104 protein-coding genes, 1 tRNA gene and 1 riboswitch (2 of these 106 cut by a window edge) are annotated in these 114,934 nt (G+C 55.3%); of the genes, 56 read left to right on the top strand and 49 right to left on the bottom strand.

Going from position 1 to position 114,934, the window contains the following annotated elements:
• Positions 1-374, bottom strand: the 5' portion of a protein-coding gene (locus ABLO27_RS14055) for a CBS domain-containing protein (protein WP_353033575.1). The gene continues 58 nt to the left of window position 1, outside the view; the window shows 374 of its 432 coding nt (coding positions 1-374); the start codon lies at positions 372-374; its stop codon lies beyond the left edge, outside the window.
• Positions 375-485: 111 nt separating this feature from the next.
• Entirely contained in the window at positions 486-1,271 is a 786-nt protein-coding gene (locus ABLO27_RS14060) for a rhomboid family intramembrane serine protease (protein WP_353033576.1), read from the bottom strand.
• Positions 1,272-1,833: 562 nt separating this feature from the next.
• Here ABLO27_RS14060 and ABLO27_RS14065 point away from each other — a divergent pair.
• From ABLO27_RS14065 to ABLO27_RS14075, 3 genes are all read left to right on the top strand, one after another.
• On the top strand, positions 1,834-2,481 hold the full coding sequence (locus ABLO27_RS14065) for a PAS domain-containing protein (RefSeq protein ID WP_353033577.1): 648 nt from the start codon (positions 1,834-1,836) through the stop codon (positions 2,479-2,481).
• A 289-nt stretch (positions 2,482-2,770) separates the two neighbouring features.
• Complete coding sequence (locus ABLO27_RS14070; RefSeq protein WP_353033578.1) at positions 2,771-3,406, top strand: PilZ domain-containing protein; 636 nt, start codon at positions 2,771-2,773, stop codon at positions 3,404-3,406.
• Positions 3,407-3,838: 432 nt separating this feature from the next.
• On the top strand, positions 3,839-4,453 hold the full coding sequence (locus tag ABLO27_RS14075) for a transglutaminase-like cysteine peptidase (RefSeq protein ID WP_353033579.1): 615 nt from the start codon (positions 3,839-3,841) through the stop codon (positions 4,451-4,453).
• 158 nt (positions 4,454-4,611) lie between these two features.
• Here ABLO27_RS14075 and ABLO27_RS14080 read toward each other — a convergent pair whose 3' ends face one another.
• Positions 4,612-5,139 carry a gamma carbonic anhydrase family protein gene (locus ABLO27_RS14080; protein ID WP_353033580.1) on the bottom strand — a complete coding sequence of 176 codons (528 nt, stop codon included), beginning with the start codon at positions 5,137-5,139 and terminating at the stop codon, positions 4,612-4,614.
• Positions 5,140-5,145: 6 nt separating this feature from the next.
• Positions 5,146-5,478: a DUF6949 family protein gene (locus ABLO27_RS27145; protein ID WP_417714790.1), complete on the bottom strand. Its 333-nt coding sequence runs from the start codon at positions 5,476-5,478 to the stop codon at positions 5,146-5,148.
• Between the two features lie 207 nt (positions 5,479-5,685).
• On the opposite strand from ABLO27_RS27145, the gene ABLO27_RS14090 reads away from it, so the two are divergent.
• On the top strand, positions 5,686-6,402 hold the full coding sequence (locus ABLO27_RS14090) for a hypothetical protein (RefSeq protein WP_353033582.1): 717 nt from the start codon (positions 5,686-5,688) through the stop codon (positions 6,400-6,402).
• 80 nt (positions 6,403-6,482) lie between these two features.
• Here the strand turns inward: ABLO27_RS14090 and ABLO27_RS14095 are convergent, their stop codons facing one another.
• Both ABLO27_RS14095 and cysE read right to left on the bottom strand, forming a co-directional pair.
• Positions 6,483-6,698 carry a DUF3126 family protein gene (locus tag ABLO27_RS14095; protein ID WP_352942682.1) on the bottom strand — a complete coding sequence of 72 codons (216 nt, stop codon included), beginning with the start codon at positions 6,696-6,698 and terminating at the stop codon, positions 6,483-6,485.
• Between the two features lie 105 nt (positions 6,699-6,803).
• On the bottom strand, positions 6,804-7,640 hold the full coding sequence (gene cysE, locus ABLO27_RS14100) for a serine O-acetyltransferase (RefSeq protein WP_353033583.1): 837 nt from the start codon (positions 7,638-7,640) through the stop codon (positions 6,804-6,806).
• Positions 7,641-7,822: 182 nt separating this feature from the next.
• Here cysE and ABLO27_RS14105 point away from each other — a divergent pair, with 182 nt between their 5' ends.
• The gene (locus ABLO27_RS14105; RefSeq protein ID WP_353033584.1) at positions 7,823-8,632 is read left to right on the top strand and encodes an enoyl-CoA hydratase-related protein; all 810 of its coding nucleotides are present in this window, start codon (positions 7,823-7,825) and stop codon (positions 8,630-8,632) included.
• Between the two features lie 104 nt (positions 8,633-8,736).
• Here the strand turns inward: ABLO27_RS14105 and ABLO27_RS14110 are convergent, their stop codons facing one another.
• Together ABLO27_RS14110 and ABLO27_RS14115 are read right to left on the bottom strand one after the other, a co-directional pair.
• Positions 8,737-9,621: an alpha/beta fold hydrolase gene (locus ABLO27_RS14110; RefSeq protein ID WP_353033585.1), complete on the bottom strand. Its 885-nt coding sequence runs from the start codon at positions 9,619-9,621 to the stop codon at positions 8,737-8,739.
• Between the two features lie 71 nt (positions 9,622-9,692).
• Entirely contained in the window at positions 9,693-10,448 is a 756-nt protein-coding gene (locus ABLO27_RS14115; protein ID WP_353033586.1) for an alpha/beta fold hydrolase, read from the bottom strand.
• Between the two features lie 263 nt (positions 10,449-10,711).
• Here ABLO27_RS14115 and ABLO27_RS14120 point away from each other — a divergent pair, with 263 nt between their 5' ends.
• The 5 genes from ABLO27_RS14120 (at position 10,712) to ABLO27_RS14140 (ending at position 14,393) form a co-directional block, all read left to right on the top strand.
• Positions 10,712-10,957 carry a zinc-finger domain-containing protein gene (locus ABLO27_RS14120; protein WP_352942667.1) on the top strand — a complete coding sequence of 82 codons (246 nt, stop codon included), beginning with the start codon at positions 10,712-10,714 and terminating at the stop codon, positions 10,955-10,957.
• A gap of 14 nt (positions 10,958-10,971) precedes the next feature.
• Positions 10,972-12,174, top strand: a complete 1,203-nt coding sequence (locus tag ABLO27_RS14125) for an FAD-dependent monooxygenase (protein WP_353033587.1) — start codon at positions 10,972-10,974, stop codon at positions 12,172-12,174.
• Positions 12,175-12,247: 73 nt separating this feature from the next.
• Positions 12,248-12,991, top strand: coding sequence for a competence/damage-inducible protein A (locus tag ABLO27_RS14130; protein ID WP_353033588.1), 744 nt, complete (start codon positions 12,248-12,250; stop codon positions 12,989-12,991).
• A 15-nt stretch (positions 12,992-13,006) separates the two neighbouring features.
• Complete coding sequence (gene gpt / locus ABLO27_RS14135; RefSeq protein WP_352942658.1) at positions 13,007-13,516, top strand: xanthine phosphoribosyltransferase; 510 nt, start codon at positions 13,007-13,009, stop codon at positions 13,514-13,516.
• A 205-nt stretch (positions 13,517-13,721) separates the two neighbouring features.
• Positions 13,722-14,393 carry a L,D-transpeptidase gene (locus tag ABLO27_RS14140; protein ID WP_353033589.1) on the top strand — a complete coding sequence of 224 codons (672 nt, stop codon included), beginning with the start codon at positions 13,722-13,724 and terminating at the stop codon, positions 14,391-14,393.
• Between the two features lie 13 nt (positions 14,394-14,406).
• Here ABLO27_RS14140 and sfsA read toward each other — a convergent pair whose 3' ends face one another.
• Together sfsA and ABLO27_RS14150 are read right to left on the bottom strand one after the other, a co-directional pair.
• On the bottom strand, positions 14,407-15,111 hold the full coding sequence (gene sfsA / locus ABLO27_RS14145) for a DNA/RNA nuclease SfsA (protein WP_353033590.1): 705 nt from the start codon (positions 15,109-15,111) through the stop codon (positions 14,407-14,409).
• Positions 15,112-15,152: 41 nt separating this feature from the next.
• The gene (locus tag ABLO27_RS14150; RefSeq protein WP_352944381.1) at positions 15,153-16,577 is read right to left on the bottom strand and encodes a TrkH family potassium uptake protein; all 1,425 of its coding nucleotides are present in this window, start codon (positions 16,575-16,577) and stop codon (positions 15,153-15,155) included.
• Positions 16,578-17,228: 651 nt separating this feature from the next.
• On the opposite strand from ABLO27_RS14150, the gene ABLO27_RS14155 reads away from it, so the two are divergent.
• Positions 17,229-19,328, top strand: a complete 2,100-nt coding sequence (locus tag ABLO27_RS14155) for an EAL domain-containing protein (protein ID WP_353033591.1) — start codon at positions 17,229-17,231, stop codon at positions 19,326-19,328.
• A gap of 137 nt (positions 19,329-19,465) precedes the next feature.
• Here ABLO27_RS14155 and ABLO27_RS14160 read toward each other — a convergent pair whose 3' ends face one another.
• Positions 19,466-20,641, bottom strand: coding sequence for an alpha-D-ribose 1-methylphosphonate 5-triphosphate diphosphatase (locus ABLO27_RS14160; protein WP_353033592.1), 1,176 nt, complete (start codon positions 20,639-20,641; stop codon positions 19,466-19,468).
• Between the two features lie 630 nt (positions 20,642-21,271).
• Between ABLO27_RS14160 and ABLO27_RS14165 the strand changes: the two genes are divergently transcribed.
• From ABLO27_RS14165 to ABLO27_RS14185, 5 genes are all read left to right on the top strand, one after another.
• Positions 21,272-22,609, top strand: coding sequence for a TolC family outer membrane protein (locus tag ABLO27_RS14165; RefSeq protein ID WP_417714808.1), 1,338 nt, complete (start codon positions 21,272-21,274; stop codon positions 22,607-22,609).
• Between the two features lie 186 nt (positions 22,610-22,795).
• Positions 22,796-25,000 carry a type I secretion system permease/ATPase gene (locus ABLO27_RS14170; RefSeq protein WP_353033594.1) on the top strand — a complete coding sequence of 735 codons (2,205 nt, stop codon included), beginning with the start codon at positions 22,796-22,798 and terminating at the stop codon, positions 24,998-25,000.
• Positions 24,997-26,310, top strand: coding sequence for an HlyD family type I secretion periplasmic adaptor subunit (locus ABLO27_RS14175; protein WP_353033595.1), 1,314 nt, complete (start codon positions 24,997-24,999; stop codon positions 26,308-26,310). The genes ABLO27_RS14170 and ABLO27_RS14175 overlap by 4 nt, the downstream gene beginning before the upstream one ends.
• Before the next feature lie 444 nt (positions 26,311-26,754).
• A complete protein-coding gene (locus ABLO27_RS14180; protein WP_353033596.1) occupies positions 26,755-27,282 on the top strand; it encodes a transglutaminase-like cysteine peptidase in 528 nt (175 codons plus the stop codon).
• 185 nt (positions 27,283-27,467) lie between these two features.
• Complete coding sequence (locus ABLO27_RS14185) at positions 27,468-28,121, top strand: hypothetical protein (protein WP_353033597.1); 654 nt, start codon at positions 27,468-27,470, stop codon at positions 28,119-28,121.
• Positions 28,122-28,247: 126 nt separating this feature from the next.
• Here the strand turns inward: ABLO27_RS14185 and ABLO27_RS14190 are convergent, their stop codons facing one another.
• From ABLO27_RS14190 to ABLO27_RS14220, 7 genes are all read right to left on the bottom strand, one after another.
• On the bottom strand, positions 28,248-36,443 hold the full coding sequence (locus ABLO27_RS14190; RefSeq protein ID WP_353033598.1) for a DUF5801 repeats-in-toxin domain-containing protein: 8,196 nt from the start codon (positions 36,441-36,443) through the stop codon (positions 28,248-28,250).
• 481 nt (positions 36,444-36,924) lie between these two features.
• The gene (locus ABLO27_RS14195; RefSeq protein WP_353033599.1) at positions 36,925-37,521 is read right to left on the bottom strand and encodes an NAD(P)H-dependent oxidoreductase; all 597 of its coding nucleotides are present in this window, start codon (positions 37,519-37,521) and stop codon (positions 36,925-36,927) included.
• 72 nt (positions 37,522-37,593) lie between these two features.
• A complete protein-coding gene (locus tag ABLO27_RS14200) occupies positions 37,594-39,000 on the bottom strand; it encodes an FAD-binding oxidoreductase (RefSeq protein WP_353033600.1) in 1,407 nt (468 codons plus the stop codon).
• Positions 38,997-40,322: a cytosine deaminase gene (locus ABLO27_RS14205; RefSeq protein ID WP_353033601.1), complete on the bottom strand. Its 1,326-nt coding sequence runs from the start codon at positions 40,320-40,322 to the stop codon at positions 38,997-38,999. The genes ABLO27_RS14200 and ABLO27_RS14205 overlap by 4 nt, the downstream gene beginning before the upstream one ends.
• On the bottom strand, positions 40,323-41,201 hold the full coding sequence (locus ABLO27_RS14210; protein WP_353033602.1) for an ABC transporter permease: 879 nt from the start codon (positions 41,199-41,201) through the stop codon (positions 40,323-40,325).
• 32 nt (positions 41,202-41,233) lie between these two features.
• Positions 41,234-42,040: an ABC transporter ATP-binding protein gene (locus ABLO27_RS14215; RefSeq protein WP_353035025.1), complete on the bottom strand. Its 807-nt coding sequence runs from the start codon at positions 42,038-42,040 to the stop codon at positions 41,234-41,236.
• Between the two features lie 66 nt (positions 42,041-42,106).
• Positions 42,107-43,117, bottom strand: coding sequence for an ABC transporter substrate-binding protein (locus ABLO27_RS14220; protein WP_353033603.1), 1,011 nt, complete (start codon positions 43,115-43,117; stop codon positions 42,107-42,109).
• A gap of 331 nt (positions 43,118-43,448) precedes the next feature.
• Between ABLO27_RS14220 and ABLO27_RS14225 the strand changes: the two genes are divergently transcribed.
• The 3 genes from ABLO27_RS14225 (at position 43,449) to ABLO27_RS14235 (ending at position 45,305) form a co-directional block, all read left to right on the top strand.
• Complete coding sequence (locus ABLO27_RS14225) at positions 43,449-43,835, top strand: RidA family protein (protein ID WP_353033604.1); 387 nt, start codon at positions 43,449-43,451, stop codon at positions 43,833-43,835.
• A 36-nt stretch (positions 43,836-43,871) separates the two neighbouring features.
• Complete coding sequence (locus tag ABLO27_RS14230) at positions 43,872-44,684, top strand: creatininase family protein (protein WP_353033605.1); 813 nt, start codon at positions 43,872-43,874, stop codon at positions 44,682-44,684.
• Between the two features lie 63 nt (positions 44,685-44,747).
• Positions 44,748-45,305 (top strand): DUF4269 domain-containing protein, encoded by a 558-nt coding sequence (locus ABLO27_RS14235; protein ID WP_353033606.1) that lies wholly within the window; start codon positions 44,748-44,750, stop codon positions 45,303-45,305.
• A gap of 24 nt (positions 45,306-45,329) precedes the next feature.
• Here the strand turns inward: ABLO27_RS14235 and ABLO27_RS14240 are convergent.
• Positions 45,330-45,415, bottom strand: a tRNA-Leu gene (locus ABLO27_RS14240).
• A gap of 226 nt (positions 45,416-45,641) precedes the next feature.
• Between ABLO27_RS14240 and map the strand changes: the two genes are divergently transcribed.
• The 3 genes from map to ABLO27_RS14255 all read left to right on the top strand — a co-directional run bounded on the left by map (position 45,642) and on the right by ABLO27_RS14255 (position 49,635).
• Positions 45,642-46,472, top strand: coding sequence for a type I methionyl aminopeptidase (gene map / locus ABLO27_RS14245; RefSeq protein WP_353033607.1), 831 nt, complete (start codon positions 45,642-45,644; stop codon positions 46,470-46,472).
• 7 nt (positions 46,473-46,479) lie between these two features.
• Positions 46,480-47,190 (top strand): RadC family protein, encoded by a 711-nt coding sequence (radC, locus tag ABLO27_RS14250; RefSeq protein WP_353033608.1) that lies wholly within the window; start codon positions 46,480-46,482, stop codon positions 47,188-47,190.
• A 165-nt stretch (positions 47,191-47,355) separates the two neighbouring features.
• A complete protein-coding gene (locus ABLO27_RS14255; protein ID WP_353033609.1) occupies positions 47,356-49,635 on the top strand; it encodes a bifunctional diguanylate cyclase/phosphodiesterase in 2,280 nt (759 codons plus the stop codon).
• A 20-nt stretch (positions 49,636-49,655) separates the two neighbouring features.
• Here the strand turns inward: ABLO27_RS14255 and ABLO27_RS14260 are convergent, their stop codons facing one another.
• Complete coding sequence (locus ABLO27_RS14260; RefSeq protein WP_353033610.1) at positions 49,656-50,609, bottom strand: ArgK/MeaB family GTPase; 954 nt, start codon at positions 50,607-50,609, stop codon at positions 49,656-49,658.
• 41 nt (positions 50,610-50,650) lie between these two features.
• The gene (ppdK, locus tag ABLO27_RS14265) at positions 50,651-53,323 is read right to left on the bottom strand and encodes a pyruvate, phosphate dikinase (protein ID WP_353033611.1); all 2,673 of its coding nucleotides are present in this window, start codon (positions 53,321-53,323) and stop codon (positions 50,651-50,653) included.
• Positions 53,324-53,596: 273 nt separating this feature from the next.
• Here ppdK and ABLO27_RS14270 point away from each other — a divergent pair, with 273 nt between their 5' ends.
• Together ABLO27_RS14270 and ABLO27_RS14275 are read left to right on the top strand one after the other, a co-directional pair.
• Positions 53,597-55,384, top strand: coding sequence for a tetratricopeptide repeat protein (locus tag ABLO27_RS14270; RefSeq protein ID WP_353033612.1), 1,788 nt, complete (start codon positions 53,597-53,599; stop codon positions 55,382-55,384).
• A gap of 12 nt (positions 55,385-55,396) precedes the next feature.
• A complete protein-coding gene (locus ABLO27_RS14275; protein WP_353033613.1) occupies positions 55,397-56,278 on the top strand; it encodes a 4-(cytidine 5'-diphospho)-2-C-methyl-D-erythritol kinase in 882 nt (293 codons plus the stop codon).
• 63 nt (positions 56,279-56,341) lie between these two features.
• On the opposite strand, the gene ABLO27_RS14280 is transcribed toward ABLO27_RS14275, so the two are convergent.
• Complete coding sequence (locus tag ABLO27_RS14280) at positions 56,342-57,358, bottom strand: polyprenyl synthetase family protein (protein WP_417714791.1); 1,017 nt, start codon at positions 57,356-57,358, stop codon at positions 56,342-56,344.
• A 176-nt stretch (positions 57,359-57,534) separates the two neighbouring features.
• Here ABLO27_RS14280 and ABLO27_RS14285 point away from each other — a divergent pair, with 176 nt between their 5' ends.
• Together ABLO27_RS14285 and ABLO27_RS14290 are read left to right on the top strand one after the other, a co-directional pair.
• Positions 57,535-57,771 (top strand): DUF2007 domain-containing protein, encoded by a 237-nt coding sequence (locus ABLO27_RS14285; RefSeq protein ID WP_353033615.1) that lies wholly within the window; start codon positions 57,535-57,537, stop codon positions 57,769-57,771.
• 1 nt (position 57,772) lies between these two features.
• On the top strand, positions 57,773-58,576 hold the full coding sequence (locus ABLO27_RS14290) for a tRNA1(Val) (adenine(37)-N6)-methyltransferase (protein ID WP_353033616.1): 804 nt from the start codon (positions 57,773-57,775) through the stop codon (positions 58,574-58,576).
• Positions 58,577-58,580: 4 nt separating this feature from the next.
• Here the strand turns inward: ABLO27_RS14290 and ABLO27_RS14295 are convergent, their stop codons facing one another.
• Entirely contained in the window at positions 58,581-58,853 is a 273-nt protein-coding gene (locus tag ABLO27_RS14295) for an usg protein (protein WP_353033617.1), read from the bottom strand.
• A 149-nt stretch (positions 58,854-59,002) separates the two neighbouring features.
• Positions 59,003-59,350, bottom strand: coding sequence for a c-type cytochrome (locus ABLO27_RS14300; protein ID WP_353033618.1), 348 nt, complete (start codon positions 59,348-59,350; stop codon positions 59,003-59,005).
• A gap of 139 nt (positions 59,351-59,489) precedes the next feature.
• Here ABLO27_RS14300 and ABLO27_RS14305 point away from each other — a divergent pair, with 139 nt between their 5' ends.
• Genes ABLO27_RS14305 through ABLO27_RS14315 form a run of 3 tightly spaced genes read left to right on the top strand, consistent with a single transcriptional unit; the run spans position 59,490 to position 61,996 of the window.
• On the top strand, positions 59,490-60,428 hold the full coding sequence (locus ABLO27_RS14305) for an AAA family ATPase (protein ID WP_353033619.1): 939 nt from the start codon (positions 59,490-59,492) through the stop codon (positions 60,426-60,428).
• A 16-nt stretch (positions 60,429-60,444) separates the two neighbouring features.
• Positions 60,445-61,650 carry a vWA domain-containing protein gene (locus ABLO27_RS14310; protein ID WP_353033620.1) on the top strand — a complete coding sequence of 402 codons (1,206 nt, stop codon included), beginning with the start codon at positions 60,445-60,447 and terminating at the stop codon, positions 61,648-61,650.
• 19 nt (positions 61,651-61,669) lie between these two features.
• A complete protein-coding gene (locus tag ABLO27_RS14315) occupies positions 61,670-61,996 on the top strand; it encodes a pyrophosphatase (RefSeq protein ID WP_353033621.1) in 327 nt (108 codons plus the stop codon).
• 24 nt (positions 61,997-62,020) lie between these two features.
• Here the strand turns inward: ABLO27_RS14315 and ABLO27_RS14320 are convergent, their stop codons facing one another.
• The 3 genes from ABLO27_RS14320 to ABLO27_RS14330 form a co-directional block, all read right to left on the bottom strand.
• On the bottom strand, positions 62,021-62,326 hold the full coding sequence (locus ABLO27_RS14320; protein ID WP_353033622.1) for a PepSY domain-containing protein: 306 nt from the start codon (positions 62,324-62,326) through the stop codon (positions 62,021-62,023).
• 32 nt (positions 62,327-62,358) lie between these two features.
• Positions 62,359-62,982: a sulfite oxidase heme-binding subunit YedZ gene (locus tag ABLO27_RS14325; protein WP_353033623.1), complete on the bottom strand. Its 624-nt coding sequence runs from the start codon at positions 62,980-62,982 to the stop codon at positions 62,359-62,361.
• Positions 62,983-63,243: 261 nt separating this feature from the next.
• A complete protein-coding gene (locus ABLO27_RS14330; protein WP_353035027.1) occupies positions 63,244-63,717 on the bottom strand; it encodes a L,D-transpeptidase in 474 nt (157 codons plus the stop codon).
• Between the two features lie 340 nt (positions 63,718-64,057).
• Here ABLO27_RS14330 and ABLO27_RS14335 point away from each other — a divergent pair, with 340 nt between their 5' ends.
• Positions 64,058-64,672, top strand: coding sequence for a YceI family protein (locus ABLO27_RS14335; protein ID WP_353033624.1), 615 nt, complete (start codon positions 64,058-64,060; stop codon positions 64,670-64,672).
• A 48-nt stretch (positions 64,673-64,720) separates the two neighbouring features.
• Here the strand turns inward: ABLO27_RS14335 and ABLO27_RS14340 are convergent, their stop codons facing one another.
• Positions 64,721-65,824, bottom strand: a complete 1,104-nt coding sequence (locus tag ABLO27_RS14340) for a branched-chain amino acid ABC transporter substrate-binding protein (protein ID WP_353033625.1) — start codon at positions 65,822-65,824, stop codon at positions 64,721-64,723.
• 258 nt (positions 65,825-66,082) lie between these two features.
• Here ABLO27_RS14340 and ABLO27_RS14345 point away from each other — a divergent pair, with 258 nt between their 5' ends.
• The 4 genes from ABLO27_RS14345 to ABLO27_RS14360 all read left to right on the top strand — a co-directional run bounded on the left by ABLO27_RS14345 (position 66,083) and on the right by ABLO27_RS14360 (position 69,828).
• Positions 66,083-66,610 carry a flavin reductase gene (locus ABLO27_RS14345; protein ID WP_353033626.1) on the top strand — a complete coding sequence of 176 codons (528 nt, stop codon included), beginning with the start codon at positions 66,083-66,085 and terminating at the stop codon, positions 66,608-66,610.
• Positions 66,611-66,666: 56 nt separating this feature from the next.
• Positions 66,667-67,671 (top strand): P1 family peptidase, encoded by a 1,005-nt coding sequence (locus tag ABLO27_RS14350; protein WP_353033627.1) that lies wholly within the window; start codon positions 66,667-66,669, stop codon positions 67,669-67,671.
• Positions 67,672-67,738: 67 nt separating this feature from the next.
• The gene (locus ABLO27_RS14355) at positions 67,739-68,257 is read left to right on the top strand and encodes a DUF3833 family protein (protein WP_353033628.1); all 519 of its coding nucleotides are present in this window, start codon (positions 67,739-67,741) and stop codon (positions 68,255-68,257) included.
• A 95-nt stretch (positions 68,258-68,352) separates the two neighbouring features.
• On the top strand, positions 68,353-69,828 hold the full coding sequence (locus ABLO27_RS14360; RefSeq protein ID WP_353033629.1) for a transglycosylase SLT domain-containing protein: 1,476 nt from the start codon (positions 68,353-68,355) through the stop codon (positions 69,826-69,828).
• A gap of 28 nt (positions 69,829-69,856) precedes the next feature.
• Here ABLO27_RS14360 and ABLO27_RS14365 read toward each other — a convergent pair whose 3' ends face one another.
• Positions 69,857-70,438 carry an NAD(P)H-dependent oxidoreductase gene (locus ABLO27_RS14365; protein ID WP_353033630.1) on the bottom strand — a complete coding sequence of 194 codons (582 nt, stop codon included), beginning with the start codon at positions 70,436-70,438 and terminating at the stop codon, positions 69,857-69,859.
• 119 nt (positions 70,439-70,557) lie between these two features.
• Here ABLO27_RS14365 and ABLO27_RS14370 point away from each other — a divergent pair, with 119 nt between their 5' ends.
• Positions 70,558-71,175 carry a TetR/AcrR family transcriptional regulator gene (locus ABLO27_RS14370; RefSeq protein WP_353033631.1) on the top strand — a complete coding sequence of 206 codons (618 nt, stop codon included), beginning with the start codon at positions 70,558-70,560 and terminating at the stop codon, positions 71,173-71,175.
• A gap of 94 nt (positions 71,176-71,269) precedes the next feature.
• On the opposite strand, the gene ABLO27_RS14375 is transcribed toward ABLO27_RS14370, so the two are convergent.
• Entirely contained in the window at positions 71,270-71,743 is a 474-nt protein-coding gene (locus ABLO27_RS14375; protein WP_353033632.1) for a YcgN family cysteine cluster protein, read from the bottom strand.
• A 254-nt stretch (positions 71,744-71,997) separates the two neighbouring features.
• On the opposite strand from ABLO27_RS14375, the gene ABLO27_RS14380 reads away from it, so the two are divergent.
• Genes ABLO27_RS14380 through ABLO27_RS14390 form a run of 3 tightly spaced genes read left to right on the top strand, consistent with a single transcriptional unit; the run spans position 71,998 to position 75,439 of the window.
• Positions 71,998-74,196 carry a transglycosylase domain-containing protein gene (locus tag ABLO27_RS14380; protein ID WP_353033633.1) on the top strand — a complete coding sequence of 733 codons (2,199 nt, stop codon included), beginning with the start codon at positions 71,998-72,000 and terminating at the stop codon, positions 74,194-74,196.
• Positions 74,193-74,882 (top strand): DUF1214 domain-containing protein, encoded by a 690-nt coding sequence (locus tag ABLO27_RS14385; RefSeq protein WP_353033634.1) that lies wholly within the window; start codon positions 74,193-74,195, stop codon positions 74,880-74,882. Before ABLO27_RS14380 ends, ABLO27_RS14385 begins: the two co-directional genes overlap by 4 nt.
• The gene (locus tag ABLO27_RS14390) at positions 74,879-75,439 is read left to right on the top strand and encodes a DUF1254 domain-containing protein (RefSeq protein ID WP_353033635.1); all 561 of its coding nucleotides are present in this window, start codon (positions 74,879-74,881) and stop codon (positions 75,437-75,439) included. Before ABLO27_RS14385 ends, ABLO27_RS14390 begins: the two co-directional genes overlap by 4 nt.
• Positions 75,440-75,460: 21 nt before the next feature.
• Here the strand turns inward: ABLO27_RS14390 and ABLO27_RS14395 are convergent, their stop codons facing one another.
• On the bottom strand, positions 75,461-77,146 hold the full coding sequence (locus ABLO27_RS14395) for a tetratricopeptide repeat-containing sulfotransferase family protein (RefSeq protein ID WP_353033636.1): 1,686 nt from the start codon (positions 77,144-77,146) through the stop codon (positions 75,461-75,463).
• Between the two features lie 442 nt (positions 77,147-77,588).
• Positions 77,589-78,593 (bottom strand): hypothetical protein, encoded by a 1,005-nt coding sequence (locus ABLO27_RS14400; RefSeq protein WP_353033637.1) that lies wholly within the window; start codon positions 78,591-78,593, stop codon positions 77,589-77,591.
• A 319-nt stretch (positions 78,594-78,912) separates the two neighbouring features.
• Here ABLO27_RS14400 and ABLO27_RS14405 point away from each other — a divergent pair, with 319 nt between their 5' ends.
• Entirely contained in the window at positions 78,913-80,061 is a 1,149-nt protein-coding gene (locus ABLO27_RS14405) for a DUF2336 domain-containing protein (RefSeq protein WP_353033638.1), read from the top strand.
• Here the strand turns inward: ABLO27_RS14405 and ABLO27_RS14410 are convergent.
• From ABLO27_RS14410 to ABLO27_RS14420, 3 genes are all read right to left on the bottom strand, one after another.
• The gene (locus tag ABLO27_RS14410; protein WP_353033639.1) at positions 80,058-80,432 is read right to left on the bottom strand and encodes a DUF1491 family protein; all 375 of its coding nucleotides are present in this window, start codon (positions 80,430-80,432) and stop codon (positions 80,058-80,060) included. The two genes, ABLO27_RS14405 and ABLO27_RS14410, sit on opposite strands and share 4 nt — an antisense overlap.
• Before the next feature lie 94 nt (positions 80,433-80,526).
• Positions 80,527-81,279 carry a peptidoglycan-binding domain-containing protein gene (locus tag ABLO27_RS14415; RefSeq protein ID WP_353033640.1) on the bottom strand — a complete coding sequence of 251 codons (753 nt, stop codon included), beginning with the start codon at positions 81,277-81,279 and terminating at the stop codon, positions 80,527-80,529.
• A gap of 8 nt (positions 81,280-81,287) precedes the next feature.
• Positions 81,288-82,943: a hypothetical protein gene (locus tag ABLO27_RS14420; protein ID WP_353033641.1), complete on the bottom strand. Its 1,656-nt coding sequence runs from the start codon at positions 82,941-82,943 to the stop codon at positions 81,288-81,290.
• 386 nt (positions 82,944-83,329) lie between these two features.
• Between ABLO27_RS14420 and ABLO27_RS14425 the strand changes: the two genes are divergently transcribed.
• The 4 genes from ABLO27_RS14425 to ABLO27_RS14440 all read left to right on the top strand — a co-directional run bounded on the left by ABLO27_RS14425 (position 83,330) and on the right by ABLO27_RS14440 (position 87,205).
• Entirely contained in the window at positions 83,330-83,776 is a 447-nt protein-coding gene (locus tag ABLO27_RS14425) for a DUF5330 domain-containing protein (protein WP_353033642.1), read from the top strand.
• Between the two features lie 280 nt (positions 83,777-84,056).
• Positions 84,057-84,488: a SufE family protein gene (locus ABLO27_RS14430; RefSeq protein WP_353033643.1), complete on the top strand. Its 432-nt coding sequence runs from the start codon at positions 84,057-84,059 to the stop codon at positions 84,486-84,488.
• Positions 84,489-85,139: 651 nt separating this feature from the next.
• The gene (locus ABLO27_RS14435) at positions 85,140-86,603 is read left to right on the top strand and encodes an amidase (protein ID WP_353033644.1); all 1,464 of its coding nucleotides are present in this window, start codon (positions 85,140-85,142) and stop codon (positions 86,601-86,603) included.
• Positions 86,588-87,205, top strand: coding sequence for a TetR/AcrR family transcriptional regulator (locus tag ABLO27_RS14440; RefSeq protein WP_353033645.1), 618 nt, complete (start codon positions 86,588-86,590; stop codon positions 87,203-87,205). Before ABLO27_RS14435 ends, ABLO27_RS14440 begins: the two co-directional genes overlap by 16 nt.
• Before the next feature lie 72 nt (positions 87,206-87,277).
• Here the strand turns inward: ABLO27_RS14440 and ABLO27_RS14445 are convergent, their stop codons facing one another.
• The 8 genes from ABLO27_RS14445 to ABLO27_RS14480 all read right to left on the bottom strand — a co-directional run bounded on the left by ABLO27_RS14445 (position 87,278) and on the right by ABLO27_RS14480 (position 93,964).
• Positions 87,278-87,694 (bottom strand): MucR family transcriptional regulator, encoded by a 417-nt coding sequence (locus ABLO27_RS14445; RefSeq protein WP_352945480.1) that lies wholly within the window; start codon positions 87,692-87,694, stop codon positions 87,278-87,280.
• A 321-nt stretch (positions 87,695-88,015) separates the two neighbouring features.
• Positions 88,016-88,360 (bottom strand): monovalent cation/H(+) antiporter subunit G, encoded by a 345-nt coding sequence (mnhG, locus tag ABLO27_RS14450; protein WP_353033646.1) that lies wholly within the window; start codon positions 88,358-88,360, stop codon positions 88,016-88,018.
• A complete protein-coding gene (locus tag ABLO27_RS14455; protein ID WP_353033647.1) occupies positions 88,357-88,713 on the bottom strand; it encodes a cation:proton antiporter in 357 nt (118 codons plus the stop codon). The genes mnhG and ABLO27_RS14455 overlap by 4 nt, the downstream gene beginning before the upstream one ends.
• A complete protein-coding gene (locus ABLO27_RS14460; RefSeq protein ID WP_352945475.1) occupies positions 88,710-89,186 on the bottom strand; it encodes a Na+/H+ antiporter subunit E in 477 nt (158 codons plus the stop codon). Before ABLO27_RS14460 ends, ABLO27_RS14455 begins: the two co-directional genes overlap by 4 nt.
• Complete coding sequence (locus ABLO27_RS14465; protein ID WP_353033648.1) at positions 89,183-90,775, bottom strand: Na+/H+ antiporter subunit D; 1,593 nt, start codon at positions 90,773-90,775, stop codon at positions 89,183-89,185. The genes ABLO27_RS14460 and ABLO27_RS14465 overlap by 4 nt, the downstream gene beginning before the upstream one ends.
• 5 nt (positions 90,776-90,780) lie before the next feature.
• Complete coding sequence (locus tag ABLO27_RS14470; RefSeq protein ID WP_352945471.1) at positions 90,781-91,158, bottom strand: Na+/H+ antiporter subunit C; 378 nt, start codon at positions 91,156-91,158, stop codon at positions 90,781-90,783.
• Positions 91,158-91,577 carry a Na(+)/H(+) antiporter subunit B gene (locus ABLO27_RS14475; RefSeq protein ID WP_353033649.1) on the bottom strand — a complete coding sequence of 140 codons (420 nt, stop codon included), beginning with the start codon at positions 91,575-91,577 and terminating at the stop codon, positions 91,158-91,160. Before ABLO27_RS14475 ends, ABLO27_RS14470 begins: the two co-directional genes overlap by 1 nt.
• A complete protein-coding gene (locus ABLO27_RS14480) occupies positions 91,577-93,964 on the bottom strand; it encodes a putative monovalent cation/H+ antiporter subunit A (RefSeq protein WP_353033650.1) in 2,388 nt (795 codons plus the stop codon). The genes ABLO27_RS14475 and ABLO27_RS14480 overlap by 1 nt, the downstream gene beginning before the upstream one ends.
• Before the next feature lie 412 nt (positions 93,965-94,376).
• Between ABLO27_RS14480 and ABLO27_RS14485 the strand changes: the two genes are divergently transcribed.
• The 3 genes from ABLO27_RS14485 (at position 94,377) to ABLO27_RS14495 (ending at position 96,818) form a co-directional block, all read left to right on the top strand.
• A complete protein-coding gene (locus ABLO27_RS14485) occupies positions 94,377-95,357 on the top strand; it encodes a GGDEF domain-containing protein (protein ID WP_353033651.1) in 981 nt (326 codons plus the stop codon).
• 82 nt (positions 95,358-95,439) lie between these two features.
• The gene (msrB, locus tag ABLO27_RS14490) at positions 95,440-95,910 is read left to right on the top strand and encodes a peptide-methionine (R)-S-oxide reductase MsrB (protein WP_353033652.1); all 471 of its coding nucleotides are present in this window, start codon (positions 95,440-95,442) and stop codon (positions 95,908-95,910) included.
• A gap of 158 nt (positions 95,911-96,068) precedes the next feature.
• Positions 96,069-96,818, top strand: coding sequence for a substrate-binding periplasmic protein (locus tag ABLO27_RS14495; RefSeq protein ID WP_353033653.1), 750 nt, complete (start codon positions 96,069-96,071; stop codon positions 96,816-96,818).
• Between the two features lie 62 nt (positions 96,819-96,880).
• Here ABLO27_RS14495 and ABLO27_RS14500 read toward each other — a convergent pair whose 3' ends face one another.
• Positions 96,881-97,261 carry an MAPEG family protein gene (locus ABLO27_RS14500; RefSeq protein WP_353033654.1) on the bottom strand — a complete coding sequence of 127 codons (381 nt, stop codon included), beginning with the start codon at positions 97,259-97,261 and terminating at the stop codon, positions 96,881-96,883.
• A 99-nt stretch (positions 97,262-97,360) separates the two neighbouring features.
• Here ABLO27_RS14500 and ABLO27_RS14505 point away from each other — a divergent pair, with 99 nt between their 5' ends.
• Together ABLO27_RS14505 and ABLO27_RS14510 are read left to right on the top strand one after the other, a co-directional pair.
• Positions 97,361-98,167, top strand: a complete 807-nt coding sequence (locus tag ABLO27_RS14505; protein ID WP_353033655.1) for a helix-turn-helix domain-containing protein — start codon at positions 97,361-97,363, stop codon at positions 98,165-98,167.
• 36 nt (positions 98,168-98,203) lie between these two features.
• Positions 98,204-99,091 carry a hypothetical protein gene (locus ABLO27_RS14510; protein WP_353033656.1) on the top strand — a complete coding sequence of 296 codons (888 nt, stop codon included), beginning with the start codon at positions 98,204-98,206 and terminating at the stop codon, positions 99,089-99,091.
• A 46-nt stretch (positions 99,092-99,137) separates the two neighbouring features.
• Here ABLO27_RS14510 and ABLO27_RS14515 read toward each other — a convergent pair whose 3' ends face one another.
• Positions 99,138-99,548: a winged helix-turn-helix transcriptional regulator gene (locus ABLO27_RS14515; protein ID WP_353033657.1), complete on the bottom strand. Its 411-nt coding sequence runs from the start codon at positions 99,546-99,548 to the stop codon at positions 99,138-99,140.
• A 147-nt stretch (positions 99,549-99,695) separates the two neighbouring features.
• Here ABLO27_RS14515 and ABLO27_RS14520 point away from each other — a divergent pair, with 147 nt between their 5' ends.
• The 3 genes from ABLO27_RS14520 (at position 99,696) to ABLO27_RS14530 (ending at position 103,770) form a co-directional block, all read left to right on the top strand.
• Positions 99,696-100,559 (top strand): SDR family oxidoreductase, encoded by an 864-nt coding sequence (locus tag ABLO27_RS14520; RefSeq protein ID WP_353033658.1) that lies wholly within the window; start codon positions 99,696-99,698, stop codon positions 100,557-100,559.
• A 222-nt stretch (positions 100,560-100,781) separates the two neighbouring features.
• Positions 100,782-102,383, top strand: a complete 1,602-nt coding sequence (locus ABLO27_RS14525; RefSeq protein ID WP_353033659.1) for an adenylate/guanylate cyclase domain-containing protein — start codon at positions 100,782-100,784, stop codon at positions 102,381-102,383.
• 154 nt (positions 102,384-102,537) lie between these two features.
• Entirely contained in the window at positions 102,538-103,770 is a 1,233-nt protein-coding gene (locus ABLO27_RS14530; RefSeq protein WP_353033660.1) for an MFS transporter, read from the top strand.
• Here the strand turns inward: ABLO27_RS14530 and ABLO27_RS14535 are convergent.
• The 4 genes from ABLO27_RS14535 to ABLO27_RS14550 form a co-directional block, all read right to left on the bottom strand.
• Positions 103,748-104,749 carry a FecCD family ABC transporter permease gene (locus ABLO27_RS14535; RefSeq protein WP_353035029.1) on the bottom strand — a complete coding sequence of 334 codons (1,002 nt, stop codon included), beginning with the start codon at positions 104,747-104,749 and terminating at the stop codon, positions 103,748-103,750. The two genes, ABLO27_RS14530 and ABLO27_RS14535, sit on opposite strands and share 23 nt — an antisense overlap.
• A 78-nt stretch (positions 104,750-104,827) precedes the next feature.
• The gene (locus ABLO27_RS14540; RefSeq protein ID WP_353033661.1) at positions 104,828-105,763 is read right to left on the bottom strand and encodes an ABC transporter substrate-binding protein; all 936 of its coding nucleotides are present in this window, start codon (positions 105,761-105,763) and stop codon (positions 104,828-104,830) included.
• A gap of 15 nt (positions 105,764-105,778) precedes the next feature.
• Positions 105,779-106,552 carry an ABC transporter ATP-binding protein gene (locus tag ABLO27_RS14545; protein WP_353033662.1) on the bottom strand — a complete coding sequence of 258 codons (774 nt, stop codon included), beginning with the start codon at positions 106,550-106,552 and terminating at the stop codon, positions 105,779-105,781.
• Positions 106,549-106,953 carry a DUF1636 domain-containing protein gene (locus ABLO27_RS14550; RefSeq protein ID WP_353033663.1) on the bottom strand — a complete coding sequence of 135 codons (405 nt, stop codon included), beginning with the start codon at positions 106,951-106,953 and terminating at the stop codon, positions 106,549-106,551. The genes ABLO27_RS14545 and ABLO27_RS14550 overlap by 4 nt, the downstream gene beginning before the upstream one ends.
• A gap of 372 nt (positions 106,954-107,325) precedes the next feature.
• A riboswitch (cobalamin riboswitch) is annotated at positions 107,326-107,538 on the bottom strand.
• Positions 107,539-107,729: 191 nt separating this feature from the next.
• Between ABLO27_RS14550 and ABLO27_RS14555 the strand changes: the two genes are divergently transcribed.
• The 5 genes from ABLO27_RS14555 to ABLO27_RS14575 form a co-directional block, all read left to right on the top strand.
• Positions 107,730-108,155 (top strand): nuclear transport factor 2 family protein, encoded by a 426-nt coding sequence (locus ABLO27_RS14555; protein ID WP_353033664.1) that lies wholly within the window; start codon positions 107,730-107,732, stop codon positions 108,153-108,155.
• 480 nt (positions 108,156-108,635) lie between these two features.
• Positions 108,636-110,720, top strand: a complete 2,085-nt coding sequence (locus ABLO27_RS14560; RefSeq protein WP_353033665.1) for a S9 family peptidase — start codon at positions 108,636-108,638, stop codon at positions 110,718-110,720.
• A gap of 128 nt (positions 110,721-110,848) precedes the next feature.
• Entirely contained in the window at positions 110,849-112,441 is a 1,593-nt protein-coding gene (locus ABLO27_RS14565) for an ABC transporter substrate-binding protein (protein WP_353033666.1), read from the top strand.
• A gap of 295 nt (positions 112,442-112,736) precedes the next feature.
• Positions 112,737-113,783 (top strand): hypothetical protein, encoded by a 1,047-nt coding sequence (locus ABLO27_RS14570; protein WP_353033667.1) that lies wholly within the window; start codon positions 112,737-112,739, stop codon positions 113,781-113,783.
• 971 nt (positions 113,784-114,754) lie between these two features.
• On the top strand, positions 114,755-114,934 hold the beginning of the coding sequence (locus ABLO27_RS14575) for a hypothetical protein (protein ID WP_353033668.1). The gene runs 870 nt beyond the window's last position; the window shows 180 of its 1,050 coding nt (coding positions 1-180); its start codon is at positions 114,755-114,757; its stop codon lies off the right edge, out of view.

The raw sequence follows: 114,934 nt of genomic DNA on the forward strand, positions 1-114,934 counted from the left end.
TTGAACTTCACCACATCGCCGATCGAAATCACGCCAGCAAGCTTGCCATCCTTGACGACAGGCATATGACGGAAACGGCCCTGGGTCATTCGAGCCATAACTTCGTTGACACTGTTTTCCTCTGCACAGGTCACAACCTCCTTGGTCATGACGCTCGACACAGGCAGAGAAAGTGCGGACGCGCCCTGTGTTCCAACAACACGGACGATATCACGCTCGGAAACAATCCCTTGAATGGAATTGTCACCTGCGCACACAACCACCGCACCTATCTTGTTTTTCGCCAGAGTTTCAGCGATCTCGCTAAGCAGCGCGTCGCTTTTGGCAGTAATCGTTTCGTGGCCTTTCCCACTCAAGATTGCGGCAACGGTCATCTAGGAGCACCTCCATGGCATCAATCAGCCCGTCCTTCACGGGATAACCGCATCATGGCAAAAAAATCAGTGCGCGCAAACCTTTGACGCATACCCTCAAAAGGGTATCGACTAAAGTCGGCGCCGAGGCACCGGGTCGAAAATCGGAAACAGGGCAAGACCGGCAATGAAGCCGCCGATATGTGCCTGCCACGCGACACTGGCCGGTTGCCCGGCAACCGGACCGCTCATCAATCCAAAGAACAGGTTGAGTCCGAACCAGACGGCAACGAACACAAGGACCTGTTGATTGCGGAAGCATTCAGAGAGCGGTTGCGCGGGCACGAAATAGGCACCTCGATCAGTGCGCCTTATTGCGCCCAGAGGTCCCCCCAGTTCGAAAATGAAACGGATTGCCCCTGCCATTTGACCTGAGACAGCAGCCGAAGCTCCGATCATCGGAACGGCTTCTCCCCAGTGTGTTGCAAGATGAGCGAACGCGCCACCGACTGAACAAAGCGCAGAAAACACCAGAAAGCGCCCTGCACCATATCTGCGTGCCAGCGCGCTGCCGAAAATGGCCATCCACAGGAGATTGAATATGATGTGCATGGCACCGCCATGCAGCAGGCTGTAGGAGATGAACCCCCATAGGCTGGAAGCAAGATCAATCGCGTTCAGACTGGAAAAGGCCGCATATTTGGCCGGCCAGAAAGCAAACAGAAAGATGATCAGGTTGTCCCATCCGACGGGAAGAATGAACGCCCTAAGCAGGTGAACGGCAATCATCGCCCCGCCCAGCCAGACAATCACATTCGGAAGGTTGAACACCGGAGGCTGGGAAGGACGCGGCGGTTCCTGGCGTTTCTTTGCTTCTTCGCGCCGTGCGCGTTCGTCGTCGAATTGATAAACGTTCATGGAACCTCAGCCTTTCAGCTACCCTTCTAAGCAAGATCTGAGACAAAACAAGGCCTGGCACGTGTCGCCATGTGTCTTGGTGTCACTATGGTGATCCAGCAATTACCGTTTAACTGAAAGCAGCAGGTTAAAAAACACAAAGCGCCAGCCATCTTTTTGATGACCAGCGCCTTGCGGTGCCCCCCTTTAACTCGGTCGCGTCCCCACACGCCCGGAAAAGGACAATCGTTCACAACAGACCGGCGCTTGTTATCCTCACCGGAACAGCTCTTTGAGGCTGTTCTGGCCGGCCCGCAGCCTGGCCTGACACAACAGGTCCTCCCACCCGCCATATTCGTGAACAGATCTTAAAGTTGCCAGCAACATCGCCGCCAAACAAGCACAACACAAAATTAACCTTAATCACCTCGCTCGCAAAAATTCCCATCCGATGCAACGACTTGGCACGCCTCCTGCTTTGTTCAGGTCAAACGAATACAGGAAGGAAACCACGTCCCGTTTTGAAACAGGCCCTGTCTTGAGACGAAACACCGGACGTGAAGTGGCAAAGAGGCAAGTTCAGATGAAACACGGCGTGACGCAAACTCTTTATTCTTATTGGGACAACCTGCGCGGCGCCCGCCCTGCCCCGAATCGCAGTGAAGTGGATCCCAGTGAAATTCGCGGCCTTCTCGGTGACACCTTCATTCTGGAGACAAACGGGCCTCAGGACGTCCGCTATCGTCTCGCAGGAACACGGCTATGCTCAGCCCATTGCCGTGAACTGAAGGGACGAAAGTTCCTTCGCGGCTGGAACACGAAAGACAAGGAAGCGCTGGAAAGCCTCATTGCTGCAATCACCGAAGATGCGGCGGCTGCCGTCATTGGCGTAAACGGCCACACAGAGCGCGGCCAGATCCTGCAGATGGAAATGTTACTGGTGCCATTGAATGTTCCAGGTGAAGGCAGAATTCGTGTCCTTGGCAGCTGCACACCAATGGAGAAGCCATACTGGATCGGTCTGCATCCCATTTTGAACCAGTCAATCAGCAGCCTCAGACTGGTCTGGCCTGACGAGCGTCCGTTCTTCATGGACGACAACGCTTCGACCATAAACCCGGTCCTGCCGCGCTTCACGGCCGAGGGAATGGCCATGCCGACACCTCCCCTTCCGCAGGGCGCTGAACGTAAAGTCGGACACCTTACGGTTTACTCTGGCGGAAAGTCCTGACAGGACCGTCAGCACCGGTCCATATTGAGACACACGCTGAAATTCAGATAAGCAACGACCGGGTCGAATACGCCCGGTCGTTTCAGTTTTGCGGCCGTGAAACCGGGCTTTTGGGGTTTCGGCGTGTTTCGCGCAAAATTTATGCATGCAACGCCTAGACCTGAGCCTTGTGTTCGGTACATTCTTACACATCGTTAACCCCAGCTGCCTAAAGTGGTGGAAAGACGTCTAGAGATTCGCTTCTCGGCCAGGGGAAAGTGTGAATCCACACGGTTTGGATAGAGCAGGCATGAGCGCCGGATTGGCAACAGCACCAGAGGGAAGCAAATCGCTTCAAGTCACTGATCGCCGTCGGCATCAACGGGTTCAGGTCAATATTCTGGGCCGATTTATGCTCGAGGACCGTCAGGAATATCCTTGTCAGGTTATCGACATGTCACCAGGCGGAATGGCCATGATCACGCCAGTTTCCGGGCGGGTAGGTGAACGTGTTGTCGCCTACCTTGATCATCTGAGCCGCGTCGAAGGCAGGATCTCACGCCTAATTGATGGTGGTTTTGCTGTTGAACTGCGAAACACCGCCCGCAAGCGCGACAAGATCGCGAACGTTCTGACCTGGCTCGCCAACCGCGACGAGTTGAACCTGCCAGAAGACCGCAGGCACGACCGTTTCGTACCGAAGAATCCAATGACAAAGGTCGTTCTGCCGGACGGTTCTGAACACGTTTGCCGGATCATAGATGTCTCACTGTCCGGCGCAGCTATTGCCACTGACATTCTGCCGGAAATGGGTGACAGGATCACGCTTGGCAAGATGGTGGCACGTGTTGTTCGCCGGATCGAAGGTGGCATTGCGGTTGAATTTGCTGCGGTCCAAAGCCGCGAACTGCTCGAGCAACATATTTCGTCTGCCGACACGGCCTGACAGCCCTCCACATCACCTCTCTGATTTAAGTGATCGCTCACTGCGTGAGAACGGATTCTTGCATCCACGGTTCTCTTGAAGCGGGCCTGCCCAATCGGGGCATGCATTTTCTTGCACAAAAACGCATTTTTTTTCGGGCTACGATCACTCCAAACAGCCTGCAGATGCTCTCCCCTTGTGAACGTTTCCAGGACATCTCCTTTTCATATCACCTCAACCTCATTTTCGATTTTACTTCATAAAATCAGTTAGTTATGTGAAATCCATCAAATTTTACGAAAATTCAGACACAGTTTGACTTAAATGAACATCAAACAAAAATCGAATTAAGACTGAATTTTACTTAAGTATTATTATAGTTCTACTTCAGAGATTTTCTTGAAGTAAAAAGCATTCAGCCATCGTTGCGTCAGCCTTGGGGAGGGCGTTACGATGAATTTACTTAAGTCAACTCTGTTTGCATCCACTTTTGCATTAAGCGCCATTGCCGGCGCCATCACTGCACAGGCCGAGCCTGGCCGCTTCATGGATATGAAGACCGTGGTCAAGGCACCGATAGGCTATCAGCAGTTTTGCAAGGACAATGCCGGAGCGTGTCCGCAATCGAGCTACGACCCTGTAGTCGTGCGCCTGAATGAAGCTCTTTGGGAGCAACTCATTGCCATCAATCAGGAAGTCAACAGCCGTGTACGGCCGATGACCGATGAAGACCTGTTCGGCAAAGTGGAACATTGGTCCTACCCGGTCAACGGATATGGAGACTGCGAGGAGTATGTTCTTGAGAAGCAGCGTATCCTGCTGAAAGCGGGGTGGCCTCAAAGTGCCTTGCTGATCACTGTCGCAAAGGACGTTCAGAATTCCGGTCACGCAGTCCTGACCGTTCGCACGGATCATGGCGACATGATTCTCGACAATCAGATCGAGGCAGTGCTGCCCTGGTACTCGACCCCTTATCGGTACATCAAACGCCAGTCGGCCCGCTCCGCGGCGAAGTGGACAGGCATTTCCGACACGCGCGTAACGACGGTGAGTAGCGTCTCAAGATAAGGCTCAACGAGCCAACACAGGATTGGGATCGCCCCCATCTGGGGCAACAGGACGATCCGGTCGCGTCCCCACCCTCCCCATCCCTACCACGACCGGATCCAAGGAACCGGCTGCGCCCCCGCAAGCCGGTTCCTGTCTTTTCGGTCGTGCAGACAAGATCAGATTTCGCGCAATCCCGGTTTGAAGCGCCGCCAGTTGCGAACATAGCCTTCGGCGGACTTGCGAATGTCCTCGGTCGCTTGTTCGGGAAGCGTGCGAACCACTTTGCCGGGAACTCCGACCACGAGGGAGTTGTCCGGAATTTCCTTGCCTTCGGCAATCAGCGCGTTTGCCCCAATGATGCAGTTTGATCCGATCACCGCACCATTCAGTATCGTTGCCCCCATTCCAACAAGGGTGTTGTCCTTGATGGTGCAGCCATGAAGAATTGCATTGTGACCGACTGTGCAATCAGCACCAATCGTCAGCGGATATCCCATATCTGTATGGAAAACGCAGCCGTCCTGAACATTTGAGCGTGCCCCGACGTTGATGGGTTCATTGTCTCCGCGAAGCGTTGCCCCGAACCAGACACTGGCATCTTCTTGCAAATGAATATCGCCGATCAGGACTGCGGTCGGTGCCACCCAATAGTTTCCGCTGTCCGGAAAGACAGGCTCTCGTTCATCAAGACTGTAGATAGGCATGTGACCTCAGTGAAATCCTGCGACAACCAATGCAACATTCATGACCAGCAGCCCGGAACACATGCTCCACATGCCAGCAATCGTGGAAGACGCAACCAGCCAGCCAAGCGGCCTGTTTTCAATTCGCCGACCGCGTATCGCATTTCTCATGATGATGAAAGGACCCGCGAACAGGCACATGAAAATCCCGGCAAGGAACACCAGAATGTTTTCGCCCGCGAAATTGAAACGCGGCGGTTCTTTGGTGATGAGCTGATAAAGGCTCCCCAGCACCCCCGCAGCAACAAAGCCGGCGCACGCTATATATCCAACGAGAAGAAGATCAAACAGCACGCCCATTAACCCCTTGTTAACCTTTCAGCGAAGAAAGTGATTAAGAATTAGTAAAGGGTCAAGTGCAAAGACTGTGCCGGAAAGGCAAATGGGCAGAAACCCTCAAATATGGCTTAAATGGTGGGGCTTTGACACATGTCGGATCGGAACATTTGTTCCGTTTCAGCACAAAGTGTCTCAGATCAGTGCACGTCCGATTTCGGGGGGCGTGTCGTGACGCCGCTTTCGTTGCCGGATCCCATCGGGACCAAACCACGCCATTTCACCTATCTGGCGCTGGCAATGTGCGTTCTGGCTACCGCCTTCATTGCCGAACGTGCCAGCTATTGGTCCCGCTACTGGATGTCGGGACCGGATGTGGAATTCGGCAAGAGGCAAGTGTCGGTGAATGTCGGCAAAACCCAATTGCACTTGCCACTCGAGTTGATCGCAACACCTCGTCAGCGACACAGGTCCCTTTCCTCTGACACCGTTTTCAAGACTTTGCGCCTCTCTATGGTATGGCCTGCTCTTTCGGCGTCCCAGGGGCTCTACAGCGGCTTTGGAGACAAGCTTGGTACCGGGCAGACAATTCTGATCGAACTGGAAAGCAATCAAGGCCGTGAAAGCCTACGGGCCCGTCTCGATCCATTTTACCGGCGCCTGGCACGAGGTGGAGAAATTCGCGGTCCGGGCGGGCTGAGAATTCTGACGTTGTCCGCAAAAGGATCGGCCACAAGCGACCTGATCGTTTACGACCCCTCGGAACGAAACGGCTTTATTGCCCGCTGCACGAGAAAGTCAGGCAGTGGCAACGCAATCTGCCACCGTGCCATTGCCTTGGCTTCAGGTCTCGAACTGAGATACCGCTTTGATCAGAGCCTGTTGGCGGATTGGCAGGAACTGGATCGCTCCATTGTGCAGAAGATCTCCGGTTTCCGCACCAGCTGAATTGGAATGCCATCCTGAAAGCAATTCGGGCGGCCCCTCGCGGAACCGCCCGATGCTGATTTCAACCTTCGTCGAGTGGCTCAGACTTCGTCCAGATCGATTTCGAGAATCGCCATCTGGAAGTTCCAGCTCAGATCTTCGTCTTCGTCGTCACGGAAAATAACGCCGATGAACTCTTCCCCGATATAGACTTCGGCGGAGTCGTCCTTACGCGGGCGTGCCCGGACCTGAATGCTCGACAGCTCAAATTTCGAACGCAGGTAGGCTTCAATCTTACGGATTTCATCGGGGTTCACGGCGCTCTCCTTATCAATTGCCGTCAGCATTTTTCTAGCGCGGAAACTACAAGACCAAAGGCAAATGCCAAAGCCTTTCGATAAGCTTTCCCCGTCTTCCTCTTGTCAAATTGACGATCCGGCCTCTTCGCCGAGCAGCTGGTTCATGCTGCGGGCAGGTTCTGCGCACCCTGCCTTGCCCACGATCTTGGCCGGAACACCGGCAACGGTGGTGTTTTCCGGAACATCCGCCAGGACGACCGAGCCCGCCGCAATACGCGAGCAATGACCGATCTCCAGGTTCCCGAGTATCTTGGCGCCAGCCCCCACCAGGACACCGTGCCGGATCTTCGGATGACGATCGCCGTCTTCCTTGCCTGTCCCGCCAAGAGTGACACCCTGCAGGATCGAGACATCATCCTCGATCACGGCTGTACCACCGACAACGATGCCTGTTCCGTGGTCGATAAAGATGCCGCGCCCGACCGGAACCGCCGGATGAATGTCGATCTGAAAAACTTCCGACGCCCTGCTTTGAAGGTAGAGCGCAAAGTCTCTACGCCCCTTGCGCCACAGCCAATTGGCGAGGCGATGGGTTTGCAGGCCATGGAAACCCTTGAAATAGAGAACGGGTTCCAGATAGCGGAAGCAAGCCGGGTCACGATCAAAAACGGCAACGATATCAACGCGGAAGATCTTGGCGAGTTCCGGCTCATCCGCCAGAGCTTCCAGGTAGGTCTGGCGGATCAGCGAGGCAGATACGACGTCGCGGCCCAACCGATCCCCAAGCCGGTGCAGCACGGCTTCTTCAAGGCTGTCGTGATTCAGGACCGTTTCATAGACAAATGAGGACAAAGCCGGCTCGGCGGCAACCATCGCCTGCGCCTCTTCCCTCAATTGCTGCCAGACCGGATCATGGGTCGGAACTTGTTTTAAGCCGGACTTTGTGATCGGTGCCGACATGGCCTGTCTCCTTTTCAAGCCGTCATGTACGAGCCCTTAAAATAGGACTGTCGTCTGATATTCCAAAATCAAACTTCCTGATATCAGATATGAACCCTCGTTATGAACCGCAAAACGAGCGGAGCACCTTCTGATATTTCCAGCGGCTTGTTAGTCCAATTAGCCTGAGATGTGGAGTGATTATGACAGATCCCGATGCAGTTTTTTCAGAAACTGACAATCCGCAGCTGATTTTAGGGGGCCAGGTCGCAGAACTTGTGCTGAACGCGCCGACACGCAAAAACGCCCTTCCCCTCGCGGCCTGGGAACGCATTCCGACGTTGGTTCAACAGATTGAAACTCATTCATCTGCACGTGTTTGCATCGTCAGGGGAGCCGGTGGACAGAATTTCTGTGCAGGTGCCGACATTTCCGAATTCGAAGCCGTTCGCTCCAATCCCGTGTCAGCCAAACGCTATGACGATATCAATGTGGCGGCTTTCAAGGCATTGCGGTTGCTGAGCATACCCGTAATCGCGGCGATTCATGGCCCTTGCCTCGGTGGCGGTCTTGGCATCGCATTGGCTTGCGACATTCGCCTCGCCACACGCTCCGCATTCTTCGGAATTCCTGCCGCGAAACTCGGTCTGGCCTATCCACCGGAAGCGCTCGGGGATCTGCTTGCAGCTGTTCCCCCCGCAGACGCCAAGCAGCTCCTTTTCACTGGTGAAAGATTTTCCGCCGAACGCGCACTTCAGATGGGCCTGGTCAATGAAGTCCTGGACGAAGACAAGCTGGAAAGCCGAATTGAGAACCTGTGCAGCTCAATTTGCGCCAACGCTCCTCTATCGCTCAAGGCCGCAAAGCATGCCGTGAACCAGCTTTCGCATTCATCCGACACTAACCTTGGCACTGCCCTCAGGGACGCACAGACTTGCATCGACAGTGAAGATTACCGGGAAGGATACCGGGCGTTTCTTGAAAAGCGACACCCTGTATTCAAAGGTCGTTGAAGTTTCGCAGGCTGAGACGCACTCAACTGTGGGCGGGCAGCGCTGCCGGAATCACTTTCTAAATCTCTCCCGACAAGGCATTGAATGAAGAGAGTATCTCCGCTTCAGGCAACCTCTGCATTCGATGTCAGATCGACCAGAAACTCTTCAACTGCCGATGCGAAGACATCATTTTTGTCACCTGCCACCATGTGACCTGCATCGCGAATATCCGTAAATTTCGCGTGCGGAACCCTTTGCTGAAACTCTTTCACGTGCTCCATGGAAACGAGTTCGGAATTCTGTCCACGGATCAGAAGAACCGGCAAGGAGAGATTTCCAGCCGCAGCCAACATGTTTTCCTGCACTTCGGCGGCCAAACGGGGATCGTTCTTTTGCTTTGCTTTCAGGAAAGCGGGATCCCAGTGCCAACGGTAACGACCGTCATCGTGCAGACGAAGATTCTTGGAGAGACCTGACAAGTCCGCAGGTCTGACACGGTTCGGAAGGTATCTGGCAATGGCCTCGGCGGCCTCTTCCACATTTTCAAAACCGTCTTCGACTCGATCTCCCATGAACCCGAGGATCTTTGCGACACCACCCATGTCGATCCGAGGAGTGATATCCACCAGGACCAGCGCTGCCAGGCCGCCCGGATTTTCCTGGCCTTCCGCCAGCATTCCCGCAAAGCCTCCAAGCGAGGCCCCGACAACGACGGGTTTTGATCTATGGAGGGCATGAACCTGACGCGTAACGGCAACCAGGTCCTTGGCAAAATCGGGAAAGGTGTATTTTCCGGACGGGACCCAACTGCTTTCGCCATGTCCACGCTGGTCCACTGAGTAAACCGGGTGACCGAGGCTTGCGATACGCTGAGCTGCGGCATCCCAGGAGTGGCGTGTCTGACCGCCACCATGCAACATGATCACGGGCTGCTCGCCGGCGCCATAGCGATCCGCGATCAGGCTGTTGGCTTCCACTCCCTGAAATTCAACTCGTTTCGGGCCCATAAATCCTCCCATGCCTGCCCTTGTCCGTTGGAGTGCCTCTCCGGACACCCTCATCGATTTCTCGCTGAAGCCTAGGCCTCAACGTTGTTCAAAAACGCCAGAACACCCTGCTTGTGCACCTTGTCGCCGACGGCCACCATGTGATCGCGTCCAGGAATATCCAGGACATCGGCATGCGGCATCAGGGCCGCCAGTTTTTTCGGCGAGCCGGCGATGTCATCCTTGGTTCCGACAGCAACCAGAACCGGACGCTCGATGCGCGAGACATCCTCTTCACTGATCTTCTGTCTTGAAGAGCGCATGCAAGCAGCCAGGGCTCGCCGGTCGGAACCTGTCTGTTCCGCAAACGCCCTGAAGGCCCGGCCCGTCCGGTCTGCAACATCCTGAATGCGATCTGTTTCCAGCGCGGAGGCGATCGGCTCGGGATCGCCGACACCGGCAACCATGCCATAGCCGAGACCGCTGAAGATTGCGCGCTTCACCCGATTTGGGTGATTTAAGGTCAGAAACGCCGAGATCCTCGCCCCCATCGAATATCCCATCACATCAGTGCGCTCGATCTCCAGATGGTCCAGAAGACGCCTTGCATCTTCAGCCATGATCGGTGCGCCATAGGCAGCAGGGTCATAGAATTTCTGACTTTCGCCATGTCCCCGGTTGTCGATTGCGATGACGCGCCGGCCATCCTCGACAAGAAGCTTTACCCAGCCGGGATATTCCCAATTCACCTGCTTGTTGGATGCAAATCCGTGAATGAGCAGGATCGGATCTCCTTGCCCTTCGTCCAGATAAGCAATCCGAACTCCATCAAACTCAAACTGAGGCATATACCAAACTAACCTTTACGTAAACGGAAAATCACCTTGTGACCTACAGTAAAATCATTGGCCGTCATTGGCAAAGATGAAATGTCGGTCGCGGGCCGATTCCAGGGGTTTTCCTGCGTGCGGCGGTGGATCGCATCTCAACGCCTCTACCCTTTCTCTTCACAAATGGATATGGTCGCGAAAATTTGCTATCGGAGCCTGACTTGGGCATGACAGTACCCAAGCGATCGTAAGGCTCTTTTGAAATTCAGAGGAACGAGACAATGGCGGATCAGGTTGTCCCGCATTTTCAGAACTCAAGTGGACACGATTCCATTGCAATCGGCGCGCGCGAATTCATGTGCATCGGTGCCAAGCCGCCTTTTGATCACCCGCATATCTTTCTCGACATGGGCAGTGAAAACGAAGTTGTCTGCCCATACTGCTCCACACTCTACAAGTACGACACGACGCTGGAAGCAAAAGAGTCATCTCCGGCCGACTGCAGCTGGACGCCCGCTGCGGCCTAGGTCACAAGCTGCTCATGAGCGAAAATGGTGAAAGCCCTCACCCGGTCGTAATCGCAGGTGCTGGAATTGGTGGCCTTACTGCCGCCTTGGCTTTGCATCGACAGGGGCATGAAATTGTCCTGTTCGACAAGGTCAGCCAACTTTCAGAAGTTGGTGCTGGCCTGCAACTTTCACCCAATGCATGTGCCGTGCTCAAGGACCTGGGCGTACTCGACGCTCTGCAACCTTTCGCTTATGCCCCTGAAAGACTGCGCATCTGGTCCGGCGTTTCCGGCGAGCAGATTTCTCACGTCGCACTTGGCTCCTTCATCAAGCAGCGCCACGGCAATCCGTTTTGGGTCATACACCGTGCAGATCTGCAGCGCGTCCTGCTGGAACAGGTTCAGGCAACACCCGGAATATCGGTTCGCCTGGGGACTGAAGTGCTGGACCTGATCTCCACGCCTTATGACAGCATGGTTTGCAACTTCCAGGACGACGATGGTGTCGGAAAGTTGAACTGCAAGGCCCTTATCGGGGCCGATGGTGTCTGGTCAAAAACCCGCCAGATGGTTCCGAGCCACGAAAACGCACAGTTCAGCGGTCAGGTCGCCTATCGGGCCACACTTCCCATTGACCAGGTGCCCGCCAGGTGGACCACCGATTCCGGACTTTGGCTTCACCGTAACTCGCATCTTGTTCATTATCCCATCCGTGGCGGACGTGAACTTAACATCGTTGCGCTGGTGGAAGAGCCCTGGAGTGATCAGACATGGTCGGCCAAAGCAGACAAGGAAACGGTTCTACATGTGTTCAAGGATTGGCCGGCAGAAATCCGTAATCTGCTTGGACTGCCGTCAAACTGGCTGAAATGGGCACTTTGTAGCGTGGATGCCTCCGGCCCCTGGGCGCACGGACACATGACCCTTCTGGGTGACGCGGCTCATGCCATGCTACCCTACATGGCTCAAGGTGCAGCCATGGCGATCGAAGATGCTGCCATCCTTGCCAAACACCTTCCCGCAGACGTTGAAAACATTCCTGCGGCTCTGAGATCATTCGAACGGCAACGCAAACCCCGCGCTTCCCGGATACAGGGTATTGCGCGCAGGAATGCTCGGGTATTCCATTTCTCTGGAGCACCGGCATTCGCCCGCGACACGGTTTTGCGCTTTTCAAAACCGGAGAAACTGGCAGCCCGTTTCGACGACATTTATGGTTGGTCTCCCGAACTGTAATCCGGCTTTCGCTTGAGCTCGGCAAAAAGCTGGGATAAAGCCAATCTCCATCCAAGTGTCAGGGAGTGTGAATATGACCGGTCAGAAGGCAGATGAGATAGTTACCGCTGCATTCCTGGTCATTGGCGACGAAATTCTGTCAGGGCGGACGAAGGACAAGAATATCGGCTTTGTAGCCGACTATCTGACGTCTCTTGGTATCGACCTGAAGGAAGTCAGAATCGTCCCTGACGAACAGGCGGAAATCGTAGGCGCGGTCAACGACCTGCGCGCGAAATACGATTACGTGTTCACCTCCGGCGGTATCGGGCCGACGCACGACGATATCACCGCGGAAAGCATTGCGGCGGCATTTGGCGTGCCGCTCAATCTTGATCCGCGCGCCGTCGCAATCATGGAAAAGCACTATGCTGCGGGCCAGTTCACACCCGCGCGTCAACGCATGGCACGCATTCCGGAAGGCGCCGACCTGATCCTGAACAAGGTTTCAAAAGCACCGGGGTTCAAGATTGGCAATGTGCATGTCATGGCGGGCATTCCGTCGATCATGCAGGCTATGATGGATGCCATCGCGCCAACGCTTGCCACCGGCAAGAAAATGCTTTCGGAAACCGTTGCCGCCGACATGCCTGAAAGCCGGATCGCGGAGCGGCTGGCCGCCATCCAGGACGCTCACCCGCAAACACTGATCGGATCCTATCCACAGGCTTCCGAAGGAAAATTTACAACACAGATCGTTATCCGCTCACGGGACGAGGCCATCTTGAAAGCCGCAGCACGCGACGTGGCTGAGGCCGTTGCCGAGATCTCGGGATAATCTGAAGGACAAATCATGGAAAACCCAGCTCAAGACAAAGCGTTCCCGGTTTCGTGGGACATGTTTCACAGAGATTCCCGTGCCCTTGCCTGGCGGCTGTCGAGCGAAGGGGAATGGAAGGCCATCGTCTGCATTACCCGTGGCGGTCTCGTTCCTGCAGGCATCGTCGCTCGCGAACTCGGCATCCGGACAATTGAAACCGTCTGTATCGCCTCCTATCACGACTATGACAACCAGGGTCAGCTGCAGGTCATCAAGCCAATCGATCCGAAGGTGGTCGACCTGGAAGACGGTGAAGGCAGCGGCGTTCTGGTGATCGACGATCTCGTCGACACCGGCAAAACCCTGAAAGTCGTCCGCGAGATGTTGCCGAAGGCACATTATGCAACGGTTTATGCAAAGCCTGTCGGTGTCCCGATGGTCGATACCTTCATCACCGAAGTTTCTCAGGACACCTGGATCTATTTCCCTTGGGACATGGGCTGGCAGTTCCAGCCGCCGCTTTCCAAAGACACCGCCGGCTAAGGCAAAACTGCAACACCAGCAGCAAACTGTTGCGAGGTTCACCGCAAGGTGAAGGTGTTGCCACGTTTCCGCCGGAAATTTCCTGATAAGGCGTTGCGAGGCCGGTCGAACCATGGGTTTTCGACCGGCTATTTGCATGTACCGCTGCATGACAGAATGCACGGGCGGGCATGACGACAACAAAAGATCTTTAACGGGAATTGGAATGCTGAACCGACGTCTGTTTCTTGCCTCCGCCGCCGCAGCCCTGACTGCAGCGTGCGCCTCCGGCAACCGCACTGGACAATTGCCTGCGACAGGCGCCCAAACGGCGCAGGGCGCCTACATCGCACCGGAGTACCTTCAAATGTACCGTGCGATGCCGGAAGAACGGTTTCCCATTCCCGCCGTCGATCTGACCAAGATTGACCCGGTCTACTACCGTCAACTTGTTGACTATTATTCTCCCGAACCCGCCGGCACCATCATCGTCGACACGCCCAACCGGTTTCTTTACCTGACGATGGAAAACGGCAAGGCCATGCGCTACGGCGTCGGCATCGGGCGTGCCGGGTTCGATTGGGGCGGAAGAGCACGAATTGCCTACAAGCGCCCCTGGCCCACCTGGACACCGCCGGCAGACATGATTGCGCGCGAACCGGAGCTCGTCGAGTTCAAGAACGGCATGGCGCCTGGACTTGAAAATCCTCTGGGAGCACGCGCGCTTTACATTTTTGAAGGTGGCAAGGACACGCTCTACCGCGTGCACGGAACGTCCGAAACATGGTCCATCGGAAAGGCGGTTTCATCCGGCTGCGTAAGATTGCTGCAACAGGACGTCATCGATCTTTACAACAGGGTTCCGGACGGAACGCCGATCGTGGTGCGGCAGGCCTGATCTGGGGAGCCCGTCAGATTACGATCTCGACGGGCTTCACCGCATCTATGCCGTCAAGGCGGACATCGCAACCAATCGCAAACACTTCAACGCCCGCTTCGCGCGCAGACTTGAAAGCCTCGGCGTAATTGGGATCAATATCTCCGGCCAGGTTGAGACGTTGACAATCAGGGCGTTGAACCAGAAACACCATTGCGGCGCGGTGGCCCTCCGCAACCATATCCGCCAGCTCAGCAAGATGTTTCGCGCCGCGCGCGGTAACACTGTCCGGAAACTCGGCAAGTCCCGGCTGGCGCATCAGATGCACATTCTTGACTTCAACATAGGTCCTTGCGCCATCGTCACCTTCCAAAAGGATATCGATACGGGAGTTCTTGCCGTACTTCACTTCACGCCGAAGCGATTGATATCCTGAAAGCTCCTCGATCCGACCTGCTTCCAGCGCTTCCTCGACCAGCTTGTTTGGGTGGGCTGTGTTGATGCCAACCAATGCGCCGTCAGCCTCAATCACTTCCCAGGAAAACTTGAGCTTGCGCTTGGGGTTGTCCGAACGGGAAAGCCAGACCTTGGAATCCGGATCCTTCAAGCCCAGCATCGACCCGGGATTGGCACAATGCGCAGTGATTTCGCTGCCGTCCTCATCAAGTACCACGTCAGCAAGGAAACGCTTGTAGCGCTTTACGAGACGACCGCTGACGAGCGGAGCTGAAAACTTCATGTCGACGTCCTCGGGAAAAGAAAAGCCGCGGCAAAAGAAGGTTACTTGGACCAGAAGTCTGGATCGAGAAGTACGAGAACCGTAAAGAGTTCCAGACGCCCGACAAGCATCGCAAAGGACAGCAGCCACTTTGCTCCATCGGGAAGCGGCGCGAAGTGCCCGGCCGGTCCGATCACGGGGCCGAGGCCCGGGCCAACATTGCCGACAGACGTTGCTGCTGCCGAAATGGCGGTCACGAGATCCAGATCGAAGAAGGACAAGGCCACCGTGATGATGCCGACAGAGCCCATATAGACCACCAGGAACGCAAGAACCGAGAAAGACAGTTCCGGCGTCAAGCGAGTGCCTGCATATTCTTCCGATACGATCCGGTGTGGGCGAACCATGCGGCGCAGGTGAGCGCGAACGGTTCCGAAGAACACCAGGAAGCGGAATATCTTGATGCCGCCGGTGGTCGACCCGGTACACCCGCCGACAAACATCAGCAGCAAGGTGATACCGACAACGGGCGCGCCCCACTGCGAGAAATCTCCAAGCGCATATCCCGTGCCTGTCACAATGGACACGACGTTGAAGGTCGCGCGCAACAGAGCCTCGTCAAACGGGAAGCGCATGTTGATGCCGAGATAGACGGTGAGTGTCAGGGACACCAGAACCAGAAATCCCAGCAGCGCCCTCACCTGCGGATCCCGCCAGAGCTGAAGCGGATGTCCCCGCAGAGCCTGGATGATCAGTACAAACGGCAGCGCGCCGATCACCATGAACACGATGGCAACCCAGGCGGAAGCCGGATTGGTGAAGTAGCCGAACGACTGATCGTGCGTCGAATATCCGCCGGTCGCGATTGTTGTCAGGGCGTGGTTGAACGCGTCAAACAGTTCCATGCCAGTCGCAAGGTAAGCTGCAATGCACAACACGGTCAGAAACAGGTAGGCAAGTCCCAGAAGTCTGATCAGTTCAACTGACCGACTGACGATTTTTTCCGACCGGTCGGAGTTCTCACTCTGGAAAAGCTGCATACCGCCGATCCGCAGAAACGGCAGCAGAACGATCGCCATAACGATGATGCCGACACCGCCCATCCATTGCAGCATGGATCTCCAGACGAGCAACCCGGGAGGCAAGCCGTCAATGCCCGTCAGGATGGTCGATCCGGTGGTTGTGAAACCGGAGACAGCCTCAAAGACGGCATCTGCATAGCCAACGCCCAGCCAAAGAAACGGCAGGGCACCAAATGCAGGCAGGGTCGCCCATGCCAGCGTTGTCAAAATGAAGGTCTGCCGAGTGTCCAGCCCTTCTCGCAACGCTCCCCCGACCGCCAATGAAAGAAGCATGCCGATCATTCCGGTCAGAAGCGCCGAAAACACAAACGCCTGCCAGTCGGCATTTTTCTGCGCGACATCAACAATGGCCGGAATGAGCATGGCGGTCGCCAGACCGACATACAAAAACCCGAGAACATTCAATACTGGTCTGAGAGAAATCAAGCAGAACTCGTCCCGAACACCGTTGCAGCAGTAGTTAGATTGCCCCTTCTGGACCCAAGACCATCGTCCTAGCGCTTTTCCGCTCGTTTTCCAATGGCTTCTGAGGACGTACCCCCAGAGTAAAGCTCAAAACGGTACCCGGCGCACAGCTCGGAACATCACTTAATCAGAGAAGCCGTTAAAGCCGTGCCGCGTTCTTCGTGTTTCTCAACCAATTCACACAAAGCATCACGCATGAAATTCGGCAAAAGCGGACAAAAGCGAAAATAATCGACAAAGAGAAATTCAATAAATCGCCCGTCGATACGATGGAGAACGAAAAATCAAACCATAAACCCTGTCAATACGGCAGATCCCGTACGTATTCTCCGCAGTTTCTTGAGATACTTCAGGCCTATATTTCGACTACTCTAGCCAAGAAACTTCAACACAACCTCTAATAAAGTTCATTTTATAATACAGCATTCAGAATTTCGTAGCTATTAGCAATTACTCTCGCGTGCCAAGAACAAAAACTCACCCACAAGGTGAAAAGAACAGGGATTTGGTGCGATTAACAAGTTTGGTCTACATTCGCTTGTATTCCGGATTAGTGTCATTCTGCTCACCATGGTGCTTTGCAGCATCCTCATGGTATCGGGTCTCAGTTATTTCGAACTGTCCAAAGCAACGAATGACAACGCCGTCGCCCGTATCGATCGTGCTGCCCATGCGGCTGTCACGATCCTGTCCACGGGCACCGGGAATGTCGTGCGTCCTGTTTTTAACGCGGAAGGCAATCCACTTGCCTTGAAGGGAAACTCAGATGAGTTCCCGTTTTCAGACGGCAAGAAACTCGACCGGCTCATCGCGGTGATCGGGGAAACCAATCAAGGGGCTGCCAGGCTTTTCAAGTGGTCTCCATCCGCGCGCTCGTTCGAGCAGGTTGTGCATTCTTCTCACACAGCTGAAAACAGCGACACGTCCGCCGCCCCGCTCAATCGCAAACATCCTGCCTTTGCCATCCTCAAGAAAGGTGCTCCTTTCGTCGGCAATGTTCCGGTAGAGAACCGACTTCGCCTTGCTTACCTGACACCAATTCTCTCCGACAAAGGGCAAGTCGTAGGCGCGATTGAAATTGATGTCGGCTGGATGGACGATCTCACGGCTGCGGAAAATCGCCTGCAGGCACGAATCCTTACCGCAGCTATCGCGATCATCGCCGGAGCCATGCTGGCAGGCTATCTGTTTCTGCGCCGCGAATTGAACCCCCTACGGCAACTCGCAAGCACTGCGGACGAACTTGCAAACGGAAAACAGCCCGTCCACGTTCCGCATGCTGACAGGCAAGATGAAATTGGCGACCTGGCCCACGGGCTTGATCGTGTCACCGACCTTCAGGACAAGCTGCACAAACTCGCCTATATCGACCAGGTGACAACTGCAGGAAATCGCGCCCGCTATTTCGCTGATCTCAATGACGCACTGAAAAGATCCCGATCAGGTTCCTTCGGAGCATCCCTTCTCCATTTTGATTTCAATGGATTTTCCAAGATCAACGACACTTTCGGTCAACAGGTCGGCAACCGTGTCCTCCTCCAGACCTATGTTCGGCTTGCAAACGTCTTTGGGCCGAGTGCCCAGATCGCCAGAATTTCGGCAGACGATTTCTGCATATTGCTTCCCTATGACAGCGACGGCGCTACCGCCGAAAGCTGCGCAAAGCGGGCTTTGGAGTTACTTGCAGCTCCCTTCAAACTCGATGAAGCGGAAATTCGGGTGGAGCCCTGCATCGGCATTGCTCTTCTGCCACGTGACGCCGAGGACGCCGAAACGGCCCACCGTGTTGCCGGGCTGGCGCTCAGAGAGGCAAAAGCGACCGACGGGTCCGGTTACGCGTTTTTTGCATCCCATTTCAACGAGCGCATTCAGACCGAAATGCTCATGGAAACGCTCCTGAGAGCAGCGCTGAAAACTCGCAAGCTCGTTCTGCACTATCAACCGCAGATCTGCCCGCGGAGCCGAACTCTGACCGGCCTGGAAGCGTTGATCCGGTGGCCGAGCGAAAAGCGAGGTTTTATCCCTCCCTCCGAGTTCATACCCATCGCGGAGAAAACCGGACTCATTCTTGACCTTGGCCAATATGTTCTTGAAGAGGCCTGCAAACAGGCGGCGCGGTGGACAAAGGCAGGGTTTGAGTTCAACCAGGTTTCCGTCAACGTTTCGCCACTCCAGTTCCGGCAACCAAGTTTTGCCGAAAACGTAAAGAACGTTCTGGAGTGGTACAGGCTGCCGGCCGACAAACTTTGCCTTGAGGTGACCGAGAACGTGTTCGTCGACACCAGCGAGCAAACCGTCCATGACATCCTGTCAAAACTCCAGAACATCGGTGTGCAATTGTCTCTGGACGATTTTGGCTCAGGCTATTCGTCACTCATTTACCTTCACCGGTTGCCTTTCAAGGAACTCAAAATCGACAGGGCCTTTCTTTCCGGCGCGGATCGCACCGAACAAAAGGAACAGCTCTTCCACGCGATTGTCGGCCTTGGCCGCAGCCTTGGCCTGCGCGTGGTGGCAGAAGGCGCGGAAACCGACGGAGAATTTGCACTGGCCTCGGCTCTTGGGTGTGACAGCGTACAGGGCTTCTACTTTTCGGCAGCAGTGCCTGCAGAAAACCTGCCAAGCCGCCTTCTGGAAATCGCTCATGCCCCAGCCAAAGAACTCACTGCCCGGAGCAAGCGGCCGGCCTGACCTGAGAAGTCCTGGAAACATTCATTGGCTTTGCGCTTTCAGCCAGCATCTGCCAACCGGACGGCAATTGCCAATTCCGGCCATCTGAAGCCCGCTAGCTCATGCTGCAATCAACGTGCAGCCACACGGAAGCGTTCCTAGAGAACTCTTCGACCAGCGACCCAGGCTTGCTTTACAAATGGATGCCCTTTAGCAACACCAACATGAAGAAGATCGGCCCTCTTCCCCTGCCTGATTTCACCTCGATCGGTCAGGCCAGACACTTCCGCGGGCATTCGGGTTACAAGGCGAACGGCAGCAGGAAGATCTTCATTAAAGGCGTCATCCCAAGCTATGGAGAATGCGCAGTCGAGCAAAGAGCGCGGCACGTAATCCGACGCAAGAATGTCCACCAGAGTTTCCTGCATGAGGTCTCTGACAGCCACGTTGCCGGACTGAGAGCCACCGCGAAGGACATTGGGCGCTCCTCCAACCACGTACATGCCATGATCCTTGGCCTTCCGCGCCGCCTCGATCGTGCAGGGAAACTCAGATACCGTGACACCTTCTGAAACGGCTTCGTCCACGTGATGCAACTCGGTATCGTCGTGACTGAGCAGCGGCAACTTGTGCTCATGGGCTAGTCCGACCACGGCTGGGCGGACTTGCTCGCTGATATCGTCGGAAAAGGTCAGAAGCTCTTGCGTGTTCCTTTCCGCCTCAGCGCGCGTTTCTCCCGTATCCGCCATCCTTCGCTCGATGTATGCTTCGATGTTCTTGCTCTGCCGGCGCCCCGGCAGGTGCTCCATGACCGAAACCATCCGAACAATTTCCTTGCCGATATTTTCTTCCGTCAAGCGGGCCGTTTCCGCGTCGGTCACTTCACAGCGCAAGTGAACAAGATGCTCGGCACGAAGCATTCCTGATGATTGCGCCAGCTCCAACGCGTCAATCATCGGTGCCAAAACCTCTCGCCGTTCCGGTCGAGTGACCGTCGCGCCGACACAAATACTGTCGAAGACCGTGGTGATCCCGCTGCCGATGATCTGGGCATCATGCGCAAGCGCCGCACGCAGCGGATCCCAGCGCACGTGAGCCCGTGGATAAACATGTTTTTCGAAATGATCGGTATGAATGTCTATCAAGCCGGGAAGCAGATAGTCGCCATTCAGATCTTCGCCCGATTGCGGCGAAACACCGGTATCAACAGTGACGATTTTGCCGGCGGCAAATGCAAGATGACCTGTAACGATCTCATCGCCCAGTATGATCCGGGCATTTTTCAAAACGGTCAGTTCGCTGCCTGTTGCGGCGGCCTTGTCAGCAAATGTCATGTGCTCTCCCAATGAAAAGCTGCTCGTACCCAAACCCAATACCGAGTCGGAAAATCCTGTTCAGGCAACAGGGCCTTTTACCGATGTTCCCGGCCCAAATTGTGAAGGTTTCCATACAAAGGCATGACAAATCGGGATCCAGGGCAAGGATAGCAACAAAGAGGCAATAGACCAGTTCAGCCGTTTCACCTGGACATTCACGACCTCTTGCCAAGCCCAATACGCTGAAAATCAACCCTTAAGGGCATTTGAACAAACAACCCTCAGAAGTACTGAGCGCTACATTGCCTTAGATATTATTTGGTGATTCAGATAGAATCGCTCGTCTATTCGCATAGCCAAAAAAGTCGGTTTTTTTGAAAAAAGGGAATCAAATTCATAAAAACGATACCCTTGTAACTAATTCACAGGCAGCTTACTTCGCCATATTCATTAACAGAACACTAATTTCCTCTTTCGAAAGAGGCATGTAGGGACCATTTCGTTGCAGGAAGGCAACAATTGTAAAATTTACAATTACACTGACCGCACAAACGCTTGGGAAAGCAACTAACGTATAATATTGTGCCGCAACTTATCATCTAAGTGGCGTCTTGGGCTATGCGTATAATTCCTGCACTCTTTCTGAGTGTGTGCTTGGTAGACTTTTCGTTCGCGGCCGATCTCAGGCAAGTTGTTCAAGAAGCAGTATCAACAAATCCGGATGTTCTTGAATCGGCCGCCAACCGGCGTGCGCGCGATTATGAGTATCGTCGTTCTCAAGGCGCGTTTCTGCCGACATTGGATGTCTCCGCAGCCCTCGGACCAGAGCGCCTGGACCGTCCGAACTCCTTTACCGCGAATGAAAATGACGAGTGGCGGTTTTCCAAGGAATTCACGGTGGCTGTAGAACAACTTCTGTTCGACGGCTTCACATCCGTGAACGAAGTCTATCGGCAAAGTGCACGCGTGGATGGCGCAGCCCTGCGAGTGATGGAACGCTCCGAGGCAACAGCACTGGATGCAGTTGAGTCTTATATCGATGTTCTGCGTCATACCGCGATCCTCTCAAAGGCCCGCCTGAACGTCGCAAAACACCGCAAGATCTATTCAGACGTACAATTGCGCTTTGAAGGTGGTGAAACCGGAGCTGCAGATCTATCTCAGGCCCGTGAACGGGTTGCGGCAGCTGAGGTCATCGTGACCGAAGTCCAGAAATCCCTTCTGGACACCATCGCAAAATACGAGCGCGTGGTCGGCCAGGAACCAAAGTCACTCGCCCCCGCAAAGCCGGCATCCCTCCCCTCGGGTTCGGTCAAGCATCTCGTTGATGTAGCTGTGCAAACGCACCCGTCGGTACGAGCCGCCATGGCCGATGCTGATGCGGCCGAATTCGAGTACAAATCCTCTCAAGGCAATTTCATGCCTGAAGTCGCCCTTCGGGGCGAAGCCACTGTTGGTGATGACCTGGGGGGAATTGAAGGTCGAAACAACGAATATTCGGGAAAGGTCGTCTTTTCCTGGAATCTCTTCAATGGTGGCCGGGATGCCGCGCTGACAAACGAATATGGCGAACGGTTCGTTGAAACGCAGATCCGGGTTGATCGAGTTCGCCGGGAATTGAAGGAAGGCATCGAGCGTTCCTACGCCTCCGTCACGACAACAACGGACCGTATCAAGGCATTGCGCGAGCAATTGGCGGCAAACCGCCAGGTCGTCGAAGGCTATCGGCAGGAATACGACATTGGTCAGCGTACGCTTCTTGACGTGCTGAACGCGGAAAATGCTCTATTCAACAGCGAAATCGAATTGATTTCCTCACGCGCCGTTTATGCGTTCTCGACCTATCAGTTGAGGGCAACATCCGGCGACCTGCTGGCTTACCTGAATGTGACACCGCCGGCAGAAGCGGCAGACGGACAGCGCGATAACGCTTCGATTTTCCCGCAATCCGGCGGCTTTGGCATCGAGCCGTTACGTAAATTCTAACAATTTCCGGGCAGGATAAAGCTTGCTGGCACCCCAGCAAGCTGAAAAATGAGACACGTACACCGCAGCAGGAATTCCCGCTGCCGGCGAATTCGTTTCGGACGGACACAATTCGTTCATGAAGGTTGAATTCCCGGTCACAGGACCAAAATGAGCGGTGACATAGCCTTAGAGCCTACGCCCGACATGCTGAATCAGGACGCCGATCAGAAGACTTTAGCGGGAACCACCCGACGGCCAACAGCCGAAAAAGACCCGCTTGCGGAAGCTCTGAAATACATCGCCCGTGTTCACGGATACCACGTGACCGACTCGGTCATCTGGAATGGCCTGCCCCAATCTCAGGAGTGCCTGACCGTTGGCATTCTCGGAAGGGCCGCTGGCAATTGCGGATTGAAGGTTCTGCCGGATCAGAAATTGCTTGATGCAATTCCACTTGCCGCGCTCCCTTGCATCGTTGCAACCAAGTCTTCGGAAATGCTGGTGCTGACTGGTCTCAACATGCAGAACGGAACCGTGGAGCTTGTTAATCCGAGCGAGCATACCGGTACGGTTCATCGCCCCTTGAGCGAGTTTCAGCACGAATACAGCGGGTATGCGATCTTTTTCCAGCCCGCATCGGATACGAGCGGCAAGAGCGAACGCGCATTGAACGCCCAGGGTCACTGGTTCTGGAGCACGATTTCAAGCTATTGGCGCGACTATGCGCACGTTGCAATGGCAGCCCTCCTGATAAACCTGCTCGCCCTCGCCTCTCCGCTTTTCACCATGAACGTTTATGATCGCGTGGTTCCCAATTTCGCGATCCCCACATTGTGGGCCTTGGCGATCGGCGTCATTCTCTCGCTGGTATTCGATTTTGTTCTGAAGATCGCCCGTGGCCAGATCATCAATGTTGCCGGCAAGCAGGCTGACAACGAACTGGCGAGCAAGATCTTTGCACATGCGCTGGCAATCGATTTCGAGAAACGACCTGTCAGCTCGGGGCAATTTGCCAACCACATCCGTGAATTTGAAAACGTTCGGGAATTCATCACCTCGTCGTCTCTGGTCTCGTTAATCGACCTGTTCTTCATCGGCATCTTCGTTGCAGTGCTTTTCCTGCTAGTTGGACCGATTGCCGTCGTTCCCCTCATTGCCATCCCGATCGTGCTTGCGATCAGCCTGTTCGTTCAGGCTCCCCTTTCCGGAGCGATTGAGAAATCGCACAAGGAAAGTGCCATCCGTCATTCCATCCTGGTGGAAAGTATCGCCAACCTGGACACGGTCCGGGCGCTGAATGCGGAAGGCCGTATGCAGACCAAGTGGGAACGCTCGGTGGCAGCCAGTAGCGCTGCAATCATGAAAGGACGCTTCTGGGCGTTGATCGCGCAATCAGGTACCGGGCTGGTGCAGGCCTCGGTATCGATCGGCATCATCGTTTGGGGCGTCTATCTCATTTCCAGCGGTGATATCACCATGGGGGCGCTCATTGCCGCCATGATGTTGTCTGGTCGTGTTTTGGCACCACTTGCAAATGTTGCAAACACGCTGACCCGGCTCCGACAAACCATGCATTCATTCAAAATTCTGAATGAAGTCATGACGACTGAAACGGAACGCAAACCAGGACGCACCTATATCAACAAACGCATTGCCTCCGGATCCGTCGAGTTCAAGGGCGTGAGCTTCCGTTATCCTGGTGCTGAGGATGACAGCCTGAAAAACGTATCGTTCAAAGTTGCGCCCGGCGAAACCGTTGGCCTGATTGGCCGCGTCGGATCTGGCAAAAGCACTGTCGGCAGGCTCACATCCGGCCTCTACTACCCGTCAAACGGAACCGTGCTGATTGACGGAACCGATACGCGCCAGTTCGACCCGGCGGACTTGAGAGCGAATGTCGGTTTCCTGTCTCAGGACAACGTACTCTTCAGCGGCACCGTCCGGGAGAACATCGCTGCTGGTGACCCGTTTGCCGATGATGATGCTCTTGTCGAAGCCGCAAGGATCGCCGGTGTTGAGGAGTTTGTTGCGCAGAACCCGCTGGGATACGACCTCCAGGTCGGCGAAGGCGGTCGGTTCCTGTCGGGTGGTCAGAAACAGGCCGTGGCACTTGCCCGAATTCTGCTTCGCAAGCCGCGTGTTCTGTTTTTGGATGAACCTTCCAGTCACCTTGACCTTGCCTCGGAGCGAAAGCTGATATCCAGATTAAAGGAATTTAACAGCCCGGACACAACGGTCATCATCAGCACACACCGCATGAGCCTCGTCGAACTGACCGACCGGCTGATCACCCTCGATTTCGGTAAGCTCGCCTTGGATGGACCAAGACAGGAGGTTCTGAAGAAGCTTCAGGAACTGGGCGCAGCAAACGCTGCCAATCACCAGAAGCCGGAAGGTAAAACATCATGAGCTCAGGTGATTGGAATTACGCCAACGATATTCGGGACGTCATCCGGACCAAACCACCCAGATACACGACCAACGTTGTCAGAATTGGCCTTTTGCTCTTTGTCGTCGGGATTACGTGGGCCTACTTTGCAACGCTGGAAGAGGTCACCCGCGGCGATGGGCGTGTGGTCCCGTCCCGGCAAATCCAGGTCGTGCAGGCTCCGGACCGCGGCATAGTGGAAAAGATTTTCGTCCGGGAAGGTGACATCGTTGAGGAAGGTCAACCCCTTATCGAGATTGATGATACGACTTTTTCGTCTCAGCTCGGCGAAATCCGGCAGAGGCGATGGGCCCTCATGGCACGTATCACGCGTCTCGATTCTGAAGCCGATCAACGCCCGTTGGAGTTTCCGGAACTTCTGACCAAAGCCGTTCCCGAGCTTATCGAAGAAGAAGAGAACGTCTATCGGGACAAAAAGGCTAGCCTGAACAACGAGCTCAGTGTTTTGCGCAACCAGTCTTCCCAGCGCGAACAGGAATATCAGGAGCTGCTGGCCAAGGAGACCAAGCTTCAGTCCGTCATCGAAATCATGAAGCGCGAGGTTGAAATCAACCAAAAGCTTTATGAGCGCAAGGTTCTGCCCGAAATCGAATTTCTTCGCCTGCAGCGACAGTTGAAGGAAAGTGAAGGCGAACTCCAGATCACCAGAGCATCCGTGCAACGCGCCTTGGCGGCGAAGGAAGAAGCAAAGGAACGCTCGCGCAATGCTGTTTCAAGTTTTGTTTCCGAAGCGCGACAACAACTTGCCGAGGCGCGTGGCGAGCTGGCAGTCATCAATGAAAGCATGAAAGGTGCGGCAGATCGTGTGCGCCGGACCGAGCTGGTTTCACCTGTAAAGGGCATCATCAACAAGCTCAACATCACCACCATCGGCGCGGTTGTTCAACCGGCAGCCGACCTGGTTGAGATCGTTCCTTTGGAGGACACCCTTCTCATCGAGGCGCAAATTCGACCGAAGGATGTGGCCTTTCTTTATCCTGGTCAGAACGCCCAAGTGAAGATTACCGCCTATGACTTTTCCGTATACGGCGGACTTGACGGCAAATTGGAGCGGATCAGTGCAGACACAACGGAAGATGAGGAAGGTAATCGCTTCTTCCGCGTCATGATCCGAACAGATAAAAACTATCTTGGTTCAGATACTGATCCTTTACCAATAATACCAGGAATGGTGGCGTCAATAGATATATTAACCGGTGAGAAAACGGTTCTGGACTACATCTTAAAGCCGATCAAGAAAGTACGGGACGAAGCACTCCGGGAGCGCTGACGTCTCGACAATAAATGAGGCGATCGGCAGATGGAACAGAGTGCAACCGCTCCGGTATTGCCGGTAGCGAACGGGAAAGTTGTGCCCAAAACCTGGCAAGCGCTGCTTTGCGCACTTGCCTTGCAGACGGCGATCTCACACGCACATGCAGAAGAACCACGGACTGGTTCTGATAAGACCCGGGAGCTGCTTCAGTCCTCCTTGCTGGTGTCCGCTCGCGCGCAGTCGCTTGTTGCCGAACTTCATTTTTCACCAGTTGTAGCCTCGCCTCCTGCAAGGCCTGTGAAACTGTCTGCCGTCCGATTGACACCAACCACAAAGCCAAGGGAAACCGTCACTCCCCTGCCACCAAGCGATAGATCCGGTCTGAAACCGACTCTCATTTTTGGGTCCATGGGCAAGTCTGTTCCACTGACACCAGTAACAAAACGCTGGCAACGGGCAATGAGCGATCTATCCCCGGACAGTCAGAAAGCGAATGCTCGGCGTCAGGATTTTCGCGCGTATTCGGCAATTCTGAATCAAGTCAAAACAAAGCGCCGGGGTCTTCAGATTCCGAAGGTGAATTACATGGTCAACCGCCTGCTGTCCTATCAGGAAGACAGCAGTCTTTGGAAAACAGGTGAGTACTGGGCAAGCCCGGTCGAAACTCTCCGGCATCGCGCAGGAGACTGCGAAGACTATGCTATTTTGAAATACGCCCTTTTGAGAGATCTGGGTGTTGAGGACGAAGACATGCGGATCGTAGTCCTGCGGGATACGGCAGCAAGGCAATATCACGCGGTCCTTTCCGTCCGCCACAAAGGCAAATGGCTCATTCTGGACAATCGTTTCTCTCGCATCCGTTTTGAGAGAGATCTTCCACACTATCAGCCTCTTTATTCTGTAAATGCTGCAGGCGAATGGTCTCATTTGCCGCAAAAGGGTGATCCGATCCGTCTCGCTTCCCGCCTGAAATCAGCAACTCGTTAAAGCCGCACCCCAGTTGCTCACTGCATGAGCTCTCTTTGAGTTGCAGCGAGGTCGCGCTTTCAAGCTCCCCAAAACCCGCAGGGGCATGCTATAGGCACCATATGGTAGACAAACCTCAAAGTGCCGTGATTCGAACACGTTCCAGCTTTTCTCCTGCTCTGTGTTTCGCCCTTGGGGGCTGTCTCGTGGGGGGGGGCATCGTTGTTGGTGGTTTCACACTGGCGGAAGGTCAAAGGACCGCGCTTGAGGAACATGCGGCATCAAGGGCAGTTGTGCACCAGCAACTCATATCCGCGCTAAGCGAAGCACGCCTGACCGTCCCCCGCTTGCGCCTTGAAGAACTCGCCACCTTGCCTCTCATTCCTGAATATCTCGCTATTGCCAGCAAGCACCCGGACAGCGAAGACACTGTGGAACTGGAGAATTATCTCCGGACCATTTTGAACGCTGCGAGCGAAGAGACGGGATTGGAACGCATTACACTGGAAACGGTCGATGGAACCGAGCTGCTGGCTTCCGGGCAAAGCCCCGCCTCTGCCCCAATTACCGAGACTCCCAGGCTCGAAGCCGACGTCCTCGATTTTGAAGATCTGAAGAGCGTTTCGGGCAAACTCGCCGGATACCTGCCAGAAAGCGCCATGAGCGTGTTGCTGCCTCAGGCTGGCGAAGGCGTCGAAGTCACCTCGAGCATTTCAGCCTCCGGGGCAGGCAGTGCCTCCAGCATTTCAACCATACCGGACAGAACGCGACTGCTGGCAATTCTTGGCGGACTTGCATCGGCTATGCTGGGTCTCTTGGGCGCAGTGCTGATGAAACGGCAACGAGGGCCATTGTCCTGAAACCGACGGGCGAAAAACGCCCCCGTATTCCATGACCACGTTGATGTGCTACCTGATACGCCGGGCAGCATGCAAAAAAGGCGGACCATACGATCCGCCTTTTTTGTTTCGTCAATTCATCTCGCGTCAAGCGACCGAGACATTCACCTCAGAGCCATCATTGTCCATGACGATACGAATGGTATCTCCCATAGAAGCGTGATCTTCCAGAGTTGCTGCTTCCTGCCAGTCATGGCCTGCCGCGGCTCCATCCAGGTCAACTTCGATCTTCACGCTGCCGTCGACATTCTCAGTCGCCCGGACAAGGTCTTCAGTCAGCTCGCCCGACTTGAAAGCGGCATCCAGGAGATCGCCCAGATCAAACTTGTCACCATCATCAAAAGTATAGTCGGTGATGATGTCGGCTTCTGCGAGAGAATCCAGAACAAAGGTATCAGCGTCTTCGCCACCAGTCAGTGTGTCTGCCCCAAGACCGCCGGCAAGCAGGTCTTCTCCGGAGCCGCCGTTCAGTTCATCCTGTCCCGCTTCACCGTAGAGTGAATCCGCTCCATCCAGACCATTAATCAGGTCATCACCACCGCGTCCCCATAGTTTGTTGTCAGAATTGTCGCCAACGATGAGATCCCGATGGTTGCTGCCGATAATATTTTCGATGCTGACAAGATCATCGTGTTCGACGGTCTCGTTGGCAATGCCCTGGGTCAAGTCTGTCCATCCCAGAGCTTTGTTGCTCAGGTCTGTTGCCCAGGCCTGGTCCAGACGGACATAGACACCTTCGTTGTCACCAGAGTATTCCGCCGCATCGGTGCCTTCACCGCCGTCCAGGAGATCCGATCCTTCACCACCAAGCAGACGATCGTTGCCTTCTCCACCGAAGAGGTCATCGTCTCCGCCTTGGCCGTCCAGTCGATCATTTCCACCGCCGCCAGTGATTGTATTGGACACATCGTTGCCGACGATCAGGTCCCGGTAATCAGTACCAACCAGATTCTCGATACTGACCAGGTCGTCATGTTCAACGGTTCCATTGGCGATACCCTGTGTCAGCGCAATCCATCCCAACGAATTGTTGGCGACAGACGTTGCCCAGGCGTGATCCATGCGAATGTAAACACCTTCGGTGTCCGCGGAATAATCGACCGTATCGATCCCCTCACCGCCATCGAGAAGGTTTGTGCCGCTCCCGCCGAGCAGAAGATCATTGCCTTCTCCGCCAAACAGCTCATCGTCACCCTCGAGACCGGCAAGGCGATCGTTTCCGCCTCCGCCCCAGATCGCGTTGTTTGCGGAATCGCCAACAATCAGGTCCCGGTAATCGGTACCGATGATGTTTTCAATGCTGACAAGGTCATCGTGTTCAACAGTGTCGTTGGCAATGCCTTGCGTCAGAGCAGACCATCCCAGTGACTTGTTGGCGAGAGCGGTCGCCCAGGCATGATCCATGCGAACATAGATACCTTCGGCGTCTTCCGAATAGTCGGCAGTATCGGTACCCTGCCCGCCGTCAAGACGGTCAAATCCGGCACCGCCTCGCAGCCGGTCGTCTCCTTCATCACCGGAAAGATCATCATTGCCGCCGAGGCCAACCAGCAGATCGTTGCCCCCGCTTCCCTGGAGATGGTTGGCGCTGTCGTCGCCAATCAGGATGTCATCGGACGAGCCTCCAACTGCATCGATGATGCCGGATACATCGTCTTCACCGACGACCAGCGAAGAAACACCTGAGCGGTCCGTTGCGGTATTTGCAGAAACTGTCTGTCCCTGTTCAGTCTGTTCGCTGTCACTCAAATTGACAAAGACACCTGTCGACAGCACGGAGTAGTCAATAGAGGATATCGTTCCCGCCGCATCCACACGGACGGTAAACGAACTGTCTTCACTTACATCCTGATCAGAATCGGTTGCGTTGAAGCTGAAGGTCAGATCGATGTAATGATCGGTGCCAACAGGCGCCAAATGGTCGACTGGCTGGACCAGTTCAAAGCTGTAGCTACCTGCGGCAGCATCCGAAAGAGCAACAGTCAGCACAACAGTGCTGTCGGTTAACGAAGTCGGCTCTATCGCCCCTGTAAACCCGACGAATACGCCACCAATGAAAGTGAACTGCACGAGCTCACCATTGGATCTGAGTTCGGTCAGATCGCCATTGGCGTCCCTGAACGAAACATTGGCAGCTGCAGAAGTGGTATCAGCAAACGAAACCGATCTGTCGCCAGCACCCGCCCCACTCGTTGCGTTGCCGTCATCGGCGCCCCATTCAATCTCCAATGAGATATCGCTCAGAACCTTTGTACCGTCTTCGAATACGGTCTCGATTTCGGGGGTACCTGCCTCAGGTCCCCCGTCATCGATAACGACAAGCGCGCTCGCTGTGTCGGTGTCACCATCCCCATCAGTGACCGTAAAGTCCATACGGATTGCCAGCTGATCGTCAGCTCCAGTTTGCCCGTCGTCAGGATGGTCGAACGAAACAAATTGCTGGTAAGTGTAGCTGCCATCGGGCTGAACAATAATCTGGAATGCTGTGATGCCGCTTCCTTCCAGAACGCCTTCGACAGTAATTTCGCCAGAGGCATTAACGGAAGAAGTCCAGGTGATCGGCGTCCCGTCCGATGTCAGATCACCGCGTCTTGCGGCACCGCTTTCCTCCCGGTCGATGCCTCTGACGTAGTCGCCGTTTGACGTGATGCTGATGCCGGTTACGGTCGCGCCATCGGCACCACCGTCGAACTGCAGTTGGCCGGAAATCAACGTGTTCAGATCGCCCGCCTCGTCAAGACGCACATTGGAACCTCGACGGAAAGCATCCGGACCGTCGTCATCGAATGTCACGTCGGCACCGATGGCAACGTCGGCGGACACAGCATCCCCGTCAGCGTCCGTGACGGTCAGCACTGCCGAAATCTTGCCGGCAAGATCAATATGCTCGTCCGATGTCGATGTGTCGTCATGCTTCAGAGACTGGTACTGGACGATGCTCACCCGGCCACGAAGGTCGATATGAATGGCAAAGACCGCCTCGCCAGTGTCGATCCGTCCCACAACCAGATCCCCTTCCATCGAAAGGGTGATTGCCTCATTCTCAGTTGTAAACAGACCGGAATCCGGATCATCGATCCTCAGTTCCAGGGTACGTGTCGCCTGATCATCAGCTCCACCATTCAGTGAATAGTCTACAACGTCATAGCGGGCATAAATCGGTCCAACCAAATCCACATCTGACCCCGTGACGGAGACATTGTTGAACAGGTTCACAACGCGTGGATTGTATTGTCCGGTGTTGGGATTGAAGACATTGTCACTGTGCTCGCCATGCGTTTCGTCGATGCGAACATAGTCGTCCACCCAGATCTCCGGCTCGGGCACATCATCCGTCACGTCGACAAGGAATTGACCCGACAAGCCAATCGTGTCGCCGTCACCGTCAGTAGCTTCGATCACTGCACCGAAGTCAATCTGAGCCAACGGCCCTGTCGCGGAAACGAGTTCGGAGTTTTCACCACCACCAGAAACATGATCCAGCTGGTCATTCAGAAGAACAGCGTAATCACCGTCTTCACTCAATGCGAGCCCCAGAACAGGCCGGTCCAGGGCCAGATCGAAACTGCCATCTCCATCGTCGACAAAACCAACCAGAAGCGAAGTGCCACCGACGGAAATCACTTCAAAAGACAAGGTTTCGCCGTTCGAACTCAGCCCCAGTGTCTCCATCGTTGCTGCAGCATCGCTCGCAAACGCAAAGGCACCTGTTTGAGCAGCGCCGTCGGCACCGAAGTTCACTGTGTTTGCGATTGACCCACTGGAAATTGCCGGGCCGAACAGAGCGTCGAACGGTCCGGTCAACGATCCGTCAGCGTCACCGTCAAAAGGCCCGTTGCCTTCAGATTCCGGAGTGACGATGTCATCCTCATCCACCGTAGCAGTGACAACCTCATCAACAACAGGTGCATCGTCGTCAACGCGAACCGCAAAGGCTCCATCGACGCTGTCGCCATCACTGTCCGTTGCGGTGAAGTCGAATGTCAGACGGATATTGTCTTCCTTGCCTGCACCCTGATGATCCAGAACGTCCAGGATCTCGAAGTCGTAAGATCCGTTGTCCTGATCCGACAGCGTCACTTCAAAGACAACACGCTCACTGCCGCCGTTGAAGGTGCTCGAGGCAACATAGCCGACAAGCTTCGCGCCATTGTCTTCCAGGCGGAATTCAACTGTCTCGCCTCGGGACGTCAGCACATCCAGCTCAGTGGTGCCACGGCTGACAAGAACATCCGCAGAAGCAAATGCGACGGAACGGTCGCCATTGCCGGTGCTTGCACCGCCATCAACGGTGCTGTTGGCATCGTCCGCGCCCCAGGAGATGTTCAGCGAACGGCCGGACGTCGTCGCATCATCGCGAGCACCACCCGTCGCATAATCACCTTCATTGTCCGGATAGCTCTCACCGACATTGCCACCGGCAAGACCGTCTTCATCAACCTGGCTGAAGCGAACGTCGTCCAGAACTGGTGCATCGTCGTCAACACGAACCGCGAAGGTCCCGTCGACGCTGTCACCATCGCTGTCCGTTGCAGTGAAGTCGAACGTCAGTCGGATGTTGTCTTCCTTGCCTGCACCCTGATGATCCAGAACGTCCAGGATCTCGAAGTCGTAGGATCCGTTGTCCTGATCCGACAGCGTCACTTCGAAGACAACGCGCTCGCTGCCGCCATTAAAGGTGCTCGAGGCAACATAGCCGACAAGCTTCGCGCCATTGCCCTCAAGGCGGAATTCAACTGTCTCGCCTCGGGACGTCAGTGCATCCAGCTCAGTGGTGCCACGGCTGACAAGAACATCGGCTGATGCAAACTCCACGGACCGGTCGCCATTGCCGGTGCTTGCACCGCCATCGACTGTGCTGTTGGCATCGTCCGCGCCCCAGGAGATGTTCAGCGAACGGCCGGACGTCGTCGCATCGTCGCGCGCACCGCCCGTGGCATAATCGCCTTCATTGCCCGGATAGCTCTCACCGACATTGCCACCGGCAAGACCGTCTTCGTCAACCTGGCTGAAGCTCACATCGTCCAGAACAGGTGCATCGTCGTCAACGCGAACCGCGAAGGTCCCGTCGACGCTGTCGCCATCACTGTCTGTCGCGGTGAAGTCGAACGTCAGACGGATATTGTCTTCCTTGCCTGCACCCTGGTGATCCAGAACGTCCAGGATCTCGAAGTCGTAGGATCCGTTGTCCCGATCGGACAGCGTCACTTCGAAGACAACGCGCTCGCTGCCACCGTTGAAGGTGCTCGAGGCAACATAGCCGACAAGCTTCGCGCCATTGTCCTCAAGACGGAACTCAACCGTCTCGCCACGAGACGTCAGTGCATCCAGCTCAGTGGTGCCACGGCTGACAAGAACATCCGCAGACGCAAACTCCACGGAACGGTCGCCATTGCCGGTGCTTGCACCGCCATCAACGGTGCTGTTGGCATCGTCCGCGCCCCAGGAGATATTCAGCGAACGGCCGGACGTCGTCGCATCATCGCGTGCACCGCCCGTCGCATAATCACCTTCATTGTCCGGATAGCTCTCACCGACATTGCCGCCGGCAAGACCGTCTTCATCAACCTGACTGAAGCTCACATCGTCCAGAACTGGTGCATCATCGTCAACACGAACCGCGAAGGTCCCGTCGACGCTGTCACCATCGCTGTCCGTTGCGGTGAAGTCGAAGGTCAGACGGATATTGTCTTCCTTGCCTGCACCCTGATGATCCAGAACGTCCAGGATCTCGAAGTCGTAGGATCCGTTGTCCTGATCGGACAGCGTCACTTCAAAGACTACGCGCTCGCTGCCGCCGTTGAAGGTGCTCGAGGCAACATAGCCGACAAGCTTTGCGCCATTGTCTTCCAGGCGGAATTCAACTGTCTCGCCTCGGGACGTCAGCGCATCCAGCTCAGTGGTGCCACGGCTGACAAGAACATCCGCAGACGCAAACTCCACGGAACGGTCGCCATTGCCGGTGCTTGCACCGCCATCAACGGTGCTGTTGGCATCGTCCGCGCCCCAGGAGATGTTCAGCGAACGGCCGGACGTCGTCGCATCGTCGCGCGCACCGCCCGTTGCATAATCGCCTTCATTGTCCGGATAGCTCTCACCGACATTGCCGCCGGCAAGCCCCTCTTCGTCAACCTGGCTGAAGCGAACGTCTCCAGTCAAAACCGGGCTGTCATCATCGACGGTTATCTGGAAAGAGGAAGACGCCGAATCGCCATCGCTGTCTGTCGCCGTGAAGTCGAAAGTCAGCGCAATATCATCCTCGAAATCTGCTTCCGGATGATCGAGCGCATCATTCAGGTCCAGCACAAAGGAACCGGAATTCTCATCCGACAAAGTAACAGTGAAAACAACCCGTCCATCAGTGGATGTAGCGGTCAGAACGCTGTCACCATTGGAAAGCTCGTAGCTCAGCGCTTCCCCATGAGAGGTCAAAGCCAGGGCTTCAAGAGTTGCGATCGCAGTCGTTGCAAATGTCACGGACCGATCGCCGTTACCGGAGCTTGTGCCTCCATTCGCAACACTGTTTGACGCGTCTGCACCCCATTCGATCGCCAGGTCACCCGCGACCGTTGTCGCATCGCCATCAGTATCCAGAATGCCGTCTGAAACCGTGGTGTTGTCTCCGGATTGAGCATCATCATTGCCGTCAGCAAGATCGCCCTGCGTGCCGGCAAGGTCGTCTTCGTCAACCCTGGCGGAAGACGTTTCAACAATCACGGGAGCATCGTCGTCAACGGTTACTTCAAAGGTGGAGGAAGCAGCATCGCCATCACCATCAGTCGCCGTGTAGGTAATCGACAGGATGATGTCATCTTCAGTGCCGGCTTCTGAATGATCGAGATTGCCCACAAGCGTGAATTCATAGCTGCCGCTGTCGGCATCCGACAGAGTTGCTAAGAAAACAACGCTGCCATCGGCGCTGGACGCGGGCTCGGCATCACCTGTGTATCCAACGAGCGTTCCATCGGCGAGAACAGCGATCGAAACGGAGTTTCCGTTTGAAGTCAGCCCGCTCAAACCTGGCTGTGCGACGGAGAATGCCACTGACCGGTCACCGGTTCCACCTCCGGAAGTCGGGTTGCCGTTGTCCGATCCCCAACTGATCCCCAGACCTCCACTGGACGTGACCGCAGAACCGCTCAGATCGCCGTCATAGCCAGTATCAACGTTTCCATCAGTCAGCCCGTCTTCATCGACAGATGATGCATCGGAAGCACCGATTTCAACATCGTCATCGGCAACACTGACGAGGAAGCTGGTACCAACGGAATCTCCATCCGTATCGGTCGCCGTTATGCTGAAGGAAACCGGAAGGGATTCATCAAAATCAGCACCCAAATGGTCGAGATTGCCTTCGAGCGTGAAGACATATTCGGCGCCAGACGCGCCACCTGCGAACACATTCGGAACGATGTCGAGCGTCACGGTGAAAACAGTTTCACCGGTTCCTTGCTTGGTCGCAGTCAGCGTCTGCCCGCCGTCGGCGTTGGAGACGATCGCGTATGTAAGTGCAACTCCATCGGAAGACAGATCAAGCGGATTTCCGGCAGAATCGAGAGGGACTCCCGCTCCATTCGTATCGAAAGTCAGGGTTGGAGACTGCCCTGCATTTTCTCCGAAATTGATGCCGAGGCTTCCTGTCGCCACAAGCGGACCCTGACCGGCCTCATTGCCGTCGGCGAGGTTTCCTTCATCAATCGCCCCGGCATCTGCTGCCGATACAACTGTTGGAACTGTATTGACTTCGCCGTCAGTGAACTCGTCAATCGATCCGCCACGGGTTCCGGGCCCTTCGCCGATCAGCAGGTCAAAGACATCAAGCCCCGGGCCAAGCTCTCCGATGCTTGCGTCCTGGAAGTCCTGGCCGGAGCCTTGAGGGCCGCCGAGCGCCGTTGCCAAATTGCTGGTTTCGCCTGCGGCGGTTTGAACCTCATCAGCGACCTGCAAGTTCGCAACGGAGATGAACTGGTCGATGGAAATCGTTTCGCCATCGAACACCACAGCGACCTGGTCTGCTCCCTCGCCAGCGAAGAAGTCCTGCACGATGACATCACCGCCATTGGCGAAAATCATCTGCAGATCGCCACCGATGCGAATGAACGAAATATCCTCGTTAAGGATTTGTCGGAAGTCCACCAACTGACCGGGAAGTCTCGTTGCCGTAACACTGGTCCCCGCAGCCGGTTGCAATAGCTCTATTGGCAGAGCGGCATTTTCACCGCCTCCTCCGGTTCCAGAATTTGCTGGAGTGATAGCCTGCGCAATCCGAACGAGATCATTCATATCAAACCACTTGGTAGGTTTCGGTCACATTTACATAAAATCTTCCTCTTAGATTTACAGATTTTTCACCTTCGATAAAACTCAAACTTTCATTAACTTTATTAAAGGTAAACGCCTGATGGGATTAGGGTATTCGCCTTACCCATAGCAACGAATCGCCTGCAAATGCTGAGTAATCCACACATATGAATTGTCCCAATTCGGGACAGCGCAGATCTAAAATTGAGGTTTTTCGGATAACGGCACTAAGGACAAATAAAACCAAAATAAAATTTGAAACAATTTCGAAAACAATTCGATCAATATGGATGGAAACAAAAAAACCGCACCAAAAGACTTACAAGCAAAAGCAAAATTTATAGAAATATTTATGTAAAATACATCTAAAATTTTAGATATCAGCCACTCGAGACATTAAAAATTGGTAATGAATATTCGAAAATTTGAATAAACTATTAGGTACTTGGAAATTTGAACTGACTCACTTTCCCGTAAAAGCGGCAATTCGACTCCTGACTTTTGCCAGATACCTCTCCCTGCTGGACTGGGTCGAGGTGTCCATCTTGTAGTGCGCCAGAAACAGGGTTTTACAGCCCGGCTTTGCCAGGAATTTGATCCCTCTCAAGATGATCTTTCTGCCCGGTTCACCAATCAGTTTTGAAATCCACCAGCTGGCGCCACACGTCGTAACGATGGCAATGCGCGAAATGTTGTGCATTTTCGGTCGCATGGGCTCTGTTTCGGTTGGCATTTCAAAGGTTTCATAGGGAACCCAGACCCGCTCCAGCCAGCCCTTGAGCATTGCCGGCTGGCTGAACCACCAGGTCGGATAAACGAAGACCAGAGCTTCACACCATTTGATATCGGCAAGATCGTCAGCAATCGGAACGGTGTTCAACTGCGGTGTGTGGTAGCTCCGTCGCTCCTGAGCGCTCATGACGGGGTCAAACTCTCTCGCATAGAGGTCGGTCAGACGTACTTCATGGCCGCTCTCTTCCAGGGTCTCCACCACGGCCTTGCAGATCGCAGCATTGTAACTCTCCTGGCAAGGATGACTGAAAACAACGAGTACCCGCATTCGATAAGCCTTTGAATTTATTATAAGTCAAAGAGCATCACCTGCCCCTGAACAAATTTAACCGGTTTACACTCAAGATTGCTGCAGACCGGGAAACAGGAATTGATGACCGCTGGAAAAGTCGTATTCCGGATGCTCCCAGGCGATCATCTTGCCCGGATTGAGAAGCCCTTGAGGGTCAGCGCGTTTCTTGAAGGCAAGTTGAACCTCGTCCGTTTGCTTCATCCCTCCTTCTTCAAGCGTGTAGCGGTGCGGATTGAAGATGGGGCATCCATTGTCTTCGTGAAGACGGATGATTTCGTTCAACCGCTCTTCCGTGGAATACCGGACAATCGGCAATCCAAAGCAGGTGATGTTGCCGTCGAAGCGTACAAACTCCAGGTGACCGGGCAGTTCGTCTCCAAACATTTCGTGCATTTTCCGCACCAGTTCCACCTGGTTCGGGAACGGATAGAGCACCTGCAGATAGGTGATCGTCGGATCGACTCTCAACCCTCTCAAGGTCGTGTGGTTCCAGGAAAGTTCATAGGCAGGCGGCAAACGCTTCCTTTCTTCTTCCGAGGCCTTGTCCGAGCGATACAGGACCTCTCCCTTCCCATGGCGCTGTGTGAAGGCGGCAAATGCATCCATCGCAAAGGGGGCTACCATGAGCACAGCAACGGACTGATTCTTGCGGATGAACTTCTGATGCCTGAGGAAGTAGTCATGCGGCACGGGAGCCGCAATTGGCGCCACATTCTTCAAAAGCAGACCATCCAGATTTGCCAGTTCGTTGGAATAGGTAGCTGCGTCCATGAAGTCGTCAAAGCCGACCAGAACGTCCACCCACTCATAGCTGGCCGTCAACGGCATCTCCACTTCCGTGATGATGCCGTTGGTGCCATAGGCATGCATCACTTTCTGCAGATCATACCCGGACAGCTCCAGAACCTGAGGCTCAGCTTCCATCGTCAGGATGCGCAATTTGATCACGTTACCGAGGTCTCGCAAACCGCCCCAGTTGATCGATCCCACGCCTCCTGAACCGCCGGCAATGAACCCACCGACTGTTGCCGTCCGATGGGTTGAAGGATGCAGCCGAAGTTCCTGACCGGAATGAAACTTCGCTGCGGTGTCGATGTCCGACAGGATTGCCCCGGCTTCAGCAACAACAGACCCGTTCGATATTTGCTTGATGGCGTTCATCTCAGCCAGATTGAGCACGACGCCACCCGACAACGGCATCGCCTGACCGTAATTGCCCGTCCCTGCCCCGCGTGTCGTCACCGGAACACCGGCCGCATAACACGCCTTCAGCACCTGAACGATCTCATCTTCCGACTTGGGAGTGACCACCAGATCGGCGGTCACGTTTTCCAGCTTTTCCTTCAGCACCGGCGAATACCAGAAGAAATCACGGCTCTTCTGCTTCACGATCTGCGGATTATCCTCAATTTGCAGACCATCGAGTTCAGATTTCAAGGTGGCAATGGAACTCATGACTGGACCTGCCCTTTCTGCATGAGGTGATCTAATTCGCGGTAGTCGGGCAGTGTCCGATCAATACTGTATCCGCCCCGAACAACATCGCGCGGCCCCGCCGGGCGTGACAGCAATTCGTTCCAGTTTCTGGCACGCAAGAGGATCAGGTCGGCTGCGCCGCCCAGGCTCAGGCTGCCGTGCTCAACGCCCATCAGCGCTGCCGGGGTTGTAGTTACGCTGCGGATCCAATCATCAATCGGATGATCCAACTGCAAAATTCGGGTCGCCTGCGTATAGACTTCGATCAGATCAAGGTCTCCGTATGCATAAAACGGATCCCTTGTATTGTCCGACGCCACAGCAACCCTGATGCCTCGCGCTCGCATTTCGTGAAGGAGCGTAACGCCCCTGCGGCGTGGCGTGCGCCCGGCCATGCGGTCCTGGAGGTACATGTTGCACATCGGAAGAGTGACGACCGCCACCTCTGCTTCGGCAAGCAGGTCCAGAGTGCGATCGACATCAACATCCTCATGCATCGACAGGGAACAACAATGACCGCAGACGATCTTTCCCTTGTATCCCAACCTGAGTGACGTCTCAGCGATATGGCGCAGCGTAACGGCGGATGGATCGAGCGTTTCATCGACATGGAAATCCAGGTCCAGCCCTCGCTTCATTGCGGCCCTGAAAACACTTTCCAGATGCCGGTCAAGATCGTCGACCATGTAGGTCACGGCCCCCATCACACCACCGGCAGCCGCAACCCGGTCGGCCACAGGTTCCAGATAGGTTTCATCCGTCAGCAACCTGTCGATACCGAAAAGGCAGACAGCCTGCAGATCTATCCGCCCTTTCCACTCCTGACGGATTTCCTCAAAAAGAGGCCAGCTGATTGTTTCCTGAGGCGGAACGCTGTCGAGATGGGTGCGAATGGCTGACGTGCCATGAGCGAATGCTGACTTGAGGGAAAACTCCATGCGGGCCCACACATCATCTGCCGACCAGTTAGCTTCCCTGTCGTCCCCGACAGCCTCCAGAGCTCCCATGAAAGATCCGTCCGGATTCGGTTTTCGCGGCCAGATTTGCCCCTTATCCAGATGAGTGTGCAGATCGACGAGTGTCGGCAGTACCATGCCGCCATCAAGATCGAACCGGTTGCCTGCACCTGCCAATGTCCCGGCGGGAGCTATTCGAGCAAGCTTTCCGGCCTCGATTTCCAGGTCGACCGAAAGCAGCTCATCAGAAGTTCCCGCAAGACTGCCCGTGATCAGGCACGCCGGCACGGTTGCATTTCCAAGAACCCCTGAACCGGTCAACGGCCTTGTAAGAACCTGTGTCATTTAGGCCTCCCGCTTCAGAGCACTTTCGTGCCACTTGCGCAGGAGCAGATGCGAAAGCAGGTTGGTCGTCAGGAAAATCAGGATGCCCGTGGCCGAAATCAGTGCCAGCGCAGCAAACATGCGAGGCATGTTGAGCCGGTAGCTGGATTCAAGGACCTGGTTTGCCAGACCCGAGCCCGAACCCGCAGTCCCGGCCACGAATTCTGCGACGATCGCACCGATCAGTGAAAGACCACCGGCAATCTTCAGTCCCCCAAGAAAATACGGCATGGCAGCCGGCAGACGAAGGTATCGCAATGTCTGCCAGCGGCTCGCTCCGTAAAGACGAAACAGGCTTTGGAGATTGTGATCTGCGGAATTCAGACCCAATGTCGTGTTCGAGAGGATGGGAAAGAACGCGACAATCCAGGCGCAGATCAACAGGCCGGCGGCGACGGAATCCACATAGATCAGGATCAGCGGTGCGATTGCGATGACCGGCGTCACCTGAAGAATGACCGCATAAGGAAAAAACGAAATTTCGATCCATTTGGACTGCGTGAACAACACCGCAAGACCCAGCCCGCCGAATGTCGCCAATGCCAGCGCACCAAACGTGATTTTCAATGTGTTGCCCAGCGCGGTGGCGAGGATACTCCAGTCTTCCATCAGCGTATGAAACACCAGTCCGGGCCGGGGAAGAATGTAATGGGCAATCTCATTCCAGACACAAAGCCGGTCCCACAGATAGACAGACAGTGTGAGTATGACGACCGGCAGGACCCACCGGCCAATCCTTTCTATCCGAACCGCCCTGGCGCGCCGGATTTCCTCCTTGTCGAGAGGAACCACCTGTTCGCTTTGGTCAAGAGCCTGCTTTTCGGCAATTGCCACTGTCATGTCAGTCTCCCTGTCCGCGACAGGGCGCTGGATCAAAGGTGATCACCGGCCCCCATCGCCGAATGCAATGCTTTGGAAACATCCCGGCAAAATCCGGAATAAACAGAAGATGTTCGAAAATTTTCGTCGCGCGGATACGGCGCATCGATTGCCATATCGTTCACTACCCGCCCCGGCCGGGCGGCCATTACGACGATCCGGTTGGAAAGATAGACAGATTCAAAGACAGAATGGGTGACGAAGACGACCGTCCAGCCGAAGGTTTCCCAAAGATGCAGGAGGTCGTTGTTCAGCTTGAACCGGGTAATTTCGTCAAGTGCCGCAAACGGTTCGTCCATCAACAGGATTTTCGGCCGGGTGATCAAGGCACGTGCAATTGAAACACGCATCTTCATTCCGCCCGACAATTCCCGCGGATAACTTTGAGCAAACTGCTCCAGGCCAACCATCTGCAACGCTTCCATCACCCGGTCATGTGCCGCCTTTTTCGATACGCCCTTCAGGCGCAGCGGCAGCCAGACATTGCCGAAGACAGTCGTCCACGGCATCAGGGTCGGCTCCTGAAACACGAAACTCAGCTCGTGGTCCTTTTGCTTGCCGGTCTCCTGTGGCCACTCGACCCTGCCCGAGGTCGGACTGACAAGGTTGGTGATGATGCGCAGCGCAGTCGACTTGCCACAGCCTGAGGGCCCCAAGAGAGAAACGAATTCCCCCTCGCGAATGTCAAGCGACAGGTCGTTGAGCGCCACCGTCCCGTTGGAGAACGTCTTGCAGATCCCGTTCAGGGAGACAATGGCGGAGCGCTCCGCCGGAGTGTTTAGCATGTTGTTTTGTACCATGGCCGTCATTGAATCACCGTCCGGCCATGGTTGCATTTTTTCCGCACATCACGAAGCTGTCCCGACCTATTTGCCTTCCAGCTTCTTCTTCAGATCAAGGCCGACGCCCTTGTTCACGAACTGAAGCGTGTAGGATTTCGTGTAATCAACGTCACTGTTGACCACTCCGGCCGCGACCATCTTCTCAAAGAAGGACTTGTTGCGTTCATCGCTCATGGCGCCAATGCCGAGTGTCAGCGCATCACCGCTGTCGACAATGCCGAATTCCCTGAGCTTGTTGATGGAAAACTCCAATTGACCGTCGGACATGCCCGGGTTGTCCTTCTTGATCATCTCCAGGGCCTTGGAATTGTCTCCATAGAGGAAATTGACCCAACCGGTCGCTGACCCGTCAACAAAGCACTGAACGACTTCAGGCTTCTTTTCGACAAGTTCAAGTGTCGTCTCGACCGTCGTGGAGTAGGTATCGTAGCCGTAGTCGGCGATCAGGAAGATATTCGGCTCAAACCCGCCCTCGGTTTCGATGGCATAAGGTTCGGAGGTCACATAACCCTGCTGTCCGATCCGCTTGTCTGCCAGGAACGGCGCCGAGTTGTAGGTGTAGGGACGCACCTGTTCATCGGTGAACCCGTACTCGGATTTCATCCATTGATAAAAGGAATTCAGTCCGCCCTTGCCTATCAGCAGGTTGATGCTTTTGAGGCTGTCCCAGGTATCCAGTCCCTGACCAGGGTGGGTCATGAGGATTTGAGGTTCTTTTTGAAAATGCGCAGCAACAACAGTCGTCGGAATGCCCTGCTCGATGGCGGAAAACGCCTGAAGCATGTTGCCACCCATGAGGAAGTCGATTTTTCCGACAGGCAGAAGGATGCGATTGTTCGCTTGAGGACCGCCCGGCTTGATTTCAACCTCGATACCGCAAGCTTCGTAAGTCCCGTCGGCGACAGCCTGATAGTAACCGCCGTGCTCTGCCTGAGCCACCCAGTTGGTGCCGAAAGTGACCTTTTCAAGCGCGTGCGCGCTCGTCGACATCATCAGCAAAAGTGATGCAATTCCGATTTTTCTAGAAAGTTCCATCAGTCCGCCTTCCCCTTTTTCTTCGAGCACCGCGCAGGTCAATCTGCCCACAACGGGCCGAATGCTCTGCCGCTGTGCCTTCAAGAGGCCCTAAGAGCGGAACAGCAAAGTGAGCCGAGGTCCCCAGACCGCTGGCTCGCTTAGATATGTTGCCTGCGATTGATGCCGCACGCAACAATTGAACATTTACACATCGACCTCGCCATGTCAGCATAAAAAGTAGTCATGACTACATTTTCAGCAACAGCGAACAATTTGCGCAGCAGCGCAATTCACACAAGGCCTCAGCGCCGATTAGACTTAAGCTCCTTTCAAGACAGGATTGTGAATTTTGACGAGAACACACACTCCAAGTGACATCCGCGCGCCCTTTGCCAGGTACAGTCATGCAGTCGAAGTTCCACCGGGACACCGGCTTCTCGTGGCTTCGGGTCAGCTGGGCATCTCCCCTGATGACGAGGTTCCAGCGGACATCGAAAGCCAGACAAGACAGTGTTTTGAGAATGTGAAAGCCATCCTGCGCGATGCCGGCATGGAAATGGGCGACATTGTTCGGATCAACGCCTTTGTCACGGACCGCCGCCACCTGCAGGGCTACATGAAAACACGTGATGAGTTTATAGCCTCGCCGCCACCTGCCTCAACGTTGATGATCGTCTCCGGCTTTGCCAGGGAGGAGTTTCTGGTTGAAATTGAGGTTCTTGCTTCAGCTGAGTAAAGAGATGATTTTTCCGTATTTTGAGAGAATTTTCTAATGAATCAGATTAAGTTGCCGAAACCCTTCTGGTACGAAATGACGACGACTGACTTCAGCGCTCCGTCCACAAGGGACTGGATCGCTGTTTTGCCGGTCGCCGCAATCGAACAACACGGGCCACACCTACCTGTTTTTACCGATACTGCGATCGCTGAGGGCCAGATCCGGCGAGTGGTGGAGCTTTTGCCGGAAGACTTGCCGGTAACTTTTTTGCCGGTTCAGGCGGTCGGCAAATCCAACGAGCATGTTTCTTCGCCCGGCACCCTCACCCTTACCTGGGAAACCGCTATCAAGGCCTGGTTGGAAATCGGAGACAGCGTTGCAAGGGCCGGTGTTCGAAAACTCGTTCTGATGAATTCGCATGGTGGCAATGTGCCGATGGTTGATATCGTCACCCGCGAACTACGCGTCCGGCACAACATGCTGGCGGTCGGATCAGCCTGGGCCCGTTTCGGCCAACCTGAAGGTGTCTTTTCAGATCACGAAATGACCTTCGGCATCCATGGCGGCGATGTTGAAACATCCATCATGCTGCACCTGCACCCCGATCTTGTCCGCATGGACAAGGCGGAAGACTTCAAGTCTGTACAGGAAAAACTTGTTGAGGATTTCCAGCACTTGCGCGCGCACGGTCCACATCAGCTCGGCTGGAAGGCACAGGACCTCAACACGGCGGGAACGGTTGGCAACGCCTCCATCGCGACGGCTGAAAAGGGTAAAAAGTCTCTGGATCATGCAGCGCAGGGCTTTGTTGAGCTCCTCTCGGACATTCACGCATTTGATCTGAAAAGGCTCTGGAAGGACGATTGACACGGAGGCATCGTAACGACAGACATTGAGGCCTTCTTCTCGAAATCAGGCACAACGAAACGCATGACAGAAAGAGCGCGTTATCAGGACGTCATTGAAAATCTGAGATTGCTGTATCGCCTGAGTGAATTCAATCCGGTCGTTATAGGCACACCTCCGCTCGGTATCGCCATAGAATCAAGCGATATCGATATTGCCTGCTCAGCCGAGGACCTGAGTCATTTCGGCAATACTGTGAAGCTTCAGTTCGGCGACCTGCAAGAGTTCCGCCTGCGCTCTGTCGATCATCTTTCCAACCCGGCCGTCGTGGCTTCCTTTATAGCCTTGGACTGGCAGATTGAACTGTTCTGCCAGGAGCTGGAAACCGACGACCAATGGGGTGTCCGGCACTTTCGTGTTGAGCAGAGACTTCTAACGATCGAACCTGAATTGCGCCGCGAAGTTCTTGAACTCAAACAACAGGGGCTGAAGACAGAGCCTGCCTTTGCCCATCTCCTCAAGCTGCCTGGGAACCCTTATGAAGCGATGCTCGACCTGGCAGAAAACTCGGACGGGGAGCTAAGGGAAATCATCAACCACAGGAGCCAATCAGATCCGAGACCGAACTCAGAAACTCAATAAAGGCTGCTAACGCTTTTGGTGATTTGGTGCGGGCGACGGGACTCGAACCCGTACAGCCTAGGGCCGAGGGATTTTAAGTCCCTTGTGTCTACCAGTTCCACCACGCCCGCTTGTTCCTTTCACCTAGCTGCGTTGGAAAAATTTCGCAAGCGCGCCTGAACAGAAATCCGGACAGTTCAGGGAAGTTTCCACTTCCTCGTCATTTTGCTCCAACTGGAACTGGAAATTGACGCCGCCGGACGGTATGTCATCAGATAAGCAAATAGAAATTCACTGCGCACGCCTCTCTTCGACTTTGCGGAGGTTGCGACACCCAAGTGCGAGACACGGTACCCCATGGTCAGCTATATCGATGCCGCTGAAGCCCCGTTGAAGAACACAGGACAGGTTCGCCTCTACGGCCCTGACGATTTCGAGGGCATGATGCGCGCCGGCCAGTTGACCGCCGCCTGCCTCGATGAACTGGCCGGTATCGTCAAGCCGGGAACGACCACCCAGGAAATCGATGACTTCGTTTATCAGTATGGCATGGATCACAATGCGATCCCGGCAACGCTGAATTATCGCGGTTACACCAAATCAAGCTGCACCTCGATCAATCATGTTGTTTGCCACGGCATCCCGAACAACAAGGCCCTGAAAGAAGGTGACATCGTCAATATCGACGTCACTTTCATTCTTGACGGCTGGCACGGCGACAGCAGCCGCATGTATCCGGTCGGCAAGTTGAAACGGGCATCGGAACGACTGATCGATGTCACCTACGAGTCTCTCATGCGCGGGATCGAGGCTGCCAAACCGGGCAACACGACCGGCGATATCGGTGCGGCTATCCAGACCTATGTCGAGGCGCAGCGTTGTTCTGTGGTTCGCGATTTCTGCGGTCACGGGCTGGGGCTGTTGTTCCACGATACGCCCAACATTCTTCACTACGGTCGCCCGGGCGAAGGCGTTGAGTTGAAACCCGGCATGATTTTCACCATCGAGCCCATGGTCAATCTGGGCCGACCGCACGTGAAGGTTTTGAGCGACGGCTGGACCGCCGTAACCCGTGACAGATCGCTTTCAGCACAGTTTGAGCACTCCATCGGCATAACTCCGGACGGATGTCAGATCTTCACCACTTCCCCCAAAGGCATTCACAAGCCGGGACGCTCAACCGACTAGGAGTTTCATGAAGGATCCAGAGCCCGGCGCCACGGACAAACTCAAGGCAGCAGGTCACAAAGGGCATCGGCAAAGACTGCGGGAACGGTTCCGTAAAACCGGCGAGCAAGGGCTCGCCGACTATGAGCTTCTGGAGTTCTTGTTATTCTCCGCCCTTCCGCGGCAGGACACGAAGCCGATAGCGAAAGCGCTTCTACAGCGCTTCGGCTCATTCTCTGCCGCACTGGCTGCGCCAAGAGAACGCCTGAAGGAAGTCGCCGGACTGTCCGACATCAGCGTTGATACCCTGCAGGCCATCCATGCAGCGATCATCCGTTACCATCGTGCCGAACTCAACGAACGCCAGTTGCTGGACTCCTGGTCCAAGGTAATTGAATACCTTCAGGCGTCGATGGAATTATCCACCGTCGAACAATTCCGAATTCTGTTCCTGGACAAGAAAAACGGTCTAATTGCCGACGAAGTTCAGCAAACAGGAACGGTTGATCACACACCGGTCTATCCGCGTGAAGTCATCCGCCGGGCCCTTGAGCATTCCGCAACGGCCCTCATTCTGGTTCACAACCATCCGTCGGGTGATCCGACACCCTCGCGCGCCGATATCCTGATGACCCAGAAGATCATCGAGGTCGCCAAACCTTTGGGGATCGAAGTGCACGATCACATCATTGTCGGATTGAGAAGCAATGTCAGCTTCCGTGGACTTCAGCTGATCTGATCTTGGAAATACTCGGGCTCCAATCATCGATCAACAGGGATTACTGAAGCAGAAACGCGCTGCCGCGACGAGACGTCATTCCAATTTACCCTTATTTTACTAAGATCTTGCGGGTTTCTTTAACCAGCGCGTGCGATGCTTGGATCAAATCAACTGAGCTCGTGTATGTACAATTCGACTAAAAATTCCGGCGGCCATATCGCCAACACGATCGTCGTTCCGATGATCGCTGTTGTGCTTGTCTCCGTGGTTGGAATTTTTGGTGTCATGCACTGGAGCGCCCGTATTTCGGACGAAAGTGCAGCCCATTCTCAGTACCGTCTCATCGACGGCGCGCTCCAGCTGATGCAGAACTACATGGTGAAGCAACAGACCGGTGTCGTGATCTGGGATGAGGCATTTGTTGAGGTGAATGATCCGGACCCGGACGAAGGCTGGATCTTCAACAACATGATGCACTGGTTGTTTCAAAATCACGGTTTCTCGAAATCGATACTTGTGAACCGCGATCTGGAAGTGCAACAGGCGTATGCTCAGGATTACACGATCAAGTGGCTGTCCGAGGATCTTCTGGAAGAGCTGACACCTGTCGTCAGACGCGTTCGGGCGCGTTACATCATCTCGTTCAAGAAAACCCCTTCGGGACTGTACAGTTTTGTTCCGCGAAGCAGCAACTCCCGTCAGGCGATTGCTGAAACAGGCATCGTTGCGCTTGCTGGAGACCCCTATCTGTTCAGCGCAGCTGCTGTCATGCCCCAGATTCAGTCCATTTCCCCGGTCAGAAAACCGCCTTCGGTCCTGATCAGCATGGTCCCGCTACGGGGTGAAAAACTGAAGGAAATCGCTGAAATGTCGCGCCTTCAGGGACTGGTTCTGGCCAATCTGCAAAACACCCGGGAAGGTGTCGGTCGATTTGAGTTGCTATCACCTCAAAAGCGGAACGCGGGTGTTGTCGCCTGGCAGACCAATCAGCCCGGCAGCCAGATGCTTCAACGCGTCAACCCGTTCCTGGCCCTCGCAGCTTTCATGATGGCCGCTGTTGTCATCGCCGTCACCATCTTCACCCGGCAAATGACCAAACGCCTTGCCCGCAGTGAAGCAAAGGCCGTCCATGCATCACGTCATGACGCCCTTTCCGGCCTTCCGAACAGAACCCGGTTCCACACGCTGTTGACCGACACCCTGCGCGACGGCGTCCAGAAGGACACGAAAACAGCAGTGGTCTATATCGACCTTGATCACTTCAAGGATATCAACGACACACTCGGTCATTCTGCGGGAGACAAGGTGATCGTCGCCGTTGGTGAACGTTTGCGGCGTGTCATTCCCGACAGCGGTATCGTTGCCCGGATCAGCGGCGACGAGTTCGCCATGGTCATTCGCGACAGCAAGGACGACGAATGGCTGGAATACATTCTGGATCAGGTTCAGGACGAAATCAGCCGCCCGATAAGGATCGGCAGCCGGGAGTTGTTTGCCAGCCTCTCCCTTGGCGTCGCGGTGGCACCGCGCGACGGCGACGATCCCGACGAACTTCTCCGCAAGGCGGATATTGCGCTTTACGATGCCAAGGCGAACGGCCGTAACAGACGCTCGTTCTTTGAACCCACGATGGAACACCACGTGCAGTCGAAGGACAAAATGTCCCGTGAACTGCGGCTTGCGTTGAAAAATGACGAACTGGATCTTGCCTATCAACCTCAGTCAGACACCGATGCCAAGCGCATCGTTTCGGTCGAGGCCCTCGCCCGCTGGACAAAGACAGACGGAACCACGGTTTCACCTGCACAGTTCATTCCGGTTGCAGAAGAAACCGGCCTGATCAACGATCTCGGCCTATGGGTGTTGAACAAGGCGTGTGCAAAAGCCCACGATTGGCCGGGTGTGACAGTTTCCGTCAACGTCTCACCCAATCAGTTCAAGCATCCGCGCTTCGTTGAAAAAGTGATGGCAATTCTGGCAGCCAACAATTTACCGCCTCAACGGCTCGAGCTTGAAGTAACCGAAAGTGTCTTTGCCGGACGCAATGATTCAGTTCTGCAGGCCTTGCGCAGGTTGAAGAACCTTGGCGTCAAGGTTGCCCTGGACGACTTCGGCTCAGGCTATTCCAGCTTGAGTTATTTGCGCCGGTTCCCCTTTGATACGCTCAAGATTGACCGCGATTTTGTCTCCGACATGAACGGCAATCCGGAAGCAGAGGCTATTCTGGTCTCGATTATCCAGCTGGGCAAGGCTCTCGGCATGACGATTGTCGCAGAAGGGATTGAAACAGTTGAGCAGATCCGCTTCCTGCAAGCTCACCGCTGCCACCGGATGCAAGGGTTCTTCATTTCCAGACCGTTGACCGACAGGGCATTGGGCAGGTTCCTTGAGGATTTTCACGGCCCCAACAGCACCGGGTTTGGAACAGACCTCAGCTATCAACCGCTCACGGCCAAGGGTTGACCTGAACAAGCAGACTGTCTCTACAGACTGAGCCGCTGACCAATCTTTTCCGAAAACTCGAAAAAGCTTCCGAAAGGGCGAACTTGCGCTTGTTCCAGCCACGGATTGTCCCGGTCTGAACTGGCCAGATCGAGGCCCATCTGTCCAAACGCTCTTCTCACCATGTCTTCGAACCAGGTCACATGTTGCCGGCGGCGCCGGAGTTCAACCACCCCCTGCTCTGCCAGATACGCCTGATGTTTTCCTGCGTGAGTGACAAGATCTGAAACACCGGCACCGGTCTGGGCGGATACTTCCGACACCGGAACGGTCCAGGTATTGCCATCAGCGCTCAGGGAAAGCGCACCGACCACGTCTGACGCGGCTCTGCGTGCCAACGCGCCCATGTCAGCCTTTGTCACTGCGACAATGTCAGGCAGCTCCATAATGCCGGCTTTCATGAATTGCAGACTGTCGCCGGAACCGGGTTGAACGCACAGCACAACCGTATCAACGGCCTGCTTCAGATCCCCTTCGGACTGGCCGATACCGACTGTTTCGACAATGACTAGATCGCACACGGCCCGTAACAGCGCAATCGCGGCAACGGTATGATCGGACAATCCGCCCAACCGGTCTCTGGCTGCCATGGAGCGCACGAAAACTTGGTCGTCCTCCGGATCGGTCTTCAACCGGGTCCGGTCACCTAGAAGAGCGCCCCCGGTAATCGCGGATGATGGGTCGATTGCCAGCACGGCGACCCGTTTTCCGTCCTTGCGATAGGTCTTGATCAGCGCATCGGTCAGGCTCGATTTCCCGACACCCGGAGGTCCTGTCAGCCCAAGAACATGCCCCTTCTGAAACGCACAGATACTATCGAGAAAGGCTGCTGTTTCCTCGTCGCCGGCTTGCGTTTCCAGCCGCGTCAGAACGCGCGCGAGCTGCCTTTTGCCCCCTGCGCGCAGTTCTTCCAACGTGGGAAATGCGACGTTCAAACCTCACTCCCCGAACAGAACACTGCGTTCAAATCCGACATTCAGCCGGTCTTCTTGTGCTTCAGCGCGGCCTGCGCTGCAGCAAGCCGCGCGATCGGCACCCGGAATGGCGAGCACGATACATAGTCAAGGCCGACGGTTTCACAGAAGGAAATGGACGACGGGTCGCCACCGTGTTCGCCGCAGATGCCAAGCTTGATGTCTGCGCGGGTCGACCGTCCCCGCTCCACACCGATCTTGATCAGTTCGCCAACACCTTCCTGATCGAGGGAAACGAAGGGATCCTGCTCCATGATGCCGCGACTTTGATACGTTCCCAGGAACGAGGCCGCGTCATCGCGCGAAATACCGAACGTGGTCTGCGTCAGATCGTTGGTGCCGAAGGAGAAGAATTCCGCAGACTGTGCGATCTCCGCAGCCTTCAACGCTGCCCGGGGCAACTCAACCATCGTCCCGACCTGATAGGAGATCTCGGTACCTGTTTCCTCAGCCACGGCTTTGGCCATGTCCTCGATGTTCTGACGCACCAGATCCAGCTCACCTTTCAGCCCAACCAGCGGTACCATGATTTCCGGAACGACCGGCGCACCGGTGGACTTCGCCGCCTCGACGGCCGCTTCAAAAATGGCGCGTGCCTGCATTTCCGCGATTTCCGGATAGGAAACCAGCAGGCGACAGCCGCGATGGCCGAGCATGGGGTTGAATTCCTCAAGCGCCAGGGCGCGGTCGCGCAGCAGGTCAGGGTCGGCTCCCATAGCCTTGGCGACTTCTGCAAGTTCTTCATCCGACTTCGGCAGGAATTCATGTAGCGGCGGATCCAGCAGGCGGATCGTAACTGGCAGACCATGCATGATTTCAAACAGATCGGTGAAATCCTTGCGCTGCATCGGCAACAACTTCGCCAAGGCAGCACGCCGCCCTTGCGAACTGTCGGCAAGGATCATCTCGCGTACGGCGATAATCCGCTCGCCTTCAAAGAACATGTGCTCCGTACGGCACAGGCCAATTCCTTCGCCGCCAAATTCACGGGCAACCTTCGCATCCTGCGGTGTCTCCGCATTGGTGCGAACGCGCATCCGACGGACGCTGTCCGCCCACCCCATCAAGGTGCCGAAGTCGCCGGAAAGCGTGGGCTGAAGCATTTCCACCTCGCCGCCCAGCACCTGACCGGTTGCACCATCAATCGTGATGACATCGCCTTCCTTGAGCTGGCGGCCAGCGGCGTTGATGACGCCGTTGCGATAATCAATGCGCAGCATGCCGGCGCCGGCGACGCACGGTTTTCCCATTCCCCTGGCAACCACAGCTGCGTGGCTGGTCATGCCACCACGGCTCGTCAGAATGCCTTCTGCTGCATGCATGCCGTGAATGTCTTCAGGGCTTGTTTCAACCCTAACCAGAATGACCTTGCGGCCCTCGGCCTTGGCCTTTTCTGCGTCTTCGGATGTAAACACAATCACACCCGAGGCGGCCCCCGGTGATGCCGGCAGGCCTGTGGTTACAATGTCCCGCTCGGCCTTGGGATCGATGGTCGGGTGCAGCAGTTGATCAAGCGCTGCCGGTTCGACACGGCCGATTGCTTCTTCTTCGCTCAAAAGCCCTTCTTCAACCATGTCGACGGCAATCTTGAGCGCAGCTTTCGCGGTCCGTTTGCCAGCGCGGGTCTGCAGCATCCAGAGCTTGCCCTGCTCAATGGTGAACTCCAGATCCTGCATGTCCTTGTAATGAGCTTCAAGCTTGGCGCAGTAGGTCTGGAATTCGGCGAACGCCTCCGGCATCAGCGCTTCGAGGGACGGACTTGTGGAACCTGCTTCGGTCCTCGCCTTTTCAGTGATGTCCTGCGGTGTCCTGATGCCGGCAACAACATCCTCGCCCTGGGCGTTTACAAGGAACTCGCCGTAAAGAGCGTTTTCACCCGTGGAAGGGTTTCGTGTGAAAGCGACCCCCGTGGCCGAGCTTTCACCCATGTTGCCGAACACCATTGCCTGCACGTTGACGGCTGTTCCCCAGGAACCGGGAATGTCATGAAGGCGGCGGTAGGTTACGGCGCGTGGAACCATCCAGGAACTGAACACGGCTCCGATCGCACCCCAAAGCTGCTCCTGTGGATCCTGCGGGAACGGCCTCTCCAGCTCCTCCTGGACGATTTCCTTGAACTTCTCGATGATTCCGAGCCACGCATCGGCATCGATTTCGGTATCGAGCGTCAGTTCGTTGCGCTCTTTGTAGTCTTCCAGAATTTCCTCGAACTCATGGTGATCGAGCCCGAGCACCACATCGGAATACATCTGGATGAAGCGGCGATAACTGTCATAGGCGAAGCGGCGGTCGCCGGCTTCCCTGGCAATGGCCTCGACTGTCTGATCGTTCAGGCCAAGGTTCAGGACCGTATCCATCATGCCCGGCATCGAAACTCGTGCACCCGAACGGACCGACACCAGAAGCGGGCGCTCAGAATCACCAAACTTCCGGCCAGTGATTGCGCCGATTTTATCCAGCGCTTCGGAAACTTCATTCGCGAGGGCTTCGGGATAGGACTTCCCGTGCTCATAATACCAGGTACAGACTTCAGTCGTGATGGTGAAACCAGGAGGTACCGGCAGGCCCAGGCTGCTCATTTCGGCAAGGTTCGCACCCTTACCACCGAGCAAGTTGCGCATTTCAGCTTTACCTTCCGCAGCTCCATTGCCGAAGCTGTAGACCCACTTGGCCATTAGTCACTCTCCTCGCCTCGTGCAGGGAACGCCTCGCGTCCCTTTATTTTGCACTGCACATTCCTGCTACGGCAAAGGATCAGCTTCAAGCCCTTTTTGGTAGAAACCCGTATCTCTTGGCCATAAGTCGCAGGATTTCCGACGCTCAGCAAAATCAAATGGATTTAAACCGACAGAAAGTTATCCCGGCCTCCTTGCCGCACAGCCTTAAAGACGCCATTGTCAAAGGCAATAAGCAACAAATCAAACTGCTACTGACGAGAAGTGCGAGGAATGATGATACGAGTGACCAGCGCCGTTTCCCGAGTGGATCGCAGGCCCTTCAAGCTGAAGCTGCTTTCGCTGGTCAGCGCAATCGCCCTCTTTCCGGCTGCCGCACACGCTGAAACCTCAGCAACCACTCAAACTTTCGGCACTCCGGCGGATCTGCCCTTCACACTATCGGGCAGCTACCTTTCCGGCCGTCTTGCCGGCTTTCAGAAAGACTACGGCCACGCGGCCGCATTCTACGAAGAGACACTCGCGGCAGACCCGACAAACACCATGTTGTTGGAGCGAACCTTCCTGCTGAAACTGGCAAACGGCGACGTTGAGCAGTCCGTCCTTTATGCCGCGGATCTGGAAGAAGCCGGTCTTCAGAATTTCCTCGCGCAGCTTGCCCTGGGCGGCAAGCAGATGGTGGACGGCGACTATCAGGAGGCCGATGCCGCCCTGTCCAAGGGGCGCAATGGTCCCCTCGCCCAACTTTCCATCGGAATTTCAAGAGCTTGGGCTCTCTATGGAAGTGGCAAGATCGATGAAGCCGTCAAGGTTATCGACGACTTGAGCGGACCGGAGTGGTTCGAAGTCTTCAAGGCGACTCACAAGGCGCATCTTCTGTTTGCAGCCGGGCGCAACAAGGACGCTCTGGAAGCCGCCGAAGCCGCATACGCAATCGATCAGGGCGCGATCCGGGTGGTGGACGCCTATGCTCGTATTCTAGCGGCAAATGGTCGTCAGCAAGATGCCGTCGCCGCGCTGGATCTTTATGACGAACAGTTCCGGGGCCACCCCAAGCTGGACCAGACGCGCGAAATCCTTGAAAGCGGGTCAGTCATTCCGCCGATGGTGACCGATCCGGCCGAAGGCATGTCAGAGATTCTCTACGGTCTTGGAGCTGTCATCGGGCGCGACGGTGGTGAGGAGCTGTCAACATCGTACCTGCAGCTTGCCCTGTTCCTGGACCCCAATGCCGAGTTTGCTGCAATTGCTCTCGGCAGCGTTTTTGAGCGCATGGAACAGCCTGAACGTGCCATCGAGGCACTGATGAAGGTACCGGACGACAGCGTCCTGAAACGTGAAGCCGAGATTCAGGTCGGGCTCAACTACAATACGCTCGAGCAACTTGAGGATTCCCGTTCGCATCTCGAAGCTTTGATCAAGCAGGACCCGTCGGACCTGGAAGCGGCAATCGCGCTTGGCAACATTCTTCGCTCTCACGAAATCTATGAAGATGCCGAAGAGATCTACACCAAGGGTCTCGATTCGATTTCCGAACTGGCAAGAGAGCATTGGCTACTGCTCTATTTCCGCGGCATCAGCCGCGAACGCCAGGGCAAATGGGAACTGGCCGAAGAGGATTTCCGCAAGGCTCTGGAACTCAACGAAAATCAACCGTTGGTGCTCAACTACCTCGGCTATTCCCTCGTTGACCAGGGCCTCAAGCTTGATGAAGCGCTCGAGATGATCAAGACGGCGGTAGAGCTTCGCCCGACGGACGGGTACATCGTCGACAGTCTGGGCTGGGTCTATTACCGCCTTGGACGCTACGAAGACGCGGTCAAGGAACTGGAGCGGGCCATTGAGCTTCGTCCTGCAGATCCGGTGATCAACGATCATCTGGGAGATGCCTACTGGATGGTGGGACGCCGCAACGAGGCTCGCTTCCAGTGGAATCATGCCCGGGATCTCGGTCCTGAGGAGAAAGAGCTTCCCAAGATCCTCGACAAGATCGCAAACGGAATGAAGGATCCTTCGGTCACCGATGCGGCCAAGGCCGACACGGACAAGAACGGCGGTTAACCGGAACCTGACATGGCGCACGACACGCAGTCCGCGCTTCGGGTGGAGCTTGCCCGGGCCAAAGTCAATTTGGCGTTGCACATAACCGGGCAACGGCCGGACGGGTATCATCTCCTCGATTCCCTGGTGGTCTTTCCTCAGATCGGAGACCGTGTTGCACTGGAGCCGGCCGGAAGCCTCGACTTGAGGCTTGAAGGCCCTTTCGCCCGTGACCTTGATGGCCCCTCTGAAAACAACTTGATCCTGAAGGCTGTCCGCGCGTTTGCCGAGAGCGCCGGTATTCCTGTTCCCAATGTTCGCCTGACGCTCACGAAGCGCCTGCCCGTCGCTTCAGGGATCGGTGGCGGTTCGAGCGACGCCGCTACCACACTTCGTCTGCTGGAGGACTTTTCCGGCAGTTACCTTCCCGAGGAAACACTGCACGCACTAGCGCTTTCACTTGGGGCCGATGTTCCGGTCTGTCTGTTTCCCGAACCACAGATCATGCGCGGGATCGGAGATGAACTGTCGCCCGGGCCGCAGCTTCCGGTCTGCGGCATCGTCCTGGTCAATCCCAAGGTGGGTGTCTCAACACCGGACGTATTCAAGAACATGTCCAAGCGCGACAATCCGCCATTGCCCGATCTGCCCGAACGGTTCAGTTCGGTCGCTCAACTGACAGAGTGCCTTGCCGATTGCCGGAACGACATGCAGGATCCCGCTGTCTCGTTGTGTCCGGAAATAGGTAAGGTTCTGTCGGCACTCGAGGCCGATACGCGAATTGCATTCGCACGTATGTCCGGCTCCGGTGCAACGTGCTTTGGCTTGTGCGAACTGCGCGATGCGATGGACATCGAGCGGCAACTCAGAACAGCTCATCCGGGATGGTGGATCGCCTCCGGTTCCTTGTCCTGACGCAAAAAAACCGCCTCCAGGTGGAAGCGGTTTCTTGTATCTGCTTTCAGATCGTCTGACTTGTCAGCTCACCCGTGAAATACAGAACGAAACGGCATCCGCCATCGCATCATTATGCGCCCCGGCGGGAAGTGTCTCCAGTGCTTTCAATGCCTTGGCGCCATAGTCCCGTGCTCTGGTGACCGTATCTGCGAGAGCGTCATATTTCTTGAGCAGTTCGATCGCCTGCTCCAGATCGCCGTCTTCAATTTCATCACCTTCAAGGCATCTCTTCCAGAATGCCCGATCGGCGTCCGATCCCCGCGCAATGGCCAATACAACCGGAAGCGTGATCTTGCCTTCGCGGAAATCGTCGCCGACATCCTTGCCGAGATCCGCTGATGAACCGCCATAATCAAGGGCGTCGTCGACGAGCTGGAAAGCATAGCCGAGTTCCATGCCGTAGGTGCGGGCAGCCAGCTTCATATTGTCGCTTTGCCCTGCGATGACCGGGCCAACTTCCGCCGCCGCAGCAAACAATGCCGCGGTCTTGGCTTCGATCACCCGAAGATAGTCCGCTTCGCTTGTCTCGATGTTCTTGGCTGCCCCCAGCTGCAGAACCTCACCTTCGGCAATCACGGCAGAGGCCGTCGACAGAATGCCAAGTGCTTCGAGCGACCCGACATCCACCATCATCTTGAAGGCCTGACCAAGCAGGTAGTCGCCCACAAGAACGCTCGCCTGGTTTCCCCACAGCTTGCGCGCTGCAAGTTTCCCACGACGCATATCGCTTTCATCCACGACGTCATCGTGCAGCAAGGTTGCGGTATGCATGAATTCCACGCTCGCAGCCAGTACGACGTGCCCGCTCCCCTGGTATCCGAACATATCCGCGCAAGCCAATGTCAGCATTGGCCGCAGACGCTTGCCGCCGGATGAAATCAGATGTTTGGCGATCTCCGGAATCAGCTCTACGTTGGAGCCTGCCTTGGAGAGGATCAGTTCATTGACATCCGCCATGCCCCCAGACACAAGGTCCACAAGAGACTGTATGCTTGGACGGCGCTCTTGATTGTCAGAATATGTTGCGACAACGGCCACTAATGGCACTCCCCTGAATATTTGTGCGGACAATATGGCGCGAACGCCTCCGGGGCAAGACGGCAATCCGTTGACAAACTGTTGAAATGCCACAAACAGCTGGTTTTGCTGTAAATGAAATTCTCAAGGCACACACTCGTGCCCCCAATCGCTGTGATGCTAACGCCGGGAAACATATGGAAGAACTTGTCAGAACCAATGACCCTGTCCTCATCTCCTTTCTAGAATCGATTCTGGAGGAGGCCGGCATCAAACATTTTGTCGCAGATGGAAACATGAGCATTCTGGAGGGATCTCTTGCAATGATCCCACGGCGGATCCTGGTGGACTCGGACCAGATACAGATTGCACGCAAACTGGTTCGTGACGCAGGACTGGAACACGAGCTTCGGCCGGAAAGTGGGCAAACCTGAGATGACGGAGCCGCGGACTTCGGACGAATGCGACGTTACACACGACGCGTTTCTGGGCGGACAAGTCTATGTGCACCAACCCAAGCGTGGCAGGCACCGCGCCGGGCTTGATGCCGTCTATCTGGCCGCAGCACTGCCGGACGGCACGCGGGGACATGTTGTCGACCTTGGCGCAGGTGTCGGCACGGCAGGTTTTTGTGCGGCCGCGCGCCTGGCAGACATCTCTGTGACGCTTGTCGAAATTGATCCGGCCGTACTCAGGCTTGCACAAGAGGGCTTGCAGGACCCTCACAACGCCGCGTTCGCGAAAAGGGTCGCCCTTCTGGAAGCGGATATTACGGCCAAGGGCAATCTGCGTCACGCTGCAGGTCTGAAGCCATCCATGGCGGACCACGCAATCATGAACCCGCCCTACTACGAAGCCGACAGGTTCCGTGCTTCCCCGAAATCGGCGCGAGCCGGCGCGCACATGCTGGATGATCGCGGCCTGGAACCTTGGGCAAAGACGGCGACAGATATTGTGAAGGATGGAGGCAGCCTTACAATCATCTTCCGGGCCGACGGTTTGCAGGAACTCTTGAATGTCCTGCAGGGAAGATTTGGCGCAATCGATGTAATCCCGTTGCGTCCTCGCCCGGATGCGGCAGCAACCCGGGTACTGATCCGGGCCATTCGCGCCAGCAAGGCGCCACTCCGGCTGATGCCGGGCTTCGTGCTTCATGAGGGCGGCGGCTCGGATTTCACCCCTCAGTCGAAAGGCGTCATGCGTGATGGCAAGGGCCTTGGCTTGCCGCTTCGGCGCTGACTGGTCAGTGGATCACGATTTCTCCGTTCGCATACCTGAAGTCCACCGGCTCGATCAGGTTCTGATGAGCCACGCGCACTGAATGTATGCGGCCGTCAATTTCCTTTTCCCAAAAGTCCAGGAACCGGTTCAGTTCAGGAAACCGGGGCGCAAGATCTTCGGTCTGCCAAAGGAAGCTCTGAAGCAGTTTTGGGTGATCCGGGAGCCGGTAGAGGATCTCGGCCGTCAATAAACCATATCCCAGGAGCCGTTTTTCAAAGTCTAAGCTTGTTTTCATGCGATCTCTTTCCTTTCCCACATAGAAAGAGTGTCATGGAAACCTGCTTCTCCAAAAACAAATTTGGACAAAGATTGTTTATAAGCGAAAATTTAGCAGCACTCGCAAAAGACTGCTAACAGAATACTATTCGATAACTCGGGAAAACTTCAATTGGACTGGATGGTGGTCAAATATCCCAAAAATGCGTCGATGTCATCCGGTTCGAAGGCAAATTCCGGCATGTTGTCATGTGCGGTCACAATGCCTTCAGCCAGCGGCTCTTCCAGACTCTCCAGCGGATAGAGCTTGGAAAGGTCCCGAAAGGCAGGTGCACCGGATTGCGCACTTTCGTCATCTGTCCCGACGGCATGGCAGGTCGCACAATAGATTTCCGCCAGCTCCTGCCCTGTCGCAACACTGACCGGATCGGTCGGATAGGGGTCTTCAGCGGCGATGGCTGGTGCACAAAAGGCAGTTATCATTACGCAGAGGCAAACCGGTTTCAAAAAGGTCACGTCCCTCTCCCTCCCTTGAATCTCCCTACCGTTCTATAAAAGTTTCGAAGATTCGCACATTAGGGAGACCACGTGGGCATGTTCTCTCGGCAACTTTGCCTATATAACCCGTGTGACCTACCCGTCCGCTGGAGGATTTATGACACGAACGCCCCTTCCCGCTTCAATCGACGAAACCCTCGCTCTGATGGACCAGGCCGGTTATGTCGCAGACAGGTCCCTGGCGACAGTCTTGCATCTGGCCCTCAGGATGAACCGCCCCCTGTTTCTGGAAGGCGAAGCCGGCGTCGGCAAGACCGAAATTGCCAAGGTCCTATCCACCACACTCGGCCGTGATCTCATTCGTCTCCAGTGCTACGAAGGCCTTGATGTTGCTTCGGCCGTTTACGAGTGGAACTACCAGGCCCAGATGGTGGAAATACGTGTGGCGGAAGCTGCCGGAGACACAGACCATTCCGAACTTTCCAAATCGATTTTTGACGAACGTTTCCTGATCAAGCGTCCTGTCTTGCAGGCACTTGAACCGACGCTCGGCGGCTCACCGGTTTTTCTCATCGATGAGCTTGACCGGGCTGACGAGGCTTTTGAGGCCTTCCTGCTGGAGGTGCTCGCCGATTATCAGGTTTCCATTCCCGAACTTGGAACGGTCAAGGCTTCGGAACCACCGATCGTTATCATTACCACCAACAGAACCCGCGAAATTCACGACGCCCTGAAACGGCGCTGCCTGTACCACTGGGTCGACTATCCGGATGCAGAACGTGAACTGGAAATCGTTCGCCGCAAGGTACCCGGCGCAGCCGAAAGACTTGCCTCGGAAGTCGTCGCGTTCGTTCAGAAACTGCGTTCACAAGAAGATCTGTTCAAGCAGCCTGGTGTGGCAGAGACCCTGGATTGGGCGACGGCTCTTTCCGAACTCAACGAAATTGCCCTTGATCCGGACATGGCGTCAGACACGCTCGGGGTACTCCTGAAGTATCAGGACGATATTGAGCGGGTTCGTGGCTCCAAGGTTCGCCACATGATTGACGAGCTCCGCAAGGAAGCTCCGCACCCGCAGTCCATGCCTGCAGTCTAGATATCGTTTCACAGACATGACTTCGACCGCAGCCCGCTCCCGGATAACAGACAACATCGTCTACTTCGCCCGCACATTGCGAAAGGCGGGCGTACCTGTCGGTCCCGCCTCCGTGGTCGATGCGGTGAACGCTGTTGAAGTGTCAGGCATCGAGAGCCGTGACGATCTCTATTGGACGCTTCACGCGGTTTTCGTGCGCAAGCACGAACACAAGGTGCTGTTTGACGAAGCATTCCGCATTTACTGGCAAAGCCGAGGCCTGATCGAGAAGATGCTTGCCATCCTTTCTCCAGTTGCCCCTCCGCGTGGTGCACCAGAAAAGCCGAAGGCCGGACAGACGAGAGTTTCGCAGGCATTTCAGGCAGCCCAGGATCGGGTTGCCGAAGAAACCGTTCCGGAAATCGAGGTGGATGCCAAGTTCACTGTCTCCGGAAAGGAGCTGCTCCAGAAAAAAGACTTTGCCCAGATGACCGCGGAAGAGGTTGAGGAGGCCAAACGGGCGCTCAAATCCATGGTGATGCCAATGGACAGGATCAGGCTCCGCCGACTCAAATCCGCATCCAGAGGCCGGATCGATCCACGCCAGACAATGCGCGCCTCGATGCGCGCCGGCGGTGAGATAATTGACATGAAGTACAGGAAGCCGGCCGAAAAGCGCCCGCCTTTCGTGGTCTTGTGCGATATCTCAGGTTCAATGAGCCAATATTCCCGATTGCTTCTGCACTTTCTGCACGGCATTACGGCGGAGCGGCGCGATGTACACACTTTCCTGTTCGGCACGCGGCTGACAAATGTCACGCGCCAGCTGCGGATGAAAGATCCCGATGAAGCACTCGACGCCTGTTCTGACGGTGTCGAAGACTGGTCAGGCGGCACCCGGATTGCATCGGCCCTGCATGATTTCAACCGTCATTGGTCGCGCCGCGTGCTCAGCGGCAATCCGACCGTTCTTCTGATCACTGATGGTCTGGAACGAGACACGGACGAAGACCTGGAAAGAGAAATGGACCGCCTGCACCGTTCCTGTCGCCGTCTCATCTGGCTCAATCCCCTGCTCCGTTTTGACGGGTTTGAAGCCAAGGCGCGCGGCATTCGCGCCATGCTGCCGCATGTGGATGAGTTCCGCGCAGCTCATTCCCTCGATGCTGTCGCCGATCTTGCAGCAGCGCTGTCAGGAACGAGCGGAAACTCTGGCAAAACGAGCCCGAGGAATTGGCTCTAGATTTTACATGAGGTCGTAGGTGGCGAAAAAAAGCCTTTCTCAAATCGAGCGTGATGTGCTCACCGTGTCAGACATCTATGCCGAAAGGTTTCAGATTGAACGCAGCAATGCCTGGTACCTTGCCAAGCTGACTGAAGAACTCGGGGAACTCGCATCTGCTGACCTGAAGTGTGCGGGGAATGCCAGATCCTCAGGAAAATCCAGGCAGGATCTTGAAGACGAACTGGCAAACGAGGCGGCGGACCTTTTCGCGCATATCCTGTTGTTCTGCAGAAACCGGAACATCAACCTGGAGCAGGCGCTGGAGCGCAAGTGGCTGAAGTATCTTCCGGTTTCTCAATCCTAAGCTCCAATCCCACCGGCTGGAACGTCAGCTTTCCTTCCGGTAGAGGATCGTGCCGCGTTGGTTGATCAACAGCACTTCGCCCGAGACAGGATGGACATAAACTTCAACGCGCTGTCCTTCAGGGGTGGTGCCGTACACTTCCCAACATCCCCCGTCTTCTTTCATCCGCCTAACGTCCCAGCCCTCCGCGGTCAGTTTGGCCGTTACTTCAGATTCAGAAAGCCAGGCGGACTTTTCGGTCGCCTCACATTCGAACAGGCCGGTTGCGGAAGCCGGAATGGTGAAAAACCAAACGATAAGTGAATAGGCTATGTGGAGTGTGTAGTTCATCACGTATCCTTTCCCGTGTGTGAACGAAGATTTCAGGCTGGAGCTTTGGCCAATCGGGCCTTGAGCGTCCGGCGAATTCGATAGTTTTCAAGTAGACCAAGCGGAATGAAGTGAACGAGAGCTGGTCCGAACTCGTTGTGAACGAATATCCAATGAAGCAAGGTTGCCAATGCGGCGACGTAAACAAGACGCTGCAACGGCTTCCAACCGGATCCAAGCTTTCGAACGGAAAAGTCGTTGGATGTAACTGCCAGAGGCAGAAACACGAAAAAGGCCAGCCAACCGGTCCAGATGCCAAGTGCCCAGAACTCGCCCAAAACGGCTTTCAGCGATCCCATGTCGATGAGATAAAGAACAGTATGAAAAGCCGCGTACCCGAACGCGGCAACGCCGAAATATCTGCGGCGTCGAAGCATCCAGAACCAGAAGCGGTTTGTCGGAAACATCAGGCGAAAGGGAGAAATGATCATGGAAATGATCATGAAGCGCGCCGCAAATTCCCCCGTGGGATGCAGCAGGAACTCCGTTGCCTGACGCCCATCTTCCGAAGTCGCGCCGCTTGCCAGGGCAAACATCATTGGAACGGACGGCAACGCCAAAAGGGCCCAAATGAAGGTTCTGCTATCCACGATCTTCTTCATAACGTCTCTGCCCATGACCTTGCGGACCTCCCTGGAACCCCAAGTTTGATCCGAAGATAACGGACAAGTGTCGTAGAACTGTCCCAGCTCCAGTACGCATTTGTCGCAAAATGTATCGAGAGGAAACAACAACGCGAAAACCCCGACGGTTCCGCGTTGGGGCACTTGGAACCGGCCGGGGCCTTTTGTAGGACCTGATCAGGCCCGCTTCGACAATATATTCAAACCTATGAAACTAAATGCGGCAACCTGTCTCTGCGACAGCCTTTCTGCTCTTTAAGGCAAAGCGACAACCGGAGTTCTGATCCCTACTCTTTGAAAAAGATCTTCAATGTCATGATTTGCCATTCGGATGCACCCGTAAGAAACAGCACGCCCGATCGAACCCGGCCTGTTGGTACCGTGGATGGCGTAATTGCCATTGGAAAGCGTCATTGCGGCAACTCCCATCGGATTGTTGGGCGCACCACCTCTGATCACGTCGGGAAGATTGGGAAAGTCTCTGCGAACTTCCGCTGATGGCGACCAATCCGGCCTCAGATACTTCGCCGTTATCTGTGCCTGGCCTGTCCAGGCCTTCCGCCGTTTTCCAACTGCAACCTTGTACCGGATGGCGCGGTTCCCGCGCAGCACCAGGTAAAGCCGCCTTTCGGAATTTCTGATTACAATGGTTCCCGGACGAAAGCGATGGTCGGAAAAACCGACGAGTTCCGCAGCAGATCCAGGCAATGGTCCTGCCAGGAGAAACATAAGCCCAAGCAAGGGCAACAAAAGACAGATAGCGGGTTTTGAACGCATGACTTTCCCCTGATCCATCGGGAAAGATTATCGTGTGGCTGCCCTTGAAAGAACCAGCCCCGCCCTACTTTCTTACCAAAAGGTTAACGATGAAAACCTCCATCACTCCGGCCAATCGCCGGAATGTGTGGCCTGGTTCAAGACTTGTGATCCAAATTTAGTACCGAACAGTAGGTAAATCCGTATTGTAGGAGCCGCTCTCAAACTCACGGCATGCGAGCCTGCGGATGCGAAAGGAAAGGCATCCTTCTGGATTGATCGCATGAGATCTTACAAAGCAAGGACAAATCACATGACACGTCATTGGCTGAGCAAACTTGTTTCCCGTTATCTGCTCCTTCTTGTCGTGGTGTCTCTCCTGGGGCTCGGTGCATTGTTCACAACGTCGCATCATGTCAGCGCCGGCCCGATTTCGGGAACCTATGTTCTGACGCCTTCAAACATCGATACCGGGTTTTCCGTACGAGTTCTCGGCAGAGGTCCGGTCCAGGGCGAGTTCAAGAATGTGACCGGCAAGATGGTTCTTGACCAGAACCGGCCGGAAAAAAGCCGTGTGAATGTCACTGTGGATCTCAGAAGCGTCGAGACCAACAATGACCGCGTCACGGGTTTCCTGAAAAGCTCAGCCATGTTTGACGTTGCAAATCATCCGGTTGCGAACTTTCAGAGCACGAGAATTGTCATCACCGGCAAGTATTCGGCTGAGGTCGAAGGTGTCCTGTCACTCCGGGGACAACGCAAGAGAACCAAACTCTCGGTGAAAATTGTGAACACCAACTCCCGGGGCCGGGTTGCCTTCGAAGTTTCTGGAGGCTTTTTCAGAAGTCTCTATGGAATGGATGCCGGATTGCCGATCTATGCTGACAAGGTGAACCTGAAGATCAGGGGAACGGGCCGTCGCGGCTGATTTCCTGACCCTGCCGCCTGTTCTCGCTTTCAAGCTCCAACTGTTGCGCTACATCGGGTTCGGAGCGCCGTCGCGCCACTCATACCACACGTAGGTCGGAACATTGCTGTCACCGTTCTCGTCAAAAGTGACCGCCCCGAGCACGGTGTCAAATGTCCCTTCCTCTAACGCCTTGGACACACCTGAAAGCTCAGTGGCACCCGCACTATTGGCAGCATCAGCCCAGGCTTGAATCGCCGCATATGTGGTCAGAGCGTAGCGATCACTGGGATTGCCGCTTTCCTCAAGCGCGGACACAAGGTCTTGTGCGCCTGAAAGGTCACGCGGCACCTGAGGATAGGTCAACAGCGTGCCATTCCCGGCCGGACCGGCTACCGACCAGAAATCTTCCGTCATCAATGCGTCACCTGAGATAAGCACCGCGTCGAGCCCCTGCCTGTCCATCTCCAGCTTGATGAGACCGGCTTCAGGGTGATAGCCGCCGAGATAGACTGCATCTATTCCCTCCAGTGACAGCTGGGACACCAGGCTTCTGTAGTCGTTCTCTCCGGCATCAAACCCGAGTGAAATGCTCTCGGTCTTGCCCTGGTCGTTCATCGCATCCTTGACCGCATCGGCAAGCCCCTTGCCATAAGCCGTCTTGTCGTGGAGGATCGCCACATTGCCAATCTTGAAGTGTTCAGCCAGAAATTTCCCGGCAATCCAGCCTTGCGCGTCATCTCTCGGAGCGAGACGGAACACACCTTCTCCAGGGCGCTCATCGGTGAATTTCGGCAGCGTGGTGGCGGGCGAAATCTGGACAATACCGGCATCTGCATAGACTTCACTTGCGAGCAGCGAGGCGCTGAAACAAAAGTGCCCGGCAACAAAAACAACCCCCTTGCCGATAAGCTGATTGGCAACAGCCACTGCCTGATCGGCATTGCAGGCATCATCGGCTACTTCCAGAACAAGTTGCTCACCATTGACGCCACCTGCCGCGTTGATGTCCTTGACCGCCTGTTCAGCGCCGGCCCTCATTTGCGCCCCGAACAGACCAAATTGCCCCTTCATCGGTCCCGCAATCGCAATCGGTATCTCGGCGACGGCCGCTCCGGAGAGAAGGCTGCATGCCAGGAATGTCATGCTGGCGGCAAGATGCTGATAGGTCATCCGTTTCCCTGAAAGTCCGACTGGTTTTCCTTACCCCTACCGCGAGTGGGCATTTAGCTCAATCTGACCACCGACAAAAAAGCTGGCGGAACGCGATTTGCTGCGACATATCTTGATTGCGGCCGGAAGAACTGAACAGACAATGACGGTAATTTGTTTGCAACGGCGCCCTAGGCACGGCATTACCGGATGAATAAACTCCGCCGTCCGTCTGAAACCCGAGCGATTCCCCGGCCATTGGCCCTTGGAGCTGTATTTATGTCGTCATCCGTCGCCGATCCCAATGAACAGAGCAAACTGCCACTGGACACGCAGAGCTTCAGAGAGGCTATGAGCCGGATAGCTGCTGCCGTTCATGTGGTAACGACTGATGGTCCGGGCGGGCGCATGGGGGCAACCGTTTCCGCTGCGTGCTCCGTAAGTGACGACCCGCCGAGCATTCTCATTTGCCTCAACAGGCAGACACGCATGCATAACGCGGTGCTGAAAAATCGGACATTCTGCCTGAACACTCTGAGCGACGACCATGAAGAGATTTCGGACACCTTCGCCGGTCGGCACAATCTCGAAATGCCGGACCGCTTTGCAAAGGGCGAATGGACGAATCTTGCAACCGGCTGTCCGGCGCTCGACAGTGCCCGCCTGAGCGTGGACTGCGAAGTCTTCTCTGTGACCGAGATGGGCACGCATTCGATTATCGTCGGTACTGTCGCTGATCTGCGCATGAAGGATCCGGGCAAGTCGCTCCTTTACGTACGCAGAGGATATAAAAGTCTCGACACCTGAGCATCTCGCGACCAAACTGATGCTCCTTGTTTTCCTGATTTGTGGAACGACGCTCGATGTCCGGATTGCGTAACCTGATCACAGATGTTCCAGGCTTGAAGGTCGGCAATGCTTCCGACCAGGACTTGAAGTCCGGCGCAACCGTTCTTGTTCCGGATGAACCGGCGGTGACATCGGTTGCCATACATGGTGGCGCTCCAGGCACTCGCGAAATCGCTCTCCTGGAACCTGAGCAAACAGTTGAAAAGATTGACGCGATCGTTCTGGCCGGTGGCTCGGCTTTCGGTCTCGATGCCGGTGCAGGCGTCCAGGGGCGGCTGGCCGAACTCGGTTACGGGTTCCAGGTCGGTCCGGTTCGTGTTCCGATTGTACCAACCGCAATTTTGTTCGACCTGCTCAACGGTGGTGACAAGAGCTGGGGCCAGGCCGCGCCCTATCGCGACCTTGGCCGCTCGGCACTGGATGCTATTTCTCACGATTTTGCTTTGGGCTCTGTTGGAGCGGGCACTGGAGCAACCACTGCCAACTTGAAGGGGGGCCTTGGGTCGGCGTCACAGGTTCTGGACAATGGCGTCACGGTCGGCGCAATTGTCGCGGTGAACGCACTCGGCCGCGCGACTGTCGGTGATACCCAACATTTCTGGGCGGCACCGTTCGAGGTCGCCGAGGAGTTCGGGGGACGTGGCATGGCCCACCCCTTCCCTGAAGATGGCATCTCCGTACGCACCAAACTGGACGCGCTGAAAGCTGGAGCAAACACCACCATTGCGGCAGTGGCCACCGATGCGATTCTGACCAAGGGCGAAGCCAAGCGCCTTGCCGTCATGGCCCACGATGGTCTTGCCCGTGCGCTCTGGCCGGCACACACACCTCTTGACGGAGACCTGGTGTTTGCCATGTCGACAGGTCAACGCAGACTTGAGAACGGCCTGGAAGATATGGTGCAACTTGGCGCGGCGGCGGCATCGTGCCTCGCCCGCGCAATCGCAAAGGGTATCTATCACGCCACCCCGGCATCGGATGACCCGGTGCCGACCTGGCAGGAAAAATTCGGCAAATAACGGGAAATCCGTCAGCGCTATCCAACCGTATGCGAAGTGTGCTCACAACAAGAGAGGCATCGCAGCAATGGTTCGCCCATGGAAAGTCCTGATGTTCGTGCTGGCCCTGCTGATTACGGCAACTCCCGCATCTGCTCAATCGAAGCCTTTGGTGCTGGAGGAGTTCTTTCGAGGCAAGACTGTCGGCAAAGGGGTTTTTGAAAGCCAGATTGCCGGAGTGAACCGCCCCTTCACGGTCTATCTGAGAGGAAGCTGGAACCCTCGGACATTCACGCTTCGGCTGCGAGAAGATTTCGTCTACGACGATGGAGAGCGGGACACCAAAACCTGGTTTTTCCAGAAGGTTGCCGACGGCCGGTATATCGGCCAGAGGGCCGATGTCATAAGCCCGACAAACGTCAGCACTGACCCAAATGGAGCCTTGCGGTTCTCGTATATAGCCGAGCTTCAGACACAGAACGGACCGTTGCTGCTTCGCTTTGACGATACCTTGACGCAAGTGGATCGACGCACGGTTCGCAATAGAGCGAAGGTCATGAAGGCAGGAATAACCATTGGCACCGTGGACCTGACCTTCACGAAGTAGCGATCACCAAACAAGATATTTTGTAAAAGCTTGATTGCATCGGCATGAGCGGCCTAACTTTAAGGAGTATACTTTTTTTATTCCATGAGGCCGTTATGACGCCACTACGCACATTCTCCAAGATAGGATTGCGCTGTCTTGTTTTTATCGCTGCGACGGCTTTGACCCTTTCCGTTAAGGCAGCCGAACCAAAGCTGGCAGACAGTCTGGAAGAAAATCTGCGCACTCCCTTCACGGGTGATTTCGACGAAATTATCGATCGTGGCTTTGTCCGTGTGCTCATTCCCTTTTCCAAGACGGGTTACTTCATCGACAAGGGCGAACAGCGTGGCAGTACCGTCGATACCATGCGCGAGTTCGGCAAGTTCCTGGACAAGAAATACGGAAAGAAAACGAAGGACCTCTCGATCGTCCTGATCCCCACACCAAGAAACAAACTGTTCACGGACCTTGACGAGGGACGCGGCGATATCTCTCTGGGCAATCTGACAATCACGGAGGAGCGCCGTAAACTGACTGACTTCTCCATCCCCCTGCTACAGGACGTTCATGAGGTCCCGGTCACAGGCACCGACGTTGGTGAATACACCTCACCTTCAGACCTCTCCGGTCTGACCATATACGTGCGGAACTCCGCGTCCTATTACGAAAGCCTTGACGCCCTGAACAAACAATTTGAGCTGGATGGCAGAAAAGCCATGAACCTGGTCTTGGCAGATGAACGCCTCGAGGACGAAGACCTCATGGAGATGGTCGCCGCAGGAGGCATTTCTACGGTAATCGTCGACCAACACAAGGCGGATCTGTGGCTTGAAGTATTGGACGGTCTCAAGACGCATCCCAAGGCTGCCGTTCGCACCGACGGGGAAATCGCTATCGCGGTACGAAAATCAGCCCCGAAGCTGCTTGAGGAGATCAACGGATTTGCTGCGACTGTAAAAAAAGGCACCCTGCTCGGCAACATCATCTTCAAGAAGTACCTCAGAGAAGCCAGCTATCTACGCAACCTTCGCGACGACAGCTACGGAAAAGAGCTCGAGGAATACGAGAAACTCTTCAAGAAATATGCGGGGGAATACAAGTTCGACTGGCTGTTAATTGCTGCCCAGAGTTTTCAGGAGTCACGCTTCGACCCGAAGGCCCGAAGTCACGCAGGCGCCGTCGGGCTCATGCAGATCAAGCCTTCTACGGCCGAAGGATCGCCCATCAATATCCGCGGCGTTACCAAGGACACGGAGAAAAATGTCCACGCAGGCGTAAAATATCTGCGTTTCCTTGCCGATCAGTATTTTCCTGAGCTGTCTTCACACGAGGCGAACCAGACGTTCTTTGCGCTTGCCGCGTACAATGCAGGTCCCAGTCGTTTTGCCAGAATGCGCGAGAAAGCAAAGAAACAGGGTTACGACCCGGACGAATGGTTTGGAAATGTCGAGTGGATTGTAGCCTCTGAAATCGGCAGACAACCGATCGACTATGTTGGCAACATTTACCAGTACTACGTTGTCTTTCACAATCAGATCAAACGGACAGAAGCCGATGCCGCCGCCAGGCAGGCAGCGGCACAGGAATAAAACCGGTCGGCTGGTACAGGTTCTGACCTCAGGCGGCCTTCCGGCCCAGATGCCCTGCCCGGCTCAGCATCTTTGCCCGTGCGCGATCGTTCGATCCGCGGATGGGTGAAAAGATATGATACCCCTTGGGTTTGAGGCCACAGAATGACAGGATCTGCTTTTCCGTTTGTTTGCGTGAGCCTGCGCCATAAAGCCAGCGGAAAATCCAGCCTGGAGTGTCGGCCGTCACCAGCACTTCAGCCGTCCTGCCTTCCAGCAGTTTTTCCGGAAGAGCTTTTCCGGAGATATATTTGAACGCCTTGCCGGGCAGCAGCACACGATCAAAGAGGCCTTTCAGTTTTGCCGGATGACCGCCCCACCACAGGGGATAGGCAATCACGACATGCTCACACCATGTGATGTCGTTCCACAGCTTCTGAAGGTCTGGTTCAAGTTCGGGAGCATTCTTGAAATCGGAAGTGCCGAAATCTGGGTCAAACTTCAGTTCAGACAGGTGCTGAACGCGCACCTCATGGCCTTTCGTCAAGGCGTTTTCAGCGTATTCACCGGCCAGCGCACCGCAAAACGAGCCCTTCTCCGGATGTCCATCGAGGATCAGTATCCGAGTCATATTCACATCCACATTTTTCGAATTCAGGTCAAACCATAAAATTGACCACGGTCATTTTTTGACATCGATATGCTCTGATGTCAAGAATTATTTGACCACGGTCAATTTTAAGAGGTTTCATGACACGCAAGCCGCAACAACGCAGCATCGCTACCCGCGCCCGGGTGCTTCAGGCTGCCAGGGATCTGAGCCGGATACATGGACTTGAACAGGTCACCGCTGAAGCAGTTGCAAAGGAAGCCGGTGTCGCCAAGGGGACCGTCTTTTCTCATTTTGGCGACATGAACGGGCTGTTGACCTATGTCCTGCTTGACCGGTTGAACGCTCTGCGCTCGCCCGCGCAAGACCCCGGCGATCTGCCGCAAGCTGTGACGGACCCTGTCGGCTTGCTGATGCAAAGAATGATGGGGCTCATTGGCGTAATCACCGACAGTCCCACGGTCCTGAGACTGTTTCTCGACAACATTGGCGTTACAAAACCGACTTGCGCGGCAGAATTCGTCGAAGCACTCGACGCATTGGACGCAGAGTTGATCGCTTTCCTGCAAGTTTGGCAGAACTCAGACGCGTTTACCCCAACGCTCCGCAAGGACCGGTCACCAGGAGAGATGACGGATGGTCTGATTGCCTTCATGATTCATGGGGCAATCCTCCTAAAAAGCCATCAAATGACCGACACGAGCGAACTGGAGCACCGTCTTCGACGGCATGTCGAGGCCTTTGTGCTTACCGGCTAGCAGCAATCTCTGCCGGGTCCGCATGGTTTTTAAACCCGGGAATGACCGCCACGCGTTTGTTCGGCAAAATGATTTCTAGCTGGCTGACCGAGCTTTAAGCCGGAACTTCTCCAGGCCATGAAACCACATGGTGTTCATAGTCTTCCAACTCCATTCCGTCTTCCGGCACCGTCCGGTCTCGAACAGAGATTCCAGCAGCGTGTACGGTTTCCGGATCACCGGAAACCAGAGGATGCCACCAGTAGAGTTCTCTCTCCTCATGCACCAGCCTGTAGGCGCATGTGGGCGGCAGCCAAGAAAGGGTGCGCACTTCTTCGGGTGTCAGCTGGATGCAATCTGGTACAGTCGCAGCCCTGTTTTCATAGTCCTTGCATCGGCAGGACCCGCTATCGAGAAGCGTGCAGGCAACATCCGTCCAGACGATCTCGCCCGTATCCCAGTCTTCCAGTTTATTCAGACAACATCTGGCGCAACCGTCACAAAGCGACTCCCATTCTCCAGACGTCATTTCGTCCAGCGTCTTGGTCTTCCAGAACGGCAAACCACCGCTATCCGTGTCAGAATTCATTCTTTTACTTTGCCTATGCCGGAGGCGGAAAAACCGGAACTTCGCTTTTGCCGGAACGATCCGAAGCGCCAGCGCCTATCATGCTATATTCCGTGCCGCAAGTCAGACGGATCGGAGTAGAAACACCCAGCGCCTTTTGCAATGAAAGATCAATAAACTGGGAGCAAAATACATCGTCGGCCGGGGCCTGTTTTCACACACGAAAAAAACCGGTAATTTGAAGAAATCTGTACTGATCCGGAGTTCAAGTCCGCGTGGAAGACAAACCGCAAACAAGTGAGATCAAGGGCACTCAAAAGCCGCGCAAGCGAGACCGCATTCGCCGGTTCTTCCTTGCGATTGATGCATTTGTCGACACGGCACTCTGGCGAAGCGGGGCTGCAATCCGGCGCGTCCTTGGGGGATATGATGCCTATTTGCGCCGGTTTCGTGCAAAGGGCATCTGGCGGGGTCTGGCCGAGCTTTCTTCTGACGGTCTCACATTCGGCCTGATCGGTTTCGTCGTGGTGCTGGCATTTGCGCAGCCGGCATTCGAAGCAACCCGATACGCGGACTGGAAAACAACTGATGATTTCGCGGTCACGTTTCTCGACAGGTTCGGCAAGGAAATCGGCCGACGGGGCATCGTGCTGAACGACAGTGTTCCCCTTGAGGAAATTCCTGATTCCCTGGTCAAGGCAACGCTCTCAACGGAAGATCGGCGCTTCTTCTACCATTTCGGCATCGACTTCATGGGGACCTTCCGGGCGATGGTGGAAAATGCCCGCGCCGGAGGTGTCGTCCAAGGTGGCTCGACCCTCACGCAGCAGCTGGCGAAGAACCTCTTCCTGACCAATGAACGCAGTCTGAGCCGCAAGATCAAAGAGGCGTATCTGGCGCTTTGGCTGGAAGCGAACCTGTCAAAACAGGAAATCCTGAAACTCTATCTCGACCGTGCCTACATGGGCGGCGGCGTGTTTGGAGTGACCGCCGCCGCGGAATTCTATTTCAACAAAAATGTCCGCGAACTGACGCTTGCTGAGAGTGCCATGCTTGCTGGTCTCTACAAGGCCCCGACAAAATACGCCCCACACATCAACCTGCCCGCAGCCCGCGCCCGCGCGAACGAAGTGCTGACCAACATGGTCCAGGCGGATCTGTTGACAGAGGGTCAGGTCATCGGTGCCAGACGCAATCCCGCGCTTGCGGTCGACCGTTCCCAGGAACAGCTTCCGGAATACTTCCTCGACTGGGCGCTCGATGAGGTCAAGAAGCTCGCACGGCGCAATCCGGCGCTTGCCCGGGATCGCATCGTGACCGTTCGCACGACACTGGACCCCGCCCTGCAACGTCAGGCGGACCTGGCGGTGGAAACCATCTTGCGGGAAAACGGCAAGCTGCGCGAAGCGAGCGAAGCCGCGCTGGTCTCGATGATCCCTGATGGTGCCGTCGTTGCCATGGTTGGCGGCAGTTCCTATGGCCAAAGCCAGTTTAATCGTGCAGTCGACGCGTTGCGTCAACCAGGTTCTTCATTCAAGCCATTCGTCTACATGACCGCCTTCATGAACGGTTACGCGCCCGACAGCATCGTTCCCGACAGGCCGGTCTGGATCGGCAACTGGTCACCGAAAAACTACTCCAGGCGCTATCGCGGCCCGGTCACGCTGAAGACTGCGCTGACGAAATCAATCAATACCATCCCTGTGCGGCTGTCTCTCGATTTCGGCAGGGAGAAGATTATTGAAACAGCCTATGCGATGGGTCTGACACACGAGCTGGAAAACTCCATCTCGCTGCCCATTGGCTCTTCGGAAGTCTCCGTGATCGACATGGCTTCCTCTTATGCATCCTTTGCAAATGGCGGTTACAAGGCGCCTGCCTATGCCATTTTGGAAGTCAAGAACAGCGATGGGGTGGTTCTCTATCGTCGTGAACAGGAAGAACCGGAACGCAAGCGGGTTCTTCCTGAAGATAAAGTGCATCAGATCAACGACATCCTGGTGAATGTGGTCGAGGCCGGCACGGCCCGCCGGGCGCGCATCGACGGCGTTGTTGCAGGTGGCAAGACCGGCACCACCAACGCGTACAGAGACGCATGGTTTGTCGGTTACACGGGTAATTTCTCTACGGCAGTCTGGTTTGGAAATGACGATTTCACGTCCACCCGCCGCGTAACCGGCGGCAGCCTTCCGGCCATGACCTGGCAGCTTTACATGGACTATGCCCATAGAGGTATCGAACTCTCCAGGATGCCCGGAGTGGAAGCAGAAAGTCTTCCACGGCTTGCCAGCGCGGAACCGACAAAACTCTCCGAAGCCCAGGCGATCAAGTCCCAGCCTCGCGTCTTGAAACGGCGTACTCAGGATCTCTTGTTGAAGATCGGCAAGGATCTGCGCCAACTGATTGAACGGTCCAGTGCGAAGGCCGTTCCGGACAACACCTCTTCCACGACAGACTATGCGGCTGCCCAATGACAGATGCCTCCCTGCGACCTCCAGCATCTGCCCACAGTGAGGCGGATTGGTACCAGGAGGAGCTTCCAAGAGCGATACGTCCGCACCGCAGCCACCCGCTGCGCACGCTTACGGCAGTGACACTCGTGGTCGCGCTCGCATCTCTGCTTGGCATCAGTTCGGCGTATCTAGTTATAGAACGCGAGCAACCTCTTGATGCGGTTTCCATTGGTCCCTGGCAGGCCTATCCGCGTGCAGGAACAGCCGAAGCCGACCCCTATTCCGTGGCAATCTATACACGCGGAGCCGTCATTCCGCTTGCCTCGGGTGAAGGCCTCGCCCTTGTGGCGCGTGAAGACAGCGCCGGGCACCTTCTGGACCCGACCTGTATTTACAGAATTTACGGACAAACGCCTTCTGCGAGACTTTGGACAATGACCGCAGTGGATGGTCACGGCCGGCTGGTTGAAACACTACCTGGCCGCGTTCATCTCGCGAGCCAGAACCTGCTGCGAAATCCCGATGGAAGCTTTGACATAACGGCAGCGACAAAACCTCAGTCCGGGAATTGGCTGCCCCTGGCTGCCAACGCAAATGCCAGCGACGGATTGCGCCTTGTCCTACGGCTTTACGATGCACCGGTTACGACCGGCGCCGCACTTGACGGTGTCAGCATGCCCGCAATCGAAAGGCAGGGCTGCCCATGACGCTCTCTCCCCGCTTCAATCTGACAGTTGGCGTTCTTGCAACGATTTGCCTGGCAGCAATCATTCACATACTTGTGGTGTTGAGCATTCCTCACAATGTTCAACACAGTGCGTTCGACAACATCGCAAAGCACGGACCGGACCGGCAGTTCAACCTGTTGCCGGATGTAAAGCCCGGTCACGAGGTTCTGCCCGACCTTGACCCAGCAATGAAGCATGCCGCCTGCCGTTTTGAACTTGCAGACGGACCGGTTCTGTTCGATGCCAGCATTCCGGTTTCATTCTGGTCGATCGGTCTGTTCAACTCTGCAGGCGAAGCGGTCTACAGCCTCAACAACCGCACAGCCGGTGCGGAGAGCCTGTCCATGCTTGTGCTCACGACCGAGCAATTGTCGATACTGCGCGAAAATCCGCCGGAGAACCTTGAAGACCTGATTGTCATTGAAACTGACGAAATCAGCGGCTTTGCGCTTCTGAGGGCCTTCGTTCCCCACCCTTCCAAGGCAGACACGGTTGACAAGGCCTTGATGGCGGCGGACTGCGGAACGATCGGTTAGTCCGCTATCAGCCGGTGACTTTCACATTTGCCCAGGTCCACTTGCTGAAGCGTTTTCCATGTGATGCGCAACATCATTGTCCGGCCCCCCTGACATTTCCCCTAAAGTGGCAACAAGCTGATCGTCGCCGCTTCTCAGTTCCGCCGGAGCCAATGGTCCAAGGGCTTCGAAAAGGTCGGTCAACAAATCCCGATACCGCCGCCAGCGACCGATGGAAGATCGGAAAATAGGCCGCCGGACCTGCAGGTTGGAAAAAGTGGTGACAGGATTGTCTCCCTTGTAGAATTCCAGGCACTCTTCTTCCCACGAAAGTCCGGCACGGACCAAAAGCTCGCGGCTCTCCACCTCCTGATTATGAACGAGATCCTCATAGGAAAGCCGATGGAGTTTCACCGGCAGAACCTTTGCCCAGTGATCCATGAGGCTCGCATACGTCTTGAAGTACCGGCCCACTGTCTTTTGCGACACACAGTAGTTGTGCGTTGGGGAAAGCGGATGCGACAGGAGCGAGATGCTGGTGTCGGCAGGACACCGGACACAATGAATGAAAGTCGCCTTGGGAAAGAGCAGCCCCATAAGCCAAAGCATCTCGAAATTGTGAGGCATCTTGTCCGTCACACGATCCGCACGCCTGTCGACATTGTTCAACGCAGCAAGATAATTGCGCGCGACGCGTTTGAAGTCGCGCGGCTCCATGTTTTTCAACTGCCTCTCGAGAGCCGACGAAGGGGCCCTGGTCAATCCCATATCCTGTTGCAAATGCCGGAAAAATGGAATTTCCGCTCCACTTGCTACGCGTGAATGTCGGCTGAAAATCTGTTCTACCAAAGTGGTTCCCGATCTCGGCATGCCGAAAATGAAAATGGGTCGCTCGCTTTCGTCGCCTAGTTCCATGCGGCTGGAAAAGAAGTCTTCGGAGAACACCTCCTTCATGAAGGCGATGCGCTCCTCATAGGCCGCATTGTCGAACTCTTCGTATCGCAAACGTCTCGCGCTTCGATAATGCTGAACGGCCCGCAAGGAGTCTCCCAGGTCATAATGAACCTTTCCTGCGGCCCAATGCAGGTTGGCCTCTTCGGGCGCGGCTCTCTTCTTGCCATTCTTCAGCAGATCTTCAATCAGGTCGAGTTCGGTCGGTTTTTCCTGATAGGTACGTGTCATCGTCAGGCACTGGAGCGCTGAAGGAAGTTCTTTCCCGACTGCGACGGCTTTTTCGAACCAGTCCACCGCTTCGTCAATATTCCCGATGGTGATTTCAAGCTGCCCCATTCCAACCAGGGCGTAACCGTTTTCAGCATCAAGCTTCAAGGCTTTCTCAAAGCTTTGACGGGCAAAAACCGGCTGCCTTTTCAAACGGTAGAGATCTCCAAGGTGAGCATGGAATTCGGCGGATCTCGGTGCAAGGGAAACGGCTCTTTTCAGAGACTTCATAGCAGCACCCAGATCCCCCGCATTCATGAGAGCCAACCCGAGAAGCTGATGCACCTGAGGGTGTTTTGAAGCTTTTCGTGCAGCTACCTGGAGTCGGGCAATAGCCAGTCCAATATCACCATCCTGGTAGGCGGCAATGCCCAGGGAGAAATTCGCCTGAGGGTTTCGCGGCTCCAACCGAAGCACTTCTTCAAAGAGCTCGAATGCCAAGGAGATCCGGCCGGCGTGCTGATGCGAAAGAGCTGTCTGGACGAGCCTCTCTACTTCCAAACTCATGGTAGCTCCAGTAGTCCATGCGTAAGCGACGAGATGCGGTGAATCTGGCGGTTAAGTGCGATCACTACAAATCACTTTACCGATATAGTTGTGAATAAATATATTCACAATTCATAATTGCAAGTTCATTAGCCGGTGAACCAACAGAAAGCCTAATTCGCTCTGTTTGATGTGAAATCTCGCAGCAGGAATCACGGTCGATTAGGGACCACTGCACCCATTGTGCGAAGAAGGCAAAAAGTCAGGTATGGAAGGAATGACATTCACGGACCTTGCAGTTTTTGGATGATGGAATTGTCGGGCCGCCATTCGACGAACCATCACCTTAGCCACAAAGTGTCGTGGAACTGTGCCAGAACCACCCTGAATTGTCGCAATTTGTAACACACCGCAAAGTGTGATCAGAAACCCTGCACGCTGGAGCGTTCGCAAGCAGCAAAAGTTACTTCTTCACGGGCGCGCGTTCGGTGCTCCATCCGGTATAGATTCTCGACTTGAGAACCGGTTTCTCCGGACCGTATCTGCTTCCGGTTTCGCAACTGGCCTCAGCCAGCCTGACCTGGCCTTCCAGCTCGCGAATGGAATTGTTGACCTTCCAGACCCGGTCCTGACTGGGCGTTTCGATCTCAAGCCCTTTTAGCGCTTTCTTGTATGCGATGATCCTGTATCGAAGCGCCTGACCCACCCACTTGATCATGACGCGATTTTCCCAGACCCGCGCCTTGGCTCCTTCGTAGGTTTCTTCAGTGGTCACGGGCGTGTTCTGAAGCACGCGCAGCCGCTCATCATCAGCGGTTTTTACCCGCAACGCCACTTCGCAAAACGGCATGACCAATTCCGCATCGCCCGAAGCATCAGCTGCAATCTTGTCGTAGCGGGCATTGGAAGATCGGAATTTGTCAGAGCGCAGAAAGATTAGGTAAAGGTCTGGTGGAACACGACCTTCGGTCTCCGGCAATACCCGGGTTCGTGACAGTTCCACCATGGTTCCGCCAATCCAGTCCTTCGTCCAGGGTGGTCGTATCAGCGCCCACCCGCGATTGCGCATCAGCTTTTCATCATCGGTGTAGTTGAACTTGGAGACCGGGTCTCCCCGCAGCCGTGCCGCTTCGTCTCCGGCAGCGGGCATCAAACGATCGTGGATCACGGAAGGCCTTGCACGATCGAAGTCCCCGGTCGGGCGTGTGCAGCCAGACAGCATCGCAGCCACAAGCAGGCATGCCGTCACGGCCACTTTCTGAAGGCCCCGGCACCCCTTCCCTTTTTCAGGGAACTGACCTGATCTAACTGCTCTTCCAATGCCCATCGGGCTTTTCCCCAACCGCTTGCGGTAAAAGCTGACGCGGCTGGAAAGGCTTGGACCGTCAGTCCTTGTCGGAACCAGCAGGTCCAGCTGCTTTTCCGATGGTCGTGATTCGTGCGGCAAGATCAAGGTCGTGTCGCTCATAGCGAACACCTGGGAAGAGGATAACTTCCCCCGAGGTCTCCCGGCTGGTTGATCGTCGATGGTTGGAACGATGGCCCACGCGAGCAGTGGGCCGTTGTGCTGACGCAAAATCCAACAAGGTGCCCATCGTCTCCTCCTTCGGTTCCAGTTCCAGATCCGGCGTATTACCGGCAAGGAACGGTCAAACGGGCGACGCATTACTTCCTGCAGGTTCATTAAGAAGCTGTCAGGGTTAATAGGATGCTAACGCTTTTGGTCCAATTTGAAGCAATCCAGTTTTGCCGGTCGTTCGGTCTTTTGTATTTTGTAGACGGGTGTCATGCGCCAGAGCCAACGCTTCAATCAGTCTCGGCCACCTTCAGCGGCTTATTCATCTTCTTCCAAGGGAACATCAACTGAGGCCAATGTGTTGCTTGCAGCGACAGAATTGTTTGCGGGCAGAGACAGGCATGATGTTGAAGACAAAAAGATTTTTCTGGAGTTAGCCCGAAATCTGCTTTCTTCCACACCGACCGCCGACCGGCGCCGGATTGCCAGTCTCCTGGTCTCTCACCCGGAAATGCCGGACGAGCTGCTGGAGACCCTGGCAGCAGATGAAGATGTAATGACAGCGTATCCCGCGCTTCGTTACAGTCCCAGGCTTTCTGTGGATCTCCTGCTCAAGGTGGCTCAATCTGGGCCTGACACCTTAAGAAAGGCAGTCGCCAACAGACCCTCACTGCGCGAATCGGTGATCAACGCCCTGTGCGACCATGCGGGTGCAGATGTCGTCCGCATCCTCCTGGACAGAGATGACATTCTGCTCACACGGACCCAACAGGCCAGGCTCAGTCGCAGGAGCGAAATCGTTGCGGCTCTCGGGCTCGAACTGGCTGGCCAGGACGCCCTCAACCCGGATGGCCTCATGGGCCAGTTCATACATCTGCCGCAGCAGCTCAAAGCCAAAGCGATCGCAGCGGCAGAATTGACCAACCTGGTAAAACAGGCTCAGACACCGGGTGAACTGGATGGCAGACGACTCAACGGAGCGCAGTTACAACTGCAGGACGCCATCGTCGAGCAGGCATTGCTACAAAACCGGCCTCGTTTTGCCGACCTTCTCGGCCAAGGGCTTGGCCTTTCACAGGCGACCTGTGATCTTCTGCTGCAACCTGATCAGATCGAAGGCCTTACCATCGCATTGAAAGCGCTTGGTCTGCCCGCCAATCAAGTGACCACGATTCTCATACGCCTGTGCGGGTCACACCTGCCGCTGTTGGAGCTTCGTGATCTCTTGCGTATCCACCGGACACTCAGCACGGGGGCCGCTGAAGTTCTAGTCGGTCAATGGATCTTGCAGGAACAGGCCCCACAGCGTTCGTCTTCTCCGCTGCAGCCTCAGTATCAGGAGGGGCGGCAACACAGGGAAGCAACCGAGGACGGTTCAGCGGACCGGTCGGACAAAAGCGCCGAAGGATCTCAGCTCTAAAACCGAAAGATGCCTTTGCCCGGATCCACAGGTTCCTCATCCGCCAAAGGCAGGTCGACTTTCCCGTCACGGGCTTCGATCTCGACCAGCCAGTAATCCGGGTCCATGCGAGCTTCACTGGCCATACGTTGCTCCAGCGCTTCGCGTTCAACTTCTGACAGGATCTTCTCAAAAAGACGGCCTTGCGGAAGTTCGCCGAACATTGCCTGTGGCGCAGGGCCATACAAATCAACAGCACCATTCAGGCGGTCTACGCATACGAAGACAGCTCCCGCTTCAGCCGCACCTTTTTTGGAGACGGCAGCAAATCCACCTTCTCCGAAAATCCGGCGCACCAAGGCACTCACAAAGAACTCTGATGTAACCCGCATACCACTTCCCGAGCCAAGATGAACACCAAATTGCATTGGTCAGTCGATCGGCCTGAATTACGTCAGAACGGTGTCGCGGACAACTGGCGCAGATTTATCCGGACAACTTGCGGCCGCTGATCATTTCCAGACGCTCGATCATTTTGGCGCCGAGTTCACCGGTCAGGGGCAAGCCACGGTCCAACTCGAACCGTTTGATCGCGGCTGTTGTGTTGCCGCCCATGACGCCGTCCGGCTTTAGCGGGCCATATCCCAGCTCCGACAAGGCTTTCTGCACGCGCAGGAGCTGCGGGTCCGCGTCGACGCTATTGGCCTCCTGCACGACATCATTGGCCTGAGGAGCCGTTCCCGAGAAGCCGGGCTTGGCTCTTGGCACCGGAGTTTGAGCTTCGAGCGGAGCATCCCCGTGCATAAGAACCAGCGCAAGAAGGGCTTCATTTGCCTTGCCGGTCTCCACCTGCTCTGCCCGGCGTTCGAAAGCACGAATGGCTCTTTCCGTTGCTGGACCATTCAGACCATCCAGGGGGCCGGCATAGAGGCCGGTCTTTCTCAACGCGATTTGCAGATCAAGAACAAGCGTCGAGATTTCCTGGATCTTCGGCCCCGCCCGACGGCCATCGGGTTCGGGGAGTTGCAACGAATCCGGGCGATCACGGGTTGCAAAAATCGGAGCGGGATGGCGCCCCGGTTGCAAGCCGATCGCATTTGCGATTATCAGGCAAGCCGTCAGGCCCATGACGACAGTACCGCCTGCTGCAACGGGATTGTCCAGTGCGACATGGCTTGCCTTCGCCATGAACGTTTCGGGTGATTTCACCGGGGATGTCTTTTTGGTGGTCCTGGCCATTCCGCCACCTACGCCGTTTTTGCGAGCGTCAACAGCTCGCCTGCAGGTTCAACCGCTCTCGTCGGCAAGGACATCATCACGCTTTCACCCTGTCCGAGCGAGTTGTGAACTGCGACGCTCCCTCCGGCACGGCTCAGCATCTCGTCGGCAAATTCAAGTACTGGACCAGAATTAGCGGAGTTCCAATTGAGGCTTGATTGTCTGTTTTTCACCGAGATGATGAGCTGCAATTCGGAATCGACAGCGGCGCCCGACACCAGGATGGTCGCTCCGATTCCAGCCGTCTCGATCATGTCAGACAGGATAAAGCACAGGGACTGCCGCAGCACCTTCCGATCCGCGGTCAGTTTTGCCACGCTGAAGTCCAGATCAATCTCGATTGAAACACCTGACTGCGCCGCCACAGGTGCCAGCAGCTTGTTGCAGTTTTCAAGGCAGGTCCCCACCTCAACTGAACTGTGGTCCGTGTCACGGCCTTTTTCTCTGCCTGGAATGGTTTCCAGTACCGAGGTCATGGCGGACAAACCATCATCACATGATGATCTCAGGTGCCGGATCTCGTCACGAACGGAAATTCCCTGCGTTGTTGCGGCAGTCTCGAGTGTGGAAACCCTCGAACGTATCTCGGTGAGGCTCTTCCTTGCTTCGTCGCCTGCGTTCTGGACAAGGCTCCAGGAAACTTTCGCAACTCGCGGATCCTGATTATCGGCCGTTGTACCACCAGACCCGGCGCCGGGAGTTTCCTGGTCTTTGATGACAAGCAACAGTTTTTCAGCACTGCCCAATGGGTCTTGGGCATCCCTGACAGGCCTGAGGCTGAATTCGAGTACTCTGTATTCGGCGCTACCTGCTTCTCCCGGCGTTGTCGAACCAACTCGCAAACGCACTGAAAACACCGACGACGTTCCGTCATGCCGTGCTTCGGAGAGCTTGGTCAGATAGAGAGGCCGGTCTGCAACATGCAGGCGGGGAAACAGCCAGTCTTCACCGCTTGACGGCGTGATCCCAACAAGGTTCTGAACCGCGCCCCCCATGACCAGAATGTGACCATCCTGATCAATCTCACACAGAACTTCAGAAACATTCTGGCTTATCATGCGTCGTTTTGTTTCTGATGCGGAAACCGCGCTTTTTGCCAGGTTTCTGTCTCTGGAAATTCGCAGAGCGATTGTACCCGCGTAGAGGATGGCCGCCAAAGAAGAGAAAAACTGTGTCGCCGGAGACATGGGCGTAAGCTGGGTTACCACAGGCGGCAACAGCGTGACGGCAGCAAGAAGCGCTGCGCAGAGTGCGGTGATACCGGCCGCAATTCGCCGATCGGTCGCAAAGGCAGCTTCGATCGGCGGCATCAACAGCCAAAGAAGTGCGAAGGAACCGCTACCGCCTGTCAGAAAACAGACGGCGGCAACAAAGCACGCAAAGAGCGCAGAAGATATACCGATCGCGCGATCCAATGCCCCCGACTGCGACAGATAAAGTGCCAAAGGCCATTGGCTCAACATCCAGGCCAGCACCAGGATCGTTGCCAAATGCGGTGCACCGGCCAGTGCCAGATGCAATGGCAGAACAAACAAGGCTACCGTACCGCTGGCAAAACAGCTGATCAGGAAAGAACGGTGCAGTGGCGCAGAAAAAGGATCGGCAGCAGCGTGCGGATGAATCATCGCATCAACTCGACCCAGTCCACTACACCAGCTTTTATTGAATAAATTCAAAAGGTTACGCACTCTACTCTACCACACAACAATCACGGAAAATTCCCGTTCGCAACTCTTGGAAGCATATTGTCGGCCGCAGCACTTAAGGAACGATAAAGGATGAATCCATTTTACGAAAAAAACGAAAAACCGTTACAGTTCAGTCACTTGTCGCAGATGCGTAAAATTTGAATCAAATTATGAGAACATTCGACTTAAATATCTGATTTATTTTATGAAAATTGCGCAACTCGACTCAACTCGGAATTCTCATGTCCTTGCTAGCTTGATCCCATAACAAGCGCGCCTGCAGCGCAAACGGCGCGCAAACCGAACAGACTATGGGTAGCGACATGTTCTTTCTTCTGAGGACGGCCTTCTGGCTAACCTTGGTGCTGGTGCTGATTCCGCTCGGATCGGAACAGGAAAGCGCACCAAATGAAGCAGTGGATCCCGTTTCCGCATTTCTGGCTGCGCAGGCAGCCGTTTCCGATATCGGCAGTTTTTGCGATCGCAATCCGCGGGCGTGCGAAACCGGCGGCGATGCTCTGTCGGTAATCGGCAGCCGCGCTCGGGACGGTGCCAGGATCGTGTACGAATTCCTGGACACGCAAGTTGCAGGAAAGCCGGAGCCCGACGTCCTTGTTACCGGCTCCACCCCCACGGCCCAGCCTGGCGAGACTGTGATCGCGACTTCAGAAACACATTCCTACAGCCCGGTATTCAATCCGGCTTCGACTGTAGAAACAGTTTTTGGGCCCGTGCCTCGGCCCAAGCCACGCTCAGGCGAAAATACCTGAGTAACAAAGCCGTTGCACCAACCGACCTCCTGAGTGTGAAAACGGCATTTGCGCCCCGCTGGCGCGGTGTTTGAGATCGACATCGCGGAGACAGCTTTACTACAGCGGAGTTTTCCGCTGCGCCGCAGATGGACAGCTGCCCATTTCATCTGCGGCGTTTTTTCTTTTTTTCGTTTTTCCAGCCACTTAAGTCCTTGCTGGCGAGATCCGGCCTCACAGGATTTGCACTTTTTTGCAGGCAGGCTATATGAAGCCTGAAAGACCTTCGAAGACCGGTGACATGACAACAACTTTCGGCGAAATCCTCGAGACATTCGACTTCCTAGACGACTGGGAAGACCGTTACAAATATCTGATCGATCTGGGCAAGGAATTGCCGGAGCTTTCCGATAGCGAACGAACAGACGCCAACAAGGTACGTGGATGCGTGTCTCAGGTCTGGCTCATCACATCCACCAGCGCCGGGGCTAACGGAGCACCGATCCTGACATTCAAGGGCGACAGCGATGCCTTGATCGTTCAGGGACTGGTCGCAATCGTCACTGCCCTTTTCAACGGAAAGACGGCTCAGGAGATCCTTGATACTGACGTTGAAGGCATCTTTGCAGAGCTTGGACTTCAGGAACACCTGACCCCTCAACGTTCCAACGGCCTCAAGTCCATGGTCGGCAGAATTCGCAACGACGCGCAGGAAGCCCTGGCTGCGGCCTGAGATGGATAGCGAACCTGGCCTTCGCCTGCCGCACCTCGGTCGCAATGTCAGTCCCCAATCGCATATTGGTATTTGAAAAGGTGAGCTTTCCGGCTCACCTTTTTTCGTTTCAAGATGGTTTGATGCGGTTGTTCACGCCCGCTCCACAACTTAGCAAAAGCTGCACGCTCAAACGGCTCAAAATCAGCGCACGACGTGGAAACTTGCCCTTTCCGGGAAAGTCATATGTGCCGCCGGTTCAATCTTAAAGTTGGCATACCTGCGTCTGAGAGAATGTCACTTCCGGTCGGTACCAGCTGCCTTGCTAAAGTAATTGCTCAATGGCGGCGTCCGCGAATCCTGAATTTGGCAGCCGTCCAAATGGCGCTGTGACGCATCTGCCAGCAGTAGAGATGACAGTCTCCTGCGGCCTCATCCCAAGACCGTCGACGACCAGTATCTGGCTCCAACGTCGCTACCGACCCCTGCCATAAAAATCTGGTTCAGCTTGGATTTGCATGCCCAATCGTGGAGTTCTCCCGCTTCTGGTCGCTATCGACAGCCCTTCGGGCCGCGCAAATACTTGGTCAGCTCCTCACCGCTCTTTGCGCAACTGAATTTGCATGCTAAAAGAGAATTAACGATTCTCTTTTCAGATAATGGAGGCCTTCCATGGATTATCCGCAGACAACAGGCACCAATTCGACTCCTAGCGACCTCGCGCTCATGGATGCGACCGATCAGGCAGAGTTGGTGAAAAATGGTGAAGCGACCAGTCTGGAACTGGTGGATGCAGCGATTGAGCGGATCGAAAAACTCAATCCGAAAATAAACGCGATTGCTTCTGCAAACTATGATCTTGCAAGACAGCGCGCTCGGTCGATCAGAGGTGATGAGCTTTTCTCGGGCGTACCGACACTGGTCAAGGATTTGCTGCCCTATCCGGGGCACGCAGCGGGATTCGGGTCGCGACTGCTGGATGGAGCTCCAGCGCTTACCAGCTCGGACTACGTCGAAGCGATGGATGCCAGTGGACTGGTTGTCCTGGGCAAAAGCACAGTTTCCGAGTTCGGCCTTCTGGGAACAACCGAAACACTTGCCAAAGGCGCGACTACTAACCCTTGGGACCATTCCCGGTCCTCGGGAGGATCATCGGGAGGCGCCGTGGCCGCTGTTGCCTCGGGCATGGTGCCCATTGCCCATGCCACAGACGGTGGCGGATCGATCCGCGGCCCGGCTTCCCTTTGCGGTCTTTTCGGCTTCAAGCCAAGCCGCAACAGGACACAGTCAAACGGGATCCCGCCCGAAATGCCGACAAGCGCGCTTCTTGCAGATCACTGTGTCAGTCGATCCGTGCGCGACAGCGCCCGATGGCTGAGTGCGACTGAAGGAGCGGCAGTCCCGAACAAGTTGCCAAACCCGGAAGCGCTGGAAAACGCTCTGCCAAAGAACACGCGTATCGGGTTTTATCGGAACGACAGTTTGGGCCAGACGCCCACCCCGGAAGCGGAGGCAGCGCTTCTTGAAGCTGCCAAACTCTGCGAAGGGATCGGTTGTGATGTTATCGAAATCGAAGCCCCAGGCTTCGATACCGAAGCTACTGTCGAAGCCTTTTTCGACTTGACCGGACTTACATTGGCGGGCCTCTTTACCCAAATGCAGGCCATGATGGGAGACGCATACAGTGAAGATCTTCTGGAACCCTATACGCTTGCAACAGCCGCACGTGCAAACGGTCTGACAGCAGAGGATATTGCAGGGTTTCAATCTGCCATGGTGCACGCCGCCGCCAGCGTGGAACAATCGCTCGCGCAATGTGACATCATTCTCAGTCCCACCGTTCCTTTCGAAGCTTTTCCACTCGGTCTTTACGGACCAACTGCCGACCCCGGCATCCTGGCATCGTTCACGGCAAGGCTTGCGGGCTACACTTTCATTCCATCACTGGCCGGTTGGCCGGCCATGTCCGTCCCGCTGCACTGGACCGAAAACGGACTGCCGATAGGATGTCACTTCACAGCCGCACAGAACAAGGATCCGTTGCTCTTCTCACTTGCATTCCAGCTCGAACAGGCCCAACCCTGGAATCCTCGCCTGAACGCGCTCACGGAAAGGCTCTTATGCCACAACGCCTGAAAACCGAAGTAAGGGAACGCATCCTTGCAGCTGCTGCTGAAGTGTTTGCTGAGCATGGCTTCAGGGACGCCAAGCTGGTTGAAGTGGCCCAGAGAGCGGCCACCGCAACCAGCAATATCTACAAATACTATGAAAATAAGGAAGAGCTGTTCAATGCCGTCGTCAGCCCGGCGCTAGCTGCACAATTCCTGAGGCTGCTCCGCACTCGCATCAGAGAGCTCGGACAGATTGACAATTGGCCGGGTGCCGATGCGCAGGGCTCTGAACATGCTCGTGCATTCCTGAGTTTCTGTGTTGAAAACAGGCACGTCGTTCTCATACTCCTGCAAGGTGCCAGGGGCACGCGATATGCACATATCCGGGGGCTTGTTATCAACGAAATGGAGAGACTTGCGACGGATTTTCTTCACCAGAAGCGAGCGGCAGAGGAAGCTGATCCGCACATGCGGTTCATCCTCGGCAAGCTCTTTTCCAGAACAGTCGAAACCATCGCCGATATTCTGACCGAATACGAGGATGCCCGGTCCACCCAAACGGCATTTGCGCTCTTCTGGCGTTATCAGCTCTCCGGACTGGAAGCGCTTCTCAAAGACGGGGCATAAAAACCGAAGGTAAAACAAAAAAAGAGCTGCCAAAGGCAGCTCTTTCAAATTCAATGCCGATAATACCGGCTGTTACTTCGAGCGCTTGCGCTGCTGGCCGAGGCCCATCTTCTTCGCAAGCTCGGAGCGGGCAGCTGCGTAGTTCGGAGCAACCATCGGGTAATCCGCGCCCAGGTCCCACTTCTCGCGGTACTCTTCCGGAGTCATGTTGTAGTGTGTGCGCAGGTGACGCTTGAGCGACTTGAACTTCTTGCCGTCTTCCAGGCAGATGATGTAGTCCGGCATGACCGACTTCTTGACCGGTACAGCAGGCTTCAGCGGCTCCGGCTCCGGCTCATTGGAAGCCGTTGCGGTACGCTGCAATGCACTGTGCACTTCGTTGATCAGGCTCGGCAGATCTGTTGATGCAACAGTGTTGTTGCTCACATAAGCTGAAACGATATCAGCCGTAAGATCAATCAGATTTGCATCCACCGGATTGTCAGTCATATTTCACCCGTTCTCTACTGAATTCAAAATTAACTGCGGTCTTAACCTGCAATAGGCGAGTTCCGAAAGCGCTTAAAGGAAATTCGTTACTTGCGGAATTAGAAATCAAAATTGATTCTACTTTGCAGGTGATGTTCACCGCCTTATATAGGCGGTTCCGTGATCAGACAACCCCAGAATCCAAATAAAAGTCACTAAACAGCAATAAAAATCAAATTCTATAAATATTGACTATTTCGCGCGAACTGCAATTGACAATGGTCCGATAGTATAAACACGGCTTCGAACTATTCTTGTTGCGTAGCTGATTGCCAGCAATTCCTAGCTTTTTGGGCGAACTGTCTCTGCCAAAGCATCCACTTTCGTATCGGCGCACGGGCGATACCCTGCTGCATAAGCAGCTTTCGCCAACAAATGGGCCGAAATTGGGGCTGTCAGCAAGAAGAACACAACGCCGGCAAGAGCGCGCGTAACGACGGACAGATCTCCCGCGTGAATGGCCAGCGCGAGCAGCATGACACCAGAGCCGAGTGTGCCGGCCTTGGAGGCTGCGTGCATGCGCATATAGACATCCTTCAGGCGTAGCAAACCTATGGAAGCTGCCATCGCGAACAAAGCACCAACAACAAGCATGACACCTATGACGATCTCGATAACGGCGATCATTGACCTGCCTCCCTGCGTTTGATGCTTTCCTCCACCTCTTCCATGATTGTCTCGTCTCCGGCAACACCCCGGTTCAACACGAAACGGGCAAAAGCCACGGTTGCCAGGAAACCGATCAGGCCAAGCGTGATGGCGATATCAATGTAGAGGTAGAACTCGGTCTTTACGCCGATTGCCGCGATAAATCCGATTCCAACAGCAACCAGCATATCCAGAGCAACAACCCGGTCCGGAAGGCTTGGCCCCTTCACGGTTCTGAACACGATCAGGAAGAACGAAATCGTCAGAATTCCCAGTGCAATGTTGACCGAGACGTCCAGGAACTGCGAGGCGAAGGTTTCAAACGAGTTCATCTGAACACCTCCAGGATTTTGCGCTCGAACCCGTTCTTGATGTCGTCAATCGTGGCCTGCGGGTCAGGAACGTCGATACAGTGGACATAGAGCGTTTTCCGGTCCTCAGAGACATCGACCGAAAGTGTGCCCGGCGTAAGGGTGATCAGGTTGGCGAGCATCGCGATTTCAAAGTCCCGGTCGACGGTCAGCGGAAAAGCAATAATTCCGGGCTGCAGCTCGATCTTCGGTCGCAGGACAATCATCGCCACGCGCCAGGCCGACAGCACCAGCTCGTATACGAAGAGCAGTGCAAGACCGATGGCCTTTCTGATCCGGTCAAAATACGCGGCGGTACCGACCTGTTCGCGGATCAGGTAGAGCGCACCGAAACCGAGAACGAACCCGAACGCCAGATTGATCTCAGAGAAGCTCCCCGTGACCGCGCCCCATGCTAGCGCCATGAGAATGTTGATTAGGAAGAGACTAGTCATCCCTGCTCTCCAAAGACCGATCGCAGATAGCCTAGCGGTTTGACAACGCCGCTCGCTCCTTGCGTTGAGAGTTCAATCATCCATTCCGGCTGCAGGCCGAAATAAATGACAAGAGCGGTGAGAATTCCGAGAGGCAGCCACACAGCGCCGCCAGTCAGCTGCGCTGCAGAGGCCGGGGCCGCAATTGCAACAGATTGTCCATCAGGCGTCCCTTCCGGGCCACCCCGCCAGAAGGCGTAAATCCATACGCGGCCCATGGCGATTGTTGTCAGGAAACCGCTGACCAGGATGGCCGCGGCAAGCCACGCGCGATCCGCCTGGAAAGCCGCGTCGACCAAAATGATCTTCGGCCAGAAACCCGAGAAAGGCGGCAGCCCCGAGACGGCGAACCCGAGTACAAGAAATACACCGGCAAATGCGACATTCTGCTGATAGAGCCCACCCTGCTTTCTAAGGTCATAAGATCCACCCATCATATTCATGATACCTGCGGCCATGTAGAGCGCCGTCATGACGATGATGGAATGAACAGCATAGAAAATCGCTCCGGAAATCGCGAGTGTCGTGCCAACCGACACCCCGGCGAGCATCGCTCCGATACCGGCAATGACGAGGTACCCGAGCATCCGGCGCATTTCGGACTGCGCCAGCGCACCGAGCGCGCCCGTCAGCAGGGTGACAATCGCGACAAGGCTGATCACATCGGCCATGTACTCGAGCGACTTTGGCAATATCAGAACGAAGATGCGGATCAGTGCATAAACGCCGACTTTGGTCAGCAGACCTGCAAACACCGCAGAAACCACAATGTTCGGAGTGTGGTAGGACGCCGGAAGCCAGAAATTGACGGGAAATGCTGCAGCTTTCATGGCAAAAGCCAGGAAATAAAGCGCCGCCACCGTCGCCAGCGTGCCGGATGCCGGATTTTCAAGCGCTGCGACCTTCATGGCGATATCGGCCATGTTGAGCGTGCCGAATATGCCGTAGAGCAAACCTGTCGCAATCAGGAACAGATTTGTGCCGACGAGATTGAGCACGCCATACTTGACCGCCCCGTCCAGTTGGATCCGGTCATTTCCGAGAACCAGAAGTCCGTAGGACGAGATCAGCAGCACTTCGAACCAGACATAGAGGTTGAAGACATCGCCGGTTAGAAACGCGCCGCACACACCTGTCATCAGCAACAACAGGAACGGATAGAACCCGTAGCGGCGTCCTGTGCTGTCCACAGTCGCCATGGCGAACAGACCCGCGCAAAATGCGACGATGGATCCGATCAGGGTGAGCGTCGCACCCAGCGCATCCGCGGTTATGGCAATACCGAATGGCGGCAACCACCCGCCCATGACCATGGTGATCACCCCATGATCCAGAACACGTACGAGCAGCGCCAGGCTTGCCAGCACGAGAGCGGCAAGAAACACGATACCGACCTTCGGCTGAAGATCGGTGTTCTTGCGCAGCATCAGGGTGAGTGAACCACCCAGCATGGTGATCAGCGACGGCGCCACAACGAGCCAGTCGCCCGACGCGACCGGCGCGGTTGCCATAGCTTCAGCAAGATCAACGGAAACGGAAGAACCGGCCATAAAGCTTAGTACCCTTGCGGCGGAGTTTGGTCGTGTTCAGGTTCTGCAACACGCATTCTATTCACTTCATCCGTGCCCAGTTCCTGGTAGGCCCTGAAAGCCAGGACCAGAAGAAAGGCAAAGAAGGAAAACGAAATCACGATAGCCGTCAGAACCAGCGCCTGCGGCAACGGATTGGCCGTTGCAGTTTCCGGCACATAAAGATGCGCAGGAATGAGCGGCGGCACTTCCCTTGTGAGGCGACCGTTGGTGAATATCAACATGTTGACCGCGTTGCCCAGGATCGCGATGCCGAGCAGGATCCGCACAAGATGCCGGGACAACATCAGATAGACGGCAACTGAAAAGAACAGGCCAATAAGAATGGCGACACCGGTTTCCATCAATCGGTCTCCCTTTCTTCAAGAGAAAGCGCGATCGAGCTGATGGCACCAACCACAACGAGATAGACGCCAATGTCGAAGACGAGCGGAGTGGACAAGGGTATCTCCACATCAAACAGGTCGAAGATCAGCCACTGGCTTGTCATGAACGGCTGGTCCCGAAAGAACGACAGCGTTCCGGCAAGCGCACCGATGAAAAGGCCGAAACCGGAAATGCTCATCGGGTGAAAGACGATGGCCCGTCGTACCGAAGCAACGCCGCAGGCGATACCGAAGATCGCAAGGGCCGAAGCCGCGATCAGACCGCCGATGAAACCGCCACCGGGCTCGTTATGCCCGCGCAACAGCACGAAGATGGAAAACAGCACCATCAACGCGGCCAGATACGGCGCAATTGTGCGGAAAATGACTGTACGCATCAGCGGACCTCCGCGGGTTTTGTTTGAACAATCTCGCTCGGCGGCGCTGTCTCTGATTGATCCGGCTTGGTTCTGACGCGGATCAGTGCCAGCACACAAAGACCTGCCAGGACCACAACTGCGATTTCTCCGAGCGTATCGAAACCACGGAAGTCAACGAGAATGACATTCACGATATTGCGTCCGTGGGCAATCGAGCGACTGAACTGGGTGAAGAAGTCAGATAGACGGCTGTCAAAGGGTTGCTGCGTAACCGCCAGCAGGGTCAGCGTCAGTCCAAGGCCGACCGCGACCGAAACAACACCAGTCAGTGCGATATCCGGCGCTGATCGATGATCGCGAGGCGACAGGTTGAGCCGCGTCATGACGAGCGCGAGGATCACCACCGACAGCGTTTCAACCATGAACTGCGTAAAGGAAAGATCCGGTGCGCCGAACATCATGAAGATCAGAGCGACTGCAAACCCCTGGATACCCAGCGAGACAATTGCGGTCAGGCGGGTCTTGGCGATCAGGACCGCAATCAGCCCCAAAATGGCGATCAGGAAGATACCCCACTCGTAGAAGCGATAATCCGGGAGCCTCGGCATCGCCGGAAAACTGTCCACCAGGTAACCGGGCAGCAAGACGGCGATTGCGGTGAACACGAAGGTCAGCAGCATGTAGGTCTGCATCTTGCCGGTCTGAACGATCCGCGTGAACCAGCTTGAAAAGCTGACAATTCCAGCAATGAACTGGTCGAACCCCTTGTCCGGTCCCCAACCGATCGCGGTCAGTGTCGAGGCCATCGCACTCCGCAACTTGTCGATCTGCGTGAACAGCGCAATGCCGAAACCTATTGTGACCACAGACAGGATCAGCGGCGCGTTGATCTTGGTTGGCCACAAGTGAACATCGACTTCCGTGAAGACACCAGTAAGCGAGGAAAGTGTGGGCCCGACGAAAAGAACACCCGTTGTATGAGCGAAGAAAGCAAGGATCAGACCAGCAAATGAAAGGAACACTGGCCCGGCGAACAGCAGCACCGGTCCTTCATGCGCGTGTTTGGGCGTTTCCACTTTCGGACCGAAGAACGGTTTGATTGTAACCGCCGCTGCAATCACCAGCATCAGGGCGTTGCCGACGACCGCTGTCACGGTCATTGGCAGACCGTAAATCTCAAGCCATCCCCATGTGCCGTAATAAAGGACTTCCTTTGCGATAAAACCAATGAACGGTGGCAATCCCGCCATCGACAAGGAAGCGAGACAGGCTGCCACGAATGTCACCGGCATCGCGGAGCGAAGACCACCCAGCTTGGTGATGTCTCTTGTTCCGGCCTCATGATCAATCGTGCCGGCGATCATGAAGAGCGCGCCCTTGAAGAGCGAATGCGCCAACAGGTAAAGGACCGCCCCTTCCAGAGCTTTTTCGTGACTGGTCCCCGTCAGCATGACCAGCAATCCCAGCGAAGCGACGGTCGTGTAGGCCAGCATCAGTTTCAGGTCGGTCTGACGGATCGCCAGTAGGGTTCCAACCAGCAGTGTCAAACCACCGAACAGTGGAAGAACTGTCGTCCAAAGCTCGGTGCCTCCCAAAAGCGGATGCATGCGCATCAGCATGTAGACGCCTGCTTTGACCATGGTTGCGGAGTGCAGATAGGCCGAAACGGGGGTTGGCGCCTCCATTGCATTCGGCAGCCAGAAGTGAAACGGAAATTGGGCCGACTTGGTAAAGGCGCCGCCCAGAACAAGGACAAAGATCGGCAGATAGTAGCCGCTGTCCTTGATGATGTCCGGTGAGCTGAGCAGCACCGCCATATCGATCTCACCTGTCGTGATGATGATCAGGATAAATCCGGCCAGCAGTGCGAGCCCGCCGCCGCCGGTGACAACCAGCGCCTGGATCGCGGCACGTCTTGAGGCCGCTCTCAGATGGTCGAACCCGATCAGAAGGAATGACGTGATCGACGTCAGCTCCCAGAAAATGAACAGCGAAATCAGATTGTTGCCAAGCACGAGGCCCAGCATTGCCCCCATGAACATGAACAGGAACGAAAAGAACCGACCCTGTTGCGGATGACCCTTCAGGTATCCGCCCGCATAGAGAATGATGAATGTGCCGATACCGGAAATCAGCAAGGCGAACAACGTGGAAAGACCATCCACATAGACCGAAAAGTTGATCCCGTAACTCGGAGCCCAGGCCTTGGCCGCAACAAAACTCTGCCCTTCGGAGACCGGCCCGATGAAACTCGCAAAGTGCAGAAAAATCAGCGCGGGGACCAGCGCCAGAGGCCAAGCAGCATTGTGCTTGAACCAGCGGGTCAAGATGGGAGCAACCACAGCAGCCGCAAAGGGTGCCAGAACCGCGTAGAGAGTGGTGTCGTCGATCACAGCTGGCGTCATTCTGATCTTTCGTCACGTTTTACAAGAAACGGCAGGCGTCAATCCGCTCGAATCAACACTTGATTTCCGAATAATAGCGGCCCGCAAGATTTATGACATGTCTTAGGTGTGTGTATTCTCGTCTTCAAGCATTCTCGAATGATTTTCGACCTTTTTAAGGCTTCAGGGTCTGACTGTGTTGCCTGCGCATTGCCGCCGGGTAAGGGCCGAAAACCGCCAGTGGGAACCAACTCGCGAATTCACACTATAAAGGATTGATTGCACTCTCGCCTGGATCTGAACCCAACCGGCACCGGACTTGAGGCTGCCGCCATGCAGCAAGCCACTTGATTTCAATGTCCGGATAACGTTCAGTTTCATGTAGGACCATCACGGACGAAGAGCTGGTTCTGGAATCCTGAGCGAGGCGAAAATGGCGTCGGATAAGAACAACGACACACAAACATCCGGAACAAGCCTGCTACGCCCGTCCGGTATCGACTTTGAAACTCTGCTGAAACTAAGCAACGACGCGATTGTACTTCTGGCGCTCGACGGCACTCCGGCTTTCATTTCCCCAGCCGCAGAACAGATGTTCGGTTGGACCACCGACCAGCTCGCAAGTCATCTGAGCGACTTGGTTTTTGTCGGCACACCTGATGGCGATGCGGAGCTGCTACATCAGGTTCTTTCCGGCAGCGCGACCCCGCTTTCTCCCCTTCCCCATGCAGATCTGCAACTGCGTTCCGCATCCGGCCGCTTGATCTGGGCAGAGGTGAATGCCCACCTTCTGAATGACGCGACTGGTCAGCCGTATGCCTTCGCTGTCTATTTTCGAAGCATTGCCAAGCGAAAGGAACTTGAAAGCCTGCTTGAATCCGCGACACAGACCGATCCTGTGACGGGTCTTTATAACAGGCGGGCATTTGAAGATAATCTGAAGCGTGAATGGGCGATCGCCCTGCGAGAGAAATCTCATACCAGCCTGATCAAGGTTTCCATCGATCGCTTCGACGCACTCAGTGAACATTTCGGTCAGGAAGTCGCGGACGATTGCCTGACCAAGGTCGCGACCACATTGAAGGAAACCGCGCGTCGTCCTGCCGATATTGCCGCACGAACGGCTTCCTCCGAGTTTTCACTTCTGTTGCCCCGGACCCATGAAATCGGGGCGGAAACCATCAGCGCTTACATACAGGTGGCCATCCATGATCTCGCCATCCCCAACCCGGCCAATACGGCGGGCAGCGGAGTCGTCACGGCTTCGGTGGGAGCAGCATGCACCGTCGCCAGGCAGACCGGTCTATCGGAAAGCGCCGAGTTCATTCTGGCTGCAGCCGAAAATTGCGTCTTCCAGGCCCGGCAGGAAGGCGGCAACCGGGTCAAGACGGTGATGAACATCCTGCCCGACTGAGCGCGGTAACAAATATCTGTCTTGCCGTGTTTACACCCCCTCCCTATTTCTTGCCGGAACAGACACATTCAGAAGGTTCGCAATGAGCGACGACGCCGAAAACAGGAAAGAAACAACGCCGAAAGTCAGGAAAACGACTGCAGAGTGGATGCAGCAGCTGACCGCAGAGCAATTTTATGTAACTCGGCAATCGGGAACCGAGCGCCCGTTCACGGGCCCTTATTGGGACAACAATCTGATTGGACGATACGATTGTGTGTGCTGCAACGCACCGCTTTTCATGTCCGATACGAAGTTCGACGCTGGATGCGGCTGGCCAAGCTTCTTCGAAGCTGTCCACCCCAACGCAATACGCGAATTGCAAGACCAATCGCATGGCATGATCCGCACCGAAATTCGCTGCCAACAATGTGATGCCCATCTTGGGCACGTGTTTCCAGACGGCCCGGCTCCGACGGGACTGCGCTATTGCATTAACGGGCACGCAATGAATTTCGTCCATGGCGGACAGCAACCTGCTGAAGCAGGTAATGACGACGAAAAATCAGCCTGAACAGCACAGCTGGCAAACTGGTGCACCCAGAAAAAACTCAACCGGAGGCTGTGTGATTTCGTTCAAGATTTCAACGCTGTAAGAGAGCTGTTCAGTTTTCGGTTACCCCCACCTGTTAGTTTTGCCCATATCCAATGCAGGTAACCTGGGGGTAGTTCTTGTCTGTTTCCTTCTCGCGGTGGACATCTCGCCTGGTCCCGGTCGTTCTGGGCTTCGGGCTGGTGCTTCACCTGCTGACACCTGCAAATTCAGCCGAACGCATTGTCGCTTTCACCGGGTTCCTGCCGCCGCTTTCCATAGACGAGGAGCACAAAGGCATCTCGGTCGAATTGATGGAACTTGTTGCAGAAAAAGCGGAGCTTGAAATCGACATCCGTTTTGCCCCCTGGAAAAGAGCGCAACTTCTTGCCGAAAACACCTCCGGATCGTTGCTGTTCACCGTCGCGTACACTCAGACCAGGAGCGAAAAGTTTCAGTATATCGCCCCTTTGATTTACACCGAAAGCGCGTTCGTGACGCTGGACGCGCCGCTGGACACGTTTGAAAAAGCGATCGCGGCCGACAAGGTCATCGGTGTTCATCTCGGCAGTCAGCGCAGCCGTATACTGAAACGCATGGGCGCCACAAATTTCATCGAGGTTTCATCTGCGGAGCAAATGACAACCATGCTGCAGACCGGCCGGATCGATGCCTGGTACACCATGTCCATGCGAGCAAAATACATGTTCAGGCAGATGGGCTATGAAGCGGACCAGTTGATTGCCGGCGCTCCATTGACACACGGTATTCAGTGGCTCGCAGCCAACAAGGATCTGGATCCGGATATTCGGGCCAGGCTTTCCGCCGCTGTCTCCAAGGTTTGGCGGGATCCAAGATATTGGGAAATTGTCGACCGCTATGCCAATTGAAGACAAGCTGACGGGCAGGCTTCAATTGGCCAGCGGCTTTCCTTTTTAAACTGCCGCCAAACCTAGAACAGGGCCCAGACCATCATGATGTTCCCTGCCAGCGCGACCATGTAGGCAATGGAGCGCGGCCCGGGTACTCCACTCATATAAAGAGGGACATAGGCCAGGCGCCCCCAAAAGAACAACTGCGCTCCCGATATGGCCAGCGCCAGGTTGATATTCGGAACGAGGTAGGCAAGAACGGCAGGCACCAGGAAAAACGGCAGGTTTTCCTTCATGTTGACGAGTGCCCGATCCGCCCGGGCTGTGTATTTGCCCTTTTCAGGCTGAGCATCACGTCCACCGGCGTGACGGATCAATCCTTCCGTTGGCAGGTAAAGCAACGCGTTAAAGTAGATTTGGCAGAAATAGAGTACCAGTACGGCCAGGATCCAAGTTGTCATGGGTCACTCCGGGTTTCGTGTGTTGCACGGTTCGAAGCGGGAGCCTATTTCTTTCCCGGTCCTCGGCAATTCCCTCGGGAGGAATAAGGTGATTGACGAATGAACGAACGCAGCTCCGCTTTTGGCCAGACTCTAAAGGCACTGCGGCGCGAGCGCGGCCTGAGCCAGGCTGACCTTGCCGGCCGGCTTGGTTCAACACAGCGTCACGTGTCATTCCTGGAGACGGGAAGAGCCCAACCAAGCCGGTACATGATCCAGAGGATCGAACGCGAGCTTGCCCTTTCCGTCGCTTCCAGTTTCGTGCTTCACGAAGCAGCGGGTTTTGCAAGCCCCTACAAGTACCGGGCTGAAGATTCTCCGGACGTTCAGGAAGCGCTCGATTTGATCGAGACGCGGCTTCTGGCTAACTGGCCCTTTCCTGCCTTCGTGCTCGACAAGCGCTGGACAATCCTCAGGAGCAATTCACCGGGCAAACTCTTTCTCTCGGGCTTCATCGAGGAGCAGAATGAACCTGTAAACCTGTTCGAGATTTTTCTCTCGCCAGTCTTCCGCCAAAGTATTCTGAACTGGGAAGAAGCTGCGCCCATCTTTGCAGCACGCCTCTACAAGGAAGCCGCTGAAGACCCAGGTCTTGCGGAACTACTCACGAAAGCACACGAAAGCGGGCTCCTGGAGGGCCTGGATGAAATAGATCGGGAAAATGTACCCGTCTTTGTGCCGGTTGAAATTGCACTTCCCGGGGGCGGCCGCCTTCGGATCACCTCCCTGCTCGGTCAACTGGCCTCCGTTCAGGATGCAGTTATTGAAGGCATGACGATTGAAATGATGGTACCCATGGATGCCGCCAGCGAAAACTGCCTACTGGCAGCAGCCAACATGGCCGCTTCAACAACTGCCGCCGAATAGACCTCCCCGGACACCACAGACCACAGGATGAAGTTTGTGAGAACTTTCCTATTTGCATTGGCATTTACAGTCTCCTTGAACACCCTGCCTGCATCCGCGGACGAACTTCCCTTGCCGGAAAGTGTCTGGAAAGGGATCGAAGCCACCCCGCAAAACGGTCTTCCTGACGGCAGAATTGCAGTTTCAACAAACACCAGGGGCGAGAAAGTCGCGGCCTGGTACGGATCGCCTACGACACGCTACCGCCACGGCATATTGGGTGATGCGGTCGAAGCAGGAGCTCTCCACGTCGAATATCGGAACGGCCGACGCCATACACTTCAGCTTCCCGAGAGCCAGGTCTTCGAAGACAGAACACCGCGGATTGTCGATCTCGACGGAGACGGAAGACCAGAGATCGTAACGATCCGATCCTATCGAAATGCCGGGGCGAGCGTTGCAATCTTTGGTGTCAGAAACAACCAGCTCGTAGAACTCGCCAGTACAGAAGCGATCGGTCGGTCCAACAGGTGGTTGAACATCGCTGGGATTTGGGATTACGCGGGACGCGGCTCCATGCAAATCGCATATGTTGAGACGCCTCACATTGGCGGCACGCTGCATTTTGTCGTGTGGAGCGGTGACAAGCTGCGACCGATTGCTTCGACATACGGCACTTCAAATCACGAAATCGGGTCCAGGGCCCAAGACCTTTCAGCCGACCTGGATTACGACAAGGATGGTCAAATGGATATTGTTGTCCCTTCAGCTGACCGCGGGGCGCTTCGGGTCTTTGGCTTCTCCCATGGAAAGCTCAGTGAGCTGGAAACGGTTTCGCTGCCCTCTCCTGTTGCAAGACGAGGAGACACGGACGAAGCCTCAAAGGCCGGCTGCGTCCATTTCGAACTCAAGAACGGGACAACTTTTGCGCTTTGCCGTCCGTGACCAGAGACCGGTTTAGGCATATGCCCGAGCAACTTCACCTCTAGAATTAAGATACCCGCGCCGCCGCCTTCTCATTCCTGGCACTCAGAATTCGGCTGATATTCATTTCAATCCAGTCAGCAAAGTCCCGCACCTTCAGGGCAACTTCCTTTCCTATCGGCGTCAGGCTGTAGTCGACATGCGGTGGAACGACCGGATGTGAGTACCTGTTCACGAAACCATCGGCCTCAAGCGTCTGCAGGGTTTGGGCGAGCATTTTCTCGCTGACGCCACCGACCTTGCGTCTGAGGTCGGAAAATCTGTGATCCTGCTCCAGCAGGGCGATCAGGACCAGAACTCCCCATCTGCTCGTCAGATGTTTCAGGATTTCCCGCGACGGACAATTCGTGTCAAAGAGCGCACCTTCGCGCACCAAATCCGACAACCCCAGGGGTTTGTCCGGCTCTGCATCTGTCATCAATCCGGTCTCCTTCACTACGAGGATCTTTCTCGTGTGGAATCAAGCCCAAAACTAACCTTTTTGTATGTACTAACAAAAGGAAAGTTATACATCTACATGGATGGCATCCGATGGAATTCACCGATCGAAACCAGGAGAAAACTCATGATCGCAGTAACCGGTGCCAACGGTCAGCTTGGCCGGCTTGTCCTGAAACATCTCGCAGAACTCACGGACCAACCGCTTCGTGCGCTTGTGCGCTCCCCTGAAAAAGCACAAGATCTTGCCACCGGGCAGATCAAAGTTGTGCGCGCCGACTACAATGACCCTTCGACCCTGCCTGCATCGCTCGAAGGGGTAGAAAGGCTGCTTCTCATTTCAGGCTCGGAAGTTGGAAGCCGCACGGCACAGCACGCTGCGGTTATCAACGCAGCGAAAGCGGCAGGTGTTGGTTTCATCGCTTACACCAGCCTCTTGAATGTGCCGAAATCAAGCCTCGTACTCGCCACGGAACACATCGAGACGGAGCAGATCCTGCAGCAAAGCGGTATTGCTCACGTTATCTTGCGAAACGGTTGGTACCTGGAAAACTTTAGCGGAACAATTGCAGCGGCGCTGGAGCATGGTGCCGTGGTAGGAGCAAGTGGCGACGGCAGGTTTTCGGCAGCTGGACGCGAAGATTATGCCGAAGCTGCTGCTCGCGCGGTTACAGGAAATGACCTTACCACCAGAGCATTGGAACTCGCTGGACAACCAGCTTTCACCCTTTCCGATCTCGCCGCTGAATTGTCCAGGCAGGCCGGTCGCGATATTCCTTTCAACAATCTGCCTGAAGCAGGCTATTCAGGCATTCTCGCGGGAGCCGGATTGCCGGAAGGCTTTGCCAGGGCAATTGCTGATGCAGACCGGGGCGCCTCTCAAGGCGAGCTCTTCAACGCTTCCACGACCCTGGAAGAGTTGATTGGTCACCCGACAAAAACACTGAGTGCGGCAGTTTCTGAGGTACTCTCGTCAGCAAGGCCTGCCTGATCCCTTCCAAGCCAAGCTGTACAGAATTCTAGCCGGGACAGACAGGCTTTGTCCCGGCAAACAACTTCGACATATTTGATTACGAATTTCTTTGGAGGCGTCATCCCCCAAACCGCCGCGAGGTAGGATGACCTCCGACCCTCCGGCACCTGACTGGAGAATCGCTGTAAAGTCGTCTAAAGGCCAAGTCTCAATCAAGGATGGATTTTCCAGGACGGCGCCATGAACGATCGCTTTGTGAACCGTACAGCACTGTTCTTCATCAATCGGCCGCAATGGATCGCCGTGCTTGTGATTTCGGCGCTGGTGTTTTTACCGCTGGCAGTCTGGCTGGATCTTAAAAACCTTTCCGACAACTCACTGCGTGCGCAAGCGGCAAGTCTCAATTCGATCATCACCGGATTTCGCACCTATTATGCCACCAACGTGGTTTCCCGTGTTCTGTCCACCGAGGGTGAAACACGGACGGCGCATAACTATCAGGCGATCCCCGGCGCCATCCCCATTCCTGCCACACTCTCGATCGAAATGGCGGAAGTTATCGGTGATGGCGAGGAAGACATTGACTATCGCTTTGTCTCGGACCACGTGTTCCAGAACCGCGCCCCGCATGTGCTCGACAGTTTCGAGCGCGGCGCACTTCAGGCCTTTCGGGCCAACCGCAACCCCAACCTCGTGATGACGGAAATAACCGGCTCGATCTTCGACCGGAAGATCCGCATTGCAGCTCCAGTGGTGATGGGTTCAGCCTGTGTGGCCTGTCACAATTCTCACGAGGAAAGTCCCAAAAAGGACTGGAGAGTTGGCGATATCCGGGGTCTGCAGGAAATCAGCATCTCCCAACCAATTGCCGAGAACATCTGGTCGTTCAAATACCTGCTGATCTACTTCGCCTGCGCGGGCTTCTTCGGTGTCGCCTTCATGCTGTTGCAGTTGCGTCAGGCCATTGGTTTCAGACGCATGAACAAGGAGCTGGAGGAGACCAACTCTTTCCTCGCCTCGATCTCGCTGAAAATCTCGAAATACCTGTCTCCTCAGGTCTACCGGAGCATATTCTCCGGCGAACGGGACGTGGTCATCTCCACAGAACGCAAGAAGCTGACGATCTTCTTTTCCGACATCAAGGATTTCACCCTTTCCTCCGAGCATCTCCAGCCTGAAGAACTGACGCGGCTGCTCAATGAGTACTTCACCGAAATGTCGAAAATCGCGACCGAGCACGGCGCAACCGTCGACAAATTCATTGGCGACGCGATCCTGGCGTTTTTCGGTGATCCGGAAACAAAGGGTCCGAAGGAAGATGCTCTTGCCTGTTTGAAGATGGCGATTGCCATGCAACGGCGAATGAAGACACTCAACGCCGAGTGGCGACGGCGCGGGATCGAGAAGCCGTTTGAGTCGCGTATCGGCATCAATACCGGGTACTGCAATGTCGGTAACTTCGGCAGTGAAGACAGGATGGACTACACGATCATAGGTGCCGAGGCGAACCTCGCGGCCAGACTGGAGAGCATTGCCGAGCCCGGCGGTATTGTTGTCAGCTACGAGACCTATGCACTCGTCTCTGATCATGTGCGAGCGACCGCAATGGATCCGATCCGCCTGAAAGGTATCAGCCGCGATATCATCCCTTATCGTGTCGATGATTTTCACGTCGATACGGACGCATCACAAGAGCAGACTTTCAACATTTCAGGCGAAGGTGTTCATCTGTTCCTTGATGTGGATCGTCTTGGTGCTTCCGATGCCGCCAAGACCCAGGATGCCCTTGAAACAATGCTGACAGCACTCAAGAACCGGAAACCAGCATCTCCGGGTCTGTAGTCGAGCTTCTGTCGCCTTAGCCCCCAATGGCGCCCGGTTTGACCGATCTAAGCGTTCTCATTTCCAAAACTGTTCAATCACTTCAAGGATATTTGTTGGTCGCTCCTCTCCCAACCTGCTAGGCAGGAAAAACAAGACGACCTGAAAGCCAGCAATGTCCGATTTGACCACCTCAGATCCTTATGCCCAGGACGGTACCTACGCCTGGTTCCGCCTTGCCATTTCCATCCTGCTCAGCACGCTGGGTGGGGCTGGCATGTGGGTTGTGGTCATCGTTCTTCCGGCGGTTCAGGCTGACTTCGGCATCGATCGCGCTGGTGCTTCCCTACCCTACACGGCGACGATGATCGGCTTTGCGGCCGGCAACTATGTGCTTGGGCGTTATGTCGACCGTTACGGCATTGTTCCTCCGGTGATCGCATCAGCGCTCTCGCTCAGTGCCGGGTTCGCGCTTGCCGCATTGGCTCCGGACATCTGGATGTTTACTCTTGCCCAGGGTGTGCTGGTAGGACTTGGAACCGCGGCCACTTTCGGTCCGCTGATTGCCGATATCTCCCACTGGTTCCTGAAACGGCGAGGCCTTGCGGTTGGATGTGCAGCTTGCGGAAACTACCTTGCCGGTGTGCTTTGGCCATCGATCATCCAATGGAGCCTTGCAACTTCTGACTGGCGGGAAACTTACTTGCTGATCGCCGTCATCTGTCTCGTGACGATGGTTCCGCTGGCGCTGATCCTGCGCCGCCCTCCACCCGAAGCAGCCCTGTCGGCCTCGCCGTCGCAAAACACCTTTGGCAGCCAGTCCACCGGTCTGTCCCCCGCCACGCTGCAGATCCTGCTGGTCATTGCAGGTCTCGCCTGCTGTGTCGCCATGTCGATGCCCCAGGTTCACATCGTGGCTTACTGCGTTGACCTTGGTTTCGGTGTTGCTCCCGGAGCCGACATGATCGCCCTGATGACAGGAGCCGGCGTCATCAGCCGCCTCGTCTCGGGCTTTGTGGCCGACAAGATCGGCGGCGTCAGAACCCTGCTCATTAGCTCGGTCCTACAGTGCGCTGCCCTCTTCCTTTTCATACCGTTCAACGGTCTGGCATCGCTTTACCTGGTTTCGCTGATCTTCGGCCTTTCCCAAGGCGGGATCGTGCCAAACTACGCAGTTATCGTGCGTGAATACCTACCGGCCAGGGAGGCCGGGCAACGAGTGGGGCTCGTCATCATGTCGACCATTCTTGGCATGGCTCTTGGCGGTTGGCTCTCCGGCCTGATTTACGACCTCACCGGTTCCTATCAGGCAGCCTTCCTGAACGGGATCGCATGGAACGTCCTCAACATGGCGATCATGGTGTTCATTTTGATGCGCAGCCGGACTAGGCTCGCGCCCGCGACCTGAGCAGGAAAATAAAGAAAACACCGCCGATCAAACCGGTGACAATGCCAATCGGCATGTCCTCCGGCGCCATTAATGTCCGGGCCAAAATATCTGCCCAGATCAGAAAGATGGCACCGAGCAGTAGACTGACCGGCAAGACCCGCGTGTATCCGCCCCCGACCAGGAACCGGGCAATATGCGGGATCATCAGACCGACAAAACCGATGAGTCCTGAAAAGGCGACCATCACACCCGTGATCAGCGCTCCAACGACAAAAACGGTCAGACGGAACCTGGCAACGGGAATGCCGAGCGTCGAGGCGGTCTCGTCGCCGATTGTCATGGCATTCAGGTCACCGGCCTTGGCCAGCAGATAGGGCACGGTCACAACAAGGATACCGAGCGGAAACAACAGATGGGACCATTGCGCCAATCCAAGCCCGCCGAGCATCCAGAAGACAACCGTGTGCGTCGCACGCGGATCTCCCAGGAAAATCAGGATATTTGCGAACGACATGATGATAAAGGAGACGGCGACACCGGCAAGCACCAAGCGATCCGCACTGGTCGCTCCGGCAAAATGGGTCACGCCGAGAACAACCAGAGTGGCGACCAGTGCTCCGGCAAATGCCATAAGGGGAACTGTGAGCAGTCCGAGAAACAGTCCCGTGTGAAGCAGAGCGAGAATTGCACCGGCCGCACCGCCTGAGGAAATGCCCAGAAGGTGCGGATCGGCAAGCGGATTGCGGGTCACGGACTGGAGTGCAGCCCCGACGATCGCAAGCCCGGCGCCGACAAAACCGGCCAACAGTGTTCGCGGGAAACGGATGTCCCAGACAATCGCTTCCCTGCCCCTGGACCAGTCCACTTCCACCGATCCGGGGAAAACCTTATCGGCAACAATGCCGAAAACCGTGCCGGCCGGAACCGAAACGGCTCCGACAGACAAGGCGGTGACGACGGAAACCAACAACCCAAGAACCCCGAGCACCAGCAACAAGGGGAAACGGTTGCTTGACGTTGTCTGCGTCCGCTTCACTTCCCGGGGATTGTCCGTCGACACGCGCTGCAGCAAGGATCACTCTCCCCAGAAGGCTTCGGCCAGTTTCTTGACGGCCTTGATGTTGCGCGGCCCCGGTGTTGCCTCGACATATTCAAGGGTCACAAACCTGTCGTTCCTGACGGCGTCGATCTCGGCAAGCGCCGGGTTGTTCTTCATGAAGTCCCGCTTTTGCTCGGCCGTGACATTGCCGTAGTTGACGATGATGACCATCTCGGGATTCTTGTCGACCACGGTTTCCCAATCGATCTTGGCCCAGCTCTTTTCGAAGTCGTCCAGAACATTCACACCGCCCGCGGCCTCGATGAGCGCAGTCGGCATTGCATAGCGCCCTGCGGTGAACGGCTTGTCTTCACCGCTGTCGTAAACAAAGACCCGCAGTGGCTCGTCTCCCGTTTTCAGCGAAGACGTGAACTGGTCGAGTTCTTGCTTGTAGTTGCCGACAAGGTCATGTGCCGTGTCCTCGATCCCGAAAATCTTTCCAAGATTGATCAGGTCGTTATACATGTCGTCCATCGACACCTTCGGCTTGTCGCCGATATGGATGCAGGATTCGGTCAGTTCGTAGACATTGATGCCAAATGGGGCGAGTGTTTCCGGGGTCACTTCACCGCCCACCTTCATGCCGTAGTTCCAACCGGCAAAATAGAAGTCGGCATCCGCGCCGATCAGGACTTCCTTTGTGGGATATTTCTCTGAAAGTTCCGGCAGCTCGGCAACGCCCTCGCGCATTTCCTCATCCAGTGTTTTCCAACCTGAGATGCCGGTGTAGCCGACCATGTGGTCGCGCAGTCCGAGAACGAGCATCATCTCGGTGAGGTTGACGTCGTTGGAAATAGCCGCTTTTGGCGGAGCATCGAAAATAACTTCCCGGTCGCAGCTTTGTACCTTTGTTTCTGCAAGAGCCGTACCTGCAAACAGGATCGCCGTCAGACTGAGAGCCACACTCTTCATGAAATTCTCCAATGTCTAAAGATGAAAGGTCAGGTGCGCACGCTCTCCATGAGCAAGTTGCACCAACCGTGCCTGAACCGAATAGGCTTCGGTGATGTTCTCCGGTGTCAGAACCGTTTCTGGATTTCCGAAACCTACTGTGAAACCCTTGTGCAACAGCAGAACGCGGTCACACACCTCGCTTGCAAGATTAAGGTCGTGCAGGCTTGCGACGATAGTGATGTTGAGACTGCCGATCAGGGAAACGATTTCCAGCTGATGCCTGATGTCCAGATGATTGGTCGGCTCATCCAGGATGAGCACTTGAGGCTCCTGTGCCAGTGCACGGGCCACCATCGCCCGTTGCCGTTCACCACCTGACAACGTGCCAAAGGAGCGTTGCGAAAACTCAGAAAGCCCCATTCGCTCGATAGCGCTTTCGACGATTTCCGCATCCCTCTTGCCGCTTCCGGCAAATCCTGATCCGTGAGGGCGACGCCCCAAGGCCACGATTTCGCGCACTGACAGGGCAAAATCCGTTGGTTGCTCCTGCAGGACAGCCGCAACCTTTCTTGCTGTTTCTCGTGAGGACATCCGCCAGATGTCGTGCCCGTCCAAAAAAATGCCGCCTTCGCTCGGTTTGTGAAACCGGTAGAGCAGCCGAAGAAGCGTTGATTTGCCGGCGCCATTGGCACCGGCAATTCCGAGAACCTTCCCGGCCTCAAGCTCAAAGCTGACGGGATGCAGGATCGTCTCGCCCTGCCCCGCCTGCCAACTCGCTTTTCTGACCGAGAGCGACGCACCATTCATGAAACAGCAGCCTCACTTGCTTCGGTAACAATCATCGCCGCCGGAATGCGCGCCAAGGCCGACCGCTTCAACTTGCCCGACCGTTGACCGGACGAACACCAGCCATCCTCCAGTTGCCGATACTGATGAGCAAAGGCAACAAGATCATCGATGTCTTCATCCGGATCGATGTCGCCAAACAGGTAAGTCGCCTTTTCGCTGGCACGGAATGCAACCGTGCAGGGACGCGAGCATCCGGCCATGCAGGCAATGCCCGACACTTCAAACTCCTCTCCGACGACTGGTACGGCGAGTTTCAAAGCGTCCTGAAGCTTGCTGATGAGTTCAAAACCCGGTCGGCAATTGCTTCCGCTGTAACGGCAGGACGTGCACACGAATATTCTGTGGGGATCAACACTCATCGCTGCCCCCATCTCTCGGAAAGAGGCTGAGGACCTTTGGGCGCTGTTTTGGACAGTCTTCTCTCTCCACGCTCTCGCCAGCCAAAGGGGTAACTCCGTGCAATTTCGACTCTTGTAATGTTATTACATTACCAAGCATCTTGTTTGCAACCACAGTGTCGTGTCCGTTCGGGCACATAGCACGAGCAGCCCGCTCGCTGACGCTGCTGGCCTTGTCAAGAAAGACGGGAGTATGAAGTAGTCTTTTGTGTATTTTCCGGTTCATATCGCCCTCCGCGATTGCGCGGAATGCTGAAGAACCGAATGTCGAACTTTGTCAGCTGATGCTGGTTAGCCATATCACTCGCTCCTCCGGAACACCCCGCCCGGGTTGAAGTTGAAGATGAAATGGCAGGTCTCCTGACTTACGGGTCACAGCTCGCCTGATCCTTCCCGGGGTCTCCCCAGTGGCGCTTTCAGGTCCGCTCACCGTTCACAGTTGCGGGGGCAGTCACGGATTTGGTGCCTGTTGGCTACGCCTCACCGTGTTCCCTTTTAATTCCGATCCAGAACTTGGATTCGAAAACCATGTCTTTTTGATTGGAGCAAATAACCGAATGTGTCAATCGGCAAACCGACACCCGCCTACCGAGCTGCGACATCCGCTGGAATGAAGAAGAAAATTCGGAAATTCCTGACCAAACACGTTTTAACTTGATCGCCACGCTCACCGGAAGCACCATCCGGGAAACAGGATAAAACGGGAGCTCCCTCATCAAACGGGGAGCATGGGACACATGCCAGGTCAACAGAACAGAAATGGCTTCAACGCGCCGCTCCAGACGGTGTTCCAGGACTTCATGGCCGATTGGGTCTTTTCGGACACCCACACGGCCCAATACATCATGGAGACTTACTTCACGCCCGATTTTTCAGCGGAGATCGACGGCAGACATCTGTCACGCGACATCTTTCAGCGACGTATAGGCCGCATGCGCCAGGATGCGGAGGTCGAGGAACAGGATTTTGTTGAAATGTCCGAAGAGGGCGACAGGCTGTTCAGCATGCACAACACGCGTGGCAAGTCGCTGGTATCAGGTCAACGTCTCGAAACCCGCGCGATTGCATTTTTCCGCTTTGACGGCAAACGGATCAAGAAAGGCTATCTGAACAGCGTGACTCTGGGAGATCCGAGTGACGCGGATTTCGCATCCCGCAGCTGAGGCCCGGCAATCTCGAGCCCGCTCACCTAAGCATTTGAGACGAACTCGTTCGTTGTCTTTAGCCGCGAATCTTGCAAGTATTTCAAGCAGAAACTTAACCGCTCCACCAACCGACGCCGCGCTGGATACGCTTTATCGCACCTTAACTCCATGCCCCTATATTTGTACTTTATTCCAATAATCGCGCTGCTGATTATTCTGCCGGAACGATGGGTCTGGGTCATCCCGATGCTGAGTTTCTTGCTTCTGGTATTTTCTCAACTTGTGCCGATAGATGTAAGTCGACAATTCGACGTTCCGAGGAGCCTTTTCACGTCGCAATTTCTCTACGTGGCAGCATTTTCATCAATACGGTTCGCATTCGACCGATTTAGGCTTCGTAAAACCAACAATGATCTCAGTTAGGTTTATTGTTCTTTCAGCTGATATCCGTGCGATCTGCCCTTGCCTTCAGCAGTCAAAATTCTTACCTCGGAAATCATGAAACAGGATGCTTTTCCCCCGCGCGCCGAAGCGCGCCCCGAGACACTTGAAACCCACGGCATTTCACGACAGGACGACTATGGTTGGCTGCGCGCAGACAACTGGCAGGACGTCATGCGGGCCCCCTCCGTTCTCGACGCTGACATTCGTACTTACCTGGAAGCTGAAAATGCTTATCAGGACGCGCAGATGGAGCCGACAAGAGAGCTGCAGGAAAAGCTCTTTGCCGAGATGCGCGGCCGGATCAAGGAAGATGACAGCTCGGTCCCCACGCCCGATGGTCCCTACGCTTACGGTCTGAAATACGAGACTGGTGGCCAGCAACCGATTTTCTTCCGCACGCCGCGCGATGGCGGCGCAGAGACCATTCTTCTGCACGGCGACAACGAAGCCGAGGGCAAGGCCTATTTCAAGATCGGCGGCGCCAGCCAATCCCCGGATCACAAGCTGCTTGCATGGGCGTATGACGACAAGGGGTCTGAATACTACACATTGAGGCTGCGTGAGGTTTCTGGCGGCAAGGACCTGGACTACAGCATCGAAGACACCGGCGGTGGCGGTGTCTTTTCGGCCGACAGCAAATTCGTTTTCTATATCCGCCTCGATGACAATCACCGGCCATCCAGACTGTTTCGTCACGAAATCGGAACAGATCCGGCGAATGATGTTCTTGTATTCGAGGAAAAGGATGCCGGCTTCTTCATGGGGGTTGGCAAAACCCAGTCCGGCGAGACCATCGTGATCGACATTCACGACCACGAAACTTCGGAAGTCTGGATGATCCCCGCAGATCAGCCGGAAGCGCCACCGGTATTGATCGCACCACGCGACACGGGCGTTGAATATTCCATCGAGGATCGCGGCGACACACTCTACATCCTGACCAACCTTGGTGATGCCGAAGACTTCAAGATCGTCACAGCCCCCAAGGCAACCCCGGGCCGCGAGTTCTGGACAGATCTGGTACCGCACAAATCCGGCCGCCTGATCCTGTCGCACTGCGTCTACAAGACGTTCATGACCCGCCTGGAACGCGAAGACGGTCTGCCCCGGATTGTCATCCGCAGGCTTGCGGACAATATCGAGCACTCTGTTGCTTTCGACGAAGAAGCCTATTCACTCGGACTGGGCGGCGGTTACGAGTTTGACACGACCACGATCCGGTTCTCTTATTCTTCGATGACAACGCCGTCGCAGACCTTCGATTACAACGTGGAAACCCGAGAGAGAGTGCTCCGCAAGGAGCAGGAAGTTCCTTCCGGACACAATGCGGCAGACTATATCACCCGGCGTCTGATGGCGCCGGCGGCCGACGGGGAAACCGTGCCTGTGTCCCTGCTCTACCACAAGGATACTGAGCTGAACGGTTCTGCACCGCTTCTTCTCTACGGATACGGGTCTTACGGCATCACCATTCCGGCGAGCTTCAACACCAATTGCCTGTCTCTGGTGGATCGCGGCTTTGTCTATGCCATCGCTCACATCCGGGGTGGCAAGGACAAGGGCTTCCGCTGGTACAAGGATGGGCGCCGGGAGAAGAAAAAGAACACCTTCACCGACTTTGTTGCCGCAGCCGATCACCTGGTCGCCGAGAAATTTACCTCTCACGACCGGATTGTTGCCCAGGGTGGTTCCGCCGGTGGCATGTTGATGGGGGCCGTTGCCAATCTGGCACCTGAGAAGTTCGGTGGCATCATTGCCGAAGTTCCGTTTGTCGACGTCCTGTCAACCATGCTTGACGACACCTTGCCTTTGACCCCGCCGGAATGGCCGGAATGGGGCAATCCGATCACGGACAAGGAAGCGTACCAGTACATCGCCTCCTATTCTCCCTACGATAATGTCGAGGCCAAGGACTATCCGGCTATCCTTGCCGTTGCAGGCTTGACCGACCCGCGCGTGACCTATTGGGAGCCTGCCAAGTGGGTTGCCAAATTGCGCGCGACAAAGACCGGCAACAACCAGTTGATGCTCAAGACCAATATGGAAGCAGGTCACGGTGGTGCTTCGGGTCGCTTCGACCGGCTCAAGGAAGTCGCTCTGAACCAGGCTTTTGCGTTGATGGTGACCGGCAAGGCCTGACGCACTGCGATTGTTCACATTTATTTGACACGAAGACCGGGCCCGCATGCGGGTCCGGTATTTCTTTTGCCCCCAAATGGCTTAGGTTGTTTTCAACCAAATTTACAACAACAGTTGAAGGGGATGTCATGACGAAGTCATCACACCGGGGCCTCCTGTCCGCCGCCGGTTTTACTCTTGCTGCCGCCCTGCTCTCGTCCGTTTCTCTTGCAGGCGCCGCAGAGCTGCGCTGGTCTTCACCGACCGATCCCCAGACCATGGACCCGCATGCGGTCAACTCCGCCCCGGTTCTGGGTTTTTTGAACAATGTCTATGAAGGTCTCGTTCGCCGCGACAAGGACATGCAGATCGAAGGCTCTCTTGCAGAAAGCTGGGAACCGTTGGGGGGCGACGGCTGGCGCTTCAACCTGCGTGAAGGCGTCAAGTTCCATGACGGGTCGGAGTTCACCGCCGAAGACGTCCTGTTCTCCTATGAGCGCGCGTCCTCTGAAGAGGCAGATACAAGCTCCTGGTTTGCCCCGGTCAAGGAAGTCAAGATCGTAGACGATTACACTGTCGACTTCCTGACCCACGCTCCCAACCCGATTTTCCCCGATTCCATTGCCAACTTCATGATCATGGACAAGGGTTGGTCGGAAGCGAACAGCGCCGTCCGGCCGGCCAAGGAAACGGAAACCTACGCGACACTGAATGCCAATGGCACCGGTCCCTTCAAGCTTGCGTCCCGCGAGCCTGGCGTCCAGACCGTTCTGGAGCCTTTCGACGGCTGGTGGGATGAAAAAGAACACAATCTGACCAAAGCCACATTCCTGCCGATCGCCAATCCGGCAACGGCAGTCTCAGGCTTGTTGAGCGGCCAGGTCGATCTGATCAACCCGGTCCCGGTTCAGGACGTGAACCGTATTGAAGGCCAGGACGGCCTGACCTTGCACCAGGGTATTGAAGCCCGGGTGATCATGCTCGGCTTCGGTCACAACCAGGATGCGCTGAAATACTCCTCGGAGACGACCGACAAGAACCCGTTCCAGGACCTGAAGGTCCGCCAGGCGGTTCAAAAGGCGATCAATGCGGAAGCCCTGGTCGACAAGATCATGCGTGGCAACGCTGAAGTGGCAAGCCAGCTGGTCAGCCCGCAAATGAAGGGATACAGCGAAGCTGCAAGCGACCGGACCGGTTACGACCTGGACGGTGCAAAGGCTCTTCTGGCTGAAGCAGGCTACGCGGACGGCTTTTCCTTCGGCCTGATGTGCCCGAATGATCGTTACATCAACGACGAAGCACTCTGCAAAGCCATGGCTGCAATGCTGACACAGGCAGGCATGAAGGCAGACCTCACCGCCATGCCTGTCCGCAACTACTGGCCGGAACTGCGGGCCGGTAACTTCGACATGTATCTTCTGGGCTGGTCGCCAGGCACATTCGACGCCGAACATCCGGTCCGTTTCCTGGTCACCACCAAGAATGACGAAAAGAAACTCGGCAGCTGGAACTTCGGCGGCTACTCGAATGCACGCGTCGATGAACTTCTGCCGCTCATTCAGAAGGAAATCGATCCTGCCAAGCGCCAGGAAATGATTGATGAAGTCGCCACGATTATTCGCGACGACGTGGTTTACGTGCCACTGCACATTCAGCCACTGTTGTGGGGCTCCAAGTCGAATGTCGACCTGACACAACGGGCGGACAATTTCCTGATGCTGCGCTGGATCAACGTCAACTGAATCAGCCGCACAAGCTGAGTTCATTTTGGGCCGGCGCATCCAGCGCCGGCCTTTTAGTTTGTGAGCAACGGTTTCAACGGCTCTTTAGAACACAAGTAAAGAGCCGTATTTCACAAAATCTTTTCAGAAATTCCAAATCTGGACCCAATCTCATTTAATAAGAAAACCGAATTATTTCCGAAATTTAATGAAACATATTTTAATTGAACAAGAATAACACCTCACCAAATCTGTAATCATCGATCTGACAAAATAGATCTTGGATCAAGAAACAGAGTTCTGGAGAGGAAATAGCATGAATACTCACACAAGATTCACTAATACCAACTTCACCAGTCTAGATGAACTGTTGCAGCAGCAACTCGATACTCTCACATCCCAGGTTAGTCAGCAGAAACCAGCCGGCCCGCCAGGAGAATTCGAGATTGAGCCAGTAACAGACGCAGCAGCAGGCACTATCGCCGGCAGCCCGAATCCTGTCGACCTGCCCTTCATGAACCTTGATCCCTATGCCCTTGACGGAAAGGAAAACCTTCCGAGTGGCGAACTTCAGGAAGGACCGCAAGGCAATATTGTCTCGGAGATCCAATCTTCGAACGGAGCGGGTGAGCAGCAACTGGGCTTTGGCCTGGAAATGGAGAACTACACGTTCCGCACGAACGACGGGACCCTGGACGTCTTGGAGTTCACCGAAGAGCGCATGACTGAAATCAAGACCATGAACTACAACGGTCAGCTGACCCCCGTGGAGTATCAAAGTGGTCTTGCCTATTTCTTCGAAGGAAATTTCTACGACACGCAGCTGAGACAGCTCTATGTCGAGATGGAAACCGAGGTCGCCACGACGATTCAAACCGAGTTCGACCCGCAAGGCAATCGGATCCTGACCGCTTACGATTACGAGCAGATGCTCAACGTGGAGGGACAGGCGTTCGACTATGGAATTGAAGAATTCGTCATGGAATTCGAGCTGATGGTCGAACTCGAGAGGCTTGACAGCGGAATTTACCAAATGACGCTTTCCGTCGTCTTTGAAGGTGAAATCGTCTACTTGAACGGAGCTGAACGGGAGTACCTCTTCGAAGACGAGATCACTGCCTGGTTCTCAGACCTCAGCGAGGTGAATGTTGACCAGTTTCCGCAGGGCCTGTTTGACGAGATTGCCCGCTTTGCCAACGGCATGGGGGAAGCTTGGGATGGGTTCGGAAACCTCAATGACCATCTTGAAGCAATTCTGTTGCAGCTTCAGGAAGACGGCCACTATCAGGCCTGGGACGATGCGGGCCAGGGTCTGGACAATCCGTTCGACTTTGATCTGCCCAGTATCGACCCGTTCTCCTGATCCAGGCAATCAACCTTCGCCGGTTGATCCAATTTCAAAACCATGAACTCCCCCTTCGTTCATGAAACGGAGGGGGATCAACTGCCTGCCATGCGTGGCTGCATCGAAGCACCGCTTCGCAACTGAAAGCCGGAGCTGCGGGCAGCAATTTCAACATGTGCGTGCCCGCTTGCCCCCCGGTACTTTCGCTTCCCAACACACCGTCCGCCTGCTGGTCACAGCCCGATACGGCGAAGAGAATCTCAGCAATCGGAATTTCGATGGCTGCTCAAAGCGCACGCTTCGAGAACTTCCTGCTGGCAATAGGAAGGAAACAGCCCGGCCAAATGCCACGAGAGGACGGATGAAATTGCCGGCATCAGGCATCGCGATGTCGACTATGTCCCCTTGCACATCCAGCGTTGCTTTGGGAATCCGAATTCACTTTCGATGCGACCCAGAGGACGGACAATTTCCGGATACGGCGCTGGGTCAGCGTCAACAGACGTTTCAGGCAAGAGTGCCATCAGAGACAGGCATCCCTGACACCGGCCTTTTCCCCCTGCCCCTGCCGAACAGTGAAACGTAATCTCAGGTCAACCAGGTCTGTGAACGCCGGATCAGGAGAAGCGGCCCTGAGCTGTGCTCGCTGAATGGATTGGATCGGCTGTCCGGCAACGAAACACCAGGCCACCGCAGACAAAAATCCAGGTGAGAAGCTACGTCAGATACCCAAGGCACAGCCAATCCTAATCCTGACTATTACCTTCCGCTTATTCTTTAGAGAATAAGTAAAGGCAGGAATTCATCAAATTCATTTCGAATATTCCAAATTTACAAGATCAATCATTTAATGCGAAAACCGAATTATTTCCAAAGTTTAATGAACTATATTTTAATTGCACAAATATTACTTCTCACCAAATCTTTAATCACAGATCACAAAATAATAGATCTGGGATCAAGTAAGAGACTTTCAGAGAGGAAACAACATGAATACTCATACAAGGATCACTAATACGAGTTTTACCAGTTTGGATGATCTGCTGGAGCTTCAACTCGATACTATGGCTGCAAAGGCAAATCAGCCGAAACCTCCTGGACCACATGATGAACTGGACATTGTGCCTGCGACCGATGCCGCAACTGGCATCATGGCTGGGGCCGCCAAT

The organism is Roseibium sp. SCP15 (assembly GCF_040329435.1).
In the GTDB taxonomy this organism is placed as follows: Bacteria; Pseudomonadota; Alphaproteobacteria; order Rhizobiales; family Stappiaceae; genus Roseibium.

Excerpts from the sequence above, each read along its gene's own strand:
- ABLO27_RS14205 (WP_353033601.1), bottom strand. The coding sequence starts at position 40,322 with ATGACACAGGTTCTTACAAGGCCGTTGACCGGTTCAGGGGTTCTTGGA.
- ABLO27_RS14195 (WP_353033599.1), bottom strand. The coding sequence starts at position 37,521 with ATGCGGGTACTCGTTGTTTTCAGTCATCCTTGCCAGGAGAGTTACAAT.
- ABLO27_RS14565 (WP_353033666.1), top strand. The coding sequence starts at position 110,849 with ATGACGAAGTCATCACACCGGGGCCTCCTGTCCGCCGCCGGTTTTACT.
- ABLO27_RS14485 (WP_353033651.1), top strand. The coding sequence starts at position 94,377 with ATGGCGTCGGATAAGAACAACGACACACAAACATCCGGAACAAGCCTG.
- ABLO27_RS14525 (WP_353033659.1), top strand. The coding sequence starts at position 100,782 with ATGAACGATCGCTTTGTGAACCGTACAGCACTGTTCTTCATCAATCGG.
- ABLO27_RS14440 (WP_353033645.1), top strand. The coding sequence starts at position 86,588 with ATGCCACAACGCCTGAAAACCGAAGTAAGGGAACGCATCCTTGCAGCT.
- ABLO27_RS14445 (WP_352945480.1), bottom strand. The coding sequence starts at position 87,694 with ATGACTGACAATCCGGTGGATGCAAATCTGATTGATCTTACGGCTGAT.
- ABLO27_RS14375 (WP_353033632.1), bottom strand. The coding sequence starts at position 71,743 with ATGAATTCTGACACGGATAGCGGTGGTTTGCCGTTCTGGAAGACCAAG.
- ABLO27_RS14295 (WP_353033617.1), bottom strand. The coding sequence starts at position 58,853 with ATGAAAACAAGCTTAGACTTTGAAAAACGGCTCCTGGGATATGGTTTA.
- ABLO27_RS14175 (WP_353033595.1), top strand. The coding sequence starts at position 24,997 with ATGAGCTCAGGTGATTGGAATTACGCCAACGATATTCGGGACGTCATC.
- ABLO27_RS14140 (WP_353033589.1), top strand. The coding sequence starts at position 13,722 with ATGCTGAACCGACGTCTGTTTCTTGCCTCCGCCGCCGCAGCCCTGACT.
- ABLO27_RS14320 (WP_353033622.1), bottom strand. The coding sequence starts at position 62,326 with ATGAACTACACACTCCACATAGCCTATTCACTTATCGTTTGGTTTTTC.
- ABLO27_RS14350 (WP_353033627.1), top strand. The coding sequence starts at position 66,667 with ATGTCCGGATTGCGTAACCTGATCACAGATGTTCCAGGCTTGAAGGTC.
- ABLO27_RS14425 (WP_353033642.1), top strand. The coding sequence starts at position 83,330 with ATGTTCTTTCTTCTGAGGACGGCCTTCTGGCTAACCTTGGTGCTGGTG.
- ABLO27_RS14115 (WP_353033586.1), bottom strand. The coding sequence starts at position 10,448 with ATGCCTCAGTTTGAGTTTGATGGAGTTCGGATTGCTTATCTGGACGAA.
- radC (WP_353033608.1), top strand. The coding sequence starts at position 46,480 with ATGAAGGATCCAGAGCCCGGCGCCACGGACAAACTCAAGGCAGCAGGT.
- ABLO27_RS14455 (WP_353033647.1), bottom strand. The coding sequence starts at position 88,713 with ATGAACTCGTTTGAAACCTTCGCCTCGCAGTTCCTGGACGTCTCGGTC.
- ABLO27_RS14360 (WP_353033629.1), top strand. The coding sequence starts at position 68,353 with ATGACGCCACTACGCACATTCTCCAAGATAGGATTGCGCTGTCTTGTT.
- ABLO27_RS14515 (WP_353033657.1), bottom strand. The coding sequence starts at position 99,548 with ATGACAGATGCAGAGCCGGACAAACCCCTGGGGTTGTCGGATTTGGTG.
- mnhG (WP_353033646.1), bottom strand. The coding sequence starts at position 88,360 with ATGATCGCCGTTATCGAGATCGTCATAGGTGTCATGCTTGTTGTTGGT.
- ABLO27_RS14060 (WP_353033576.1), bottom strand. The coding sequence starts at position 1,271 with ATGAACGTTTATCAATTCGACGACGAACGCGCACGGCGCGAAGAAGCA.
- ABLO27_RS14505 (WP_353033655.1), top strand. The coding sequence starts at position 97,361 with ATGAACGAACGCAGCTCCGCTTTTGGCCAGACTCTAAAGGCACTGCGG.
- ABLO27_RS14075 (WP_353033579.1), top strand. The coding sequence starts at position 3,839 with ATGAATTTACTTAAGTCAACTCTGTTTGCATCCACTTTTGCATTAAGC.
- ABLO27_RS14255 (WP_353033609.1), top strand. The coding sequence starts at position 47,356 with ATGTACAATTCGACTAAAAATTCCGGCGGCCATATCGCCAACACGATC.
- ABLO27_RS14275 (WP_353033613.1), top strand. The coding sequence starts at position 55,397 with ATGGCGCACGACACGCAGTCCGCGCTTCGGGTGGAGCTTGCCCGGGCC.
- ABLO27_RS14070 (WP_353033578.1), top strand. The coding sequence starts at position 2,771 with ATGAGCGCCGGATTGGCAACAGCACCAGAGGGAAGCAAATCGCTTCAA.
- ABLO27_RS14325 (WP_353033623.1), bottom strand. The coding sequence starts at position 62,982 with ATGGGCAGAGACGTTATGAAGAAGATCGTGGATAGCAGAACCTTCATT.
- ABLO27_RS14340 (WP_353033625.1), bottom strand. The coding sequence starts at position 65,824 with ATGACCTATCAGCATCTTGCCGCCAGCATGACATTCCTGGCATGCAGC.
- ABLO27_RS14370 (WP_353033631.1), top strand. The coding sequence starts at position 70,558 with ATGACACGCAAGCCGCAACAACGCAGCATCGCTACCCGCGCCCGGGTG.
- ABLO27_RS14310 (WP_353033620.1), top strand. The coding sequence starts at position 60,445 with ATGACTTCGACCGCAGCCCGCTCCCGGATAACAGACAACATCGTCTAC.
- ABLO27_RS14220 (WP_353033603.1), bottom strand. The coding sequence starts at position 43,117 with ATGGAACTTTCTAGAAAAATCGGAATTGCATCACTTTTGCTGATGATG.
- ABLO27_RS14345 (WP_353033626.1), top strand. The coding sequence starts at position 66,083 with ATGTCGTCATCCGTCGCCGATCCCAATGAACAGAGCAAACTGCCACTG.
- ppdK (WP_353033611.1), bottom strand. The coding sequence starts at position 53,323 with ATGGCCAAGTGGGTCTACAGCTTCGGCAATGGAGCTGCGGAAGGTAAA.
- ABLO27_RS14385 (WP_353033634.1), top strand. The coding sequence starts at position 74,193 with ATGACAGATGCCTCCCTGCGACCTCCAGCATCTGCCCACAGTGAGGCG.
- ABLO27_RS14200 (WP_353033600.1), bottom strand. The coding sequence starts at position 39,000 with ATGAGTTCCATTGCCACCTTGAAATCTGAACTCGATGGTCTGCAAATT.
- cysE (WP_353033583.1), bottom strand. The coding sequence starts at position 7,640 with ATGTCGGCACCGATCACAAAGTCCGGCTTAAAACAAGTTCCGACCCAT.
- gpt (WP_352942658.1), top strand. The coding sequence starts at position 13,007 with ATGGAAAACCCAGCTCAAGACAAAGCGTTCCCGGTTTCGTGGGACATG.
- ABLO27_RS14435 (WP_353033644.1), top strand. The coding sequence starts at position 85,140 with ATGGATTATCCGCAGACAACAGGCACCAATTCGACTCCTAGCGACCTC.
- ABLO27_RS14415 (WP_353033640.1), bottom strand. The coding sequence starts at position 81,279 with ATGGCCAGGACCACCAAAAAGACATCCCCGGTGAAATCACCCGAAACG.
- ABLO27_RS14335 (WP_353033624.1), top strand. The coding sequence starts at position 64,058 with ATGACACGTCATTGGCTGAGCAAACTTGTTTCCCGTTATCTGCTCCTT.
- ABLO27_RS14400 (WP_353033637.1), bottom strand. The coding sequence starts at position 78,593 with ATGAGCGACACGACCTTGATCTTGCCGCACGAATCACGACCATCGGAA.
- ABLO27_RS14355 (WP_353033628.1), top strand. The coding sequence starts at position 67,739 with ATGGTTCGCCCATGGAAAGTCCTGATGTTCGTGCTGGCCCTGCTGATT.
- ABLO27_RS14460 (WP_352945475.1), bottom strand. The coding sequence starts at position 89,186 with ATGACTAGTCTCTTCCTAATCAACATTCTCATGGCGCTAGCATGGGGC.
- ABLO27_RS14520 (WP_353033658.1), top strand. The coding sequence starts at position 99,696 with ATGATCGCAGTAACCGGTGCCAACGGTCAGCTTGGCCGGCTTGTCCTG.
- ABLO27_RS14405 (WP_353033638.1), top strand. The coding sequence starts at position 78,913 with ATGCGCCAGAGCCAACGCTTCAATCAGTCTCGGCCACCTTCAGCGGCT.
- ABLO27_RS14430 (WP_353033643.1), top strand. The coding sequence starts at position 84,057 with ATGACAACAACTTTCGGCGAAATCCTCGAGACATTCGACTTCCTAGAC.
- ABLO27_RS14170 (WP_353033594.1), top strand. The coding sequence starts at position 22,796 with ATGCTGAATCAGGACGCCGATCAGAAGACTTTAGCGGGAACCACCCGA.
- ABLO27_RS14290 (WP_353033616.1), top strand. The coding sequence starts at position 57,773 with ATGACGGAGCCGCGGACTTCGGACGAATGCGACGTTACACACGACGCG.
- ABLO27_RS14570 (WP_353033667.1), top strand. The coding sequence starts at position 112,737 with ATGAATACTCACACAAGATTCACTAATACCAACTTCACCAGTCTAGAT.
- ABLO27_RS14475 (WP_353033649.1), bottom strand. The coding sequence starts at position 91,577 with ATGCGTACAGTCATTTTCCGCACAATTGCGCCGTATCTGGCCGCGTTG.
- ABLO27_RS14500 (WP_353033654.1), bottom strand. The coding sequence starts at position 97,261 with ATGACAACTTGGATCCTGGCCGTACTGGTACTCTATTTCTGCCAAATC.
- ABLO27_RS14545 (WP_353033662.1), bottom strand. The coding sequence starts at position 106,552 with ATGAATGGTGCGTCGCTCTCGGTCAGAAAAGCGAGTTGGCAGGCGGGG.
- ABLO27_RS14235 (WP_353033606.1), top strand. The coding sequence starts at position 44,748 with ATGACAGAAAGAGCGCGTTATCAGGACGTCATTGAAAATCTGAGATTG.
- ABLO27_RS14110 (WP_353033585.1), bottom strand. The coding sequence starts at position 9,621 with ATGGGCCCGAAACGAGTTGAATTTCAGGGAGTGGAAGCCAACAGCCTG.
- ABLO27_RS14555 (WP_353033664.1), top strand. The coding sequence starts at position 107,730 with ATGCCAGGTCAACAGAACAGAAATGGCTTCAACGCGCCGCTCCAGACG.
- ABLO27_RS14560 (WP_353033665.1), top strand. The coding sequence starts at position 108,636 with ATGAAACAGGATGCTTTTCCCCCGCGCGCCGAAGCGCGCCCCGAGACA.
- sfsA (WP_353033590.1), bottom strand. The coding sequence starts at position 15,111 with ATGAAGTTTTCAGCTCCGCTCGTCAGCGGTCGTCTCGTAAAGCGCTAC.
- map (WP_353033607.1), top strand. The coding sequence starts at position 45,642 with ATGGTCAGCTATATCGATGCCGCTGAAGCCCCGTTGAAGAACACAGGA.
- msrB (WP_353033652.1), top strand. The coding sequence starts at position 95,440 with ATGAGCGACGACGCCGAAAACAGGAAAGAAACAACGCCGAAAGTCAGG.
- ABLO27_RS14155 (WP_353033591.1), top strand. The coding sequence starts at position 17,229 with ATGGTATCGGGTCTCAGTTATTTCGAACTGTCCAAAGCAACGAATGAC.
- ABLO27_RS14330 (WP_353035027.1), bottom strand. The coding sequence starts at position 63,717 with ATGTTTCTCCTGGCAGGACCATTGCCTGGATCTGCTGCGGAACTCGTC.
- ABLO27_RS14180 (WP_353033596.1), top strand. The coding sequence starts at position 26,755 with ATGAGCGATCTATCCCCGGACAGTCAGAAAGCGAATGCTCGGCGTCAG.
- ABLO27_RS14305 (WP_353033619.1), top strand. The coding sequence starts at position 59,490 with ATGACACGAACGCCCCTTCCCGCTTCAATCGACGAAACCCTCGCTCTG.
- ABLO27_RS14270 (WP_353033612.1), top strand. The coding sequence starts at position 53,597 with ATGATGATACGAGTGACCAGCGCCGTTTCCCGAGTGGATCGCAGGCCC.
- ABLO27_RS14065 (WP_353033577.1), top strand. The coding sequence starts at position 1,834 with ATGAAACACGGCGTGACGCAAACTCTTTATTCTTATTGGGACAACCTG.
- ABLO27_RS14190 (WP_353033598.1), bottom strand. The coding sequence starts at position 36,443 with ATGAATGATCTCGTTCGGATTGCGCAGGCTATCACTCCAGCAAATTCT.
- ABLO27_RS14540 (WP_353033661.1), bottom strand. The coding sequence starts at position 105,763 with ATGAAGAGTGTGGCTCTCAGTCTGACGGCGATCCTGTTTGCAGGTACG.
- ABLO27_RS14365 (WP_353033630.1), bottom strand. The coding sequence starts at position 70,438 with ATGACTCGGATACTGATCCTCGATGGACATCCGGAGAAGGGCTCGTTT.
- ABLO27_RS14465 (WP_353033648.1), bottom strand. The coding sequence starts at position 90,775 with ATGGCCGGTTCTTCCGTTTCCGTTGATCTTGCTGAAGCTATGGCAACC.
- ABLO27_RS14210 (WP_353033602.1), bottom strand. The coding sequence starts at position 41,201 with ATGACAGTGGCAATTGCCGAAAAGCAGGCTCTTGACCAAAGCGAACAG.
- ABLO27_RS14120 (WP_352942667.1), top strand. The coding sequence starts at position 10,712 with ATGGCGGATCAGGTTGTCCCGCATTTTCAGAACTCAAGTGGACACGAT.
- ABLO27_RS14125 (WP_353033587.1), top strand. The coding sequence starts at position 10,972 with ATGAGCGAAAATGGTGAAAGCCCTCACCCGGTCGTAATCGCAGGTGCT.
- ABLO27_RS14390 (WP_353033635.1), top strand. The coding sequence starts at position 74,879 with ATGACGCTCTCTCCCCGCTTCAATCTGACAGTTGGCGTTCTTGCAACG.
- ABLO27_RS14130 (WP_353033588.1), top strand. The coding sequence starts at position 12,248 with ATGACCGGTCAGAAGGCAGATGAGATAGTTACCGCTGCATTCCTGGTC.
- ABLO27_RS27145 (WP_417714790.1), bottom strand. The coding sequence starts at position 5,478 with ATGGGCGTGCTGTTTGATCTTCTTCTCGTTGGATATATAGCGTGCGCC.
- ABLO27_RS14530 (WP_353033660.1), top strand. The coding sequence starts at position 102,538 with ATGTCCGATTTGACCACCTCAGATCCTTATGCCCAGGACGGTACCTAC.
- ABLO27_RS14420 (WP_353033641.1), bottom strand. The coding sequence starts at position 82,943 with ATGATTCATCCGCACGCTGCTGCCGATCCTTTTTCTGCGCCACTGCAC.
- ABLO27_RS14160 (WP_353033592.1), bottom strand. The coding sequence starts at position 20,641 with ATGACATTTGCTGACAAGGCCGCCGCAACAGGCAGCGAACTGACCGTT.
- ABLO27_RS14395 (WP_353033636.1), bottom strand. The coding sequence starts at position 77,146 with ATGAGTTTGGAAGTAGAGAGGCTCGTCCAGACAGCTCTTTCGCATCAG.
- ABLO27_RS14480 (WP_353033650.1), bottom strand. The coding sequence starts at position 93,964 with ATGACGCCAGCTGTGATCGACGACACCACTCTCTACGCGGTTCTGGCA.
- ABLO27_RS14105 (WP_353033584.1), top strand. The coding sequence starts at position 7,823 with ATGACAGATCCCGATGCAGTTTTTTCAGAAACTGACAATCCGCAGCTG.
- ABLO27_RS14230 (WP_353033605.1), top strand. The coding sequence starts at position 43,872 with ATGAATCAGATTAAGTTGCCGAAACCCTTCTGGTACGAAATGACGACG.
- ABLO27_RS14080 (WP_353033580.1), bottom strand. The coding sequence starts at position 5,139 with ATGCCTATCTACAGTCTTGATGAACGAGAGCCTGTCTTTCCGGACAGC.
- ABLO27_RS14470 (WP_352945471.1), bottom strand. The coding sequence starts at position 91,158 with ATGGAAACCGGTGTCGCCATTCTTATTGGCCTGTTCTTTTCAGTTGCC.
- ABLO27_RS14215 (WP_353035025.1), bottom strand. The coding sequence starts at position 42,040 with ATGGTACAAAACAACATGCTAAACACTCCGGCGGAGCGCTCCGCCATT.
- ABLO27_RS14410 (WP_353033639.1), bottom strand. The coding sequence starts at position 80,432 with ATGCGGGTTACATCAGAGTTCTTTGTGAGTGCCTTGGTGCGCCGGATT.
- ABLO27_RS14550 (WP_353033663.1), bottom strand. The coding sequence starts at position 106,953 with ATGAGTGTTGATCCCCACAGAATATTCGTGTGCACGTCCTGCCGTTAC.
- ABLO27_RS14285 (WP_353033615.1), top strand. The coding sequence starts at position 57,535 with ATGGAAGAACTTGTCAGAACCAATGACCCTGTCCTCATCTCCTTTCTA.